General features: G+C 51.9%; 70 protein-coding genes (1 of these 70 only partly in view). 28 read left to right on the plus strand and 42 right to left on the minus strand.

What is annotated here, in order from left to right; genetic code table 11:
• On the plus strand, nt 1-278 hold the 3' end of the coding sequence (locus JJD41_RS11870; protein ID WP_200666112.1) for a F0F1 ATP synthase subunit B family protein. The gene continues 490 nt to the left of window position 1, outside the view; the window shows 278 of its 768 coding nt (coding positions 491-768); its start codon lies beyond the left edge, outside the window; its stop codon occupies nt 276-278.
• A gap of 26 nt (nt 279-304) precedes the next feature.
• Nucleotides 305-1159 carry a beta/alpha barrel domain-containing protein gene (locus JJD41_RS11875; protein ID WP_200666114.1) on the plus strand — a complete coding sequence of 285 codons (855 nt, stop codon included), beginning with the start codon at nt 305-307 and terminating at the stop codon, nt 1157-1159.
• 11 nt (nt 1160-1170) lie between these two features.
• Here the strand turns inward: JJD41_RS11875 and JJD41_RS11880 are convergent, their stop codons facing one another.
• Nucleotides 1171-2019, minus strand: coding sequence for a hypothetical protein (locus JJD41_RS11880; RefSeq protein WP_200667267.1), 849 nt, complete (start codon nt 2017-2019; stop codon nt 1171-1173).
• 255 nt (nt 2020-2274) lie between these two features.
• Between JJD41_RS11880 and JJD41_RS11885 the strand changes: the two genes are divergently transcribed.
• Together JJD41_RS11885 and JJD41_RS11890 are read left to right on the plus strand one after the other, a co-directional pair.
• On the plus strand, nt 2275-3258 hold the full coding sequence (locus JJD41_RS11885; RefSeq protein WP_200666116.1) for a M48 family metallopeptidase: 984 nt from the start codon (nt 2275-2277) through the stop codon (nt 3256-3258).
• A 226-nt stretch (nt 3259-3484) separates the two neighbouring features.
• On the plus strand, nt 3485-5002 hold the full coding sequence (locus JJD41_RS11890; protein ID WP_234488600.1) for a hypothetical protein: 1518 nt from the start codon (nt 3485-3487) through the stop codon (nt 5000-5002).
• Between the two features lie 102 nt (nt 5003-5104).
• On the opposite strand, the gene JJD41_RS11895 is transcribed toward JJD41_RS11890, so the two are convergent.
• Nucleotides 5105-5707 (minus strand): hypothetical protein, encoded by a 603-nt coding sequence (locus JJD41_RS11895; RefSeq protein WP_200666118.1) that lies wholly within the window; start codon nt 5705-5707, stop codon nt 5105-5107.
• Between the two features lie 323 nt (nt 5708-6030).
• Between JJD41_RS11895 and JJD41_RS11900 the strand changes: the two genes are divergently transcribed.
• Nucleotides 6031-6651: a L,D-transpeptidase gene (locus JJD41_RS11900; protein ID WP_200666120.1), complete on the plus strand. Its 621-nt coding sequence runs from the start codon at nt 6031-6033 to the stop codon at nt 6649-6651.
• Nucleotides 6652-6838: 187 nt separating this feature from the next.
• Here the strand turns inward: JJD41_RS11900 and JJD41_RS11905 are convergent, their stop codons facing one another.
• On the minus strand, nt 6839-8752 hold the full coding sequence (locus JJD41_RS11905; protein ID WP_200666122.1) for a tetratricopeptide repeat protein: 1914 nt from the start codon (nt 8750-8752) through the stop codon (nt 6839-6841).
• A 422-nt stretch (nt 8753-9174) separates the two neighbouring features.
• On the opposite strand from JJD41_RS11905, the gene JJD41_RS11910 reads away from it, so the two are divergent.
• Nucleotides 9175-9441, plus strand: a complete 267-nt coding sequence (locus JJD41_RS11910) for a GlsB/YeaQ/YmgE family stress response membrane protein (protein ID WP_200666124.1) — start codon at nt 9175-9177, stop codon at nt 9439-9441.
• A 171-nt stretch (nt 9442-9612) separates the two neighbouring features.
• Here JJD41_RS11910 and JJD41_RS11915 read toward each other — a convergent pair whose 3' ends face one another.
• From JJD41_RS11915 to JJD41_RS11925, 3 genes are all read right to left on the minus strand, one after another.
• Nucleotides 9613-10782: a polysaccharide biosynthesis/export family protein gene (locus JJD41_RS11915; protein WP_200666126.1), complete on the minus strand. Its 1170-nt coding sequence runs from the start codon at nt 10780-10782 to the stop codon at nt 9613-9615.
• Nucleotides 10775-13006 (minus strand): GumC family protein, encoded by a 2232-nt coding sequence (locus JJD41_RS11920; protein WP_200666128.1) that lies wholly within the window; start codon nt 13004-13006, stop codon nt 10775-10777. Before JJD41_RS11920 ends, JJD41_RS11915 begins: the two co-directional genes overlap by 8 nt.
• 271 nt (nt 13007-13277) lie before the next feature.
• The gene (locus JJD41_RS11925; protein WP_200666130.1) at nt 13278-13988 is read right to left on the minus strand and encodes a class I SAM-dependent methyltransferase; all 711 of its coding nucleotides are present in this window, start codon (nt 13986-13988) and stop codon (nt 13278-13280) included.
• Between the two features lie 193 nt (nt 13989-14181).
• Between JJD41_RS11925 and JJD41_RS11930 the strand changes: the two genes are divergently transcribed.
• A complete protein-coding gene (locus tag JJD41_RS11930; protein ID WP_200666132.1) occupies nt 14182-15285 on the plus strand; it encodes a glycosyltransferase family 4 protein in 1104 nt (367 codons plus the stop codon).
• A 162-nt stretch (nt 15286-15447) separates the two neighbouring features.
• On the opposite strand, the gene JJD41_RS11935 is transcribed toward JJD41_RS11930, so the two are convergent.
• The 5 genes from JJD41_RS11935 to ilvD form a co-directional block, all read right to left on the minus strand.
• Complete coding sequence (locus JJD41_RS11935; protein WP_200666134.1) at nt 15448-16266, minus strand: WecB/TagA/CpsF family glycosyltransferase; 819 nt, start codon at nt 16264-16266, stop codon at nt 15448-15450.
• Nucleotides 16267-17437: 1171 nt separating this feature from the next.
• Nucleotides 17438-18553 (minus strand): glycosyltransferase family 4 protein, encoded by a 1116-nt coding sequence (locus JJD41_RS11940; protein WP_200666136.1) that lies wholly within the window; start codon nt 18551-18553, stop codon nt 17438-17440.
• Nucleotides 18554-18614: 61 nt separating this feature from the next.
• Nucleotides 18615-19613 carry a hypothetical protein gene (locus JJD41_RS11945; RefSeq protein WP_200666139.1) on the minus strand — a complete coding sequence of 333 codons (999 nt, stop codon included), beginning with the start codon at nt 19611-19613 and terminating at the stop codon, nt 18615-18617.
• A gap of 164 nt (nt 19614-19777) precedes the next feature.
• Nucleotides 19778-19936, minus strand: coding sequence for a hypothetical protein (locus JJD41_RS11950; RefSeq protein ID WP_200666141.1), 159 nt, complete (start codon nt 19934-19936; stop codon nt 19778-19780).
• A 252-nt stretch (nt 19937-20188) separates the two neighbouring features.
• Complete coding sequence (gene ilvD, locus JJD41_RS11955) at nt 20189-22024, minus strand: dihydroxy-acid dehydratase (protein ID WP_200666143.1); 1836 nt, start codon at nt 22022-22024, stop codon at nt 20189-20191.
• Between the two features lie 113 nt (nt 22025-22137).
• Here ilvD and JJD41_RS11960 point away from each other — a divergent pair, with 113 nt between their 5' ends.
• On the plus strand, nt 22138-23472 hold the full coding sequence (locus tag JJD41_RS11960; protein WP_200666145.1) for a flippase: 1335 nt from the start codon (nt 22138-22140) through the stop codon (nt 23470-23472).
• Between the two features lie 123 nt (nt 23473-23595).
• On the opposite strand, the gene JJD41_RS11965 is transcribed toward JJD41_RS11960, so the two are convergent.
• The 4 genes from JJD41_RS11965 to JJD41_RS11980 form a co-directional block, all read right to left on the minus strand.
• Nucleotides 23596-24690: a glycosyltransferase gene (locus tag JJD41_RS11965; protein WP_200666147.1), complete on the minus strand. Its 1095-nt coding sequence runs from the start codon at nt 24688-24690 to the stop codon at nt 23596-23598.
• A 33-nt stretch (nt 24691-24723) separates the two neighbouring features.
• Nucleotides 24724-25695 carry a glycosyltransferase family 2 protein gene (locus JJD41_RS11970; RefSeq protein WP_200666149.1) on the minus strand — a complete coding sequence of 324 codons (972 nt, stop codon included), beginning with the start codon at nt 25693-25695 and terminating at the stop codon, nt 24724-24726.
• Between the two features lie 127 nt (nt 25696-25822).
• Nucleotides 25823-26542 (minus strand): class I SAM-dependent methyltransferase, encoded by a 720-nt coding sequence (locus tag JJD41_RS11975; protein WP_200666151.1) that lies wholly within the window; start codon nt 26540-26542, stop codon nt 25823-25825.
• Between the two features lie 92 nt (nt 26543-26634).
• Nucleotides 26635-27990 (minus strand): O-antigen ligase family protein, encoded by a 1356-nt coding sequence (locus JJD41_RS11980; RefSeq protein WP_200666153.1) that lies wholly within the window; start codon nt 27988-27990, stop codon nt 26635-26637.
• 168 nt (nt 27991-28158) lie between these two features.
• On the opposite strand from JJD41_RS11980, the gene JJD41_RS11985 reads away from it, so the two are divergent.
• Nucleotides 28159-30456: a carbohydrate-binding protein gene (locus tag JJD41_RS11985; RefSeq protein WP_200666155.1), complete on the plus strand. Its 2298-nt coding sequence runs from the start codon at nt 28159-28161 to the stop codon at nt 30454-30456.
• A 33-nt stretch (nt 30457-30489) separates the two neighbouring features.
• Here JJD41_RS11985 and JJD41_RS11990 read toward each other — a convergent pair whose 3' ends face one another.
• Nucleotides 30490-31836: an MFS transporter gene (locus JJD41_RS11990; protein WP_200666157.1), complete on the minus strand. Its 1347-nt coding sequence runs from the start codon at nt 31834-31836 to the stop codon at nt 30490-30492.
• Between the two features lie 363 nt (nt 31837-32199).
• Complete coding sequence (gene petL / locus JJD41_RS11995) at nt 32200-32307, minus strand: cytochrome b6-f complex subunit PetL (RefSeq protein ID WP_234488601.1); 108 nt, start codon at nt 32305-32307, stop codon at nt 32200-32202.
• A 92-nt stretch (nt 32308-32399) separates the two neighbouring features.
• Here petL and aroB point away from each other — a divergent pair, with 92 nt between their 5' ends.
• A complete protein-coding gene (gene aroB / locus JJD41_RS12000) occupies nt 32400-33494 on the plus strand; it encodes a 3-dehydroquinate synthase (protein ID WP_200666159.1) in 1095 nt (364 codons plus the stop codon).
• A gap of 41 nt (nt 33495-33535) precedes the next feature.
• On the opposite strand, the gene JJD41_RS12005 is transcribed toward aroB, so the two are convergent.
• A complete protein-coding gene (locus JJD41_RS12005) occupies nt 33536-35518 on the minus strand; it encodes a CBS domain-containing protein (protein WP_200666161.1) in 1983 nt (660 codons plus the stop codon).
• Nucleotides 35519-35667: 149 nt separating this feature from the next.
• The gene (dnaA, locus tag JJD41_RS12010) at nt 35668-37038 is read right to left on the minus strand and encodes a chromosomal replication initiator protein DnaA (RefSeq protein WP_200666163.1); all 1371 of its coding nucleotides are present in this window, start codon (nt 37036-37038) and stop codon (nt 35668-35670) included.
• 347 nt (nt 37039-37385) lie between these two features.
• Between dnaA and JJD41_RS12015 the strand changes: the two genes are divergently transcribed.
• The 7 genes from JJD41_RS12015 to JJD41_RS12045 all read left to right on the plus strand — a co-directional run bounded on the left by JJD41_RS12015 (nt 37386) and on the right by JJD41_RS12045 (nt 45805).
• Nucleotides 37386-38654, plus strand: coding sequence for an HhoA/HhoB/HtrA family serine endopeptidase (locus tag JJD41_RS12015; protein WP_200666165.1), 1269 nt, complete (start codon nt 37386-37388; stop codon nt 38652-38654).
• A gap of 38 nt (nt 38655-38692) precedes the next feature.
• Nucleotides 38693-39241 carry a peptide deformylase gene (def, locus tag JJD41_RS12020; RefSeq protein WP_200666167.1) on the plus strand — a complete coding sequence of 183 codons (549 nt, stop codon included), beginning with the start codon at nt 38693-38695 and terminating at the stop codon, nt 39239-39241.
• A 345-nt stretch (nt 39242-39586) separates the two neighbouring features.
• A complete protein-coding gene (locus JJD41_RS12025; RefSeq protein ID WP_234488602.1) occupies nt 39587-40786 on the plus strand; it encodes an RNA-guided endonuclease InsQ/TnpB family protein in 1200 nt (399 codons plus the stop codon).
• Between the two features lie 339 nt (nt 40787-41125).
• Entirely contained in the window at nt 41126-42193 is a 1068-nt protein-coding gene (bioB, locus tag JJD41_RS12030) for a biotin synthase BioB (RefSeq protein WP_370583831.1), read from the plus strand.
• Nucleotides 42194-42266: 73 nt separating this feature from the next.
• Nucleotides 42267-42836 carry a biotin transporter BioY gene (locus JJD41_RS12035; RefSeq protein WP_200667271.1) on the plus strand — a complete coding sequence of 190 codons (570 nt, stop codon included), beginning with the start codon at nt 42267-42269 and terminating at the stop codon, nt 42834-42836.
• 78 nt (nt 42837-42914) lie between these two features.
• A complete protein-coding gene (lspA, locus tag JJD41_RS12040) occupies nt 42915-43436 on the plus strand; it encodes a signal peptidase II (RefSeq protein ID WP_200666171.1) in 522 nt (173 codons plus the stop codon).
• A gap of 104 nt (nt 43437-43540) precedes the next feature.
• On the plus strand, nt 43541-45805 hold the full coding sequence (locus tag JJD41_RS12045) for a transglycosylase domain-containing protein (protein WP_200666173.1): 2265 nt from the start codon (nt 43541-43543) through the stop codon (nt 45803-45805).
• A gap of 342 nt (nt 45806-46147) precedes the next feature.
• Here JJD41_RS12045 and JJD41_RS12050 read toward each other — a convergent pair whose 3' ends face one another.
• From JJD41_RS12050 to JJD41_RS12060, 3 genes are all read right to left on the minus strand, one after another.
• Nucleotides 46148-46678, minus strand: a complete 531-nt coding sequence (locus tag JJD41_RS12050) for a DUF937 domain-containing protein (RefSeq protein WP_200666175.1) — start codon at nt 46676-46678, stop codon at nt 46148-46150.
• A gap of 153 nt (nt 46679-46831) precedes the next feature.
• Nucleotides 46832-48628 carry a sensor histidine kinase gene (locus JJD41_RS12055; protein ID WP_200666177.1) on the minus strand — a complete coding sequence of 599 codons (1797 nt, stop codon included), beginning with the start codon at nt 48626-48628 and terminating at the stop codon, nt 46832-46834.
• 41 nt (nt 48629-48669) lie between these two features.
• Entirely contained in the window at nt 48670-48876 is a 207-nt protein-coding gene (locus JJD41_RS12060) for a hypothetical protein (RefSeq protein ID WP_200666179.1), read from the minus strand.
• A gap of 78 nt (nt 48877-48954) precedes the next feature.
• On the opposite strand from JJD41_RS12060, the gene JJD41_RS12065 reads away from it, so the two are divergent.
• Entirely contained in the window at nt 48955-50676 is a 1722-nt protein-coding gene (locus tag JJD41_RS12065) for a YcjF family protein (protein WP_200666181.1), read from the plus strand.
• Nucleotides 50677-50685: 9 nt separating this feature from the next.
• Here JJD41_RS12065 and JJD41_RS12070 read toward each other — a convergent pair whose 3' ends face one another.
• The 4 genes from JJD41_RS12070 to JJD41_RS12085 form a co-directional block, all read right to left on the minus strand.
• The gene (locus tag JJD41_RS12070) at nt 50686-52065 is read right to left on the minus strand and encodes a hypothetical protein (protein ID WP_200666183.1); all 1380 of its coding nucleotides are present in this window, start codon (nt 52063-52065) and stop codon (nt 50686-50688) included.
• Nucleotides 52066-52460: 395 nt separating this feature from the next.
• On the minus strand, nt 52461-53312 hold the full coding sequence (locus tag JJD41_RS12075) for a pentapeptide repeat-containing protein (RefSeq protein WP_234488604.1): 852 nt from the start codon (nt 53310-53312) through the stop codon (nt 52461-52463).
• A gap of 35 nt (nt 53313-53347) precedes the next feature.
• Nucleotides 53348-53521, minus strand: a complete 174-nt coding sequence (locus JJD41_RS12080) for a hypothetical protein (protein ID WP_200666188.1) — start codon at nt 53519-53521, stop codon at nt 53348-53350.
• A gap of 280 nt (nt 53522-53801) precedes the next feature.
• The gene (locus JJD41_RS12085; RefSeq protein WP_200666190.1) at nt 53802-54659 is read right to left on the minus strand and encodes an acyl-CoA desaturase; all 858 of its coding nucleotides are present in this window, start codon (nt 54657-54659) and stop codon (nt 53802-53804) included.
• 171 nt (nt 54660-54830) lie between these two features.
• Here JJD41_RS12085 and JJD41_RS12090 point away from each other — a divergent pair, with 171 nt between their 5' ends.
• Nucleotides 54831-56051 (plus strand): methionine gamma-lyase family protein, encoded by a 1221-nt coding sequence (locus JJD41_RS12090; protein WP_200666192.1) that lies wholly within the window; start codon nt 54831-54833, stop codon nt 56049-56051.
• Between the two features lie 343 nt (nt 56052-56394).
• Here JJD41_RS12090 and JJD41_RS12095 read toward each other — a convergent pair whose 3' ends face one another.
• Together JJD41_RS12095 and JJD41_RS12100 are read right to left on the minus strand one after the other, a co-directional pair.
• Entirely contained in the window at nt 56395-57546 is a 1152-nt protein-coding gene (locus JJD41_RS12095; protein WP_234488605.1) for a class I SAM-dependent methyltransferase, read from the minus strand.
• 66 nt (nt 57547-57612) lie between these two features.
• Nucleotides 57613-57777, minus strand: coding sequence for a hypothetical protein (locus JJD41_RS12100; RefSeq protein WP_200666196.1), 165 nt, complete (start codon nt 57775-57777; stop codon nt 57613-57615).
• Between JJD41_RS12100 and JJD41_RS12105 the strand changes: the two genes are divergently transcribed.
• Both JJD41_RS12105 and JJD41_RS12110 read left to right on the plus strand, forming a co-directional pair.
• On the plus strand, nt 57764-57958 hold the full coding sequence (locus tag JJD41_RS12105) for a hypothetical protein (protein WP_200666198.1): 195 nt from the start codon (nt 57764-57766) through the stop codon (nt 57956-57958). The genes JJD41_RS12100 and JJD41_RS12105 overlap by 14 nt on opposite strands.
• Before the next feature lie 191 nt (nt 57959-58149).
• The gene (locus JJD41_RS12110) at nt 58150-59445 is read left to right on the plus strand and encodes a hypothetical protein (RefSeq protein ID WP_200666200.1); all 1296 of its coding nucleotides are present in this window, start codon (nt 58150-58152) and stop codon (nt 59443-59445) included.
• 149 nt (nt 59446-59594) lie between these two features.
• Here JJD41_RS12110 and JJD41_RS12115 read toward each other — a convergent pair whose 3' ends face one another.
• On the minus strand, nt 59595-61154 hold the full coding sequence (locus JJD41_RS12115; protein ID WP_200666202.1) for an NAD(P)H-quinone oxidoreductase subunit N: 1560 nt from the start codon (nt 61152-61154) through the stop codon (nt 59595-59597).
• Between the two features lie 229 nt (nt 61155-61383).
• A complete protein-coding gene (locus JJD41_RS12120) occupies nt 61384-61533 on the minus strand; it encodes a hypothetical protein (protein ID WP_200666204.1) in 150 nt (49 codons plus the stop codon).
• 39 nt (nt 61534-61572) lie between these two features.
• Between JJD41_RS12120 and topA the strand changes: the two genes are divergently transcribed.
• Nucleotides 61573-64233: a type I DNA topoisomerase gene (topA, locus tag JJD41_RS12125; protein ID WP_200666206.1), complete on the plus strand. Its 2661-nt coding sequence runs from the start codon at nt 61573-61575 to the stop codon at nt 64231-64233.
• 40 nt (nt 64234-64273) lie between these two features.
• Here topA and ald read toward each other — a convergent pair whose 3' ends face one another.
• Nucleotides 64274-65362, minus strand: a complete 1089-nt coding sequence (ald, locus tag JJD41_RS12130; RefSeq protein WP_200666208.1) for an alanine dehydrogenase — start codon at nt 65360-65362, stop codon at nt 64274-64276.
• A 218-nt stretch (nt 65363-65580) separates the two neighbouring features.
• Here ald and JJD41_RS12135 point away from each other — a divergent pair, with 218 nt between their 5' ends.
• The 5 genes from JJD41_RS12135 (at nt 65581) to JJD41_RS12155 (ending at nt 69078) form a co-directional block, all read left to right on the plus strand.
• The gene (locus JJD41_RS12135; RefSeq protein WP_168571638.1) at nt 65581-65751 is read left to right on the plus strand and encodes a chlorophyll a/b-binding protein; all 171 of its coding nucleotides are present in this window, start codon (nt 65581-65583) and stop codon (nt 65749-65751) included.
• 294 nt (nt 65752-66045) lie between these two features.
• Nucleotides 66046-66345 (plus strand): hypothetical protein, encoded by a 300-nt coding sequence (locus tag JJD41_RS12140; protein WP_370583797.1) that lies wholly within the window; start codon nt 66046-66048, stop codon nt 66343-66345.
• A 45-nt stretch (nt 66346-66390) separates the two neighbouring features.
• Nucleotides 66391-66891 carry a heavy metal-responsive transcriptional regulator gene (locus JJD41_RS12145; protein WP_200667273.1) on the plus strand — a complete coding sequence of 167 codons (501 nt, stop codon included), beginning with the start codon at nt 66391-66393 and terminating at the stop codon, nt 66889-66891.
• A gap of 16 nt (nt 66892-66907) precedes the next feature.
• A complete protein-coding gene (locus tag JJD41_RS12150; protein ID WP_234488606.1) occupies nt 66908-68170 on the plus strand; it encodes a WD40 repeat domain-containing protein in 1263 nt (420 codons plus the stop codon).
• Nucleotides 68140-69078: a DHH family phosphoesterase gene (locus JJD41_RS12155; protein WP_200666214.1), complete on the plus strand. Its 939-nt coding sequence runs from the start codon at nt 68140-68142 to the stop codon at nt 69076-69078. Before JJD41_RS12150 ends, JJD41_RS12155 begins: the two co-directional genes overlap by 31 nt.
• A gap of 93 nt (nt 69079-69171) precedes the next feature.
• On the opposite strand, the gene JJD41_RS12160 is transcribed toward JJD41_RS12155, so the two are convergent.
• The 7 genes from JJD41_RS12160 to JJD41_RS12190 form a co-directional block, all read right to left on the minus strand.
• The gene (locus JJD41_RS12160; RefSeq protein WP_234488607.1) at nt 69172-70101 is read right to left on the minus strand and encodes a DUF6816 family protein; all 930 of its coding nucleotides are present in this window, start codon (nt 70099-70101) and stop codon (nt 69172-69174) included.
• Nucleotides 70102-70144: 43 nt separating this feature from the next.
• On the minus strand, nt 70145-70546 hold the full coding sequence (locus JJD41_RS12165) for a ChuX/HutX family heme-like substrate-binding protein (RefSeq protein ID WP_200666216.1): 402 nt from the start codon (nt 70544-70546) through the stop codon (nt 70145-70147).
• Between the two features lie 89 nt (nt 70547-70635).
• Nucleotides 70636-71589 (minus strand): PhoH family protein, encoded by a 954-nt coding sequence (locus JJD41_RS12170; RefSeq protein WP_200666218.1) that lies wholly within the window; start codon nt 71587-71589, stop codon nt 70636-70638.
• A 195-nt stretch (nt 71590-71784) separates the two neighbouring features.
• The gene (locus JJD41_RS12175; protein WP_200666220.1) at nt 71785-72246 is read right to left on the minus strand and encodes a KH domain-containing protein; all 462 of its coding nucleotides are present in this window, start codon (nt 72244-72246) and stop codon (nt 71785-71787) included.
• Nucleotides 72203-72469: a 30S ribosomal protein S16 gene (gene rpsP, locus JJD41_RS12180; protein WP_168571632.1), complete on the minus strand. Its 267-nt coding sequence runs from the start codon at nt 72467-72469 to the stop codon at nt 72203-72205. The genes JJD41_RS12175 and rpsP overlap by 44 nt, the downstream gene beginning before the upstream one ends.
• 423 nt (nt 72470-72892) lie before the next feature.
• A complete protein-coding gene (ffh, locus tag JJD41_RS12185) occupies nt 72893-74344 on the minus strand; it encodes a signal recognition particle protein (protein ID WP_200666222.1) in 1452 nt (483 codons plus the stop codon).
• Between the two features lie 195 nt (nt 74345-74539).
• Nucleotides 74540-74935, minus strand: coding sequence for a histidine kinase (locus JJD41_RS12190; RefSeq protein ID WP_234488608.1), 396 nt, complete (start codon nt 74933-74935; stop codon nt 74540-74542).
• A gap of 153 nt (nt 74936-75088) precedes the next feature.
• Here JJD41_RS12190 and JJD41_RS12195 point away from each other — a divergent pair, with 153 nt between their 5' ends.
• On the plus strand, nt 75089-75517 hold the full coding sequence (locus JJD41_RS12195) for a hypothetical protein (protein ID WP_200666224.1): 429 nt from the start codon (nt 75089-75091) through the stop codon (nt 75515-75517).
• A gap of 33 nt (nt 75518-75550) precedes the next feature.
• Here JJD41_RS12195 and JJD41_RS12200 read toward each other — a convergent pair whose 3' ends face one another.
• The 4 genes from JJD41_RS12200 to JJD41_RS12215 form a co-directional block, all read right to left on the minus strand.
• On the minus strand, nt 75551-76948 hold the full coding sequence (locus JJD41_RS12200) for a glycosyltransferase family 4 protein (RefSeq protein ID WP_200666226.1): 1398 nt from the start codon (nt 76946-76948) through the stop codon (nt 75551-75553).
• Nucleotides 76949-77166: 218 nt separating this feature from the next.
• A complete protein-coding gene (locus JJD41_RS12205; RefSeq protein ID WP_234488609.1) occupies nt 77167-79440 on the minus strand; it encodes a GumC family protein in 2274 nt (757 codons plus the stop codon).
• Nucleotides 79441-79659: 219 nt separating this feature from the next.
• Nucleotides 79660-81507 carry an SLBB domain-containing protein gene (locus JJD41_RS12210; protein ID WP_200666230.1) on the minus strand — a complete coding sequence of 616 codons (1848 nt, stop codon included), beginning with the start codon at nt 81505-81507 and terminating at the stop codon, nt 79660-79662.
• Between the two features lie 226 nt (nt 81508-81733).
• A complete protein-coding gene (locus tag JJD41_RS12215; RefSeq protein WP_200666233.1) occupies nt 81734-83668 on the minus strand; it encodes a polysaccharide biosynthesis protein in 1935 nt (644 codons plus the stop codon).
• Nucleotides 83669-84300: the final 632 nt, after the last annotated feature.

The following is an 84300-nucleotide window of genomic DNA, read 5'->3' on the forward strand; positions in this document are numbered from 1 at the left end:
CCCTACAAGCGGCGATCGCCGAAGGAAACGGGCAGATCGCGATCGGCTGCGCCTTCGAGCTTTCTGCAGACCGACGGCAGGCGATCGCCGACTACCTGCATCGAGAACTCGACGCGGAGGCGACGGTAGAATTTTACCTTTTACCCGAATCGATCTGCGGTATCCACCTACACGCCGGGGGGCGAGAATTGAGCTGGAGTGTGGGTCATTACTTGCAAACCTTAGAAGAAACGATCGCCTCCGCGATCGCCCCCGAACCCGAAAAAGCCTTGAACTGAATGGCGATCGATGGTGAGAAACAGTCATGATAGTGCCGACCCCTACCCCCCCCAAACCGATTTGGTTCGATACGACCTTGCGCGACGGCGCCCTGATGCCCGGTGTCAGTTTCAGCATCCACGAGAAAGTACGGATTGCCAGCTTACTCGACGCGATCGGCGTTGACGCGATCGAAGTCGGCTATCCGGGACGCTACCCCCACGATCGCGAGGCGATCGCCGCCGTCGCCGGGGAAGTCGAACGGGCTACAGTTTGCGCCTTGGCGGGGGACGATCGCGCTCAAATCGAAGCGGTCGCCGAGGCGATCGCCCCGGCGAAACGGGGGCGCATTCATACCTACACCAACGTCAACTTACCCGATCGCCGTCGCGAACGAGCCACCCTCGACGCGATCGAGCGCAGCATTTCCTTAGCACGCCATTACTGCAGCGATATTCAATGGAGTGCGTTCGACGCCACCCGCGCCGATCCGGACTTTCTCGACCGGGCGATCGCCACCGCGATCGCCGCCGGGGCGAAGACGGTCAACCTGCCCGATAGTTTGGGAATCGCCACCCCAGAAGCCTTTCGGCAATTCTTAGCCGCGATCGCCGCTCGCCACGGGCCAAATCAGGGCGCTATTTTCTCCGTCCACTGTCACGACGACCTCGGTCACGCGACCGACAACGCGATCGTCGCCTTGGAAATGGGCGCGAGACAATTAGAATGCGCGATCGAAGGCTTGGGGGCCCGCAAAGGCAATACCGATTTACGTCAACTCGTCTATCGGGTCCGAGATCGTTTCCCCGAGGCGATCGATCTCAACCTCGACCTGCTCGAACAAACCTGCGAATTCGTGCGGGCGATCGTCCGGCGAACCCCTTCGCGACCGCGATCGTAAACGGCGATCGTCTATTGTTCCGGAAACTTCTGCGCTTCTTCCTGCGCCGTCTCGCTGTAGCGACGATATAACTCCGTGCGGTTTTGCGCCGTCTCGTAGCGGGGATGGTCCGCCGAAACCGACGCCATCAAATCCGATGCCTGCTGCCACTTCGCCGCAATCACCAACCAATCCGAACGAGTTTCCGCCTGTTTCCCCTCCGCCGAAGCCTGTTCCGCGAGGCGAACCGCCCGTGCAAAGGCATCGGGGGCTTCCACGTCCGGCGAAGCGGTGACGTCCGGTTGGGGCGACTCGGCAGGTTGACCCCGAAACTGCTCGAACCATTGCGTTTGAGAAACAATCGCAAACGCCAACAGCAAGAACAAACTTGCCGCAATTCCGCCGACAATCCCGCGCTGAAACTGGCGCCGTTCCCGTAACTGGCGTTCCGAGGGGGTTTTTCGCAAGCCGGACTTCGACCGGGAGGCGCGATCGATCTGGAGATCTTCGACAAAACGGCGCAGGATATTCGGTTTTTTGAGCGTAATTTCTTCAGACCACAGCAGTTGATTTTCCGGATCGCGGCTGATTTCTTCCAACCACAGTAACTGCTGTTCGCGCACCAGACGACTGTTAATATTGACGCGGCGGATATTGCGCGGGGCGAGGGATTCGAGCAGGGTACGAATGCGATCGACCAGGAGCGAGCGATCGAGGCGATCGGCACTGACCGCTTCGCACAGCAGTTGCAGGACGCCATCGGCTAATACCGCCCGAGTGCGGACGCCGGAAGTCGCCAGTTTCTCGTTGAGGACTTGAATGATCGCCGCGACGCTGCCCTGGCGAGCTTGCCTCGCGATATCGTCCATCGGATCTACCATGTTCTGCTCGATCGTTTGAAGAGGTTTCAAGTCTGGCTGTTGCAATTATACGGTTTGGGGTTGGCAATATGTAGGAATATAGCGTATCGGATCGGCGATCGCGAAACCGTTGACTCCCGCAATCCAAATAGGGCAAGCTCTCAACAGCGACGCGGGCCGATTTCCGGCGATCGAGACCCTCAATTCCAACTCCAAACTCTAAAATCTAAAATCTAAAATAGTTACGATCCCAAAGGATCACCTCAATTCGTTAACATGCCTACTTATACCGGAATTTCCAGCGAAGCCTTTCGCCATCCCCTCGATCGCGAAGCGGAGCAAAGTTTGCGTAGTATTCCCGGATTCGATCTGGTCGCCCGTAAATTTATCGAATTTTTAGTCGAACGCCCGCAATACGTGTTTTTGATGGGCAATAGCATTCAAGTCGGACCGCGCCAATATTCGAGTATTTATCGAATTTTTCGCGAATGCGTGCGCGACCTCGACATTTACCCGGAACCGAATTTATTTATTTCCCAAACTCCCCTCGCCAACGCTTACGCTTTGGGTCAGGATTATCCCTACATGGTTTTAAATACCGGGTTGCTCGATTTACTCGAAGAAGACCAACTGCGCGCCACCATCGCCCACGAACTCGGTCATATTAAATGCGGTCACACCACCTTAATGCAAATGGCTACTTGGGCGATTAGCGCTACCTTTTTCCTCGCCGACCTGACGATGGGAATGAGCCGCATTGTCAGTACCAGTTTGGTCTTGGCGTTTTACGAATGGTTGCGTAAAGCCGAACTGTCTGCCGATCGCGCGGCGTTGTTAGTGGTCGATGACTTAAATCCGGTGATGCACACGATGATGCGCATGGCAGGCGGTTCGACCCGCTACGCCCACGAATGCTCTCTCGACGAGTTGGTGCGTCAGTCGGAACGCTACCAACATCTCGACGAGGACGGACTCAATCAGGTTTATAAATTTTTCCTCTATAACAATATTTCCCAAGGGGTGTTTATGACCCATCCGTTTACCGTCGAACGGATTACCTACTTGCGCGATTGGTCCAATTCCAACGAATACGCCCAAATTCGCGCCGGGAACTACCGCCGGGAAGGGTCCCGAGGGTCCGTGGACGTGGAGGCGACGCCTTCCGAAGGGCGATCGCCCCGTGGCGAACGAGTCGAGCAGTTGCGACAAGAAATCGAACGCCTGCAAAATGAGATCGATCGCATTAAATCCGATCGCTGAGGCGATCGCCACTGCGATCGCAGGTCGTTCGCGCGCCTGTCCGAAGCGACCCGGTCGGGATCGGGCGCGATCGAAGATTTCGGAATTGAAATCTCTATCCCCCTTCAGTTTCGCTCGGGACAGGCCCTTGCGCTTTGTTAGAATGAACTTCAGCCAAGATGCCGACCGAATCCAATCTTTTTGGTGGTGGGACACACCGTTACAGCCTGTGGAGTGAGTGTAAGACTTGAAAGACATCGTTCGGAAAAGCAACTGCGAACAACTCCGAAGACAAGGAAGCACGAACCCAAATCGTGAGGTTGGGGAATCGCCGCCCTTCCAGCGCGGCGAGCTTGTCAAGCCTAAAGGGTTCCGTTGGTTCGAGCGGGTGGCGGCGATCGCGGCGATCGCCCTTTGCACCGGGTGTTCGCCGTCGGAAGGCTTCAATGCTGCCGCGTCTACGCCGTCGTTTTTTCAACTCGCCCAAAATGTCGGTTTTCCCAACAGCGCCGATCCGTTTGGGGAGGCGGTTAGTGCGGCGACTCGGGCGGCTAATTTAGCTCAAACCGCCAGTTCGGCGGCCCAATGGGACGAAGTGGCAAAAGCCTGGTTGCAGGCGATTTACTGGATGCAGTCGGTTCCGCCGGAAAGTCCCAAGCGCGCTTTTGCTCAGAAAAAGGTGCAAGAGTACATGCGCTATCTGGCTTACGCCCAACAACAGACGGCGCGCAGTTCTTCGCTGTACTATCCCACGTTTGGTTCGGCGGTTCTCGATACCCAAATCGAACTGTATTTGTCTTATTGGGCGACGATCGGTCGCCCTGACGTCCTCATTGTCGGCAGTTCTCGCGCCTTGCAAGGGGTCGATCCGCAAGCGTTACAACAAGCGCTCGCGGCCCGAGGAAAACCGGGGTTGAAGATTTTTAATTTCAGTATTAACGGCGCGACGGCCCAGGTGGTTAATTTTAAATTGCAAAAACTGCTCGGCCCCGATCGCCTCCCGAAGATGATTCTCTGGGCCGATGGAGTCCGCGCCTTTAATAGCGGTCGGCGCGATCGCACCTATAACGAGATTGTCGCCTCTCCGGGCTATCAATTGCTCGTTTCTGGGGTACGCCCCAGTCTCGGCGAAGCGGTGGCGGACGATCGCCTCGCTACGGCGCTTTCTGAGGATCTGGAACGGTCCGCAAATTTTAAAGGAGACTCGTTGAAAGTAGACGACGGCGCGATCGCCCCGGTCAAACTGGCGTCAGTTGCTCAAGCCCAATTCGTCGAATTTCGCGATCCGGTCGCGGTCGCGACCCTGGCGCGGGCGATTCCCGTGGAACGGGCGATCGACGCCAACGGCTTTCTCAGTGTTCCCACCCGCTTCGACCCGACCCGCTACTATCGCAATTTTCCTCGGGTTCCCGGCGCTTACGACGGCGACTATGCGGGGTTTTATCTCGGCGGATCTCAAGATGCGGCGTTAAAAGCTGTCACCCAATTCGCGCGATCGCGTCGGATCCCGATGACGATCGTCAATCTTCCCGTAACCTGGGACTATCTCGACCCCACCCGGGAATGGCGCGAGGTTCAGTTCCGCCAGTACATGCGTCAAGCCAGTCAACGCGCCTTTCTCTGGCGCGACCTCTCGACCCAAAACCGCTTGATGCGAAACGACTATTTCGCCGATCCCAGTCACCTCAACCGTTACGGGGCCGCCGCCGTCGCCCGCGCTTTGGCTGCCGATGCTTACATTCCCTGGCCCCAACCCGGTTCTTAGTCGGTGCGCGGGAATCTGGGGCGATCGCCGTCCCCTAAAAAAACGATGTCCCCATCTTCAAGGACATCGTTTTTCAGCAATCTTGTTAACAACCTTTCGGCTTTACCAGAGGGCGCGCACGGGTTGAGGCTGTTCGATATTGTTGACCACTTTGCGCTCGTCGGTTTCTAAGGTGACTCGCGTTCCCGGACGCAGCCAAGTTTCGTCACACTGAGCCGGAGTCACGGCATAGCTTTCGATGGTGCCGTCGTTCAAGCGCAGTTGCAAGGTGGTTCCGTCGCACGAAATCACTTCGCCATCGACGCGCATCATCCGAGGGGCGCTCGTCGTCGTGGTCGTTCTCGTGGTCGTCGTGCGGTTCACCGTCGAGTCGTTCGCCATCGTCGGATCGATTACGCGCACTTGAGCGACTCGATCCCCCGTCTCGTCCATCATCACTTCGATGGTCATCCCGGGAAGGATCCCGAGGCGATCGCGCTCGTCTTCGGAGATTTCGACCACCCGCGTTTCGCCGTTCGGCAATTCTAAGGTGACTTGATCGTTGCGAATACTTTGAACCGTACCCCGTACCATTTCGTTCGGCATCATGTCCGTTTGGGCGACGAGTTGCGCTTGACGCCCTTCAACCACGGGACGCGCCATCGCCGGAGCGACCGTAGCGACGCAAAAGGCCAGCGACAGTACGCTACCCGTTAAGACTTTCATGTTTTTAATCCGCATGACATCCTCACTTCAAGATAAACGTTCTGGACAGCTATTCCCCGATCGCGGGCGATCGACAGCTTTCGTATTGCCAATACTGAATCGACGTGGAACCTTGGCAACAGCCTAGTCGTCCCCGCTTCCAGTTGTAATCTATCCAGAGATATAGACTGTTGTCAGAGCAACCCTGTAAATCTTTTGATTTTTTTTGTACTTTTCTTGAGAATCCGGCTTAAACCGGAACCCTGAAAATACTCAGGTATAATACTATCAGGTTTTCTCGAAATAGATTGGAATAGATTGTTAAGGATTAAAAATCATTAAAAATGGTGCGAGGAGAATTTCTATTTCAACGTTGGCTTGGCCTGACTTTTACCGCCCTATTTCTGTTGCTATCGGGGCTAGATTCGGCTCGGGCCGAGACCGATCGCGAGGCGGGCGATCGTCTGGCAACAGCCAATATCCCCCTAACCGATTACAACCCTCAATTACCTCCCCTCGGCGATTATTCAAAATTTATTCCTTTTGAGGAACATTATCGCCGTCCATCTCGTCTCGTTACGACTCGATTGGTGATTAAATTAAGCGAACGTCGCGTTTACGTTTACCGTAACGAAAAAGTCGCCACCAGTTATCCGATCGCCGTCGGAAAAACAGGATGGGAAACGCCGACTGGAAGTTTTCAAGTGATTCAAATGTTACGGGATCCGATTTGGGAACATCCCTGGACTGGGGAACTGGTTTATCCCGGTCCGGACAACCCCTTGGGCGCACGTTGGATCGGCTTCTGGACCGATGGAAAGGACTCGATCGGCTTTCACGGAACCCCCAATGAAAGTTTAATCGGACAGGCTGTTTCTCACGGTTGTATTCGCATGTACAACAAGGATATTTTGAGTTTATACGCTCAAGTTGATGTCGGGACTCCGGTGATTGTGGAACCCTAAGTTAGGGAGTGAGTGGAGCAAAACCAACAGCTAAGAGGCCAGAGGCGATCGGTAAAAGGGAAGTGCGAAAAGTTCTCTGTGGCGGGCATCTTGCCCGCCGTTTTAGGAGTTTCAGGAGTCAAGAACTGGAAGCTTTTATACGAATTTCCGATTCCAGACTCCCCCATTTTCAATGCCAAAAACCGTTTTATTCCAAAAATTCCCGATATTTTTGCAATAATTCCGGGATGTAATCGTAGCCATCGACTCCGATCGCGGGGAGGAATTGAGGGCGCAATTGTCGCAAAATTTCCTGGAAACCTTCCGCACTCAGTTGTCCTTGTACCACGGTCAACAATCCGGCGATCGCCCGCCATTCTACCGCCTCAATTTGCTCTAGCAAATACATCCCCAACGACCCGGTAAAAATGGTTTTTGGGAGGTCATTTTGATGGTAATAAGCGCGGGCTAAATAGCTTAAAGTTAACCCTTGTAAATAAAGGTCGCCGGAAATTTGTGCCGATTGCCAAGCGCGTTCGAGATGGGCGATCGCCTCCTGATGGCGATCGACGGTCACGTAAGCAATCCCCAAACTGCTAAAACATAGGGCTTGACTTTGGCGCAAGGCCGAATTGGCGGCGAAATTATCTCCTAAACGCTCTAACAATTGCAAGGCTTGTTCCAAATAGTTGACCGCACTTTCGTAAACGTCCGGGTTGAGTTCTTCTCGCTGGCGGGCTTGGAAGACCTCGCTAAAGCCTAAATTGGCGAGGGCGTTGGCTTCGCCCAAGCGATCGCCCCCCTGACGGGCTAAAACTAACGCTTGCTGGCTGTAGGCGATCGCCTCGCCATACTCTTTGCGACTCACGTAAGTGCGACTCAGGTGATTCAAATTGGCGACCTCACATAAGCGATCGCCTTCGGAGCGCGCGATCTCCAAGCTTTCGCGGTGAAAGGCGATCGCGCGATCGTACTGTCCGATGGTACGCATGGAATAGCCTAACAGGGTCAAAATGCGCGCTTTTTCCTCGGTTCCTTCGGCGTGTTTGAGGGGTGCATCTAGATATTGTAAGGCGCCGCGCAAGTAATCTCCGCTAAAGGCGGCAAAAATTCCGCCGTAGAGGGGAAAATACTCCCGTCCGGCGAAGGCGCGCAAAATTTGCAAGGTCATTTGAAAACAGGCGCGGACGACCCGATCGCGGCTGGTGGAACTCACCGCAGTTTGGCCCTGGAAGCCGTGACCGAGTTGGGACCAGATCGTCGCAAAGGTCAGGTAGGTGGCAATCGACAGTTTCGCGCCGATTTTGGAGTCGTAAACCATTTTGTCAAACCAGGTGACCAAACCCAGTTGTAAATCGCGTAGAATCAAGACTAATTGCAGAAATTCGGAGATTTCCACGCGATCGCGCCCTTGGATAAAATCGGCGATCGGGCGATCGAAGGCAAGGTGACGGAACAGATCCCGCGCTAGGGGACTATCAACTTGTTTTTCCCAAGTGGCCCACGGTCCGTCCTGACCGGGAACGCCGCCGAACCCGAGTTGTCCGCGTCCGCGATCGTAAATCCAACTGACGAGATGGGGTTCGATTTGCGACCAGGATTTTAAACCCCTTTGCAGTCCGGCGGCGATCTGTTGCAGTTGCGATCGCGTCTCTTCGTCGGCGATCTTTTCACTGGTTTGCATTAAGGTTTTGGCAACTTCCCGGATTTGTTCTAAGGTTAAAATCTCGGCTTGATTGGGATCGATCGCCTCCAAAACAACGGTGAGGCAATCGTCCGGGGAAGCGGCTTCGAGACGATCGCAAATGGCGGCGATCGCCGCCGAAACTCGATTTTCTTTTTGCCAGCGTTCCCACTCTTTTTCGACGGTCTGTAAGGCGCGCAGTTGCCGATTGGCTTTCGCTTGTTTTAACTCGTCCGTTTCCTTTTTCAGTTGCCATCCCACGCGATTGAGGCGATCGCTCAAACACCGCTCGAAAATTTCCCCGGTTCCGCGATCGATCTCGCGCAAGAGCATTTGATAAACTTGTTCTTTCGAGCGAACTTTACCTTTGAGGGTCATTTCGACGATGCGATCGATGAGTTCGAGATAGCGATCGTTCAGAGAAGTAGATTCGGTCATAAATTAGATTTCAGCTTGTAACTTTAAACAAAAACTTCAATCTAGTGTAATTCGATTTTAGATTTTCGATTGATGTTCGATTTTGGAACTGAGTGGGTAGACGATCGCTTCTCCATTCTCGCATCATCCTCGGATCGGTCCCTCGCGGGCGATCGCCGTCGAGGGTCGTCACCTTGGTCAATTGGCGATCGCTCGAGCCCTAACATTCAAAATCGCTCGATATTTTAGCGAAATGGCCAGTGAGGCGAGCCTCCCCCTTTTTTCTACCTAAAGCTCTATCTAGAGAAAGACGGCGATCGCCTATTTTTTAAAGTCGATCTCGATTGTTCTGCCTCTAGATAGATGGTCAACCCCACTTAAAATTGATAGCTTAGGAATGTGTCGGCCAAAGCAATAGAATTTGAATAAAGGAGCTTAAATTTATGATTAGTCTTCTATCTTGGGTTGTTTTAGGACTCATTGCTGGAGCTTTAGCAAAACTGATTTATCCCGGCGAACAAGGGGGTGGATTGTTAGCCACTACTGGCCTGGGAATCCTCGGTGCGTTAGTTGGAGGCTGGATTGGTAAAACCGTCTTGGGGGTCAGTTCCGCCGCAACGGGATTGAGTATTGCCGGAATTATTACCGCCGTCCTCGGCGCGATCGCCGTCATTTTCGTCTGGGGTTTAGTCACGCAACAATCTGCCTAAACTTCCCTAATTAAGGATTTACAAGGGTGAGCCACGCTCATCCTTATTTTTTGACTGCGATCCAGGGGCAAAACAATTTTTCGCCCCTACTGGCTTTAATTCATCTTTTCATTCTTTTTATCGAGCAATAGCTATCTTTTCGCTCTTTGAGTCTGACGATCGCCCCACTCCCTAAAAGAAGCCATTTCTCAAAATATCGATTAACAAATTCGTCGGAATAATAAAATCGCCGACAAACTCGACAATCTCACCGCGCGTACTTTTGGGAACGACGATCACATCCCCTTCTTGGATCTGATAATTATCGGTTAAATTACTAATATCGATTTGTTGCTCTTCAATACTGCCATCTTCCCCGACTCGGATAAATTTAACTTCTGCCAAATCCGCTTTATCTGTCGGTCCGCCCGCGATCGCCACCGCACTCGATATCGAACTGTTTGGCGGGACTTGCATTTCTCCCGGACGGGTGACCTGTCCCACCACCCGCACCCGCACGGTCTCCGGCGCCAGGGAACTTTGAGCGACGAGGCGCGGGTCGATGCCTTCCCCCGCTTCGATCTCGGGAATAAAAACAGCATCGCCGTCTTGTAAGAGCGTCTCGCGCGGTACTTCGGCAGACGATAGGGTTTCCCAAAGGTCGATCGTGAACGAACGCCCCTCCCCGGTGGGACTGTAGCGAGTGAGAACGATCCGGCTAATATCCGCTTTGCGCGTGACGCCGCCCGCTTTTAAAATGGCGGAACTCAAGGTGGGCAGTTCGATGGCGAAGGTATTGGCATTTTCAGTCAATCCGGTGACACTGCTCAACTGTACCGGGCCGGGCCGTCGGACTTCTCCGGCGACGTTGACGCGGACGGGTCGCAGGCGCATGAGATCGATGCTGACCACGGGATTGACGAGCCATTCTTGAAGCCGGACGCTTAATTCTCGTGCCAATTGGGCGGGAGTGCGATCGGCAGCTTGTACCGATCCGATTGAAGGCAGGGAGATCGTACCGTCGGGGAGAACGACTTGGGGGGTGCTGTATTCTTCGTAATCGAAAACGGTGATTCGGATTTGATCTCCCGGACCGAGGAGGTAATCGGGATTGACGACTTCCGTGGGTAAAGTTTCCGGGGACGGCGGGCGTTCCCGTAGCGACTCCCCAGGAGAATCGCCGGGTTGCTCCAGCTCTGGCGGGAGGGGGCGCAACTGTGGCGGCAACTGTGGCGGCGATTGTGGCGGCGATTGTGGCGACAATTCTGGAAGCTGACTGACTCCGGGGGCGCTAGTGAAGGGAACGGCAAGCAGTAGGGAAATTCCCAAGCACTGGGAGAGTCGAGCGATCGGACTATTCATCGGCTTGCGGGGCTTGAGGGGGCTTGGACTGACTGGGGGCGACCATCTTTTTCATGGGGATGGGATGGTCTTGCTTGTAGTAGGCTTGGGCGTGGTGGAAGTAGCTATCGGGTTCGTTCTGCATGACGACGCCGTTGACGACGATGCCCAATACATTGACGCCGGACTGTCGTAACAACTGTTGGGAAGCGGCGGCGCTGACGCGATCGATCGCCCCGGGACGGACGACTAAAACGATGCCGTCGCTCATTTTACCGACGGTCAAGGCGTCGGCGGCCATCACTAACGGCGGAGTATCGATCAGGATGAAATCGTAGTCTTGCGCAAATTGCTCGATCGCCCCGGCCATGCGCTTAGAATCGAGCAAGGCCAAGGGATTTGGCGGAATCACCCCCGAGGGCAACACGTCGAGATTGTCGCTGACATCGAGGGTGGCGCGATCGAGTTCGACGTGACCGACGATCGCATCACTCAAGCCTGCAATATTGGTTAAATCCCAGATGTGGTGTTGGATGGGATGGCGCAAGTCCGCATCGATCAAAAGAACCCGGCGCCCGAGTTGGGCGATCGCCAGCGCTAAATTCGCCGCCACCGCAGATTTTCCTTCTTTCGCCATCGAACTCGTGACCACGATCGTTTTGAGTTCTTTATCCGGACTCAAAAAGCGCAAATTCGCTTGTAACATCCGATACGTTTCGCTCACGACCCAGTGGGGGCGATCGCGCACGGGTAGATCCGGTGTAATTTGGTCGATTTTATTTTGAAAGAAAAACCCTTTTTTGCGATATTTGGGAATCATCCCCAACACGGTATAGCGGAAGACGTCGCGCACTTCTTTCGCCGTTTTAATTGACGGATCGATTAACTCCAATAAAAATGCCGTGACCACATACAACATTCCCCCGGCTACAATCCCCGCCGCCAAATACAACTTTTTACCCGATCCGACGGGAAATTCCGGCGGGCTGGCGCTGGCAATCACCCGCGCGTTCCCGACATTTTGGTTCTCGACGATCTGCACTTCTTGCAGATTTTTTAATAAAATTTCATACGTCGATTGAGCCGCATTGACTTTCCGTTCTAACTCGCGCAATCCTTCTTGCAAACGCGGCAAAACATTCGCCCGTTGCTGCTGCGAATCCTTTGCCTCTTCTAAGGCTCTCACTTGGGAAACCAAGCCCAGACGTTGAACTTCAGAATCGACTAAATCTAATAACAGTTGTTGTTGGACTAAACCAATTTCAAAATTTTCTCGGGGCAGTTGCAGTTGAGTGCCGAGAATATCTCGAATTCGCTCTTGTAATAACGCTTGCAAACTCACGCGCTTGCGCGTCAGATTCGCAATAATCGGGTGTTTGGATTGATAGCGGGTGCGCTGTACGGCTAAGTCGTTCTCGACTTGTTGCAGTTCCCGGAACAGGTTTTGTACTGCCATCGATTCCCCGATCGCCCCCAAGGCGATCGCCTGTGCGGAATTGAGACCCATTTGTTGCTGTAATGCCACACTGCGCGCCGCCGCATCGGCGAGAGCTGCTTCTTTTTTACTTTTTTCGGTCTCGATTTCGCCCATGACGAAAACCGCCGATCTCGCTTCTTCTTCTAGCTCGACGATGTTATTTCGCTCTTTAAAATTGCGTAATTCGGCCTCTGCCCTACTCAATCTCGCTTCGATTTCAGGGAGTTCTTTATTAATAAATTCTCGGGCGGCGGCGGCTTCCGATCGATTGACGAGAATATTATTTTCGATGTAAACTTCCATCACTTTGTTAACGACGGTTGCCGCTTCTTCCGGATTTCCCGCTTGATAGGTAATCAGCAACACGTCGGTACCTTTAATCCCTTTGACCCCCAATCCGCTTAACAACCCTCCCGGGGGGATTAAATTGCCTTCGGGACCTTTTAATTGCAGTTCGGCGATCGTCTGCTCGATAATCGGCGTCGAACTAATAATTTCCGCTTCCGTATCTAGGGGGGAGTTGAGTTGGTAAACGGAATCGAGTTCGCCTAATTTGGCTCCGGCTTCGGTGACTAACGCCGAGGTCGTGTTCCGTTTTTTAATCAGTAACTTGCCATTAGCTTCGTAGGTCGGCTTGCGGGTGTAGGCAAACGCAAAAGCTAAAGCAAAGATTAATAAAAATACGCAGGAAGATGGAAGCCAGTGTCGTTTGAGAACTAGCCAATATTTCTGAAAATCGATGTCTTCGGTGTAAATTTGGTTCTCCATAAGTCTGTTTTTAACCTTCGGGATTGGGTCGGCGTTCTCCCAGAAATCTCGACTTGTTCCGCCGCCCGATCTACAGAACCGACGATCGCCGAACGACGGCTAGCACGAATCGATCGTATCCAAACGACTTTTACACTTCGACGATTCTAAGGCTATTCTATTTTAGAAAATTCGATTTGTCTCTTGTGGGGAGCGCTCGGGACTCTATCGGGGGACTATTCGATCTCTGGCGAGGGAATCAGTCACCCCCGATTCCCCACTCCGCTCTATCTTACGCGCTAGTCGCTTCGGTTTTGCGCAAGACGGCAATAAAATCGGTCAGTTCGGCGTCAATTTGCCCCAAAGTCAGGGCTTTGGTGACGGTGGCGAGAACTTTCCAGCTTGTATCGATCGCCGGGTGGCGATTTCGCAGGCGTTTTTGACGGGGATTTTCATATAAATAAAAATGTTCTACATTCAGATCGTGGTGGCGCGCAAATTCTTGGATCGCTTTGGGCGAAATCGTCTGTCTTAAAAATGTCCGGAAGGGGACGCGATCGTCTACTCCGGCGAGTTGTTCTCCAAAAATATAGCGGTACACCCAAACGTGAAATTGATGGGGAGTATATTTCGTCAACAATCCTTTGAGGGACATGACGTTAGGAACGGCGACAATTAAAATGCCATCTTTTTTCAACGCTTTTTGACAGTTGGCTAAGGCGCGTTCCGGGCGATCGAGATGTTCTAAGATCCACCAACAAACGATGACATCATATTCGTTTTCGGGGAAATTATAGGTTTCGACATCTCCTAAAATTTTTTCGTCGAGAACAGTATTGCGTTCGAGTTGTTTCTCGGACAGATCGATGCCGACGATGTAGGTGTTCGCTCCCATATCCAGATAGCTACAGGAACCACAACCGACTTCGAGAACTTTTAACTGGGTTTTGTCCCGTACCAGGCGATCGAAAACAGATTGCAATTGCGGATCTTCTTCGAGCATAGAATTCCCCTAATCTTGCGAGGCTTCCGAACACGAATTTACACTCAAGCTATCGTAAAAACACGATCGGTGTACGATATTTTGGCGTAAAAACATCGCTATTTTAATTAATGTTCTATTTTTGTTAATAATACACAATGGTAGCACGATCGTTGACCGGATTTCAAAAAACGGAAGCAAGGGAGCATTTTTGATGGACAGTTCGTCGGCAATCGCCCCAACTCGACTGCACGTGACCATGTTAGGCCCGACGTTACGGCAAAAAGGCGGTGTGGCTGCAGTGGAGGAGGCGATCGTTCGCCACGCACCCCCGGAGTTAAAGATCGATCACATTGTCACCCACGAGGAAGGATCGATCGCCCGGCGCCTCCAGGTCTTCGCCACCGGGTTGAAGGCATTGACGGCCCAGTTAGGACGCGGCGAAACCGATCTGGTTCACATTCATTTTGCCGAACGGGGGAGCGTCTTTCGCAAGGCGATCGCCCTGTCCGTGGTTCGGCGTTTTGGCAAACCCGCGATTCTGCACGCCCACGGTAGCGAGTTTCACACGTTTTACCAAAATTTAGCCCCGGTTTGGCGGGAGGCGATCGCCCGCATTTTCCGGCAGTCTAGCTATTTAATCGTCCTCTCGGAAAGTTGGAAAACCTTCTACGTCGAACAGTTGAACTTAGACCCCGACCAGGTTATCCCGATCCCGAATCCGGTGGAAATTCCCCCGGAGGTTCCCGACCGCCGCGCCCAAACAACGGTCAATTTTTTGTTTTTGGGGCGCATCGGTCAGCGCAAAGGGGCTTTCGACGCGATCGAGGCGTTCGCCGCGTTGCCGCCGGATCGTCGCGATCGCGCGGCCCTCACTATGGCGGGAGATGGGGAGATCGAGAGGGCGCGCGATCGCGTCAGCCAGTTGAATTTAGGCGATCGCATTACCTTTCCCGGTTGGGTCGATCCGGTCCGACGCGCTCAATTGTTAGCTGAAGCCAGTGTGTTTGTGTTGCCCTCGTATAACGAAGGCTTACCGATGGCATTACTCGAATCTATGAGTTGGCAACTCCCGGCGATCGCGACTCCCGTCGGCGGGATTGCCGAAGTGCTAACCCCCAATGAAACCGGATGGCTGGTTACCCCCGGCGCCATCGCCGAGTTAAGTGCGGCCATGCAACAGGCGATCGATAACGAACCGTTACGAATTCGCCTAGGTATAAATGCTCGGCATCGGGTGCAACCGCTCGATGTAAAGACGTATTGCGATCGCCTTCACCATCTGTATCGATCGGCACTCGAATCTCCCTCGAAGTAACTCAATGCTTCACCGAAGGGTATCGATGGCTTCCGGGGTGAAATCGACAATTTCAAACCCCTATTGCACCTGCGGGCGATCGCCTTGTAGCGCTCTTCCCTACGTACCCAAGACCGGGGGCGCGATCGCTCAAATCATCCCCTCGAAAAATTAAGAAAATATTTAATTCTGTAAAACCTCGGGACCCAAGGGTTCCCGGTTTTCCGACGACCCTAACAAAGGAAAGAGTTTGAATAACTCGCCTTCTCCTTCCATCGCGACTTTTTGTTTCAAGACCAGCCATAAAAACGGCAGGTCATCTAATAAATAGCGTTTCCACAAGCGTTGCGGTTCCGAAAGCAGTCGGTGCAGCCATTCCACACCCATTTCACTCATCCACTTCGGCGATCGTTGTTTGTGTCCGGCTTCAAACTCGATCGTCGCTCCAATCGCTAAAAAGATTTTAATATTCGGCATTAAATGTTTGTAACGGGCAATCCATTTTTCTTGTTTGGGCGCTCCCACGCCGACCGCTAGAACCGTCGCTCCGGAACGGTTGATGCGATCGATAATCTCCAAACATTCTTGCTCGTTTTTCTCAAATCCAAACGTGGGAGAATGGGCGCCGACAATGATTTCTCTACCCACTTTCCGGTTGATTTTCCCTTGGGCTTTGAGGGCGACTCCGCGACCTGCTCCTAACAAGAAAATCTTGATGGATTCGTTGTTTTTATGATGATCGTAAAACGCCGGAAATAGATCGGAACCGGAAATTTTTTCTTTAACGGGAGTTCCTAAAAACTTGGCGGCATATTCGACAATTTTACTGTCGCAAATTTTATAATCTGCCGACTCGTAGCACTTGCGAAAGTCTCGATCTTTTTGCAGCTTCATCAAATGATCGACATTCGGAGTAAACACCACTCCCGATTCGAGTTGTTCTAGCAACTCTTTCATTGATAAATTGTCAATTAAAGTATTGAGGATTTTAATCGTTTCCATCACACACCTCCCAAATGTTCGACACCTTTAGATGTAGCTGTAATTTCCTGGCTTTTTAGATAAACAGACTGAGGCTTTCTCTCCGGACGGGCTGTCGGCTTAACACCCCTGCACAATTGCTTTCTTCCTGTGGAAAACAACAGATTATTTAGTTATGCTCTGGCTGGAAGTCTGGGGCGATTGAAGTTAACTCGTTCTCCCTCAATCGAGGTTGAGTGGAGTTTTTCAGTTGTTCTTCTCACGCCGTCAAGGGAAACTCACTGGCTGAACTGGACTTCCATGCAGTTTGTACCTCTTTCGATTAAGTCTATTTACTTAAAAGGAGGGGGGTATGCTTTCCCCGTTGTCCCCGTTAACGAAGAATACAACTGCATCGAGGATGAAAGATATTTTAGATTCGCTGAATCTTTAATATAGTTTACGAGTATAGAAGAAGCGCTTCCGTATGGAATAGGTATTTACCGAATATTTATAATGCTTGGGAACTTTATGAAGATTACGTAAAGATACTCGGTCAACTTGCATAAAAATGCGGACGCAAATCTACGGAAAAATCCCGAAAAATACGGATTGGCGATTCCGAGTCCCCTTCCGATCTGGCCGCAACGACCCGAGAACGAGCCAGGAAGGGGCTTAAATTCAGCATTAGGAAGGATTAGACGTGGCAGACCCTTCGGAGAGCTTCTAGGGGTTTTAGCGGCCTTGTTTCCGATTTCTATCCCGGCGCCACCGCAAAATCACGGAGCGCCGGGGTTGCTGTCCCGGGCGATCGCCCCCCGAAACGAACCCCGGAAGGGCAAAACCCATGAGGGGTCAAACCCCTTTTTAGCTCTCGATCGCCGATGCGAGACGCTTAGGGCGCTTCAAAGGCGCAAATCTTGCGGGAAACCCCGAGCCAAAATGGCCGAATTCAGTAGCATTACTGATGAGAAATCAGGAGTAAAAGAGGCCACACATTTCGTGAAATTGGGCGATCGCCGCGCGCCGTTGTAGAACAAAAATGAGGCGATCGTCCTCGATTCCCTAAAATTTTTGGCGACAAAAAAACCCGAATCGATCGGGTAACGGAGTAGAACAAAAATTGTAATCAGAAGATTGCGGTCGATTGTTGTGCCTCAATCTCGACGGCGAGGGGAATTGTTACGCGAAGATCGTCAGTATACCGCCCTCGTCAGGGCGTTTCAGATAAAGATAGAAGCATTTTATCGGCGATGGTCGGCCAGTTTAATCGCGTTTTTATGGTTTGTTTCGCCGCTTGCGAATATCTTTTTAATTGCTTTAGATTGCCGAGCACTTCGATAATATACTCCGCCAACAGCTCCGGATCTTGTATCGGAAGCACCCGACCATTGTCGCGATCGTTCACAATTTCTGGCATTCCATCGCGATTGGAAACGATACAAGGCACCCCGTGACTCATTGCTTCCATCACAAAAATGGGGAAAGGGTCGCAATAGGACGGCGACAACACTAAATCCGATCGCACGAACAAGTCGCGCATCGCCTCTCGCGACCCGATCCGTCCCGGATTGCTCACCCCTTCACTCAACGAGAGATTCAATTGACGACCGACGATCGTCAAAGTCGCGTTAGGTAACGCTTTTTTGACTTGAGGGAACGCCGCTAACACCAAATCGCCTCCCTTGCGTTCAAAATCGGAGGCATTGAATAAAATTTGCTGAGAACCCAACGGTTTTTCCAACTCGTAGGGTTCGTTAAAATTAGGAGCCGAACCGACAACGATAATACGATCGCCCTCGATGCCATAATCTTCAATTAACGAAGATTTTACCCGTTGACTAATCGCAAAAATACGATAAGCTCGTCGGTACGTTTGCCGTTCGCACGCCATCCAGGCGGCTAATGCTTCGGGGGTTGAAAACGGCGCCCATTGCGGCCAATTTTGGGCGGCCAAGGCCATCGTGTAATCTAAATAAAGGGTGTAGGGAATCTCAAATGAATCCCAAAAAGGGGCGAACAGTCCGAACACGTGAAAGACTAAATCGGGAGGCGGTTGTAGTTGTCTGATTTTGCGTTCGGCGTTCCGAGATTTGATCCGATAGGCCCGGGGATTTTTCTGAAACCAGCGATCGGCTTGACTGACGGAAAAGCGATAGGCAACTTTAAACAAAAAATTCGCAATTCGATCGAGGAGTTCGAGGGAATAGAATTCGCCACAGGGTAAAGTGTCGAACCGCTCGAAATGTGGCGATAAGGCTTGAAACAGATATTGACGGCGATAGAGGAACCCCGGTTCTCCTGTGGCGACAATGCGTTTAAATTTCATGTTATTTTCTACGAAAGGCTGTAGGTTGAAAAGCCAGCGATCGCCGAATGGTTTGGGAAGCTTAAGAGCGCTTTTCAAACACTTCACTGTTTTGACAGACGGTCATTTTTTGCCGCATTTCGGGGCTGAGGCGATCGTACTGGTGCAAGACATTAACGATACTGCCATCGGCGTTTACCAGCCATCCGTCAGGGTCGAATTGCAATTGTTCGGCATTGGCATAGTGTAATGTCAGCACCGGACCGCAAAAATTTTCATAAAAAACTACATTTTTTAATGTTCCCATTTGCACGGTGTAGTTGTGAACCGCTTGATCGATCCCCCAAACGTGTTGTTTGAGTTCGATGGTATTATCGACAACGGTTTCTAAATACTCTAAAATGGCACGGCGAGAACCGATAATCGTTCCGGCACAAGAAATACGACGATCGCCGATTTCATCGAGTACGTGTTGTCCGTATCCTTCGCGCAACCAAGTCGAATTGACCTCACACGATCCGAGGCTTTTGGTTTCATCTTCGAGAAAACAGCACAGGCGATCGCCGATCTCGAAATCAAAGGGATTGCGTTGAAAAATAACATCGCGAACGTCAGTTAACATCACGTTATCGTAGGCTTGAGAGCATTCGCTCAAATATAAATAGTACAACAAGTAACGTGCCGAAAACATGTTGACGAACTTCGCGGCAATTTGAGCGCGCGCTCGGATAGGGTTGTTGAGGCGATCGCTCACGACTTTGACGAGATAAGAATTGAGGCGGTTGAGAGGGAAAAAGTTCGCAACGAGCAAGTGATAGAAATACGCTTTTTTCACTTGCCATCGTCCTTTCTGATACAGGGGGACGTTAATATACCACTCGTTCATCGGGATTAATTTGACGCCGAATTCGGCGATCGCGTCGAGGGTTTTTTGGCTCAAGTCCGAATAGACAAAGCAAACATCCCCCGCATAACCGCAGTTTTTTAAAGAGATCAGAAAAGGTTTGATTTTTTCAAACTCATAGCGCTTGACTAAGCCGAGAATTAAATTGTTATCGTTAGCAGAGCTGGGTTGATTCATGAGACCTTTTCACCCAAAATGGCAATTTTTTAATGAATGAATCAAGTTTCGATCTTAAACAGCGAGTTGTTCGGCCAATTTAGCCACCGGGTCGGGCGGTACAGGGGCTCGCAATTCCCGGGTGGTATTTGCGGAGCTCTAGTTCCCATCCGGGACTAGCCCCGTCAACTCAACAATTGCAGGGGAATCGGCGGCCAATTGTAAACATTGATACCCCGGCGATCGCCCAATTGTGCCAGGTGTTGGGCGCTACGCGATCGCAGAAGTTCGTAACCTCCCCAAGCGACCCAGCCACTGGTGGAGATCGATGCAATTTTTTGCATAAAATTTAGGGTAAAAAATGCGGATATTTTAATCTTGCATCATACAATATCACTCTTCGAGGTCAAAACATACCGATCGCACCTCCAAGGTAATATAGGATGCAATTTTTCAACCGTTCCCGGCTCAAACACCGTCGCGGTTATCTATTTTTCAAGGCGATCGCCCAATGGATTTCCCCAGAACGCTGCGGGGAAATCCACCGATTCAAATCACGGCGAGAGACAACTGTTTTTAACCCTCTACCCGATCCCTCAATCGAGGAAACTCTTATCTCGTACCGCGCCTTTATCCGCACTGGTGGCGAACTTCGCATACGCCTTGAGCGCCGTACTCACTTTGCGGGGACGCGCTTCGGCGGGTTTCCAACCTTTCGCATCCTGTTCGGCGCGACGGCGAGCCAACTCGTCATCGTCGAGTAAAACATTAATGCGACGCTGGGGAATGTCGATCGCGATCGCGTCCCCATCTTTCAACAAGCCGATCGCCCCGCCAGACGCCGCCTCGGGAGAAACATGACCGATCGACAGACCCGAAGTTCCCCCGGAAAAACGACCGTCGGTGAGCAGCGCACAAACCTTACCCAAGCCTTTCGATTTCAAATAAGACGTGGGATATAACATCTCTTGCATTCCCGGGCCGCCTTTGGGTCCTTCGTAGCGAATGACCACCACATCCCCCGGTTGGACTTCATCGGCCAAAATGCCCTTGACCGCGCTATCCTGGGACTCAAAGATTTTCGCTGTCCCTTGAAAGACCAAAATCGACTCGTCCACTCCCGCCGTTTTCACCACGCAGCCATCTTCGGCAATATTGCCGTAGAGTACCGCCAAACCGCCTTCTTGGGAGTAGGCATTCTCGAAATTGCGGATACAGCCTTCGGCGCGATCGCGATCCAACGAGGGCCAGCGCGTATCTTGGATAAACGCAGTTTGGGTGGGAATTCCCGCCGGACCCGCCTTATAAAACTCGACCACTTCAGGCGCCGGATTGCGCATCACGTCCCACTTGTCCAGCGCTTCTTTCAGCGTCGCACTGTGGACCGTCGGTAACTGGCTATGCAGCAATCCCGCGCGATCGAGTTCGCCGAGAATTCCCATAATTCCGCCCGCGCGGTGAACGTCTTCGATATGATATTTCTGAGTATTGGGGGCGACTTTACACAACTGCGGAATCGAACGGGAGCGGCGATCGATATCTTTGAGATCGAAATCGACCTCAGCTTCCTGCGCTGCCGCCAGCAGGTGTAAAATCGTATTCGTCGAGCCACCCATGGCAATATCTAAAGAGATCGCATTCTCGAACGCCTCGAAACTGGCGATCGCGCGCGGTAACACCGACTCGTCACCGTCCTCGTAATAGCGCTTGGCATTTTTAACGATCGCATGAGCCGCATCGATAAACAATTGCTTGCGATCGAAATGCGTCGCCAGGGTCGTTCCGTTCCCCGGTAGCGACAACCCGATCGCCTCCGTCAAGCAGTTCATCGAATTCGCCGTAAACATCCCCGAACAAGAACCGCACGTCGGACAAGCACTGCGTTCGTATTCCGCCACCACCTCATCCGAGACACTGTCATCGGCTGCAATCACCATCGCATCGACCAAATCTAACTTATGTTCGGCCAACTTCGTCTTACCCGCTTCCATCGGGCCGCCAGACACGAACACCGCCGGAATATTCAATCGCAACGCCGCCATCAGCATTCCGGGAGTGATTTTATCGCAGTTAGAAATACAGACCAGCGCGTCCGCACAGTGAGCGTTGACCATATATTCGACCGAATCGGCGATAATTTCACGACTGGGTAAACTGTAGAGCATCCCATCGTGACCCATCGCAATGCCATCGTCTACCGCAATCGTATTGAACTCCTTCGCCACGCCGCCAGCCTTTTCGATTTCGCGTGCGACAAGCTGTCCGAGATCCTTTAAATGAACGTGACCCGGGACGAATTGCGTAAAAGAATTGGCAACCGCAATAATAGGCTTGTGGAAATCCTCGTCCGTCATTCCCGTCGCACGCCACAGCGCGCGGGCCCCCGCCATATTCCGTCCGGCGGTTGACGTTTTAGAGCGATATTCAGGCATTATTCTCCTCTCTCTGCCTTGAAAAATAGGTCTTATTGTAGCAAAAGTAACTGTCTGAAGTTTACCTAGACGCGCGCTCGTTCCTTTTCTTTATCTTTCTTTTTCGATAACCAATGTTGCAAAAACTCACGGAAAAAGTTAACCAAATCAGCCCGGAATTGCGGAAAATTATCAGCAATATCGGCTGGTTATTTACCGATCGCCTCTTGCGGATGGGAGTCGGAATTATCGTCACCGCTTGGTTAGCGCGCTATCTGGGAACGGAACAATTCGGACTTTACAATTTCGCGATCGCCTTCGTCACCTTATTTCATACCGTCGCTACCCTCGGACTGGATCAAATAGTCGTCCGCAATATCGTCAGCGATATCGAGCATAAAAATACCATGCTCGGCACCGCCTTAACCCTACGACTCAGTAGCGGAATTTTACTCTTTTTTAGTGCGAATCTCGCGATTTTCTTCTTGCGTCCCGACGACCCCCTCACGCGCTGGGTCGTCGGTATTATTGCAGGAGGGTTAATTTTTGAAGCGTTTAACACCATCGATCTGTGGTTTCAGTCCCAAGTCCAATCCAAATATACGGTTTTAGCCAAAAATATTGGGTTTATTTTAATTACGACCGTCAGAATTATTCTAATTTCTATCGAAGCGCCTTTAGTCAGTTTTGCTTGGGCGGCATTAGCTGAAACGGGTATCTTTGCGATTTCGTTAACCGTCGCCTATCACGTGAGCGGTCAAAAGTTATTCGATTGGAAATTCGATCTCGATCGCGGAAAAACCTTATTGCAAGAAAGCTGGCCCCTGATTCTGTCTGGATTGGCGATTATGGTTTATCTCAAAATCGACCAAGTGATGTTAGGACAACTCGCCGACGATGCTGCCGTCGGGATTTATTCAGGGGCAACCCGCATTTCTGAAGTGTGGTATTTTGTGGCGATCGCTATTGTGAATTCCGTCAATCCTTCAATTTTAGAAAGTAGAAAAGTTAGCGAATCGAAGTTTTATCAAAAGCTGCAAAAACTGTTTAATTTGATGGCTGTTTTGGCTTACGCGATCGCCATTCCAGTGACATTTTTATCCCGATGGATTGTCGTTGTCATTTTCGGGGCGGAATATGCAGCCGCAGGCTTGGTTCTTTCTATTCATATTTGGGCGGCTTTATTTGTCTTTTTTGGATGGTCTAAAGGAATTTGGATTATTGCCGAAAGTCAAACGTTATATTCTCTAGTTTCGACCTCGGCGGGTGCCGTTTTGAATATTGTTCTAAATTTTTGGCTCATTCCTCAGTATCGCGAAGTCGGCGCCGCTATAGCTACAGTTGTTTCCTATGGATTTACCGATTACGTTCTCTGTTTTATTTATCCTCCCGCGCGAAGATTGGCACTGATTATGACAGAATCGATTACCTTAACTTTTGTAGTCAAGCGACTATTTAGACGCGCTTGATAGGAGGTTATAAAGAAAATATCAAAAAATATTGTAGGGGTTTGGTTTCCAAACCCGAGACTTGTAGGGGTTTGGTTTCCAAACCCGAGACTAGTTTGGTTTCCAAACCCGAGACTTTATCCTTCAAGAAACATCCATCACTCGCAGGTATTCATCGGCAGATTTAGCCAGAGAAAATTCGGCGCCCCGTTGTTTTAAAATATCGGAGGCGATCGGATTTTTTAAACTGTCTTCAATGGCGATCGCCATTTTCTCGACATCGCCAATTGGCACTAAGCAACCGTATTCGCCGTGGTTTAAAATTTCTGCCGGACCGCTTTTGCAGTTGGTAGAAACAACCCTCGTTCCCGCCGCCATTGCTTCAATCAATGCCGTGGGTAATCCTTCAAACAGGGAAGATAAAACAAAAAGATGAGCGCGCGCCATAAAGCGATAAGGATTGCTGACAAACCCAGGTAAATCGACCAATTGAGTTAACTTTAATTCCTCGATTAATACTTCTAATTTTGGGCGATCGCCCCCTTCCCCCAAAATCATTAATTTAGCAGGAAACTTTTGAGAAACCAAGGCAAAAGCACGAATTAAAGTTTCAAAATCCTTTTGTTTTTCCAAACGACCGACCCCCAAAATAACGGGAGGTTCACCGGGAGTAAACCAAGGATGATTTAACGGTTCTTCGATCTTTTGAAAAAATTCGGGAAGAATCACGGGATTGTAAATTGCTTTAACTTTACTGCGATCGAATCCCATCTCTAATAAGTCTTCCGCCGCGCCTTGAGATACCGTAATAATTGTATCTGCCATTGGATAAAACCATCGAGCTAAATAAGGCGCAAACCGCCGTTTAAAGGTGGTCGCATTTTGCGACTCTTGAGACATGGTATTGTGAACCGATACGGCGATATGAGTCGAAACTTTAGCGAAATAGCGCGACCACAAAGCGATGACGTTGGCATCTTCCAAGGCGGAGAGTAAAGCGACGGGTTGCTGTTGTTTTAAATAGCCGATTAAATCGGGAATACTATTGACTAAACGTTTTTTGTGTAAGTTGACCAAATTCACGGACTCGGGAATTTCCGATAACAACGGTCCGACGGGTTTCGCTAAAACTAAATCGACCTCGTGACCGCGTTCGGCAAAACCGCGCCCTAAGTAAAGCATCACTCTTTCGGCGCCGCCGCCATCCAAAGCACTCAAAAAAAGTGCTATTTTTGCCATTTTTTGAACTCCATTCGATTACACTGAAACTCATTAAATTAGTTCTCGAAACTGTTTTAAGTAGAGATAAATAGCCCGCAAATAAATTTCAAAACGATCGCGCCAAGAAATTGAGGCGAGATGGCGATCGATTAATTCTTGATACGTCGGTTGGATGGCGTCATAATGTTGTCCGATTCCCAAGCCAGCAGCGATTAAATAGTTGGATAAGTTAATAAACTGGGGAAAGTTGGCGTAAATCCAATATCCGGTTAAAATCCGAATTTGGCATTTTCGTTGTTGTTTTTGCCGATTTTTTTGGGCATAATCGGCACTTCCGGGAACGAGGGCCGAACCGTAAGCATTATTTTGATGGATGCGATACCATCCCAACTCGTGAGGGAGAAAAATTCCGGCAGATAATCCCATTGCGGTAAAAATGAGATAGCTATCATTGAGCAAGATTTTTTCTGTTTCTGGCATCGGTAAAATTTGCGCGAGAAGCGATCGCCGAAAACACAATCCCGAGGTAGGTGGATAGGGAAAATTCTTGACAGAACCGCGTCGGATATCATCACGTAAATCCCAAGATTCGACCGTTAAATCGGGTATTTTGGGGACTATAAAATTGATGAAATTATCTTCAATTTTTTGCGTTTCCATAAAGTTAACAGAATGAAAACACCATCCCATTTCCGGGCGATCGCGAAATGCGGAAACCACGGCTTCGCCTTTGTGCGGCAAACATAAATCGTCCGCATCTAAAAAGCAAATGATTTCGCCATGACTGGCGGCAAATCCAGCATTAAAGGCGGAAGCTTGGCCGCCATTTTCTTTCAACACAGCAACGATGCGATCGCCATATTCGGCGATAATCTCTCGGGAACCATCGGTGGAACCGTCATCGACGACAATCACTTCTACGTTTTTATAGGTTTGATTGAGGGCGCTGGAGATCGCCTGTTTTAAAAAGCGATCGTAGTTGTAGTTATTAATTAAAATACTGACGAGTGGAGAGGCTTGCATCGATTGTTTCAACTGGCTAAAATAAAAAAGCGACCGAAAGGGCGATCGCCGGACTTTCAACAGTTAGATGACTGTTACTGTTTCAATTTCAAGCAATTTAATCGATTCAATTCTTCCCAACTTTCGCTCACGAAGAACGCCGGAAAATCATCAAGTTATCGTCGTAATCGCGAATCATTTTTCCGTCAAAGGATTGACGCATTCTGGCGACCGCTTCCGGGTCGTAAGTCATCGAAAACGATCGCATGAGTTCGATCCAATAACTTTGGGGTTGTTCGTTTAAATGTAAATGTCCTCCTTGTCCGGGAGGGGCGGCGGTAAACACCAAATTGGGGGCAGTTTCTGAAAGTAACTGACACAACTTACTCGCCGCCGATTCGGGCAGGTGTTCGGCGACTTCCAAACAAATACAAACATCCCCTCGGGCGGGAATTGTTTCGGCTTGAGTTAAATCGATTTGTTCGACAGAGGGCAATCCTTTAGAACGGGCCATTTTAACCGCATCTAAGGAGTAGTCGAAGGCGACAATTTCACCGCAGCCCGCTTCGATCAAGGCTAGGGAAATCCCCCCCGAACCGCAGCCGACATCCACTAATTTTTGCGGGTTAAATTCGGCGACGATCGTGCGGGCGAGGAGGTCGTAGCATTCGGTATTGAAGTTTTCGATGTTTTCGTAAAAGGCGCGATCGTAACCGTGGTTTTTATCTTTAGCGATGTAGGTGTAGTAAAAATACATCCACCGATTTTTAAGTTGGCCTTTGAAGTCCCGCCACTGTTGTTGAATGTCTTGATATCGGGGTTCTCCGAGGAGACTTTTTAAGGTTTGTTTGCTGGCAGATTTAATCATGATGCACGCTTTTGTTAAGGTTGGATGACATAAACTCGATTTCGCGGAAAATGGCGATCTTCCTTTGAAGTCACTTCGCGATCGCCTCGGCTTTATTCTGACAATTTGGCAGAGTTTAAGGAAGGCGAGGGGGAACTCGGCGTTTCATTCATGGCGGCAAAATAAGCTTGTTTGTCTCGATATTCTCGGACTTCCGAGGGAGAGAGCTTTCTCACGTAACCCAAGGACAGACTGACGGCGACGTGAAGGATCCAAAAGAGGTTGTTATGTTGAATAATCGTGCTTTCAGTTTGATTGTACAGTAGCAAAAAGGACGCATATAATAAAGGCCACATTTCCGCCGGACTTTTTTCAATTCGCAATAAAGCGATTCCGCGCACGAACATCGTCAGCAGACTCATGACAAAAAAGAATAACCCGACTAAACCGAGATCCAAAGAGATGTTAATAAAACCGTTGTGGGAGTGGGGGGCGACGTAGCGAATCGCCAGCCAAACTTGATTGGCGGCGCCGGTCCCTTGCCAAAAAGCTTGATAGCCATAACCGAACCAAGGACGCAAGCGAATCATATCGATAGAGGCTTGCCAAAGGTAAGTGCGACCGCTCAAACTGGGGTCTTTTCCCAATCCGTAGAGAAAAGGTTCCCAATTTTCGGCGAGGATGGTGGTTCCACTGCTGACGACAAAGATCGCAAAAATAATCACGGGAATGGCAATTCCCCCGCGAGATTGCAAGATTTTAAAGAGGGGAACGAGCATCATCAGGGTGAGAAAAACCATCAATCCGGTTTTCGATCGCGTGAGGAGAACCAGTAAGACGGTGATGATAAAAACGGCCCACAACCGTTTTCGATACTTGGGAGGGCTGTGAATGGCGGCGAGACAGGTGGGGAGAGAAATTAGGGCAGTCAGTTGTGCTAAAACATTTTTATGGACTAAAGGCCCGCGCCAAGCGCCGGAATGAATGCCTTTTTCGATTCCCGACCCGGGGAGGGCGAGGGTATATAAAAAGCTGAAAACGGCGGTAATTCCTAACGCCCAAGTGACGATATCGAGCAGTTCTTTGCGATCGTAACGGGAGGCGAGATAAACGCCAAACATAGTGGTTTGGAGGGTCGAGATCCCGCGTTTGAGTGAAAAACTCGGAAAATCCGACCAAACGAACGAGATCGGCGTCATCAATACCAGTCCCCACAAAAACGGATCGCGCCAGACGACGCGGAAAGCACTTTTAGGGCGCAAAGCCAGCAAAATCAAGCTGATGCCGATCGTGGCGTATTGTAGCAAAACCACGGGCCGCTCGAAGGGGGAAGTGCCACCGCCGCCGACCCCTTCTGACGGTACGTATCGACTACTGAGGGTTAAAATGCCAGTAAATACGATAATACCGAAGATGGCGTAAACTTTCTCTAGTTTGAGAAGATCGGAAAGAATCGAGAAAACATTCATAAGCGAGTCGAAGCTGAGGACTCGGATCGGGATTGTTCTATACTATCTCCTGTTCTTTGGGGTCGCCAATGACGGGGGCGGTACGCCGGAGGTGTCGCTAAGCGATCGCGCAGATGGGGTTGGCAGGGGGCGCGCCCCAGTCGTGATGTTGAATGTGTGATAAAAGTTATGGCTAAAATCGAACGGTGGATCGCGATCGCCTGTTTGGTCGCGGCGGGAATCGTGACGTTGAGCTGGCAAAAAGTAACGTGCGACAATACCGCAGACGTGGCGATCGCGAGCAACACGAATCTTCCAGAATCGGGCTATCTCTGGCAAAATGTGGCCGTCGGCGGTGCGGGATTCGTCACCGGAATCGTCATTCACCCTGAAGATCCCAGTACGATCTACATCCGCACCGATGTCGGCGGCGCCTATCGCTGGCATGGCGCGGAGGAACGCTGGATCCCTTTAATGGAGGGCTTTTCAGAAGACGAAAGCCATCTCTACGGCGTCGCCAGTCTCGCCCTCGATCCCGACGATTCCCAGCGCGTTTATGCGGTGGTGGGCGAATATACGGACGAACGGGCCCGAGGTCAAAAAGGGGTGGTCTTGACATCGGACGATCGCGGTGAAACCTGGCGTCAGTTTCCGCTTCCCTTCTTTGTCGGGTCTAACGAACTGTGGCGCTGGAATGGCGAACGCCTCGCCGTAGACCCCCATCAATCGAACCTGCTCTATTTGGGATCGCGCCACGAGGGACTGTGGAAAAGTACCGACCGGGGAGCAACCTGGCAGCGAGTCGGCGGAGTTCCCGAGGGAACCCCGAACCGGGGCGTTGCTTTCGTGGCGTTCGACCCGATCGCCGGATCTGAGGGAGAACCGACCCGCCGAATTTATGCGGGGGTCGCCGGAAAAGGCGTCTATCGCAGCGAGGATGCGGGGCGCACTTGGCAGTTATTACCCACGGAGGAAACCGACCCGCAACGGGGGGTCGTGGCGTCGGACGGGACGCTTTACGTGACCTTCGACCAGCCGGGAACGGTGCGCAAGTGGCAGAATAACAGGTGGATCGAGATCTCCCCGGATCCGTCCGTGGAATCGTATAACGCGATCGCCGTCGATCCGAACGATCCCCAGGTGGCGATCGCCGCCGAATGGTTTTTCAATCACGGCAACCGACTGTTTCGCACCACCGACGGCGGCGAAACTTGGCGCGAGATCGAGTATAAACGGGCCGATACCGTCCCCTGGCAGCACGATGACGAGCGCTTTTGGGCGGCGGGGATCGCCAGCGTGGCGATCGCCCCGGACGATCCCGAACGGGTTTGGTATACCGACGGTTGGGGCGTGTGGCAAACTGACGACATTTCGGCGCGGCGATCGCTGTGGCGTCGCGTCGTGCGCGGTTACGAAGAAATTGTCAATTTCACCCTCAAAAGTCAACCGAATACCGGGGCGCTGTTACAAGGATCCGGGGATATTGGCGGCATGCGCCACGGCAATTTAAACCGCTATCCGAGCAAGTTATTTCAAGATCCGAGTTGGATGGCGAGTGATTTTGTCTCGATCGCCGCCTCGGAAAAAGACCCCCAATTCGTCGTCGCCGTCGGGGGACGACGCTGGACCAGCGACCAACTGCCCACCCCGGGATACGCCCTCTATTCCACCGACGACGGCCAAAGTTGGCGGGAATTCCCCGGTTATCCCGAGGGCGATCGCCAAGCGGTACGCGGTCGGGTGGCGGTGTCGGCGACGGACCGCGATCGGATCGTCTGGCTGCCGGAAGGGAGCGATCGCCTCCCCTACACCAGCGCCGATGGCGGTCAAACCTGGACCGTCTCCAAAGGCGCCCCGGGAGGGATGGTAGTCTCGATTTGGCAGTGGAACCAACCCCTCGCCAGCGATGCGGTCGAAGGCAATACCTTTTATCTCTACGACGGGGGGAAAGTTTATCGCAGCAGTGACGGCGGACTGACCTGGGCCGCCACCGCCGCCGAGTTACCGAAATTGAGCATGGACTGGCAGAAAGGCACCTGGAGTTTGCTCAAAACGCCGCCGGGAATGGCGGGGGAACTGTGGGCGAGTTTCGATACGGACGGCTTGTATCGATCGCGCGATCGCGGCGAAACCTTTACCCGGATCGAATCGGTACAACGCGCCCACTTATTCGCCTTCGGTCGCAACGCGCCCGATCGCGATCGCCCCAGCTTATTTGTTTACGGAACCGTCAACGCCGAAGCGGGGATCTTTCGTTCCGACGATTTTGGCGAAACCTGGCAAAAAATCGACGTTCCCGGACAGGCGATCGGTAAAGACCCGCGCACGATGGAAGGCGATCGCGAAGTCTTCGGGCGCGTTTATATCGGAACCGGAGGACGCGGGATTTACTACGGACAACCCGTGGGAACCAGAGGAGAAGCGCAGCCCGCAGACACTACCTTATTCACCTGCGGGATGCGCTGGATCTCTTCTCAATGGCGTTAGGGCCAATCCGCTACGGTTCTCCCCTCCTGGGAATTAGACTTGCGGATTCGTTTTTGCGGCGAGGGTCGGTTGGAGAGACAGCAGCCATAACACAGTTAACGCCGTTAAAACTGCCCCACTGGCGAAACAGACGCCGTAACCGAAACGGTTGGCTAACTGTCCGGCGATCGTGCTGCTGACGATCGCCGCCACGCCGAGAATGGCGTTATACAGGCCGATCGCCATCCCTTCCTGACCCTTGTTCGCTAAAGCGGCGATCGCCGTCGTACTCGACACGTTAATCGCCGCCCAGGTGACCCCCGTCAGCAAGTGGGTCATCCCGACGAGTACCAAACTCCCCCGGGTCGGTTCTCCCAACGCCACCGCCGTAAAAATCACGAAAATGATTACCCGAACCGCCGTGGCTTGCACTTGCAGGGTAATGCCCGATTGCTGCTGGACCAGGCGACCGACGGGCATGTACAATAAGGCTTCGACCGCCGCTTTGCCCAAGGTAATCAGAAACACTTGAGCGTTCGTGGCATCGAGAACGTCGGTGAGAAAAATCGGAAAGGGAATATAAACTAAGTTAATCGAGAAGAAAAAGACGGCGGCACAGCAGTAATAGAGGATCAGGGGGTGGCTGAGGCGATCGCGCCAGTTTGTCCCTCCGGCACGATCGCCGAGAAAATACAACATCCGCGACGGATAAAATAAGGCCCGTCGTTCGATAATCGCCACACTCAGACGCCCCAGAAATTGGCGAGTGTAGCGGCGCCGGGAGTGAAACTGTCGGGCTTCGCGGACTAAGACGATACACAACAAGCAACTGACGAAAGCAAATCCTCCGGCAAACAGCAACAGCATTCGCATCGCCTCGGGGGTTTCGAGATTCGCGGGTTGCCACGTCAGCCAACTGGCCCCTAACAAGACTCCGCCGACGAAACTCCACGCGGTGATTTGATAGAAGCGACCGAAGGAGGTTCCCCGTTCCCGATCCGGGATACTGTCGAGAACCAACGCAGACGCCACCGGGGTAATGGCGGCAATGAAAAATCCGGCAATCGTCGCCAAGAGGAAGACTTGGGGAATCGTTTGTCCTCGGGCCAGGGCGATCGTACACAGGGCAAAGCCGAGAAAGCCTAAGAAGAGGAAGGGACGACGGCGACCCAGGCGATCGGACAAATTCCCCCACAGGGTAAAGGCGAGAACCCCCGCGAGGGCAATGGAAGAGTTGACTCGTCCGACATCGGCGAGACTGCCGTGGGCGACTTGAACGACGTAAAGCGGTAAGAGGGTAATGAGCAGCCCTTCACCGAGTTTGAAGGGGACGAAGGCGAGAAACCAAGGCGGAATATCGAGGCGGGACAAGGCACCGAGGCGGGAAGAAACGGCACGCATGGGGCAGGTTCGGGGTCTGTCCGCAGACAGAGGTGAGGGGAAGGGGCGATCTCCGCCACTGAAGATCGTCGGATTTGGGCGGGCGATCGCGATCGTTTACATTTAGATACATTTTGACGCAAGCTGCAGCGATCGGTGCCAGCGATCGCCCCCCAATTTTCCCAATTTTGGCGGGGAGATCTACCCATCGGCCACTCTCAAGCGAACCTCTCAAAACCGGGGTCGCCATCGAGCTATCGAACAAAACAAACGGCGCGATCGCCTCCCCTGCCGAGGTTTGCGGTTTTCATCCCAGTGTTTATCCCAGAATCAACCGCAGGCGATCGCGCCGTTCGCAGGCGTTTGCAATTAACTTAGATCGATCTAGATCAACTTGACCGCACGCAACGCGAACATCAAACCGATCGCCGCGACCAACGCACCCCCTAAGAGGACGAAATAGGTCACTGCTCCACTTGCTGTAATTCCCATGAATAAATTCTCCATTAAAATCCGTTAAGAAATATTGAAGCATGGAGTGCGATAGAATACAGCCCACAATGCTTGTTGATTTGGGTTGGACCATGCAGTCAGTGATTCACGTAGATCTTGGGGAGCGTTCTTACGATATCGAGATCGCCCCCGACGCGATCGACCAACTCGGGGAACGGATGCGATCGCTCGATTTGGGTAAAAAAGTCTTGCTCGTTTCCAACCCCGTCGTCTTCCGCCACTACGGCGATCGCGCGATGGCGTCGTTACGCGATCGCGGCTTTGAGGTCGCCCACTGCATCATCATGGCGGGAGAACAGTATAAAACCCTCAATTCCATTCAAAAAATCTACGGTCAAGCCCTCGAACACCAATTAGAGCGATCGTCTACTATGGTCGCCCTCGGCGGTGGCGTCATCGGCGACATGACCGGGTTTGCGGCGGCGACCTGGTTGCGGGGGATGAACTTCATCCAAGTTCCCACCAGCTTGTTGGCGATGGTCGATGCGTCTATCGGCGGTAAAACCGGGGTCAACCATCCCAAAGGGAAAAACTTGATCGGCGCTTTCTACCAACCGCGTTTGGTGTTAATCGATCCGAAAGTTCTCAAAACATTACCCGCCCGCGAATTTCGCGCCGGAATGGCTGAAGTCATTAAATACGGCGTCATTTGGGACGAGACTTTATTTGAGAAAATGGAACGGTGCGATCGCCTCGACCAGTTGCGGTTTCTCCCGGAAGAATTACTGCACGACATCCTCGTTCGTTCCTGTCAGAGTAAGGTCGATGTCGTCGTCCAAGACGAACGCGAAGCCGGATTGCGCGCCATTCTCAACTACGGTCACACCATCGGTCACGCCGTCGAGAGTTTGACCCGCTACAAAGTCACCAATCACGGCGAAGCCGTGGCGATCGGCATGGTCGCCGCCAGTCGTTGCGCCGTACAATTGAAATGCTGGGATGAAGCGTGCGACACCCGTCAATTTGAATTAATTGAAAAAACCGGATTGCCGACGAAATTACCCAGTAATTTAGATATCGAAAAGATTTTAGAAACCCTCAAAACCGATAAAAAGGTCAAAGACGGCAAAGTTCGCTTTATTTTACCCAAACGCATGGGCGAAGCCACCATCAGCGATCGCGTCACCTCCGATTTACTGCGCGAAGTCTTGCCGACCTTGCAATAATTTCGGGAACCTCGGGAACTCGGGAATCGGAACTGGGCAATTCACCAATCCGAGAGTTTTTGACGGACGGGTAACACGATTTGGAATTCCGTTCCCTTTCCCGGTTCCGAGAGGCAGATCAAACTACCCTTATGTTTTTCCACCACAATTTGATAGCTAATTGACAATCCCAAACCCGTTCCCTTCCCCACAGGTTTGGTCGTGAATAGGCGATCGAAAATCTTTTCTCGAACCGATTCCGGCATTCCCATGCCATTATCTTTAATCGAAACGATCGCCCTCGGCGGATGGTCCCCGTCACCCCCTTCCCACTGCGTTTTTATCCAAATTTTATTCGGATTGGCGACCACGCGATCGTAAGACTTCCCCCGATTCGACTCTTCCACCGCATCGATCGCGTTGGCTAAAATATTCATAAAAACCTGATTCATCGGCCCGGGATAACACGGAATATTCGGCAACTCTCCATAATCTTCAATCACTTTAATATCCGGACGATTTTCATTGGCTTTCAACCGATGTTTTAAAATCACTAAGGTACTCTGAAGTCCCTCATGCAAATCGACCGGAACCTTAGACGTCGCATCCGATCGCGAAAACGTCCGCAACGACACGCTCAATTGGCTGACGCGATCGACCCCCGCCGTCATCGAATCGATAATCTCCGGTAAATCTCGCCGGACAAAATCGAGATCGATCTCTTCCGCATGATCTTTAATCTTATCGCTCGGATCGCTCAATTCTTGACGATATAATTCTAAATGATCTAATAAATCTTTAATATAAGCTTGCGCGTGTTTGAGATTCCCTTTTAAAAAGGTCACCGGATTATTAATTTCATGGCCGATACCCGAGATCAGTTGACCGAGTGCCGACATTTTTTCGCTTTGGACAAGTTGAACTTGAGCCTTCTCTAATTGTTTTAACCGTCGTTCTAACTCTTCATTGAGGTTCGCTTGTTCTCGATTCGCTCTTTCTAACGCTAAATTGGCTTCTTGGAGTTGGCCGTTCGCTTTTTGCAGTTCGAGAGTGCGTTCGTCAACCTGTTGTTTTAAATTTTTTCCGAGTTCTTCTAATTGAGTTTGAACTTCCTGTCGTTGGCTGACTTCCCGCTTCATTTCCTCATTGGCTTTTTGCAATTCTAAGGTCTGTTTGGTGACCGTTTGTTGTAGTAATTCTACCGTCGAATAAAGTTCGACCGGATCTAACGCTTGCAATAAGGTACTTTGGGTCACAATTCCCGCCAAACTCCCCTCAAGATCCACCGCGACTAAACGACGAATGCAATGTTCTTGCATCATTTGGTTGGCTTCCCATAATGAGGCGTTGACCGAAATCGGAAACAGTGGCGTACTCATCACCGCTTCGGCGGGAGTGGTGAATAAATCCAATCCCATTGCTTTGAATTGAACGATGTCTCGTTCGGTGACAATCCCGATGGGAATTTGGCGATCGCCGTTGTTGCTTTTCTCGCAAATGACCACGCAACTTTTGCGTTGTTCGACCATGATTTGCGCCAATTCAAACATTAAGATCGAAGGCGATGCATTCACTACTTGCGTGACCATTACATCTCCCACTCGTCGGATTTGTAGTAAATCCGTCGGTTTGAGAACTTGACGCAAACTTTCCGGGGTAATGACGCCGACGACTCGATCGCGATCGTCGAGTAAAGGTAGGTGGCGAATGCGGGCCGATCGCAGTAAAGATAAAACTGAAAAAATATCTCCTTTTTCCTCTAAGGAGAGGGTAATTAATTGGCAGGTCATGACTTGAGCAATGAGAATTTCGCTCAAATCCATCGGCGTCGTGGTCAATTTGACGACATCTCGTTCGGTAAAAATGCCGACTAATTTTTCATTCTCTAGAATTAAAATATAACTCGCTCGATTTTGACTCATGGTGACCAGCACTTCGACCACCGGAGTGTCCGGCGTAACGGCGATCGGTTCGCGGTCGATCGCGCAATCGAGTAATGCGGAAGGTTGGCAACCAGAAGAAGACAAGTGTTGCGGTTGTTGCATAGGAGAACGGAATTTTAGAGTTTAGAGTTTAGAGTTTAGAGTTTAAATTGAGGGAATCGGGAGGAGGGAGAAAAAGGGGGCTGACGTTCGCGGAGTTGAGACCCCGGCGTTACGGGTTTCTGACGTCTCGCTTCGGACCCGTGACTCCTTCAATAACTATGATTGGCAAAATTAATGCGATCGCTCAACTGTTGCAAAGTATTGGCTAACTCCGGATCGTTCTCTTTTAATTGAGCGATTTTTTCGCAACTGTAGAGAACCGTCGTATGATCTTTGCCGCCAAATTCTTCGCCAATTTTCGGCAAACTCAATTCTGTATGCTGTCGCATTAAATACATGCCAATTTGACGCGCCTGACTGATTTCGCGACGGCGAGAATTGCTTTTGAGATCGTCAACCGACACCCCAAAGGTATCGGAAACGGCGACGACGATCGATTCCGGCGTCGCTTTTACTTTTTCCATTTGGGGATGGAGAATAGGCGCGATATTCTCGACAGTCATCGGTAAGCCGGAAATCGACATATAAGCGACGACGCGAATTAAAGCGCCTTCGAGTTCGCGAATATTGGACGTGTAATGCGCGGCGATATATTCGACAATGTTGCGCGGGAGACGCACATTTTCATATTCGGCTTTTTTCTGTAAAATCGCCATCCGCGTTTCCAAGTCCGGCGGTTGAATGTCGGCGATCAGTCCCATTGAAAAGCGCGAACAGAGTCGTTCTTGCAGGCGCGGAATTTGGTTCGGGGGGCGATCGGCGGCCAAAACCACTTGTTTTCCAGCTTCGTGGAGGGTGTTAAAGGTATGAAAAAATTCTTCTTGGGTGTATTCTTTGCCTTCGATAAACTGGAGGTCATCGACGAGTAAGACGTCGGCAGCGCGATAATGTTCGCGAAAACTTTGCATTCCATCTTTACGAATGGCAGCAATTAAGTCGTTAGTAAATTGTTCGGTAGAAACGTAAAAAACCCGGCAATCGGGACAAATTTCGAGGCGATAATGACCGATCGCCTGCATTAAATGGGTTTTGCCCAAGCCGACCCCGCCACATAAAAATAAGGGATTGAATTCGCGACCGGGAGACTCGGCGACGGCGAGGGAAGCGGCGTGGGCCATGCGGTTGTTGGAACCGACGACAAAGCGAGAAAAGACGTATTTGGGATTGAGTTCGCTCGGACGGGGACGCTGGGGCGCCGGGACGGGGGAAACGTTGGCAATCGGCGAAGACCAGAGAACGTCACTATTTCCGCCGCCGTTGGTTTCAGTTTCTTGAATGGTTTTGATGCTAATTTCGACGGGACGCCCGAGGACTTCTTGGACGACGTCGGCGATCGTTTTTAGATAATATTTCTGCAACCAATTGCGGGCGAAGGGATTGGGGGTACAAATCACTAAGCAATCGTCGGCGAGTTGTTGCGGACTCGCCGTTTTGATCCAGGTTTCAAAGGTGGGGCGACTCAGTTGTAGTTGTAATCTCTCAAGGACCCGATCCCAAAGTTGTTCGAGGGGAATTTCCACCACTGACCTCTTATCTCAAATCGCGTTCGCCTCGGTCCCCTCCCCTACCCGGTGGCGCGCGCGGATGGGACTGTGGAGGGGTAGAGCAACCCGGCGCGAGGGGAGGGGAGGGATTAAAAAAATCTGCACTCCGTTTCCCTGCCAACCCGGTGACTCTGCCAACACCGTAGCAGATCGGATGTCCGATAGACGGGCGATCGCGGATTTGTAGCAATTCCTCTGAGAAGCCGTTACCCGGAATGGCTCTAATTTATAATGAAACTTGAGTCAGCGACTGGTTCGGAGAATTCTCTAGCAGCGTCGTAAGTCGAGATTTTACTTTGGCAAGGCAGCCGGACATGATGGCGATGAACAGTTCAGATAAAGCGGACCGATCTGGAAAATTTTCGTGGAAGCAACCCCTGCTCTATTTTTTGTTGGTGTTGTTGGGGGGTGGCGCCGCGTTGGCGGGCGATCGCTTCTTGGCGTCTAACTCCGGTGTATCCCCCCAGTCGGGACTCGGTGGAGGATCGCAACCGTCGAATCTTCCGGGGTCGGGTCAGCCGAATAATGGCTCCAACGGATCCACTGTGGCGATTTTACCGCCGGGAACCGACTCGAATTTTATTGTCGAGGCGGTGGAACAAGTCGGTCCGGCGGTGGTGCGGATTAATGCGGCGCGGACGGTCACCAGTCAAGTTCCGGCGCCGTTTGACGACCCGTTTTTCCGTCGCTTTTTCGGGAACAATATCCCGATTCAACCGCGCGAACGAGTGGAACGCGGCACCGGATCGGGATTTATTATCAGTGAAGACGGTCAAATTTTAACCAACGCCCACGTGGTCAACGGCGCCGATCGCGTGACGGTGGTGTTACGCGACGGTCGCCAGTTGGAAGGCGAAGTTCTCGGGGAAGATCCGGTCACCGATGTGGCGGTGGTCAAGATCGAGGCGAGTCAGCTTCCGGTGGTTCGCATGGGCGATTCCGAACAGTTGCGTCCGGGAGAGTGGGCGATCGCGATCGGCAATCCCCTCGGTCTCGATAACAGCGTCACCGCCGGAATTATCAGCGCCACCGGGCGATCGAGTAGCGATGTCGGCGTCCCGGACAAGCGCGTCGGTTTCATTCAAACTGACGCGGCGATCAATCCCGGGAACTCCGGCGGTCCGTTGCTCAACGCAAGCGGCGAGGTGATCGGGATGAATACGGCGATTATCAGTGGCGCCCAAGGTTTGGGCTTTGCAATTCCGATCGCCACCGCCCAACGGATCGCCGAAGAGTTAATTACGACCGGAAGCGCCCAACATCCGTTTTTGGGGATCGAGATGATCGCCTTAACTCCCGAATTGAAAGAAGATATTAATAGCGACCCCAACAGTCCGATTACGGTCTCCGTCGATTCGGGGGTGTTGGTGGTCCGGGTCATTCCCAATTCTCCCGCCGCGACCGCCGGGTTCCGCGCCGGGGATGTGATTCAAAAAATGGAAGGTCAGACGATTACTAAGTCGGAAACCGTTCAGCAAATCGTCCAAGAGAGTAAAATCGGTTCGACGTTGCGCGTGGAAGTCAATCGCAACGGTCAGATCCGAACGATTGAAGTCCGACCGGGCAATCTCCCCACTGACCAACGATCTTAAATTTTGTTAAGGTTGCTTTGCAACAGGGAGCATTCATCATGACTGTAGCGCAATTACTCGAGATCGCTCAGTTAGGCAATCCAGTTCTGCGATCGCCCGCTCAACCTGTCACCAACGTTCACGACCCCTCGATCCAATCCCTGATCGACAACTTGACGACCACCGTCGCCCCAGTCAATGGGGTGGGGTTGGCCGCTCCCCAAGTCTCGAAATCTTATCGCTTGTTCCTGCTGGCTTCCCGTCCGACGGTGCGTTATCCTTACGCTCCTCACATGGAGCCGACAGCAATTATCAACCCCCATATTCTCTCTCGTTCCCATGAAATAGTTAAAGATTGGGAAGGCTGTTTGAGTATTCCCGGGATTCGTGGCTTGGTGCCGAGGTCCGAGGCGATCGAGGTCGAATATACCGATCGCTGGGGCAAACTGCGACGGGCGGAGTTTTCCGGCTTTGTCGCCCGGGTGTTTCAGCACGAATACGACCATCTCGACGGCATCGTTTTCCTCGATCGCGTCGAAAGCAGTCGCGACATCGTGACGGAAACCGAATATTACAAGCACATGGCCTTTAGCTCGATCGCTCCCTAAGACGAACGGCGCGGCGATCGGTCTAACTCCCTTCTCTCAAGTGATTAAACCGAGTGATAAATTTATCACAATTTATCACTCGGTTTCTTTGGGGCGATCGCTCCCCGGAGATCGATGCGCGATCCCCTCCTCGTGCTACAATGTTCGATCTTGTTGGAACGCCTACTCCAAGGATTAACTACAGAAGCCGAAAACTTACCCAATCTTACCCAATCTTACTCAAATCGTGAGAAATTCCCGGAGCATTGACCAATATTTCTAGAAACTGAATTGTTAATAAAGTCATCAGTGGTGGTAAAATTAGCTCTAGTTAGGCGCCATTGGTAGCGTAGAGCATTTAACTCCATGTTATTAGGGTTTAAAACACAACTTAAAGTTAATCTTACCCAACGACAAAAACTCGCTCGTCATGCGGGAGTGGCGCGTCATGCTTACAATTGGGGTCACGGGTTGTGTTTAGGAATTTTATCACATAATGCCGATTGTAGTCCCGATGAAAAAATCAAATTTCCCACAGCTATTGACTTACATAAGTGGTTAAATAAGTTAGTAAAACCAGAGAATCTGTGGTATTACGAAGTTTCTAAGTGTGCCCCTCAATACGCTCTCAGACATCTCGCCCAGGCGTGGCAAGATTGCTTTAAAAAAAAGAAATCTAGACCTAAATTTAAGAAAAAAGGCAGACAAGACAGCTTTACTCTAGATGGAACCATAAAAATATTATCTGAAAATAAAATTCAGGTTCCTGTCATTGGAATTCTGAAAACTTATGAAAGATTATCGGGGAATTATCAACCCAAAAATGTGACGATTAGTCGAGAGGCAGATCGCTGGTTTATTTCGTTTAAAATAGATGTCAACGTGACCCCCACCGATAAGAAAACAGATGTAGTGGGGATAGATTTGGGGATAAAAGCGCTTGCCACCTTATCAACGGGAGTAAGTATAGAAGGAATAAAAGCATATAAAAAGCATTCAAATAAACTAGCTAGACTCCAAAGACAAGTTAGCCGAAAAAGTCTCGGCTCTGCCAATCGAAAAAAGTCCCAGCTTCAAGTCCAAAAACTCCATCGGAAAATCGCTAATCTCAGAAAAGATACGTTACATAAGTTGACCTCACAATTATGCAAGAACCACGCCGTTAATGTGATAGAAGACTTAAACGTATCAGGCATGATGGCCAATCATAAACTAGCTAAATCTATCGCCGATATGGGGTTTTATGAATTCCGACGGCAGATGGAATATAAGAGCCAAATATATGGGTCACAACTAATAATCGTAGACAGATTTTATCCATCTAGTAAAATCTGTTCTAATTGTGGAAGCATTAAAGACTCATTACTCTTATCAGAAAGACTGTTTGGTTGCGACCATTGTCATCTCAAAATAGACAGAGATTTAAACGCAGCCAAAAATCTGGAAAAAATAGGTCGAGCTACGGCCAAATTAACGCCTGTGGACAAGAGTGAGCCCTACGGGTTCGTCAGTTGCTCTACTTGGGGAGACCCCAAGACCGCACTGACTCACCGACTCCCTTGGTAGAAGCAGGAAGTAAAATCGACTCAAAGGTATTGTTCATCAAGCTTTGAGACTTGATGGGTAAGTTTGGGTAAGTTTTATCTAGCGGCGAAAACCAAGGGTCTAAAAACGTAACAACTCTGGGGAAGACGGGGTTGAGCCGACGGACGCCGAGTCAGACCCATAGAAAACTTGTTTTCTGGAAGTTTCGGCGGTAGAAGTAGGAAGCCGCGATTGTAATCTTTGATTGTAATTTTTGATTCAATCGGCGGTACTTCACTAGAATGCTTAGAGCAACGATTATCAAAGGGCTGCAAAGTGGTTCAAGTACCGATTTCACCATCTGCGCGATCGTCGCAATCCATCGATCTGCGGTCGGCGACTCCAGATGAGCTGCGCGATCGCCTCGACGCGATCGCCACGCGCATTATCGCCGGAGAGCGCCTCGACAAAACCGAAGCACTCGCCTTAACCGAAATTGAAGGACAAGAAAACATCTTATTGCTGTGCGAAGCCGCCGATCGCGTCCGGCGCGAATGTTGCGGCAATACCGTCGATTTGTGCAGCATCATCAACGTCAAATCCGGCGGGTGCTCCGAAAACTGCTCCTTCTGCTCCCAATCCGCCTACCATCCCGGGGAAGGATCGCCGATTTACGGCTTGAAATCCGCCGACGAAATTCTCGAACAGGCGAAAGCTGCCGAAGCGGCGGGGGCGCGCCGTTTTTGCTTGGTTTCCCAAGGTCGCGGACCGAAATATAACTCGCCGAAATCGAAAGAATTCGAGCAGGTTCTCGAAACCGTGCGCCGGATTATTACCGAAACCTCGATCAAACCCTGCTGCGCTTTGGGCGAAGTCACCGCCGAACAAGCCGAAGCCCTCGCCGAAGCGGGAGTGACCCGCTACAACCACAACTTGGAAGCGTCGGAAAACTTCTACCCCGAAATCGTCAGCACCCACACCTGGCGCGATCGCGTCGAAACCGTCAACAACTTGAAATCCGCCGGAATCCAAGCCTGTACCGGGGGCATTATCGGTATGGGGGAAAGCTGGGAAGACCGGATCGATTTAGCCTTATCCTTGCGCGATTTAGAGGTCGAATCAGTCCCGTTAAACTTGCTCAATCCTCGCGAAGGGACTCCCCTCGGTCATCTGCCCAAACTCGACCCGTTCGACGCCCTCAAGGCGATCGCCATTTTCCGCTTGCTCCTCCCCGAGCAAATTATCCGCTATGCGGGCGGACGCGAAGCGGTGATGGGCGAACTGCAATCGTTCGGCTTCAAAGCGGGAATCAACGCCATGCTCGTCGGTCACTACCTGACGACCATGGGTCAACCGCCGGAACGAGACCGAGCCATGCTCGCCGAACTCGGACTCGAAGGAGGGGAAGCACCCGTTCCCCAAGGCGATCGCCATGGGCGATCGCGCTAATTTCCCTCCTCCCGAGAGCCACAGGCTCAAGTCCCGCCCGCCGATTTCGTCCTCCTCCACCGACCCCGTTACCGTGCGTCTTCCCCTCGAATTGATCTGGGCGGCGATCGGCTTGCTGCTAACTATTGGCGGTACGTTTCTCGAAGCCTCGATCGCCAGCCCCGCCTGGAATTGGCAACAAGATGGCATCCCCATTCACTCCCTCGGCGTCACCTATCAAGTGGGGGCGGTTCTACTCGTGGGCTGTCTCGGGGGCAAAAATGCCGGGGCGCTCTCCCAAATTGCCTATCTGGTGTTGGGGTTGACCTGGTTTCCCATTTTTACCGAAGGCGGCGGTCTGGACTATCTCAAACAACCGACGTTCGGTTACTTACTCGGCTTCGTTCCCGGGGCGTGGATCTGCGGCTGGCTGGCGTTCAAAATGCCGCCCCGGCTCGAATCCCTCGCCTTTAGCGGGATCTGCGGCTTGTTGGCGATCCATCTGGTCGGACTGCTCTATTTGAGTGCGATGCACCTGTTCGCCGACCAAGCCCTCGTCCGTTCCGCGATCGCTTATTCTCTCAATCCTTTACCGGGTCAACTGGCGGTTTTATGTGCGGTGACGGTGGTCGCGTTTGGGGTTCGTAGTTTAATGTTTTATTGAGCGCCTCCGCGCGCTCTCGCCGACCCCCGAACCGGACGCGATCGCGCCGCGCCGCCGTTGACCCGCCCACCCTGGAGCATGAAATTTTTTAAAAATCGTCTGTTTTGGGCGATCGCCCCGATCGCCGTCATTCTCGACCAACTCACCAAATTCTGGGTAGTCGGGGTTTTCGACTACGGCGAAACCTGGCCCTTATGGCCGGGGGTCTTTCATTTTACCTTCGTCACCAACACCGGAGCCGCATTCAGTTTGTTTCAGGGGAGCGGTTGGTTGCGCTGGCTCTCCTTACTCGTCAGTTTGGTCTTGATCGCCTGGGGCTGGTTCGGGCCGCGCCTGTCGGCGTGGGAACAAGCCGGATACGGACTGATTCTCGGCGGGGCGATCGGCAACGGGATCGATCGCTTTGCCACCGGGGAAGTGATCGATTTTCTCGATTTCCGTTTGATCGGCTTCCCGGTGTTCAATCTCGCCGACGTCTCGATCAATCTCGGGATTGCCTGTTTGCTCGTGGTCATGTTCTGGCAAGCCCAGTACGGCGAAGGAGAGAAGAGATCGCCCGATCCCGAGTCTGCGGATCGGTCCGATTCGTCGTCGGATTGAAAAATTAAAGACTCCCAACCCGTGCACTTCAGGCCCCTCTGACAGTGCAACTCCCAACAATCCTAAAATAGAAGAGCTTGCCGATTCTTCTGCCGAAAGCACTCATGAGTTCTCCTCCTCCTTCTCCCCCTCCCCAACAACCGAAAACGATCCTCGGGGTCATTACCCAGGCGACACAAACGGTACTGACCCGGGTCAATTTTTCGCGGCTGTCGCTCAAAGCCAATGCCAAAGTCCCGGAACTGCGGGTTTACGAGGGGGACGGCGGACAGCCGAAGATTTATCCGTTATTGGGCGATCGCTTTATCCTCGGGCGATCGTCGAAAACCTCGGATATCATCATCCGCAATCCGGTGGTCAGCCAAACTCACCTGTCTTTATGGCGCGACAGTCAAGACCCCAACGCGCCCTTTTTCCTCAAAGACGAAAACTCGACCAACGGCATTTATCGCGGCAAACGTCGGGTGAAAAAGAAACCCCTGCGTCACGGCGATCGCTTCAATTTGGGCCCGCCCGAACTCGCCGACAGTGTGGAAATTCTCTATCACGACCCGCCGCCGTGGATCGTCTTGGCGATGCGCTGGACGTTTTACGGGATTTCGGGGATGGCGGCGTTGGTGACGGCGGCGATCGCGATCGAATGGCAGAAATTCCAGGTGCGCCCCTTTCCCACCTCGATTCAAGGTCCGGTGGTGGTCTACGCCCGCGACGGACAAACTCCCCTGCGCCCGCCGTTTAACAACGCCCACGTGGAAATGCGGCAACTGTCGGATTTTTCGCCCTATTTGCCCCAAGCCCTGATCGCTTCGGAGGATTCCCGCTTTTACTGGCATTTGGGCGTCGATCCGATCGGTACCCTGCGGGCGATTACGGTCAATTTGCGCGGCGGCAACTTGCAAGGGGGCAGTACCCTATCTCAACAACTCGCCCGCAGTCTGTTCCGCGATTACGTGGGGACGGCGGATTCGGCGGGTCGCAAGCTGCGCGAGGCGATCGTCGCCCTCAAGTTGGAAGCGTTTTACAGCAAAGACGAGTTATTACTCGGTTATTTGAATCGGGTTTATTTGGGCATCGACCTCTACGGGTTTGAAGATGCGGCGCAATTTTATTTTGGCAAGTCGTCCCGCGATTTGAGTTTGTCGGAGGCGGCGACCTTGGTGGGGATTTTGCCCGCCCCCAACGTGTTCAATCCGGTGGAAAACTATCAGTTGGCGGTTCGCTACCGCGACGGCGTGCTTTATCGGATGCGGCGGTTGGGCATGATTAGTCAAGAAGAGGCCGATCGCGCCCGGCGATCGCGCATCGAAATTAACCCGAAAGCTCTCGAAATTATCAACAGTACGATCGCCCCGTATTTCTACGCTCACGTCTTTGCCGAGTTGGAAGAACTCCTCGGCGAAGGTCTCGCCCGCGAAGGCAATTTTATCGTGGAAACCGGGTTGGACCCGCGCATCCAGCAGCAAGCAGAAACCGCTTTGCGTCGGGGCGTCGATACCCTCGGCACTCAGTACAATTTTTCCCAAGGGGCGATCGTGACCCTCGATTCGAGAACTGGAGAAATTCTCGCCCTCACCGGAGGGGTAGACTACCAACAAAGTCAGTTCAACCGCGCTACCCAAGCCCTGCGCCAACCCGGTTCCACGTTTAAAATTTTTCCCTACACGGCGGCTCTCGATCGCGGCATCCCGGCGTCTCAGGTCTATTCTTGCGAACCCCTGCGCTGGTCCGGTCAGTCTTTTCGCGGCTGCGATCGCAGTGGCGGCGCCGTGGATATGTATACCGGACTCGCTCAGTCGGAAAATGCGATCGCCCTGCGCGTCGCCCGCGAGGTCGGACTCGATCGCACGATCCAAATGGCCCGCCGTCTCGGAATTCGCTCTAAATTACAAGCGGTTCCCGGTTTGATTCTCGGTCAGAGCGAAGTCACCCTCTTGGAAATGACCGGAGCTTTTGGCGTCCTCGCCAATGACGGACGCCGCAACCGCCCCCACGCCATTACCCGCATTCTCGACAGCAGCGATTGCACCGATCGCGACCGCCCGGAAACCTGCCGCGTCATTTACGAATACGCTCGAGACCCCAGCGCCAATCGCCCCGTTCTCTCTCCCGATGTTGCCCGCACCATGACCGACATGTTGCGCGGCGTGATTCAATCCGGTACGGGTCGCAGTGCCTATCTCGGACGCGGCGAAGCGGGGAAGACAGGCACCACCAATTCCGGGGTCGATCTCTGGTTTGTCGGCTATCTTCCCAGTGACGACCTGGTGACTGGAGTCTGGTTGGGCAATGACGATAACACCCCCACCTACGGTAGTAGCTCGCAAGCCGCTCAAATTTGGGGGAATTATATGCAACAAGTGGACAACTGACCCGCTTCGGCACTAAATCGAACTCGGTACGAGTTTGGGCGCGCGCCCTTTTTTTGGGGGAAGTTGGTGCAAATTTTTAATTCTGTGGTAGTATTATATTATAATCGAAATCTTTGCAATTTTAAAATTTTTTCTAATATTCCCATTATATAAAAAATAATACGATATTTTTCGAGGCCAGTCAAGCCCCAAAACCCCTTTTTCGGCGCAAACTTTTGTTAAGAAAAAATATTAAGAAATATATAAATAAAAACGAGAAACTAACGTAAAAATGCCGAAACGTAGGGGACTAACGACGGTAAATCGAACCCAACCTTTACCGTCATTACCCAGGGAAAAAAGCTAACGACCCCGATTTAAAAAGCCTCCGGCCAAATTAAGCGCGTCGGCGATATCGACATCGCCATCGCCATCGGCATCCAAGAAAGAGTTGAGAACGGGATTGCCTTCCGCCTCCGGATTGTCAGTATTGGCACCCGTTCGTAATAAATTCAGCACCACGGGAATGAGAATCGGGAGCATCATTTGGATTTGAGACGGATCGAGTCCAGTTTTAGCGCCGATCGCCTCGATCAACTGACTGACTTGCGCCGAAGAAAACAAAGCGGCGATCGCTTGAGGATTGGCACTCGTTCCGGCAAAATGATTGACAATCGAGCTGGCCGTTTGTTCGCCTTCCGTGGTGCGTTTTTCTTGAAGGGCCGATCGCACGTAACTCCCGACAATTGAAATCGCCGTTTGGGTGGTCGATAAATCGGCATTAGTATTACTGCTGAGGTGCTGTACCGTACTGAGAATAGCGCCTAATTGACTCGGATTGGCTTGGCGATCGCTGCTATCGATCGCACCGATAATTTGGTCAAAAAGTCCCATAATTTCGTCCTAACTCGTTTGAACTTGTAATTTGAACTCGTAAAACGTTATCGATCTGATTGTAGATTTTTTTGCTGGCGATCGCCGTGAAAGAGCGATCGCTTGAACCTACATCGTAGACCGATCCGATCCGGAAGCAGAAGAAGCAATCGTTTATCGGCGATCGGGATTTTTAATCGGTAACTCGATGCGAAACTCCGTCCCGCGTCCCCAAGTCGAAAGACACTCAATTTTACCCCCATGTTTTTCCTCAACAATTTGGCGACTGATCGCCAGTCCCAAACCCGTCCCAATTCCCCGTGGTTTCGTAGTAAAAAAGTTTTCAAAAATCTTTTGATAATCCTGGGGTTTAATCCCACATCCATTATCGGCGATCCGAACCAAAATTGAATGGGGGTTTAACAGTTCTGTAGAAATCGTAATTTTCTTCGGTTCCGCACCTTGAATGACCGTTTGTTCTTCCAAAGCATCGACCGCATTGCTGAGGATATTCATAAACACTTGATACAGCAATCCCATATAGCCTTCGACCTTGGGAATTTCGCCATATTTGAGATCGATCTCGATTTCCCGTTTGACCCGATTGTGTAAAATCAGCAAACTGCTATCGATGCACTCGTGTAAATTAACAGGTTGGGGATTGGCTTCATCCAAACGAGAAAAGTTTTTCAAACTTAAGACAATTGCGCGCGCGCGATCGGCGCCGACCTTCATCGATTGTAAAAGTTTTAACAAATCCTCTTTTAAAAACTCAATTTCGATCTCTTCGGCGTACTCTCGAACGGCGTCGGGAGGATTAGGAATTTCTGCTTCGTAAGTTTCAATTAACGTTAAAATATCTTCAATATATTCACGAGCCGGATCGATATTGCCGTAGATAAAATTGATGGGATTATTAATTTCGTGAGCCACTCCCGCCAACATGCGTCCGAGACTGGCCATTTTTTCGCTTTGAATTAACTGGGTTTGTTTTTCAGCTTCGAGTTCCTCTAAAAGGTGTTTGACTTTAGCAATAAGTTGGTTAAAAGAGAGAGCGAGTTGACCGATTTCATCTTCAGTCGTGACCGGAACTTCGAGGTCAAAATTGGATTCTTCCGTAGCTTGGCGGACGACGCGAGTGAGTCCTTGAATGGGAAGGGCGATCGCGCGACTGGTGTAGAGGGCAAATAAAATAGCGACGATCGCCGAGAGCAACAGGGTAATTGAAATAAACCACTTACGAATTAAGATCGACTGGTTTAATTTAAGTTGAGCTTTTTCGGCTTGATAGCTGGCAACTTTGCGCTCGACCTCCAAATCGCGAGAAAATCGATCGAAACGAAAAATAACGGGTTTTTGTCGAAAATCAAATAACAAGCTGCGGACTTTTCCGATTTCTTCAGTTTGAAAGAGTAAAAAAGTTAAGTCATTGGAGAGATTGTCAATTTCGCGCTCGTAATCGCGAGCGACATGTTGATATTTTCCAAAAAACTGACTGAGGTCATGCTCGTCGGAATCTAAAACTTGAAGTCGGGTTAAATCGCGATCGATCTCCTGTAATTCTTGTTTCCACTGGAGGATAAAGCGATCGAATTTTTGAGGAGAAAAATCGGGTAAAATCGCCAGTTCCTGGATATATAAAGGAACTTCCAAACTAGCAATGCGCAGGTCGCTGAGAATTTGCTCGCGTTCGTCGGCGATCGCGAAAGCACGGATCCCGTTTTCTTGATGAACCGTGCCGAACACAAAGCCTCCCGTCAAGCCGATCGCGACAATTCCGAGAGTCACGATATATCCCAAACTAATTTTTTGGCGTAGATTAAATGCCGCGATCGCCCCTTTGAGACCGGGACGCGATCGCGACCGATCGGAAGGCGAGCGATCGTCAGGCGGTTGAAAAAACACCGAGTAATCATCGTCAGTGGTTTCAGAAGAATTCGAGAACGGATCTGGGGATTGCCGAGGCTGCATGATAATCGACACGAGTGAATGCAAAAAGTATAGTTTTCCCTTTAAAAAGAAAACAGTATCCTTACCCAACTGTCAGAATAGTCTAGGGATTGCGGAAATGACGACCCCAGATCGCGATCGCCCCTGTCGCCGCCTTCAGGTCGCTGTATTTCTCCGTGGAAGCGTCCGAGAAAGCCAAACTTAGAAATAAACTGGCGATCGCCAAAAAACCAACTCGAAAACGCCGAGGGATCCGCCGGAAATTTCACCAGCCCAGACGGTCGAACGAAAGCTAATGCGACAATAAGATTGCTAGCCTTCGATCGTCTTCAAAGCCGCTACCGATCATGCCATTGTCGCGCCTACTCACCATCTTGATTGGAATCACCCTCATTTTAGGGATGGTTCTGTGGCTGGTCACGGCCATTAGCCAGCTTTACAGCCAAGTGTATTGGACGAATCCATTCCTCGCCAACCTGTTGCTGTTGTTAGTGATTGCCTTGTTGGCGATGCTGGTAGTTGCGTTTGCTTACTATTTTCGTTTATTCCCCGGTTTCGGTCAGACCCAGACCAAACGGCGGCGCCGACGGCCCAAAATTCCGGCGCAGAAAAGCGAAGCCGCCGGGGAAACGTTGCAAGCGGTTCGCAAACAGGTCGGACAGATTCAAGATGAAGTCGCGCGGCGCGCCTTGCTGTTGCGATCGCGCGAAATCGAGCAGAATTTGACCCGAGGGGACTTGCGCGTGGTTATTTTCGGCACCGGATCCGCCGGGAAAACCTCGCTGGTGAACGCCTTACTCGGGCGCATGGTGGGGCGAGTGGACGCGCCGATGGGAACGACGGAAGCGGGGGCGACTTACTGCCTAAAATTAGCGGGATTGGAACGAAATTTGCTGATTACCGATACCCCGGGAATTTTGGAAGCGGGGGTCGCGGGAACCGAACGGGAACGGGTGGCCCGATCGCTCGCCGCCGAAGCGGATTTACTCTTATTTGTCGTCGATAACGACCTGCTGCGATCGGAACGGCGACCCCTCGAAGCTTTGGCGGAAATCGGCAAGCGATCGCTGCTGGTGTTCAACAAAACCGACTTATATCCCGAAGAAGAACGGGAAATCATCCTCGGACAGTTGCGAGAACGGGTACGCGGGGCGATCGCGCCGAGTGACGTCGTGGCGATCGCCGCCCATCCCCAAGCGATCCCCCTCGACAACGGCGGCATTTTCCAAGCCGAACCGGACATCATGCCCCTAATCCGGCGCATGGCAGCTATTTTACGGGCCGAGGGAGACGATTTAGTTGCCGACAACATCCTACTGCAATCCCAACGTCTCGGCGAAGAAGCGCGCCGCCTGATCGACAACCAACGGCGCCGACAAGCCGATCGCGTCGTAGACCGTTTTCAATGGATCGGCGCCGGGGTCATCGCCTGCACTCCCGTTCCGGTGATCGACGTCTTGGCGACGGCGGCGGTCAACGCGCAGATGGTCGTCGAAATCGGCAAAATTTACGGCTGTGACATCAATATGGAACGCGGACGGGAATTAGCCCTCTCTTTGGGCAAAACCCTCGCCAGTTTGGGTATCGTCGAAGGCGCGGTCAAATTAGTGACGGCGGCGTTGCAGTTTAATTTGAGTACCTTCGCCGTGGGGAAAGCGATTCAAGGGGTCACGGCGGCGTATTTGACGCGGATTGCAGGGAAAAGTTTTATCGAATATTTCCGCCACGATCAAGATTGGGGAGATGGCGGGATGACGGAAGTAGTGCAACAGCAATTTCAACTGACCCGCAAGGACGAGTTTGTCAAAGCGTTCGTGAAAGATGCGATCGCCCGGGTGGTCGAACCGTTAAAGCAAGAAGGGAACCTCGAAGCCGAGATCGAAGGCGAGATCGAAGGCGATCGCGACGACGTGAGATCGCGTCCCGATTTCCGTCCCCGGCGAGAACCCGACCGCGAGTACGAGTACGAGGACGAGGACGAGGAGTACGAAGTCCCCGGACCCCTCGGCGAGTTACTGTACGACGATGACGATTGGCAGGTCGATCGCCGCCACCACGACGACTGGTAATCCCCAGAATTAGGGGCGATCGCCCCCAGAAGGCAGCCGTTTGGGACGAAAGGTCGAAATCGCCATCCAGCCGAACGCCGCGCCGATGCCACCTCCGAGAACGCTCAAACTCAAGACCAGCAGTAAACTGGAGGCAGACGGGGCGATCGGGGTCGCATCGGCGAAGCCGTCGATCCAACTCGGGGAACTCGCCGCGACGACGATCGCCGTCCCAAAGCCGAATCCGGCGATCCCGACAAAATTTTGGAAGGCGCGATCGCGTTCCGCCTGTTCGATTTCGACGATCCCGCGAATCGTCATAATCAGATTTTCCAAAATATCCAAACAGGGGCGCACGCTGGCGTAATCTTTCTCGATCTGCCGTTGATATTTGAGCTTGACCATGTCGCCGAAGCCTTGCAGGAACTTAAAGTCGTTGCTGACTTGAAACCCGCGTTCGGCTTTTCCCTGGATGTAATTGGCGTATTTTTCGTAATTGTGCAAGCTAACTTCGATCGTGTTTTGTTGCCTTTCTAAGGAATGGATATTCTCCACGAAATCCGATAAAACGGCGACATTTTTCTTTAACGCCGCCTTCAGTTCCGCCAGTTCTAAATTATAGATTTGTTCGATCGACGGCGACATCCGGTTGAACTCTCGCAACATTTTTTGCTTGAGTTCGCGGCTTTCCGCATAAGCGGATAAGATTTTGTTGCGATGGCAAAATAGACTTTTCCAACTTTCCGAAAATTCGGCTGCGGTTTCTACCGTTTTGGCATTGGGATAAAAAATGACGACCGCGTGACTCGACTGTTCGATATTCTCCCAAATTTCCGGAGAAGAACGCCAAAATTCAAAAACCGTTCCCCCTAAAAATTGTCCCGTTTCTTGATATTGCCAGCCGCGATCGAGCAAGTTTTTATAGGCTTGAGCCGCCAAGCCTTCGAGCTCTTCTTTGCTCGCATTTTCCACCCAGCCGGAAATCGTCCAAGTTTGACCGAGTTTTCCCGCCACCGCGCGATCGTCCGGTTCGATACCGTGGATTTTTTCGAGACAATCCGCTAATTCGGCTCCTTCAAATTTTCCCTGAATGGCAACTTTGAATAATAAGCCTTCGCTATCGTCGATCGGGAAGTAGTTATAAGAGCCACTCACCGAGTAACTTTCACCTAAATAACCCGAAAATTCAAAGCTACTGAGTTCTCCGAGATAGACGGATTTCAAAAATCGTTTTAAATCAGTTTCTAACTCTTGTTGGGGAACGGTCGGTTGGAGAGATTTGACCGAAGTTTGAATCGCTGTTTGTAAAAAGCTTTTATAATTTTGCGGGCGATCGGTTGACAGAGTGTTGACCCCATCTTTTAGGTAATAGAGGAATAGGTTAAATGTCGGATTTATTAATTTAGCCATTCCCAATAAAAATGTTAGTAAAAGTTAGATCGAGTAACTGCACCTACAAAAATCAATCTGAAACGGGATCGAAAAAGCCCGATCGCTCGCGATCGCCTTGTCAGCCATCCGATCGGGATCGTTTCGAGTACCGATCGAGCTATCGAGCCGAGGAAACGAGAAAGCTTCGATCGGTTTTAAGGTGCGTTTTTTCCCCTTAAAATCGAGTCAGATCGAGCGATTCACCCGAACGGCGATCTCCGAGGAGTAAGCCTCTGCTGCCGTCCTTCCCTATGATAACCGATCGCTCCGGTCAGCCATAGAGAGAGTCAATCCGGGCAACCCGTGCTTTTGTTTACTCCGGCGATCGAATCCGATCGGGAAATAACCGATCGCCCACGGCCCTTTCGTCCGTTTCAGTCGATTTCTTCGTAATCGGCAATTTTCCAACGACCGTCAACCACTTCTAAAAAATAGCGAAGATCTTTCGTTTCAAAGCGGGAGCGATCGGGATTGATGCGATTATTTTCGTAAAGGCTATATTCTTCAGTCACCGTCAGTTCCAGTGTACCTTTAAAGCCTTCTCTGACAAAACGATCGACCGATTCGACCCGGCGAATCCCGTATTTATAAAATGCATTATTTTCGCGCAACCAATTCATTGCTTGCAATGCGTCGGTCAGCAACACCCCCGTCGTCAGTTCCAACACCGACTCGCGATTGAAAGGCGGCGCAAAGATCTTCTCTTTCGCCGCATACCAACGCTCGATTAACTTCACCGCATCACTTTGGGACAGGGGTGGGGCGGTTTCTTCCGTGGGGCGAGTCTCCGGGGTCGGTCTCGGTCTCGGTTGCGGTTCGGGTCGGTCGGGGACGCAGCGCGCATCTTGCAAATTAGCCCCCTCCAGTCGGGCGCCGTCACGACGCCAACCGCAAGTATTCGCCCGCGTCAGTACCGCATCGGTTAAATTGGCGCCGCGCACGTCCGCATTTCGCAAAATCGCATCGCTCAAATTGACCGCTTCCAAATCGGCGGCAATCATCACCGCATTCGTCAGGTTGGCGCCGCGAAAATTCGAGTATTTGAGATCGGCATTGCGTAAGTTGGCGCCCTGTAATTGCGCCTCGGTCAAATCGGCACTACGCAAGTTAACCCCTTCCAAATTCGCCCCGCGCAAGTCGCATCCCTGACAGCGCTGGGTATCGAGTAATTGACGCAAGTCCTCGGGATCCACTGCTCGCGCGGGAAGGACCCAACATACAGACAAGGCAAAAAGCGAGAGGAAACAATAAGTGGGTGATTTCATAGCCGGAACAAGAGAGTCACAATTTCAGGGGGAACGAGCAAACCGGGTTCGATGGGAGCCGGAAGCATTTCACCGCGAAAATCGAGTAATTGGACTAAAACCAGATAGGCAACCGCTAAGAGAATGGAGATGACTCCGGTAATGATGGCAACAATTTTAGATCGATCCATGAGTCGGTGTTAACGGGGTTGAATCTGTAGTGGGGAAGTTAATATTAAGTTAATATTATCGTTATATTTTCGTTGATTATGATGTTTTTTGGCGAACCACCCGACCTTCACCCTCTCGGTACAGCGCGGGCAATAACCCAATACAGTCAAATCTAAAATCTAAAATTCCAGAACATCTAAAATCCCAGAACATCTAAAATCTAAAACCAAAAAAACATAGGGTCAATGGTACGACCTACGAGCGAACCATCAACCCTTTTTCCCCCTCAAGTTTTAATTACTATTTCGGTGCGAGTTTAATATTTTTCGCCAAACCGAGTGCTTGTAAAAATCGGATCGTCATCCAGGTCAGATCGATTTCCCACCATTCCAACCCGTGACGGGCCGAATACTGAAACGCATGATGGTTATTGTGCCAACCTTCACCATAGGTCGTCAGCGCTACCCACCAGCAATTGGTCGATTCATCTTTAGAGTCGTGACTTTGGTAGCCAAACTTATGAGTGGCACTGTTGACAAACCAGGTGCAGTGATAAACCACGACCAAGCGCACGAAAATACCCCAAATCACGAAGGGCCAACCCAATCCCGGCGTAATCGCTTCGCCTAAGAAGTACAAACCGATACCGAAAACAATTTGAATCGGCAACAAATAGTTTTGGCAAAATCGATAGAACGGATCGTTACCGATATCTTGGGTTAAGCGAGGCACCTCGGCTTCTGCCGGACTTTCGTACAACATCCAGCCCATGTGACTCCACCAGAACCCTTTATGAGAATCGTGGGGATCTAATGGAGTATCGGAGTGAGTATGATGCGCCCGGTGCAGTCCGACCCACTGAATCGGACCTCCCTGACAAGCCAGCGTCCCGCACAAAACGAGGAAATATTCCAGCCATTTGGGGGTTTGAAAACTGCGGTGCGTCACCAAACGGTGCAATCCCAAGGTAATGCCCAAGCCTCCGGTAACCCAATGGAGAACGAGCATTAAACCGACGGCAGTCCAGCTAAAGTTGCTCGGTAGAAAAGCGAACAGTGCCAGGATATGAATGGCCGCCATAAATAGGATAATCGACCAACTCGGTTTGAGGGGCTTGTCTTGCCCGGTTGTTTCTTGTGTTGAAGTGGCAATCGTCATGCAGTAACCTTAATTACGAATCGTTTTGCCCAATTGAGCTATCCAAACAGTCAGACTGGAGCAACCGAAGAGCTTGAAATCCTTGAGAATTGAGAGCTGACGGCGGACAACCTTCTGGATGAGGGCAACAACGCCTTGTCTTCAATTTATCACTTTATCCTTGAGGTTTGGATGGACTGCTCTCAACAGCTACAAGAAGCCCATACGGCACTCTTACCCATCTTTTCTGCAATTGACACGAAGGTCAAGCAGAATCTACACCGGGTTTTAGGGGCTTATCGGCAGTATCGAGTCGGCGTCCATCATTTTGCTAGCGTTAGCGGCTACGGTCACGACGATTTGGGACGAGAGACCCTCGATCGCGTGTTTGCCGATATTGTTGGAGCTCAAGCGGCAGCCGTTCGAGTTCAGTTCGTCTCGGGAACTCACGCGATCGCCTGCGCTCTTTACGGCGTTTTGCGTCCCGGAGACGAACTGCTAGCCGTTGCGGGCGCCCCTTACGACACATTAGAAGAAGTCATCGGTTTGCGCGGGGAAGGTCAGGGATCTCTATTGGACTTTGGGATAACTTACCGTCAACTCGATTTAACCGAGACGGGAGAGATCGATTGGGAAGGACTGGCGACGGCGATCGCTCCGGAAACGCGGGTCGTGTCGATTCAGCGATCGTGCGGCTATTCCTGGCGCCGTAGTTTGGCGCTCGCCGATATTGAAAGAATCGTCAAGCTGGTCAAAGCTCAAAATCCCGAAACGATTTGCTTTGTCGATAACTGTTACGGCGAATTTATCGAAACCCGCGAACCTACTGCCGTCGGCGCCGATTTAATCGCCGGATCCCTGATCAAAAATCCCGGGGGGACGATCGCCACTGCAGGCGGTTACGTCGCCGGACGGGCCGATCTGGTAGAAGCCGCAACCTGTCGCCTCACGGCGCCGGGAATTGGCAGCAGTGGCGGCGCCACGTTCGAGCAAAACCGATTGCTGTTTCAAGGGTTATTTTTAGCCCCGCAAATGGTCGGCGAAGCGATGAAAGGCAATCACCTGACTGCCTTGGTTTTCGATCGCCTCGGCTATCCGGTCAATCCCGCGCCGATGGCGCCCCGTCGCGATATCATCCAAGCGGTCAAGCTCGGTTCTCGGGACAAGCTGATTGCCTTCTGTCGAGCCATCCAACAGCATTCCCCCGTCGGGTCTTATCTGGACCCCGTTCCGGCGCCAATGCCCGGGTACGAGAGCCAATTAGTGATGGCTGGCGGGACATTTATCGATGGGAGTACCTCGGAGTTTTCAGCCGACGGTCCGTTGCGAGAACCTTATATCGTTTTCTGTCAGGGAGGGACTCATTGGACCCACGTGGCGATCGCTTTGGAAGCGGCGATCGAAGCGATGTAGGCAAAAGTTAAAAGGGGGAAGGGGAAAAAGGCAAAAGGCAAACCCTAGAAACCCCTTAATTCCCGACTCCCTTAATCTCAAATCTAACATCTAAGAGACTGTTTATAAAGAAAATATCAAAAAATTTAGTAGGGGTTTGGTTACCCAACCCTAGAGAAGTAGGGGTTTGGTTACCAAACCCCTACAGAACACCATAGAAACGTTGAGAAAGTTGGGCTAACCCGATGGCAGCCCTGTGTGGTTTGACGATCCGGCGATTACCTTCTCTCAAACAGGCTTCTTAATGTCTTCATGTTTCTTTTATAAACAGTCTCTAATATCTAACATCCAACATCTAAACTCCCTATCTTTTAATTCCAATCAAATAATTGGCGCAAGCTAACTCATCATTGACTTCGGGACTGAGTTGAGTCACGAAATCACAATCTTGATAGTTTCGATGGTGTTTTAATAAATCGGCAACTTTCATATTTTTAAACGTCTCGGCAACTGTGGGCGGTAAACCGCGAAGGTAAGAATTGAGAAACCATGTCAAACAGGCGATCGGTAAGGCTTTTTCATAAACATCACATTCCGAAATCTCTATAGACTCTTGAAATAAATTCTTTAAACCATGACTGGTCATATTGTAGTAATGGTTGGGATACCCGTGAAAGGGTTGTAGAAAAGGGGCGATCGCATATAACGTTCCTCCCGGTTTGAGAACGCGCATGATTTCTTGAGCGCATTCAAAGGGATGGCGCACGTGTTCTAAAACTAAAAAAGAGAAAACTGCATCAAAACTATTCGATTTCAACGGCAATTTTTCTCCGATCGCCAAGACATCGGTGGTGGGATAATCGACGATTTCTAAATTCACTACATTTTGATAATAATGGCGTTTTAAGCCACAACCATTATCTAAAATTAGACCGTCGCCGAACTGTTCGATTAAACCAGAGGCAACGGCGTCATAACCGAATGCCGAAACATTGGCAGTGGCTTCGATGTTACCGTAATCGATCAGTTCAGAATTAAGAAAATTAAAGTGACGGCGATCGCCTGTAAATTCGGCGTGACAGTTGTTACATTTTAGAACAACATCGCGGTGGAATTGCGAAAGTTCTGGATGTTGACAAATCGGACATTGAAGAATTGAGGAAATTTGGGTTAGTTTTTCGCTTTTTTTCTGCTCGAAAGCGGCGATCGCCGTTGCTTCGATCGAGAAATGAATGGGGAAATCGTAAATTTTATCTTCTATTTTAAAGGTAATTGACAAAGAACTAGAAGCGCTTAAGTCTTGTAAAGAAAGGAGATAATGAAAGCCGAGGGCGCGGTAACCGGGATAAGCGGATTCGACATCGGGACGATCGCCCGTGTTTAAGGAATAGGAAATGCTGCGATCGCGATCGCACAGAGATAAATTTTTAATTAAAACATCGGATTTTACCGCAATCCATCCGGCAATGGGCAGAAAGGGCGTAGAAATTTCACCGTTTGGTTGAGGTGAGTCCAAGTGATATTTAAAAAGATCCCTTTCCATTATTGTTTTCTAAATAGACTGACAAAATAACCGAGAAAATCAAGAGAGCAATGCAAATGTATTATTAATTACCGAGTTAAAAATCTTTGTCTGCGATCGCGATCGCACCGTCAAGCTATCGAGATCGTCGCGATCGCCCCCGGCAAAGTGGCAGAGTGAATATAGACGAGTCAAACTCAGGGTGCAAACAATGAAACTCGCCATTTTCTTAACTGCCAGCCTCATCACCTCGATCGCGACTAACTTTTCTTTAGCAGAATCAGCACGGGAACCGTTGAATCTGGGAAAATATCATCTCGCGCGATCGGTAGTCGCCGAATATCAAAAATTACAACTCTCAGATAACAGTCAAATGATTGCCCGCCAAGACCGAGGCGATCGCTAAATTAGGGCGATCGATGTAGATAAGATTGTAGATGAGTGTCTCAGAACCTCGACCCCCGGTTCGAGCAGCAAGTAAGATGTTTTGATTCATTCCAACTTCTAAAGTTGACTCCCACTGAGTCCCTACTCGCGATCGCACTCGCCCCGTCACGAGGCACAATAAACAGATGGGAACCGATCTGAGAAAGCGATATGAGTGTAGAGTACAACGAATTGCTGCAACAAATTGCCACCTTGAAAGAGCGCATATTGGGCTTGGGAACCCGGTTGGCACAGGCGGCAATGGAATTGAAAGAGGCGGGGGTTCCGGTAGACGAACGGCTGATGGACGGGATCTCGGCGTATCGTCGGGATTTTGCCAGTACGCGATCGCGCCTGCTGGAATTAGCGCAATCGTCAAAGGCTGCGGGATTGCCAGCCCCCGCTCAAGTGACCTCAATTAAAGACCTCGAAGGCATTGCGCGGGCGATCGCCCCGAGTCAAAGCACTCCGGTAGATGAGAGTAAAGACAAAGCCTTAGAAGTCCTCGATCGCATCTTGTCGATCTCCCATACACAAGAAAGTGCCTTTCCGCCGTTACAGGCAGCTCACGCGAAAGCCCGGGAACTGCGATCGCGCATTGCCAGTGCGACGGCCTCCAGTTTACCGCCGGATGTCGGCGCCTTGGCCAGTGGCAAGCATCCCTTTTCCGCTTTACTGATGTTGATCGACGAAAAAGCGGACGTGGAAGATAACGAATGGGGTGTATTGGTGGAAGTCGTCGCGCGCGCCTTTGGCAAACCCTTGACCGTGGCGGCGTCTAGAGGCAAATTGCAGTGCGCAATTGGGGGAGCCAGTCCCAGCGCGACGACGGCGAGTCCGACGCCGGAAATGGTGGTGATCGGGGGCAGTGGAGCGCCGACCGCAGCGCAATCCCGAGCCGATCGCGAGGTATTGCAACCCCAAAAGCCACCGTCGAAAGAGTCGGATGTTATTATTCTGCCCAGTTTCGAGCAAGCCCAACAGGGAACGCAAGGCGATCGCCTCACCGTCGGTTCGGCGGCCCCGGCGACCCCGACGACCGAAGGGAACGATTCGGCGTTAGGGCTGAAAATTATGGTGCATTTGGAGCGTTTCGGCGATCGGGAGTTTCGCGATCGCGAATTTGCCGGAACCCGGGGACAAGCCTTGCGCCTGGAAGGTTTTGCGATCGCGATCGAACCGCCCCATCCCGGTTTGGGCATCCGTTACATGGCTCACGTACACAACCTCGGCGATACTCCCTGGGTGACCGAAGGGGAATATATCGGCAGTCGCGGTCAAGGAAACAAACTCGAAGGTTTCGCGATCGAACTGACCGGACCGGAAGCGCAGCGTTACAAAGTCTGTTACATGGCTCATATCGAGCGCGTCGGCGATACGGAAGTCTTCAGCGATGGCGAATTTTGCGGTCGTCGAGGCAAAGCCTTGCGCGTCGAAGGGATTAAAGTTTGGGTCCAGGAGAAATAGATCCGCAATGAGGTTCGCAATCATGTCGAGTCTTGAATTCGTCTGGTCGCGATCGCCGCTATAAAACAAGAGAAAAGCCTGACTGTTACAGTCAGGCTTTTTGACAGTCATTGAAAGCATCCCGGTGCAGACCGAGGGCGTTAGGGGCTTCAATCGGCCAATTCGGGAGCCGGAATCGAGGCAACTGTTTCCGTTTGCACGAGGGCCGATTGCAACATCGGCGTGCGCTCGATCGAATCGTTGGCTAACGAGAATAACGGATTCGAGAGAATCCCGGCTAAAGAGGTGACCACGACGGTCAGAATCAAGCTGACTTGTAAGGGTCGCAATCCCGGTAAATTCCAGGAGATCGCCGGGTAATTTTTGACCGCTTCGGACATTTCTTGCGGTTCTTTGACCACCATCATTTTGACGACGCGGATGTAGTAGTAAATACTGATCACGCTGGTGACCAAACCCAGCAGGACTAAGCCGTAGAGTCCGGCTTGCCAACCCGCCCAAAAGAGATAGAGTTTGCCGAAGAATCCGGCGAAGGGAGGAATCCCGCCGAGGGAGAGCAAACAAACCGTCAGACCGAGGGTGAGTAAGGGGTCTTTTTGGTACAAGCCTGCATACTCGCTGATGCGATCGGTTCCGGTACGCAGGGAGAACAGAATTAAGGCACTAAAGGCGCCCAAGTTCATGAACAGGTAAACCAGCAGGTAGAAAACCATGCTGGCATATCCGGCATCGGTATTGGCGATTAAGCCGATGGTGACGAATCCGGCTTGTCCGATGGAGGAATAGGCGAGCATCCGCTTGAGGCTGGTTTGGGCGAGGGCGACGACGTTCCCGAGGACCATGCTGAGGATGGCGAGGGCGGTAAAGACGAAGTGCCACTGTTCGCTAACCAAGGGGAAAGCGGTGACCAGCAGGCGGATGGCGAGGGCGAAGCCTGCGGTTTTGGAGCCGACGGAGAGGAAGGCGACGACGGGGGTGGGAGAGCCTTCGTAAACGTCGGGAGTCCATTGGTGGAAGGGAACGGCGGAGATTTTGAAGGAAATTCCGGCGATCGCGAATACCAAGGCGATGACTAAGCCGATGGAGACTCCCGTACCGCCGTTGGCAATGCCTGCGGCGATCGCGCTCAAGCGGGTTTCGCCCCCGGAGAGTCCGTAGAGCAAGGAAACCCCGTAGAGAAACACCGCCGAGGAGGCCGCACCGATGAGGAGGTATTTTAACGCCGCCTCGTTAGAACGGGGGTCGAGTTTCATGTAACCCGTGAGTAAGTAAGAGGAAATACTCAGGGTTTCTAAGGAAACGAAAATCATCACCAGCTCGTCGGCGCCGGATAAGAACATCCCCCCGAGGGTGGCGGTGAGCAGAATCATTAAAAATTCCGCCAGGGAGGTGCCGGATTGTTCGACGTAGCGCACCGACATCAGGATCGTGACGATCGCCGACAGGGCAATAATCGCGCGAAAGACGACGCTGAGCGGATCGCCGTTAAAACCGCCGAGGAAGGCGATCGGATCGGGATTGTTCCACTGGGAAAATAAGGCGAGGATGGCCGTACCCAGTCCGGCGATCGCCAGATACGGGGTCCAGCGCGCTGAAGAGCGCCCCACAATCAAATCGCCGACGAGGACCGCCAGCAAGGTGATAATGACAATCCCCTCCGGCAAAATCGTCCCGGCATTAAGCTGGGCTGCAAGATTGGCAAAGTTCATAAGGGGTAATCGGCAGATTGAATACTATCGCTTACTTGTGACTGGGGTGAGTCTATTCAAAATTCTTTACAAGATTGGATCTTACCGCGTTCTCCGTCCCGATCCCAGATTCGCACTCTTGACGGTCTGATTCTTCCGGGCTAAGTGTGGAAATAGTCCGATTCCCCACTGGCGTATCCGGCATCTTGGTTTCCCGACCTGCCGTTCCCATCGCCCCCTGGCAAATCATCTATAAATAGAGATCGAACGGCGATCGCGCCGGGCGCGGGCGATCGCGATCGCCCCAACCCCCACTCCAGACGCTCTGTACTCCTACCCGCATTGCTCCGATCGGCGTTTGATTCTCCTTCGGTTCGACAGATTTCGTAACCTTTGTCAACTGACTATCTAAAGCCCAGCAGCTATTTCTAAACCTCCCATGTCAACCCTTGTGATCGTCGAATCCCCGACAAAAGCTCGCACCATTCGTAACTACCTCCCGTCTGACTACCGGGTCGAAGCGTCGATGGGTCACGTGCGCGACCTGCCCCAGTCGGCCAGCGAAATTCCCACCTCGGTCAAAGGGGAACCGTGGGCGCAATTGGGGGTCAATGTGGAGGCCAATTTTGAACCGATTTACGTGATCCCCAAAGACAAAAAGAAAGTCGTCAAAGAACTCAAAGCCGCCCTCAAAGAAAGCGATCGCCTCATTCTCGCGACGGACGAAGACCGCGAGGGAGAAAGTATTAGCTGGCACTTACTGCAAGTTCTCAAACCCAAAGTGCCGATCGAACGGATGGTCTTTCACGAAATCACGGAAGAAGCGATCCAAGCCGCCCTCGACAACTGCCGCGACCTCGACGAACAGCTCATCCGCGCTCAAGAAACCCGCCGCATCCTCGATCGCCTCGTCGGCTATACCCTCTCTCCCCTGTTGTGGAAAAAAATTGCCTGGGGCCTCTCCGCCGGACGGGTGCAGTCCGTCGCCGTGCGCCTGTTGGTCATGCGCGAACGGGAACGGCGCCGCTTCCGCCAAGGCTCTTACTGGGATCTAAAAGCCCTCTTAACCCATGCCAAACACCGTTTCGAGTCCAAACTGATCGCCCTCGACGGCAAACGACTCGCCAACGGCAGCGATTTCGACGAAACCACGGGTCAAATTGCCGCCGGACGCGATGTGGTCTTACTCGACGAAGCCACGGCGCGGGGATTGCGCGATCGCCTCGCGGGCAAACCCTGGACCGTCAGCAACATTGACGAACGTCCCCTCACCCGCAAACCCGCCGCCCCCTTTACCACCTCGACTTTGCAGCAAGAAGCCAACCGCAAGCTGCGCCTGTCGGCCCGCGACACCATGCGCATCGCCCAAAACCTCTACGAAAACGGCTACATCACCTACATGCGTACCGACTCGGTCCACCTGTCGGAACAGGCGATTACGGCGGCCCGCGCTTGCGTCGAGCAAATGTACGGCCAAGAATATCTCAGCCCCAAACCGCGCCAATATGCCACCAAGAGCAAAGGCGCCCAAGAAGCTCACGAAGCGATCCGTCCGGCGGGCAGTCATTTCCGCACCCCCCAAGAAACCGGACTGTCCGGGCGCGAGTTCCAACTCTACGAGCTGATTTGGAAGCGCACCGTCGCCTCTCAAATGGCCGATGCCCGTCAAACCTCGATCGCCGTCGATCTCACCGTCGAAAATGCCCTGTTTCGCGCCAATGGCAAGCGCATCGACTTCCCCGGCTTCCTGCGCGCTTACGTCGAAGGTTCCGACGATCCCGATGCCGCCTTGGAAGACCGCGAAGTGATTTTACCGACGATGGCGGTGGGCGATCGCCCCCAATGTGGCGAAATTGAGGCGATCTCCCACGAAACCCAACCCCCCGCTCGCTATACTGAAGCCTCCCTCGTCAAAATGCTCGAAAGCGAAGGTATCGGACGCCCCAGTACCTACGCCAGCATTATCGGCACGATCGTCGATCGCGGCTACGCCCAAATGACGGGCAATGCCTTGATCCCGACCTTCACCGCCTTCGCCGTCACCGATTTACTCGAAAACTATTTCCCCGAACTGGTGGATACTGGGTTCACCGCCCGCATGGAACAAACCCTCGACGAAATTTCGATGGGTAAAGTCGCCTGGTTACCCTACTTGCGCGAGTTCTATCTCGGCGAGTCGGGCTTGGAAACTCAGGTCAAACAACAAGAAGACAAGATCGACCCCAATGAGGCGCGCACGATCGAATTGGACAATCTCGATGTCAAAGTCCGTATCGGTCGCTACGGCGCCTATTTAGAAGCCGAAAACGGTTCGGAAACCGTCAAAGCTTCCATTCCTAAAGATCTGACCCCCTCCGACCTCGATCCCCAACAGGTCGAACTGCTGCTGCGCCAGAAAACTGAAGGCCCGGACCAACTCGGCATCGATCCGGAAACGGGCGCCCCGATCTTCGTCCTGATCGGCAGTTACGGTCCTTACGTCCAACTCGGGGAAGCGACGGAAGAGAATAAAAAACCCAAACGCGCTTCTTTACCAAAAGGCACTACCCCGGATAACGTCACCTTAGAAATGGCTCTCGGTCTGCTCTCCCTGCCTCGGGAACTGGGTTCGCATCCGGAAACGGGCGCCAAGGTTAAAGCAGGTCTGGGTCGCTTCGGTCCCTATGTGGTCCACGATCGCGGTAAGGAGGGCAAAGATTATCGTTCCTTGAAAAAAGACGATGATGTCTTGACAATTGGCCTCGAACGTGCATTAGAATTGCTCGCCGAACCGAAAAAAGGGCGCGGCAGTCGCAGCAAGAAAGCGAAGGAACCGTTACGGGAACTTGGCGCTCATCCGGAAGACGAGGCTACCGTCAATATTTACGACGGACCTTACGGGCCGTACATCAAACACGGCAAGACTAATGCCTCGATTCCAGAAGGGGAAACCGTCGAAAATATCACCCTAGAACGGGCCGTGGAATTGTTGGCGGCGAAGGCGTCGAGTGCCAAAAGTTCTCGCAAGTCGAGCAAGTCGAGTACGACGAAGAAAACGACGAAAAGCACGGGAACGAAGAAAAGCACGGGAACGAAAAAAACAAAAAGCACCAGTCAGTAAGTGAGTGCATCTCTGGAGGCGCGATCGCGCCTCGGAGTCTCTAACTACATAAGTCCGGAAACACTTCCTGGACGGCACGATGGACTAACTGATGCTTGTAAATATTGACCCCTTTCGCTAAGGCGGGATCGTCGTCGATCGCCGCGATCCCGCCGGAGGCGAGTTTCAACACGTAGGGCAAGGTGCTGTTGTTGAGGGCCTGGGTGGCAGTTGCCGGAACCGCCCCGGGCATGTTGGGAACGCCGTAGTGAACCACCCCTTCTTCGATGTAAGTCGGTTTGGTATGGGAGGTGGTTTTTAACGTTTCGATGCAACCGCCTTGATCGACGGCAACATCGACGATGACCGAACCGGGATGCATTTGTTTGACGAGGGAACGGTTGACTAAGACGGGCGCCCGCCGTCCGGGGACTAAGACGGCCCCCACGAGCAAATCCGCATGAGGGACGACGGCTTCGATTTGCATCGGTTCGCTGTAGAGCAGTTCGACGCGGGAACCAAATAGGGTTTCTAAGTAGGCGAGGCGATCGATGTTGATATCGAGGATTTGGACGCGGGCGCCCATACCGACGGCCATGCGGGCGGCTTCGGTTCCGACGATCCCGCCGCCTAAAATGACCACGGTGGCGGGTTTCACGCCGGGAACGCCGCCGAGGAGCAAACCCCGTCCGCCTTGTTGCCGTTCGAGGAAGTGGGCGCCGAATTGGATGGCCAGTCGTCCGGCAATGATGCTCATCGGGGTGAGCAGGGGCAGCCGTTTGTCCGGGAGTTCGACGGTTTCGTAGGCGATCGCGGTGACGCCGGAGGCGATCGCCCGTTCGGTCAGGGGGCGATCGGCGGCGAGATGCAAGTAGGTAAATAACAGTCGATCTTTTGCTAAAAAGTCGTATTCTGGCCCAAGCGGTTCTTTGACTTTGACGACCATTTCCCGATCCCATGCTTCTTTGGCAGAAGCGACGACGATCGCCCCGGCGTCAGCATACTCTTCATCGCTAAAGCCCGCTCCTTCTCCCGCTCCTGTTTCGACGAAGACCGCATGACCGTTTTCTTGAAGAACCCGGACGCTACTCGGACTCAAACCGACGCGAAATTCCCGATCTTTCGTTTCTTTGGGAACCCCAATTTCCATATCTGTCCTCGCTCGCTATTGTTTATTTGTTTTAGCCTGAGAAGGCGCCCGCACGCTCTCGGGGCGATACTCCTTTGGAGTCCCTAAGCGCACTAGCAAAGCCATGGCTCAGGCTATACGCGATCGCCAATTTTCGCCGACCCATTGACGCCCGAGCGCACATCCCTACAATAGAAAACGATAATAATGTAAAGAAATGTAACTCAACCGGAGACACCATGACGCAACCGCAACCTTCCACTCCTCCCAAAATCGACGAACCAAAATTCGGTTTTAACGAATATGCAGAGCGTTTAAACGGTCGGGCGGCGATGATCGGGTTTGCGATTACCCTGATCGTCGAGTACGTCACGGGTCAGGGTCTGCTCTCCTGGCTGGGTTTGACCTGATCGCCGTCGTTGGCGATGGCGGCCCTTCGGCCAAAGATGCCCGGCGGCGAACGCCCTCTCTTCAGCGCGATCGCGTAGCGTCTCCAAAGGAGAATCGCCGCCGAGTTGCGGCAACACGACGGAGCCAAACTCGAAACCCGCTACCCAAACGGAGCCGCTTCCCCTAGAATCTAAGGCAGCCGAGTTATCCTGGAAGTAAGTGGATCCCGAGACAACGTAAACTGTAAACGATCCGGAGTCTTCGGCCAACACAAAGTCTTACGATTACAAGGACCTATTGAAAGCGGACAAAGTATGATGAATGCTGCATGGCTTAGATTTTTCAAGTCAGCTTACCGTCAAGAACCCGTCACCAGTTTTGTCGTGACGGTAGGGGTAGTTGATGCAGCGATCGGTGGGGCTGATGCGAGCTTGTCGTTGTTTGGATTTGGCTTAACCCTCGCCGGACTGGCCTTGTTCTGGCGGTGGTGGCAAGCCCAACGACCCTACCCGGGACCGAGCGATCGCGTTGCCGAGCATTATTTACCTGCCAGTTCTTCTCGACCTCCATTACCCATGTTGATGTCCGATAAAAAACATCCGCCACGTCATTAACTTCGGTGCATCTGAAGTTCAGCTCTATTTTTCGCAGTGAAGCCCGTGAACGAAACTTCGGGGAAGGTCTGGCTCAAAATTGGTGAAGTTTCGACCCGTAGCGGATTGAGTATTAAAACCATTCGCTACTACGAAGATATCGGACTGCTCGATCCGATCGTCGATCGCTCCTCGTCCGGTTACCGTTTGTTCGAGACGGAAGTTTTCAATCGTCTTGCCTTTATCAAACGGGCGCAATCGTTGGGTTTGAACCTGGGTGAAATTAAGGACATCCTCGACGTTCACGATCGCGGCGAGTTGCCGTGTGGGGAAGTCAAACAGCATTTGGAAGCGAAAGTCGAGGCGATCGATCGCCAGATCGAAGCCTTGGCTACTCTGCGGGGAGAACTGCAAGGCATCCTCAACGGTTGGCAAGAACACCCCCCAGCCGACGCTAAAGCGGAAACGATTTGTCCGAATATTCAAAGGAGGGGCGGTTCGCGAACCGCCCCTCCTTCGCACCCAAATGGGGACTGTTCCCCTTCCGGCGAAGCAACATCCTTTTGACTCTATCGTGACTCGATTGCCATTTTTCCGTGATTTTGGCGCCGATCGCCGTTTCAAAAAACCCGGGGGTTCGCGGGCGCTGCTGGCGGTCGTGACCCTGAGTGCGATCCTCGCCGGAGGGGCGATCGCGTCCGTCGGGGCCGTAGATCCCACCGGGGGCGATCGCCGACAGGTCGCCATCTCGCCGGGGGCGATCGCCGCCTCCTGGCAAAGCCCCGAACGGGTGACCACCCTCGAAGGAGAATCCAACACCGTCGAATCCCTCGCCTTCAGTCCCGACGGCACGATCTTGGCGGTCGGCGGCGGTCGCAACGACCCGCGCATCGAATTGTGGAATCTGGAAAATAACAAGCGCTTTCAAACCCTCAAAGGTCATAAAAGCCGGGTGTTAGAACTCGATTTCACCCCGGACGGGCGCACCCTCGTCAGTAGCGGCGACGACGCGATCGTCAATCTTTGGAATCTCGAAACCGGGAAACTCAAACATACCTTTCTCGACCATTTCAGCAATGTTGTTTCCCTCGCCATCACCCCGGACAGCCACACTCTGGTGAGTGGGGCTTTAGACGGTCTCAAACTCTGGGATCTACTCGATCCGCAACCCCTTGACAGCGTGTGGCCCTTTCAGCCGATTTATTCCGTGGCGATTTCTCCCGACGGAACCCTCCTCGCTGTCGGAGATCGAGAAGGGGCGATCGCCTTGTGGCCCTTGCAACAAGATGGGGAAGCGATCCGCTTTTCCGAGACAATTGCTACCCCCTTTCGCCACGAAGCCGGGATTACCAGTCTCGCGTTCAGCCCCGATGGCAGGCGTTTGATCAGCGCCGGACTCGATCGCGCCATCCACGTGTGGAACTTGCAAACTGGGCAATTGGACGCCCCCAGCATCCGCACGCGATCGCCCCTGCGTTCTCTCGCCCTCAATCCCGTCGCCACGATCGCCGCAACGACCAGCCGTGAGGGGATCCAAATCTGGAATCTGACCGACGCCACCTTACTCGCCGAACTCTCGGAAGATGTCACCGGAGTCACGGCGATCGCTTGGAATCCCGACGGGGAAAGCTTGGCGACGGGAGGCTTGCAAAAAACTATCGAAATTTGGCATGGCGGCCCCCTTCCGGGCAGTGAAGTTCTCGCCACCACCGATGGAGACAACTCACTCAGGGGCGATCGCGTTGCCCTAGACACCAGAGAAAACATAGGTTTCAATAGAAATCGTCGAAGCTCTTTATTTCTTCAGTTTTTCCTATGTCTCCAACCGATGGAAAATACAGATTAGTCACTCGCAGTGACTTTGACGGTCTAGTTTGTGCCGTTTTATTAAAAGAACTCAATTTAATTGAAGATATTAAATTTGTCCATCCAAAGGATATGCAGGATGGCAAAATTGAGATAACTAACCGCGATATTACCACTAATTTACCTTACGTTGACGGGGTTTATCTGGCCTTCGACCATCACGAAAGCGAAACCCTCAGAAATGAAGAAATTAAAGAAAACTATATTATCGATCCTAAAGCCCCTTCGGCGGCACGAGTCGTCTACAACTATTACGGCGGACGAGAAACTTTTCCCAATGTCTCCTCAGAAATGATGGCGGCGGTGGATAAAGCCGATTCCGCTCAATTCGATCGCACCGACATCCTCGCCCCGAAACAATGGGTGTTGTTAAATTTTCTCATGGATGCGCGCACTGGATTGGGACGGTTTAGAAATTTCCGCATTTCTAACTATCAGTTAATGATGGAATTAATCGATTACTGCCGCAATCATAGCATCGATGAAATTTTAGAACTGCCGGACGTTCGCGAACGCTTCGATCTCTATTTTGACTACCAAGAAGAGTTTAAAGACCAAATCAGAAAATGCTCTGAGGTCTACAACGGTTTGGTGGTTCTCGATTTGAGAAATGAAGAGGTGATTTATCCGGGAAATCGGTTTATGATTTATGCGTTTTACCCGGATTGCAAGATTTCCATGCACGCGATCTGGGGCTTGAAAAAACAAAATACGGTGTTTGCGGTGGGTAAATCGATCCTCAACCGCAGTTGCGATCTCAATATCGGCAGCTTAATGCTCGAATATGGCGGCGGCGGTCATGCAAATGCGGGAACGTGTCAAATTGACAACGATCGCGCCGAAGCGGTGAAAAAAGAACTGATCGATCGCATCAGTCGTGCGTGTTGACCAAGTTGAATCTAGTTTTCCCTAACTAACATGGCGATCGCGCCGCGAACAAGAACAGACTGGGTCGGATCGCGATCGCCTGATGAAAACGGATTATTTTTTGGCGTTGTCTTCGAGGGGAAACAATTCCAATTTGTAATGGTAAAGGGCGACAGGCTGACCCCCCGCCGCGAAGAAATCCGGGTCTTGTGGGGAGAGATAAATCGCGGTCATTTGGTCGGCTTCGATCGCCGTCACCGGAGGTTGAAGTTTGCGATAATCGGTCGTCGTTTCTACTTCATTGAGATAAATGCTCGAATCGCCGCGAAAGACTTGTTGGGTAATTTCCGTGGCCATAAATTCTTCGTCGGACGGCATTTCGCTTCCTCGGGCCGTGACTACGGAAACCAGGGTGCGATTGCCACTGAGTTCGGTAATTTGACGGTTGGGATCGTCGGGATCGACTTTAACGGAAACGACTTTGCGATCGCCTAAATAAGCTTTAGCTAAGTTCAAGCCGTTAAATTCGCGATCGGCAACGATGGTCACGTCGTCGGATTCGTCAACTTGTTGGTTATTTTGAATTGAAGGCAGTGCGTTAGAACGATTGGCGGATTCTTCCGGGGAGAATTTGACCTTAAAGGTGACGGGTTTTTTGAGAAATCGTTTATTTTTCTCGAATCCTGGCGTCACAATTTCCGGGGCTAATGGCGCGTACTGTTCGAGTAAGGTACTGGTGACTTCCCACGTTCCTTCCATCCAGTTGGGATACACCAGATCGCCCTTAGCCAGTTGCAATCGCGGTTTACTTTGCCATTCGGGAAAGCGACTGACGCGATCGCCGAGAGATCCGGCTAAAGCGGGTGCAGTCGTTCCCAGCAAGGCGATCGCGATCGCGAGGACGGCGACACGCCGGAGACGTTGACACCAGGATTGGCAAAGGTCAACCCAAGCAGATGGTTGTCTGATGCGAGCGGCGATCGAGTTGGTCGGCGATTCTCCTTTGGAGACCCTACGCGAACGAAAATGCATGAATAAATGCATGAATTTTTTTCCCCTGGGCGATCGAGACGATATGGGCGAGTTCTTATTCGGCGATCGGACTCGGTTGCCAAACTTCGCCGTATTTGTCGCGCAACGCTTCCCAAGCTTCGACTTGTCCGGGTTCGTACTCGCCGGGTTTACCCCACTGCAAGAAGGCACTGAGGGCGTTGTTCTCGGCGCGATCGACGAACCGGATGGCATAGGTGGTGAAGTTGCCCCGTTTGGCTTCCCCGGTCTCGAATTTCACGGTGGCAATTTCGTCCATATTTAAGTGAAACTCGAAACCTTCGGCGTGCATGTTGGCATATTTGCCTTTCGGAAGTTCTGCATAAAACAGATTTTCGATGCGGGTACGGACTTCGAGAACTGCCGCCTGACTGGTAACGATCAAGCGCAGGGTGCCTAATTGCTGAGTTTCTTCGATGAATTCTTTGAGATTGGGCATGGGTGGGTTTGGGATTTTAGATTTTAGATTTTAGATTGCGGATGGCTGATTGCCTACTCTTGCTTTTTGCTTTTTCACTGCGAACTGCCCTAGCGATCGTACTGTTCGTAAGCCGCCACAATTTTCTGTACCAGTGGGTTGCGGACGACATCGGCTTGAGAGAGTTTGCAGAAGGCAATCCCTTCAACATTTTGCAAAATCTTCTGAGCGACAAATAAGCCGGAGTGGCGATCGGAGCCGAGGTCGGTTTGGGTGAGGTCTCCGGTGACGACCATGCGAGATTTAAAGCCCAAGCGGGTTAAGACCATTTTCATTTGGGCGGGGGTGGTGTTTTGGGCTTCGTCGAGGATGACGAAGGAGTTATTGAGGGTGCGTCCGCGCATGTAGGCGATCGGGGCCACTTCGACGATGCCGCGTTCCATCAGATTGGTAATTTTTTCGGGATCGATGATTTCGTAGAGGGCATCGTAAAGCGGACGGAGGTAGGGATTGACTTTTTGTTGTAAGTCGCCGGGTAAAAAGCCCAATTTTTCTCCGGCTTCGACGGCGGGACGGGTGAGGATGAGGCGTTCGTACTCGTTGGCGAGTAAGGCTTGAGCGGCCAAAATGGTAGCGAGGAAGGTTTTGCCCGTTCCCGCCGGACCGATGCAGAAGGTCAGGTCGTGGGTGCGGATGGATTTGATGTATTGGCGTTGGCGAAAGGTTTTGGCGCGAATTTCTTCGCCGCGACGGGTGGTCGCCAAGACATCGCGGCGCATGTCGGTGAGTTCGTCTTGACGTTCGGTGTCGATCGCGTGACGGGCCGTGAGGATATCGACGCCGGAAATCGGTTGGCCAGATTTCCAGAGGTCTTCGAGCGATCGCACCAAACGGCAGCACAAGTCTACCTGATTGGAGGTTCCGGAGATATAGAGATCTTGTCCGCGCAGGACGACCCGGGCGCCCGTTTGTTGCGAGAGTGTTTTGAGATTGGTTTCCCGATCGCCGGACAGTGCGATCGCGCTGTCGAGACTGGGCAGTTCGATGGTCGATACCGCGCTCATGCTGAGATCGTATTCACAGGCTGTTCGAGTTCCACCTTAATGCAAAAAGACGCCGAAGGGGAGAGTCAACTCCAAAACAGGCGTCTTTAACGTGAAAGAATGGGTTGAAATCTGGCAGCAAAGGGCGATCGCCGACGACCGAATCCGATCTCGAACGAGTCAATCGGATCGGTCTTCGAGGATGGCGACGAGTCCCTACTGGGGTTTCGAGGGGCGGGGGCGTTCTGGAGGGGCGGGCGATCGCCTCGACGAACTACGGCGAGAACCGGGTTTCGGGCTTCGGCGATCGCCACCGCGTCCGCCCGAAGAGGGGCGATCGGGGCTTTCACTCCCATAAATATCCAGGTAAACCGACTCTCCCGCCAGACGAGCTGTAGCGTCTAACACTTTCCGAATTGCCTGAATGTTTCGGCCTCCGCGACCGTAAACTCGGCCTTTTTCCGGATCGTCAAACGCCATTCTCAGCCAAACTTTTGACTGATTTTGCAACCGCTCGCAATCGACGCGCAACGATTCCGGGGACTCTAAAAACGGACTGACCAAAAAACGCAACAATCCCAAATAATCGGGACGATCCCCCTCCGTCGAAGGAAGGGGAGTTACGGGCTCGTCACTATTCTGAGGTCGTGTTTCCGGCACGGACTTGTTCGAAGACATTAGCTTTCGTAAGGAGGTTGCGAACGGTATCGGTCGGTTGCGCGCCTTGTTGCAATCGTTTGACGATCGCGGGGACATTGAGCCGAGTTTCGTCCGTTCTTGGATTGTAGAATCCCAATTCTTCTAGAGGTCGGCCATCGCGGCGGCTGCTGCTGTTCATGGCCACAATCCGATAGCTCACTTCGCGCTTTTTACCGTATCGCTTCAATCGCAATTTAATCATCAGAAAAGTGGGTGGAAACCCCGTCCTTCTAAGACGGCTTTACAATCCCTTGCGGGAACTGGTTTTTAACTGGCGATCGACCCAGGAACCAGTAAACCTGTATAAGTCCCTTCGCCCAACGCAACCAAGATGTCTTGGCTTGACCCAACGCCTAACCAATTAGGCTTAGAGAGAGTCCGAACTAGGGAACTATTCGGAAGTCCGTACCAGGCTGCGTCTCAATGGGCTATTCACCACTTACGTTGCTCAGATCGATCCGAACAATCCCCTTCCCTTTCAGGGCGGGGTTGGTGAATGTCGTCCGGTTGACTCCCGATCGAATAATAAGCTATTCCATGCTCTAGATCTCGGGAGGGTTGCAACTGATGCTGCAAAGCTTCTAATTTTACCATGCCTGCCCGCATCAAAAGGCGATCGCTCGGCTCAAAGTTGGCCGAACCCCTTACGCTTTTTAGACTTTTTCTTTTTCTTCTTCGGCGGACCGCCTTGGTAACCGCGCCAGCCCCTTTGAGGCATTCCGCCGCCCGGACCGCCAAACATGCCGCCCCCCGGTCCGTCCATTCCGGGCATTCCGAAAGCGCCTTGACCCATGCGCTGCATCATCGTTCGCATTCGGCTAAAATCGGTCACCAACTTGCTCACTTCTTTTTCCGAGTGACCGGATCCCCGGGCAATTCTTCGCCGCCGACTGGGAGATCGGGCGAGCAAATCGGGATTTTGCCGCTCTTCCTTGGTCATCGAATTGACGATCGATTCGGAGAGCTTGAGCTGACTTTCTCCCTTTTCGAGTTGGTCGTCGGTGAGCTTGTTCATCCCGGGAATCAACTTGAGGACGCCGCCGAGAGACCCCATGTTTTTCATCAGGCGCATTTGTTTCAAAAAGTCGTTGAAGTCGAATTGCGCCGCCATGATTTTCTCATGCATTTTTTCGGCGTCGGCGATATCGACTTCTTCGGCAGCTTTTTCGACCAAAGTCAGCACGTCGCCCATCCCGAGAATGCGCGAGGCCATGCGATCGGGATAAAACGGTTGCAGGGCTTCGACTTTTTCGCCGACCCCGACAAATTTGATCGGCGCTCCCGAAATTTTACGCACGGACAGGGCCGCCCCCCCTCGGCTGTCGCCGTCGAGTTTCGTGAGGATGGCGCCGCTAATGCCGATTTCTTCGTGAAACGTGCGGGTGAGGTTGGCGGCTTCTTGTCCCGTCATGGCGTCGATGACGAGTAAGGTGTCGTCCGGTTCGACGGTTTCTTTAATGCGCGCCAATTCGGCCATCATGTCGCGATCGATTTGCAAGCGTCCGGCGGTATCGATGATGACGGTATCGATGCCTTCGGCTTTGGCGCGTTCGATCCCCTGACGGGCGATTTCCACCGGATCGGTATCGGCGCCCAACTCGAAGACCGGGACGTTAATTTGCTTGCCCAGGGTCACGAGTTGATCGATCGCCGCCGGACGGTAAATATCGGTGGCCACCATCAGGGTGCTGCGATTTTGCTTGCGTAAATGCAGGGCGAGTTTGGCGGTGGCGGTGGTTTTCCCGGTTCCTTGCAACCCCGCCATTAAGACGACGGTGGGAGCTCGTTCGGCATGGGCGAGGGGGACGTTGCTCTCCCCCATGACGGCGACGAGTTCTTCGTGGACGATTTTGATAAATTGCTGGTCCGGTTGCACCCCGGCAATGACTTCGCTGCCGAGGGCTTTGGTTTCGACTTCGGCGATAAATTCTTTAACGACTTGGAGGTTGACGTCGGCTTCCAACAGGGCTCGACGGACTTCGCGCAGGGCTTCTTGAATGTTGGATTCGGAGATTTTATCCTGACCGCGCAGTTTCTTCCAAGCGGATTCCAAGCGTTCGGCGAGGGCGTCAAACATAAACTTACGGGTTCTAGCGAATTATCTGTAACTATTCATCTCATCAATAAGGATAACTTTTTATGGTAGGGGGACTCGAACCCGTTCCCTTGGCTTTTGTGGGGGAGGGGTGGTCGAGAGGGCGGCGATCGCTGAAATGAGGTGGTCGTGCAGAAGGCGGCGCCGTCGAAAGCGATCGCCGCCTTTTCTAAGGGTTTATTCGAGTTGCCAACCTCGATCTTCGAGTTCCCGACATCCTTGGAGTCCGAGGCTGGGATTTTCGCGATAGGCGGCTTCGGGGACGAATACCCGGACGCTGCCATCGGATTTGACGAAGTAAAGATATTCGACTTGCGGGTTGTAATCGGTGCTGACTTTGAGATTGGAGAAATCGTCTTCGCAGATTTCAAAACCAAAGCGCACGACGATCTGAGCCACTAAACACTCAGGTGTATCCTGGTATTCTCCAGCCGTCTCTCGCTCCTGGCAAAATTTTTCTAGGAAGGGCTTGAGAACCCGCCGGACTTTTTCGGGACTGCCGTTACGACTGGCATAAATAAGGGCTGGATTGTTTTCAACGACGATCTGACAGGGTATTGCCATTCTGGTCATTCCTACTCGTTCTTGTAGTGGCCGCTCCATCGGCACCCTTACCAAAATAAAGAGTTTGGGGGAAGCCTACAATACTCATTCAGGGGAATTTAACACAGATTGAATAAGGTTCTATCGTTTTGAAAGATCTATCGATAAGGAGGATGATAGCGAGTGAATGCAGCAGAACAAGCGAAAAATTTGGAGCTGACGAGCAAGATTGCGGCGGTGGTCAATTTGTTTAAGTCAGAATTTCCGGATGTGAGATCGGATTTGAAGCCGTGGACGAACGATCCGGACACGCGATCGCTGGTGGATCCGGATTCGATCGATATTGGCTTTCACTTTCCCGGTCGCAGTCGGGCGTTTCAGAGTCGCAGCATTCTACTGCAAATCCGGTTTTACGAAGATCCGGTGAGTGGGGAAACGCGGGCGATCGGCGTCGAGGCCGCAGGGTACGACCACCAGGGTCAACAGTGGCGATTTTCGACGGTGGAAAACTGGCGATTTGTCGGCGCCAGCGAACCCGCAATCGAAGTTAAGGAAAAATTAAAATATTTTTGCCGGGAGATTGTGGAATTATTCAATCGGGGGTTGGCCTGAGTTGGATGTTCGATCTCCTTTGTTTGTAGGGAACTAAAATAGTTGGCTCGGTTGTCGTTTGGCTCTAGAACAACGGGTTGGGGCGATCGCCTCGGCACTCAAAACCTCAAAATATTGGCGGGCGACGATCTCGGGGGTGAAGTTGGCTTTGAGGTACTGCCGACCGTTTTCGCCCAATCGGGCAGTTAATGCCGGGTTTTGGATGAGGCGGCGGATCCATTGTGCGAGGCGATCGCCGTCGCCGTTATCGATGGCGATGCCGCATCGGGCCTTTGCGAGAAGCTGGCGCAGGTAGGAGTGAGGTTCGCAAATGGCGGCTACGGGGCGTCCGGCGGCGAGGATCCCGTAGAGTTTGCTCGGGGCGATAATGCCTTCGAGTCCGGGGCTGATGCTGACGAGGGACAGGTCGCAGGCGGTGAGGGAGTAAGGGAGATGTTTTTTATCTTGATAGGGAAGGAAGAGGCAATTTTTTAAATCGAGTTCGCGGACGCGATCGCGGAATTCTTGGCGTTTGGCGCCTGCGCCGATGAAGACGAATTGAATGGGGTCGTTTTGCAGGTGTTCGACCGCCCTCAAGATCGTTTCGATATCGTGACAGCGCCCCATATTGCCGGAATAGAGCACGGTGAAGCGATCGACGAGATCGTGTTGGTGGGCGAACCAGTTGTCTTGTTTGTGGCGCGGGACGATCCACTTTGGATCGGCCCAGCTATGGATGACAGAGATTTTGTCTTCAATATCGGGACATTTGCGAACGACCCGATCTTTCATGGTGGAGCTCAGGACGATGACGCCTTGGGATCGTTTCCAAATTTGGCGGTTGAGAGCGTCCCAGAGTTTGACGAGCCAGTGTTTGGCGGGGACGACCCGGAGTTGGACGGCGACATCGGGATAGAGGTCGTAGAGGAGGCAAACGTAGGGAGCGCCAAAGCAAAGGTGGACGAGATACCCGATCGCCGGGAGGTAGGCGGGTTCGGTGGTCAGGAGCAAGATGTTGCCGCGATGGGCGCTTTTAATCAGATGGAGGGCGGAACGCAGGCAAAAGAGGAGTCCGTTAAAGGCGCGTCCTCGAATGCGTTGGGGCCAGATTCGGGAGGTTCGCGATCGCCGAATGTGAAGATTTTCTGACGATTCCACGGGAGGGGCGAGGGGAGTTTCAAAGGCATATCCCGGTTGTCCGGTGAAAATGCGGACGTTCATTCCTTGTTTGCCCAATTGGGCGGCCAGTTCTTGGATGAATTGCCCCGTAGCGGCGTAATCGGGGGGGTAAAATTGGGTGACGATCGAGAGGGTGGAGGATTTGGGGAGGAAGTGAGTGCGATCGCTGGTGCTGCGGGGTGTGGGTTGCTGGGGGGATGCGATCGCGGCTGGGTAGGGTGGTAGATTCTCCCGTTGGTTACACAGGAATGATTGCCAAATTTTCTGAAACATCCCGAAACTCGTCCCAAAGATAAATTTCCACTCACCTCTACAGAAAAGAGTGATTTTATCCGGAATATGTTAGGGGATTTTATCCGGAACTTGGCAACAAAAATTCTCGTCATTGTTCGATGACGAGAATAAGTTTTGAGGCTGAATTTTACGATTAAAAAAGTACGGTCAGAGAGAAATAATTCTTGTTGTATTTTGGCCGTGGATTCGATTGGGAATTAGCTAGGTTCTAGAGGAAGTGGTTCTTCTTCTTCGAGGCTTTCGCGATCGCGGTTGTAGCGATCGTAACGTTGGGAATCGTAGTAGAAGTTATTCGTCGATCCTTTAACGCCATTGCCGATCGTTCCGAGGACGTTGATATTCGATTTTTGCAGTTCTTCGATGGCGCGGGTGACGGCGGGACGTTCGGTTTCGCCGATGCTGACGACGAGGGCCAAACCGTCGGTGTTAGCGGCTAACAGGCGGGCATCGACGACCCCGAGGAGGGGTGGGGTGTCGTAAATGACTAAATCGAAGCTGGATTCCCACTGCTGCATGAGCTGCTGCATTTTGTCCGAGGAAAGCAAGCGGGTGGGGTCGGGGTTCAGGGCGCCTGCGGTGAGCAGGTAAAGGTTTTCTTCGACGGGCGATCGCGCGATCGCCTCGCTGACTTCGACATTTTTCGCCAGAATGTGGCTCAACCCCTTGCGGTTTTCGATCCCCAAGCGGGTATGAACTTGGGGCCAGCGCAAATCCGCATCGACGAGTAAGACACGCTGACCCATTGCGGCTGCGGCTTGGGCGAGGTTGACGGCGACCGTCGATTTACCTTCGGCGGGGGTAGCGGAACCGATGACGAGAGAACGGATGCTTTTGTTCGGGTTGAGAAAGCGTAAATTGGCGTGTAGGGTGCGGAAGGCTTCGGTAAAGGGGAAGTCTTTCGGATAGTAGAGTTCGCCCGCGCGATCGCGATCGGCGATCGGTAATTCTTTGGCGCTGTCACTCGCCGGAATCGTTCCCAACAAGGGAACCCGGGTGACATCTTTGAGGTCGTCGGGGTCGTGGAAGACATTATCGAGACGTTCCACGAGTAAGGCGGCGCCAAAGCCGAGCATTAAGCCTAACATCGCCCCTAAAACCAGATTTCTGAGAACTTTTGGCGAAACAGGTACTAATTCGCCCTCTTCATTTTTGGGGATTTCTGGCTTGGCGATGATTTCCCAGGGGACTTCTTTTTGCGCCGCATCCACTCTCAAGCCTTCTCGACGGGCGAGGAGTTCGTTGAGTGTGTTGCTAGCCACTTGCAATTCTCGTTGCAGATCGGTGTATTGGCGGACGATCGCGGGAAATTCGTTGAGTTGCTTTTGTAAGGCGTTGGCGGCTTGGGCGATCGCGCTGTAGCGTAACTTTGCTAACTCAAATCTATTGAACGCATCCACCATCTGCTGAGTCAATTCCAAGCGAACCGTACTTTGGAAGGGAAAACTCTCCGGTGTCACGGCGGCATTCCCGAGATTTTGTCCGAGAACCGCTTGGGCTTCTTTGCGCAATAACGGTAATAACTTGTTGCGCTGTTCTAACAGCACTTGAATTTGGGGACTTTCGGGTTTAAAGCGCGTCGATTCCGTGTAAATTTTTTGTTCTAACTCCTGTAATTTTCTCAGAAGTTCTTGATATCCCGGCGCTTCACTCAGGACCGAAAGGGCGATCGCCTCTTCCGGTTCTTGACCCAACTGTTCTCGTAAATTAACAACCAACTCTCGCCCTTGTTCTACTGCGGTTTGAGCTTCTAAAAGTTGGTCGTTGACTTTACTCATTTGCTCGGCAAGTTGTTCGCCTTGAATCTGAGGATCGATGAGATTGGTTTGCTGTCGAAATTCTTGTAATTGTTCCTGTAAGGTATCGACCCTCTGCCGTAACTGAGGCAATTGATCGTCAATAAATTGAATTCCCTGACGGATATTACTTTGACGATCTTCTAAGCTATAGCGCAGATATCCTTTCTCAACTTGGCTGAGAACAAATAGGATTTTTTCAGGGTCGGTATCTTGATAGCTAATTTCAATAATTTTAGTATTGTTATTGAGGCGATCGATGGCGAGAGGCGCTTCTTCTTTGCCGACGAGTCCTTTATAATCGATTTCCGGATAGCGAACTTGAAGCTGCTGCACGATTGGATCGATCAGCTTGGGGCTTTTGAGGACTTCAATTTGGCTGTCGTAATCCAATCCCGAACTTTCGCCTTGAAGAAATGCCGCCCCCAAACCCCCAGCCATTGAGGAAAGTTGAGAGAATTTATCCTGATCGGAAACGACGGGTTCGACTAAAATTCGGAATTGACCTTCATATTCCGGAGTTTGGTTGGCAGTCCAAAAACCAACTGCGGCAGTGACTACACCTGCAACTCCCAAAATCACCAAAGCCCGACGTCGGATGACATCAAACAGTTGTCCTAAATCGAGTTCTTCTTCGTCCGGATCCATATATTCCGGAACGTAAGGAACCGATATCATTTGCGGTGATTGACCCGATTGGAAGACAATTGGCTGAGAGTTGGGTGTCGTTTCCATCCTTACTCCTCTGTTTTGTTCGTGGATGCCTATCCTACTCTACAGGATCCCTTGGGGGGTGGATGAGGTTAAGCGATCGTTGATATTAGACTTCTAGCTGGATTGGTTGGAAGATCCCCCTAACCCCCCTTAGAAAGGGGGGCTTTTGATGATGGGGTCGGACTAGAATAAAACATTGAGGAATCTGAAAACCCCGAACGCTGAAAAGACCGGACTAAAAACCGTTCCAATTGTATCGGTTGTTTTGGCAAAACCCGATCGCCCGACAACAATCACGTCATTATTCCGTAAGGTGGGATTGGTTTCTTCATCTAATCCTTGAGCGAAATCAATGGGGATTTTTTCACGAGAAACCGTTCCATTGGGATTCAAGCGAATCAGTTCTACTTCATCTTCATCCGCCCGTCGGTTATTAAATCCACCACTGGCCAGAATCGCTTGGTTTAATGAAGAATTCGGCGCTAAAGTAACTGAACCGGGGCTAACGACTTCACCAACAATATTGACTTGAATGGTATTCGGAGAAAAACTGGCAGCAGCGACTTGGGGCGCTTCTGCTAGATCGATATTGGTTGCGGTGGGAACGACAATGGTATCCCCTTGTTGGAGGAGGGTATCTTGACTGAGATCTCCTTCTTGAAGGAGTTGCCAAAGATCGACTACGAGGATTTGTTCGGTTCCCGCTTTCGTTTGGCGGCGAACTTGAATTTGACGAATATTCGCGGAGGGGCTGATTCCTCCTGCAATTTTCAATGCTCGGGTCACGGTGGGGAGTCCGACTAACTGCCCGCCCGTTTCAGGACCTTCAAGAATTTCTCGATTGCCACTGGAACTCACATCAGACCCGGCGATGGTATAGGTTCCGGGACGGTTGACTTCGCCGACTACTGCAATGTTGAGTGGTCTTGAAAAATTGGCAGCAAAGTTAGCGCTGGCAATTTGAGCGACTTCGGCGGGGTTGGGGTTGGTTGCCGTGGGAACGACGATCGTATCTCCTTCTTGGAGGACGATATCCTGGGTGCGATCGCCTTGTAACAGTTGCCACAAATTGACCTGAATCGGCGGAATCGGTTCGTTACTGGTTTTGGGACGACGAATCACTTGAATTTGCCGGATATCTGAGGAAAGATTAATCCCCCCGGCAGTTTGTAAGGCGCGGGTGACGGTCAACAGGCTGCCATTTTCGTCTACGCGGGTGACGGTGTAGGCGCCGGGACGAGTGACTTCGCCGACGACGATGATGTTAATCGGTTGGGTCGCTTGTCCCGCCAAGCTCGTCGTTGCCAGTTGGGTTGTCGCTACAGGATCGACGGTCGTAGAGGTCGGGATAAAAATGGTGTCGCCATCGCGTAGGCTGATATCTTCTTGCAAACTGCCTTGGCTGACGAGTGTGGAGAGGTTGACAGTACAGACACTGCCTGTTTTGCGGCGCAGTTCAATTTGGGTGATGTTAGCGGCTTGAGTGATGCCTCCAGCGCGCTGAATTGCTCCCGTAATGGTGGGGATTTGGGTGGCTTCTTCACTGTCGGCGCGCCCGATAACGGACATGGTGTAGGAACCGGGACGGTTGACTTCTCCGCCGATGCCGATTTGCAGGGGACGGCGTTCGAGGAGGCTGACGGTGAGCAGTTCCGGGCGTTGCAGGAAGCGATCGTAACTTTGGGAAATCAGGGCGCCTGCCTGTTGGAGGGTCAACCCTTCGACGGTGACTTTACCGACTAAGGGGAGGTTGAGACTGCCATCGGCGAGAACTTGGAATTGGCCGTTTTCGCCGCTATATTCGGGGACGTTGAAAATATCGAGCTGTACGCGATCGCCCGATCCGAGGGTGTAAGGGGTATTGTCGCCCCTACAACTGGGATTACCTGGGTTAAAAAGATCTAATCCCGGTAATGTCTGGGTTTTAGCCGGAAGGGGGGCGGATAAAACGATGAAGCTTATCAGCCCTGGGAGTAGATAAAGGGAAGATTGGAGGATTTTATAAGTTTGGGCGATCGAGGTGTTTAACATAGGGTTCGGATCCTAGCGATCGGATCGGAGCTGGCAATAGCTAATTAAAAGATTAAAACTAAAACTAATATAGAGGTTTAATTGGGGAATGTGCTGACTGGGATTTGAGTAGAGTTAGACCGGAGGGGCGAGGGTGTTTTTGGTGTGTGTGAGGGTTCCGAACCAGTAACGGAGGGCCGAGGCAGGCGATCGTTCGCCAACTCCCGATTCCCAATAGCCCATATTTCTAGGAGTTTGACGCGGCGGCCAAACGAGACGACCTGGTTAGCTGCACGTTCGTCGGCTGATATTCCGGAATCAAGCGGCGTAATTCTTCGCGAATTCCCGCTTCATCATGGGCGTGGGCTTTCTCGATGAGCGCTTCCAAACGGGGTTGCAAGAATTCCCAATGAATTTTGGGTTCTTGGGCGCAAAAAATTTTCGGATGACGAGTGGGTTTGGCTTTGGCACTATCCACGAGCAGTTCTTCGTGTAATTTTTCCCCGGGTCGTAATCCAGTAATCTTAATTTCAATATCTTTACCCGGTACCAGACCGCTCAATTCGATCATCTGTACGGCCAGATCGTAAATGCGGACGGGTTCGCCCATATCGAGCAAAAAGATTTCGCCGCCTTGACCCATTGCCCCCGCTTGAATGACCAAGCGTGCGGCTTCGGGAATCGACATAAAATAGCGTGTCATGTCCGAATTGGTCACGGTCAGCGCTTTCCCTTCGGCAATTTGTTGGCGGAAACGCGGCACCACCGACCCACTACTATCGAGGACGTTACCAAAGCGAACGATTGAAAAGGAAGTGGGGGTGCTGGGGCGACTGGCGAGGGCTTGAATAATCAGTTCGGCGACGCGCTTGCTGGCGCCCATCACGCTAGTCGGACGAACTGCTTTATCGGTGGAAATTAAAACGAAATCGCCGACTCCGGCTTCAATGGCGCTTTTGGCGGCGGTTAACGTGCCTAAGACGTTATTGAGAATACCCGGCGCTGGGTTGGATTCTACGAGGGGGACGTGCTTGTAAGCGGCAGCATGGTAAATGGTATCGACTGCATATTGAAACAGCACGGATTGGAGGCGTAACTCGTCGGTGACCGAACCCAAGCAGCCAACTGTTTTCAGGGTGGGAAAGGCTTCTTTGAGTTCGAGATCGATGGTGTAAAGGGCAAACTCGCCAATTTCGTAGAGAATGAGGCATTTGGGCTGCTGTCGGGCAATTTGACGGCACAGTTCGGAGCCAATGGAACCGCCAGCCCCGGTGACTAAAACGGTTTTTCCTTTAATATTGTGTTCCAAGAGTTGGGGATCGGCGACCACTTCTTCGCGCCCGAGAAGGTCGGCAATATCGATATTGCGAATTTCGCTAATCGAGACTTTCCCGGAGATGATATCGCCAATACAGGGAACGGTTTTTACGGGAATCATCAAGGATTGCAAGCGATTGAAAATTTGCCGCTTTTTGACCCACCCGACGGAAGGCATCGCTAGCAATAGACTGTCTATAGAATATTGGGAAATCAGTTTGGGCAGGTCGGAGGGGGTGTAAACGGTCAGTCCGTGAATGATTTGTTTTTGGAGGGAGCGATCGTCATCGACGAAGGCCACGGGTTTGTAGGTGGGATGCTGCGCTAAGGTTTGAACGAGTTGGGATCCCGCAGCGCCCGCCCCATAGACGATGACCCGTTCTTGCTGGCTAGTTTGACGGGAAAGGGCGATGACTGTGGTGACAAACCAGCGAATGCTCAAACGGGTGCTGACGACCAATAAGAGAGTCAGGAGGGCATCGTTAATTAATACGGATCGCGGCAGTTGCAACGGCGGCAAAAAGTAAGCCAGAATGATGAAGGCGCCGGAGCTACAGATTACGGCTTTGCTGGCAGTCAGCAGAAACTCAAAGCCTGCATAGCGCAACACCGGACGATACATTCCGGTGCCTAAGAATACTAAGGGTTTGAGGAGCAAGAGTAAGGGGAGCAGCCACAGATAGCGTACGGTTTCGGCAAGGGGAAGCGGGGTGCTGAACCGCAACCCAAATGCTGCCCAAATGGCTACTAGGAATAAAAAAACATCCAGGGTCAAGAGAATGGTTTGTTTCTGTCGTCTAGAGAGGGAGACGGCAGTCCTCTGGATGAAGGAGGCGAGGGATTGAATGGGTCGGTGTTGGATCATGGGAAGGGTCTTGATTGCATCGGGCTTACTCTGCTCAGACCGGAATCCGCAGAATTTTGGAGCATTCTATCTTACTCAATAAAGAATCAGCTCCAGGAGTGAGAGTTCCCCAAGGTCTGCGGAAATGCCCTCCAGCCGGGAAAAAGCCGGAGTTTTGCAACAATTCTTTAAAAGCTTCGTAGATTATAGGCGATGGTACCCAGTTTTTGTAACCTTGCTGGTTTGGCTAAGTTGCAGGGAATTTCTGGAGCGAACCTTCCTGGAATAGGCGATCTTCGGGGGGGGGCTTATTGGGGAGAGTTAGGCGAGGCTGAGTTCGAGGTGTTGGGCGATTCGACGGAGTTATAGCATTTTTCTAAAACCTCGATCTCTCTCATTATTTTTGTTCAAATGACTGACGCTCGCTCTGTCTCACTTTCAGAAACCCGGTTTCTTGCTTTTGCTTAATCTCGGCTTTTTTTAGCTTAATCGGCGGGAAGCCCCGCACTCTACGCGAAGCTGTCGGGATGAAAGCCGAGGCGATGGAGTGGAACGGAGTCGCCAATCTGGTAAACTTGAACTGGCACGGCAGCAATGCCCTTGATGGCCAAGACTAGCGGCGGCTTTCTGTCCCGACACCAACGTACAGCCAT

This window comes from Oxynema mangrovii CENA135 (genome assembly GCF_016632315.1).
Lineage (GTDB): Bacteria > Cyanobacteriota > Cyanobacteriia > Cyanobacteriales > Laspinemataceae > Oxynema > Oxynema aestuarii.

Coding starts and splice junctions, on each gene's coding strand:
- JJD41_RS11875 (WP_200666114.1), top strand. CDS start 305: ATGATAGTGCCGACCCCTACCCCCCCCAAACCGATTTGGTTCGATACG.
- JJD41_RS11880 (WP_200667267.1), bottom strand. CDS start 2,019: ATGGTAGATCCGATGGACGATATCGCGAGGCAAGCTCGCCAGGGCAGC.
- JJD41_RS11885 (WP_200666116.1), top strand. CDS start 2,275: ATGCCTACTTATACCGGAATTTCCAGCGAAGCCTTTCGCCATCCCCTC.
- JJD41_RS11895 (WP_200666118.1), bottom strand. CDS start 5,707: ATGAAAGTCTTAACGGGTAGCGTACTGTCGCTGGCCTTTTGCGTCGCT.
- JJD41_RS11900 (WP_200666120.1), top strand. CDS start 6,031: ATGGTGCGAGGAGAATTTCTATTTCAACGTTGGCTTGGCCTGACTTTT.
- JJD41_RS11905 (WP_200666122.1), bottom strand. CDS start 8,752: ATGACCGAATCTACTTCTCTGAACGATCGCTATCTCGAACTCATCGAT.
- JJD41_RS11910 (WP_200666124.1), top strand. CDS start 9,175: ATGATTAGTCTTCTATCTTGGGTTGTTTTAGGACTCATTGCTGGAGCT.
- JJD41_RS11915 (WP_200666126.1), bottom strand. CDS start 10,782: ATGAATAGTCCGATCGCTCGACTCTCCCAGTGCTTGGGAATTTCCCTA.
- JJD41_RS11920 (WP_200666128.1), bottom strand. CDS start 13,006: ATGGAGAACCAAATTTACACCGAAGACATCGATTTTCAGAAATATTGG.
- JJD41_RS11925 (WP_200666130.1), bottom strand. CDS start 13,988: ATGCTCGAAGAAGATCCGCAATTGCAATCTGTTTTCGATCGCCTGGTA.
- JJD41_RS11930 (WP_200666132.1), top strand. CDS start 14,182: ATGGACAGTTCGTCGGCAATCGCCCCAACTCGACTGCACGTGACCATG.
- JJD41_RS11935 (WP_200666134.1), bottom strand. CDS start 16,266: ATGGAAACGATTAAAATCCTCAATACTTTAATTGACAATTTATCAATG.
- JJD41_RS11940 (WP_200666136.1), bottom strand. CDS start 18,553: ATGAAATTTAAACGCATTGTCGCCACAGGAGAACCGGGGTTCCTCTAT.
- JJD41_RS11945 (WP_200666139.1), bottom strand. CDS start 19,613: ATGAATCAACCCAGCTCTGCTAACGATAACAATTTAATTCTCGGCTTA.
- JJD41_RS11950 (WP_200666141.1), bottom strand. CDS start 19,936: ATGCAAAAAATTGCATCGATCTCCACCAGTGGCTGGGTCGCTTGGGGA.
- ilvD (WP_200666143.1), bottom strand. CDS start 22,024: ATGCCTGAATATCGCTCTAAAACGTCAACCGCCGGACGGAATATGGCG.
- JJD41_RS11960 (WP_200666145.1), top strand. CDS start 22,138: ATGTTGCAAAAACTCACGGAAAAAGTTAACCAAATCAGCCCGGAATTG.
- JJD41_RS11965 (WP_200666147.1), bottom strand. CDS start 24,690: ATGGCAAAAATAGCACTTTTTTTGAGTGCTTTGGATGGCGGCGGCGCC.
- JJD41_RS11970 (WP_200666149.1), bottom strand. CDS start 25,695: ATGCAAGCCTCTCCACTCGTCAGTATTTTAATTAATAACTACAACTAC.
- JJD41_RS11975 (WP_200666151.1), bottom strand. CDS start 26,542: ATGATTAAATCTGCCAGCAAACAAACCTTAAAAAGTCTCCTCGGAGAA.
- JJD41_RS11980 (WP_200666153.1), bottom strand. CDS start 27,990: ATGAATGTTTTCTCGATTCTTTCCGATCTTCTCAAACTAGAGAAAGTT.
- JJD41_RS11985 (WP_200666155.1), top strand. CDS start 28,159: ATGGCTAAAATCGAACGGTGGATCGCGATCGCCTGTTTGGTCGCGGCG.
- JJD41_RS11990 (WP_200666157.1), bottom strand. CDS start 31,836: ATGCGTGCCGTTTCTTCCCGCCTCGGTGCCTTGTCCCGCCTCGATATT.
- petL (WP_234488601.1), bottom strand. CDS start 32,307: ATGGGAATTACAGCAAGTGGAGCAGTGACCTATTTCGTCCTCTTAGGG.
- aroB (WP_200666159.1), top strand. CDS start 32,400: ATGCAGTCAGTGATTCACGTAGATCTTGGGGAGCGTTCTTACGATATC.
- JJD41_RS12005 (WP_200666161.1), bottom strand. CDS start 35,518: ATGCAACAACCGCAACACTTGTCTTCTTCTGGTTGCCAACCTTCCGCA.
- JJD41_RS12015 (WP_200666165.1), top strand. CDS start 37,386: ATGAACAGTTCAGATAAAGCGGACCGATCTGGAAAATTTTCGTGGAAG.
- def (WP_200666167.1), top strand. CDS start 38,693: ATGACTGTAGCGCAATTACTCGAGATCGCTCAGTTAGGCAATCCAGTT.
- JJD41_RS12025 (WP_234488602.1), top strand. CDS start 39,587: ATGTTATTAGGGTTTAAAACACAACTTAAAGTTAATCTTACCCAACGA.
- lspA (WP_200666171.1), top strand. CDS start 42,915: ATGAAATTTTTTAAAAATCGTCTGTTTTGGGCGATCGCCCCGATCGCC.
- JJD41_RS12045 (WP_200666173.1), top strand. CDS start 43,541: ATGAGTTCTCCTCCTCCTTCTCCCCCTCCCCAACAACCGAAAACGATC.
- JJD41_RS12050 (WP_200666175.1), bottom strand. CDS start 46,678: ATGGGACTTTTTGACCAAATTATCGGTGCGATCGATAGCAGCGATCGC.
- JJD41_RS12055 (WP_200666177.1), bottom strand. CDS start 48,628: ATGCAGCCTCGGCAATCCCCAGATCCGTTCTCGAATTCTTCTGAAACC.
- JJD41_RS12065 (WP_200666181.1), top strand. CDS start 48,955: ATGCCATTGTCGCGCCTACTCACCATCTTGATTGGAATCACCCTCATT.
- JJD41_RS12070 (WP_200666183.1), bottom strand. CDS start 52,065: ATGGCTAAATTAATAAATCCGACATTTAACCTATTCCTCTATTACCTA.
- JJD41_RS12080 (WP_200666188.1), bottom strand. CDS start 53,521: ATGGATCGATCTAAAATTGTTGCCATCATTACCGGAGTCATCTCCATT.
- JJD41_RS12085 (WP_200666190.1), bottom strand. CDS start 54,659: ATGACGATTGCCACTTCAACACAAGAAACAACCGGGCAAGACAAGCCC.
- JJD41_RS12090 (WP_200666192.1), top strand. CDS start 54,831: ATGGACTGCTCTCAACAGCTACAAGAAGCCCATACGGCACTCTTACCC.
- JJD41_RS12105 (WP_200666198.1), top strand. CDS start 57,764: ATGAAACTCGCCATTTTCTTAACTGCCAGCCTCATCACCTCGATCGCG.
- JJD41_RS12100 (WP_200666196.1), bottom strand. CDS start 57,777: ATGGCGAGTTTCATTGTTTGCACCCTGAGTTTGACTCGTCTATATTCA.
- JJD41_RS12110 (WP_200666200.1), top strand. CDS start 58,150: ATGAGTGTAGAGTACAACGAATTGCTGCAACAAATTGCCACCTTGAAA.
- JJD41_RS12115 (WP_200666202.1), bottom strand. CDS start 61,154: ATGAACTTTGCCAATCTTGCAGCCCAGCTTAATGCCGGGACGATTTTG.
- topA (WP_200666206.1), top strand. CDS start 61,573: ATGTCAACCCTTGTGATCGTCGAATCCCCGACAAAAGCTCGCACCATT.
- ald (WP_200666208.1), bottom strand. CDS start 65,362: ATGGAAATTGGGGTTCCCAAAGAAACGAAAGATCGGGAATTTCGCGTC.
- JJD41_RS12135 (WP_168571638.1), top strand. CDS start 65,581: ATGACGCAACCGCAACCTTCCACTCCTCCCAAAATCGACGAACCAAAA.
- JJD41_RS12140 (WP_370583797.1), top strand. CDS start 66,046: ATGATGAATGCTGCATGGCTTAGATTTTTCAAGTCAGCTTACCGTCAA.
- JJD41_RS12155 (WP_200666214.1), top strand. CDS start 68,140: ATGTCTCCAACCGATGGAAAATACAGATTAGTCACTCGCAGTGACTTT.
- JJD41_RS12160 (WP_234488607.1), bottom strand. CDS start 70,101: ATGCATTTATTCATGCATTTTCGTTCGCGTAGGGTCTCCAAAGGAGAA.
- JJD41_RS12165 (WP_200666216.1), bottom strand. CDS start 70,546: ATGCCCAATCTCAAAGAATTCATCGAAGAAACTCAGCAATTAGGCACC.
- JJD41_RS12170 (WP_200666218.1), bottom strand. CDS start 71,589: ATGAGCGCGGTATCGACCATCGAACTGCCCAGTCTCGACAGCGCGATC.
- JJD41_RS12175 (WP_200666220.1), bottom strand. CDS start 72,246: ATGTCTTCGAACAAGTCCGTGCCGGAAACACGACCTCAGAATAGTGAC.
- rpsP (WP_168571632.1), bottom strand. CDS start 72,469: ATGATTAAATTGCGATTGAAGCGATACGGTAAAAAGCGCGAAGTGAGC.
- ffh (WP_200666222.1), bottom strand. CDS start 74,344: ATGTTTGACGCCCTCGCCGAACGCTTGGAATCCGCTTGGAAGAAACTG.
- JJD41_RS12190 (WP_234488608.1), bottom strand. CDS start 74,935: ATGACCAGAATGGCAATACCCTGTCAGATCGTCGTTGAAAACAATCCA.
- JJD41_RS12200 (WP_200666226.1), bottom strand. CDS start 76,948: ATGTTTCAGAAAATTTGGCAATCATTCCTGTGTAACCAACGGGAGAAT.
- JJD41_RS12205 (WP_234488609.1), bottom strand. CDS start 79,440: ATGATATCGGTTCCTTACGTTCCGGAATATATGGATCCGGACGAAGAA.
- JJD41_RS12210 (WP_200666230.1), bottom strand. CDS start 81,507: ATGTTAAACACCTCGATCGCCCAAACTTATAAAATCCTCCAATCTTCC.
- JJD41_RS12215 (WP_200666233.1), bottom strand. CDS start 83,668: ATGATCCAACACCGACCCATTCAATCCCTCGCCTCCTTCATCCAGAGG.